94 protein-coding genes, 2 pseudogenes, 1 CRISPR repeat array and 1 riboswitch (1 of these 98 only partly in view) are annotated in these 115343 nt (G+C 44.7%); of the genes and pseudogenes, 75 read left to right on the top strand and 21 right to left on the bottom strand.

Translation table 11 applies throughout. The features are described from left to right. Positions 1–1403 carry the 3' portion of an ABC transporter ATP-binding protein gene (locus tag NLZ44_RS01950; RefSeq protein WP_493751698.1) on the top strand. Its footprint begins 409 nt before the window's first position, so only the last 1403 of its 1812 coding nucleotides appear in the window; its start codon lies beyond the left edge, outside the window; it ends in the stop codon at positions 1401–1403. A gap of 51 nt (positions 1404–1454) precedes the next feature. Here NLZ44_RS01950 and NLZ44_RS01945 read toward each other — a convergent pair whose 3' ends face one another. Both NLZ44_RS01945 and NLZ44_RS01940 read right to left on the bottom strand, forming a co-directional pair. Beyond that, the gene (locus tag NLZ44_RS01945) at positions 1455–1937 is read right to left on the bottom strand and encodes a pentapeptide repeat-containing protein (protein ID WP_111893860.1); all 483 of its coding nucleotides are present in this window, start codon (positions 1935–1937) and stop codon (positions 1455–1457) included. Positions 1938–2031: 94 nt separating this feature from the next. Next, positions 2032–2316, bottom strand: a complete 285-nt coding sequence (locus NLZ44_RS01940) for a hypothetical protein (RefSeq protein ID WP_111893862.1) — start codon at positions 2314–2316, stop codon at positions 2032–2034. A 103-nt stretch (positions 2317–2419) separates the two neighbouring features. After that, positions 2420–2581, bottom strand: a riboswitch (cyclic di-AMP (ydaO/yuaA leader). A gap of 291 nt (positions 2582–2872) precedes the next feature. On the opposite strand from NLZ44_RS01940, the gene bchD reads away from it, so the two are divergent. From bchD to NLZ44_RS01905, 7 genes are all read left to right on the top strand, one after another. After that, positions 2873–4867 carry a magnesium chelatase ATPase subunit D gene (gene bchD / locus NLZ44_RS01935; RefSeq protein WP_008051164.1) on the top strand — a complete coding sequence of 665 codons (1995 nt, stop codon included), beginning with the start codon at positions 2873–2875 and terminating at the stop codon, positions 4865–4867. Positions 4868–5122: 255 nt separating this feature from the next. Continuing rightward, entirely contained in the window at positions 5123–6085 is a 963-nt protein-coding gene (locus tag NLZ44_RS01930) for an Npun_R2479 family HD domain-containing metalloprotein (protein ID WP_174447142.1), read from the top strand. Then, positions 6082–8124 carry an NAD-dependent DNA ligase LigA gene (gene ligA, locus NLZ44_RS01925; RefSeq protein WP_493751697.1) on the top strand — a complete coding sequence of 681 codons (2043 nt, stop codon included), beginning with the start codon at positions 6082–6084 and terminating at the stop codon, positions 8122–8124. Before NLZ44_RS01930 ends, ligA begins: the two co-directional genes overlap by 4 nt. A 275-nt stretch (positions 8125–8399) precedes the next feature. Beyond that, complete coding sequence (cax, locus tag NLZ44_RS01920) at positions 8400–9503, top strand: calcium/proton exchanger (protein ID WP_493751696.1); 1104 nt, start codon at positions 8400–8402, stop codon at positions 9501–9503. A gap of 56 nt (positions 9504–9559) precedes the next feature. Continuing rightward, on the top strand, positions 9560–9763 hold the full coding sequence (locus NLZ44_RS01915; protein WP_493751695.1) for a hypothetical protein: 204 nt from the start codon (positions 9560–9562) through the stop codon (positions 9761–9763). 72 nt (positions 9764–9835) lie between these two features. Further along, on the top strand, positions 9836–11017 hold the full coding sequence (locus tag NLZ44_RS01910; protein ID WP_493751694.1) for a serine/threonine protein kinase: 1182 nt from the start codon (positions 9836–9838) through the stop codon (positions 11015–11017). Between the two features lie 4 nt (positions 11018–11021). After that, the gene (locus NLZ44_RS01905) at positions 11022–11882 is read left to right on the top strand and encodes a WD40 repeat domain-containing protein (RefSeq protein WP_493751693.1); all 861 of its coding nucleotides are present in this window, start codon (positions 11022–11024) and stop codon (positions 11880–11882) included. Between the two features lie 126 nt (positions 11883–12008). Here the strand turns inward: NLZ44_RS01905 and NLZ44_RS01900 are convergent, their stop codons facing one another. The 4 genes from NLZ44_RS01900 to NLZ44_RS01885 form a co-directional block, all read right to left on the bottom strand. After that, positions 12009–13862, bottom strand: a complete 1854-nt coding sequence (locus NLZ44_RS01900) for an iron uptake porin (RefSeq protein WP_493752930.1) — start codon at positions 13860–13862, stop codon at positions 12009–12011. 480 nt (positions 13863–14342) lie between these two features. Continuing rightward, a complete protein-coding gene (locus NLZ44_RS01895; RefSeq protein ID WP_493751692.1) occupies positions 14343–16556 on the bottom strand; it encodes a PhoX family protein in 2214 nt (737 codons plus the stop codon). Between the two features lie 32 nt (positions 16557–16588). Further along, a complete protein-coding gene (locus NLZ44_RS01890; protein WP_493751691.1) occupies positions 16589–17329 on the bottom strand; it encodes a winged helix-turn-helix domain-containing protein in 741 nt (246 codons plus the stop codon). Between the two features lie 80 nt (positions 17330–17409). Next, on the bottom strand, positions 17410–17571 hold the full coding sequence (locus NLZ44_RS01885; RefSeq protein ID WP_199456245.1) for a hypothetical protein: 162 nt from the start codon (positions 17569–17571) through the stop codon (positions 17410–17412). Positions 17572–17755: 184 nt separating this feature from the next. On the opposite strand from NLZ44_RS01885, the gene NLZ44_RS01880 reads away from it, so the two are divergent. Continuing rightward, the gene (locus tag NLZ44_RS01880; protein ID WP_111891047.1) at positions 17756–18508 is read left to right on the top strand and encodes a creatininase family protein; all 753 of its coding nucleotides are present in this window, start codon (positions 17756–17758) and stop codon (positions 18506–18508) included. A gap of 177 nt (positions 18509–18685) precedes the next feature. Next, positions 18686–21859 (top strand): GAF domain-containing protein, encoded by a 3174-nt coding sequence (locus NLZ44_RS01875; RefSeq protein WP_493751690.1) that lies wholly within the window; start codon positions 18686–18688, stop codon positions 21857–21859. On the opposite strand, the gene NLZ44_RS01870 is transcribed toward NLZ44_RS01875, so the two are convergent. The 3 genes from NLZ44_RS01870 to psbN form a co-directional block, all read right to left on the bottom strand. Continuing rightward, positions 21856–22764: an MBL fold metallo-hydrolase gene (locus NLZ44_RS01870; RefSeq protein ID WP_111891049.1), complete on the bottom strand. Its 909-nt coding sequence runs from the start codon at positions 22762–22764 to the stop codon at positions 21856–21858. The two genes, NLZ44_RS01875 and NLZ44_RS01870, sit on opposite strands and share 4 nt — an antisense overlap. Positions 22765–22767: 3 nt before the next feature. Continuing rightward, positions 22768–23868 carry a chorismate synthase gene (gene aroC, locus NLZ44_RS01865; RefSeq protein ID WP_493751689.1) on the bottom strand — a complete coding sequence of 367 codons (1101 nt, stop codon included), beginning with the start codon at positions 23866–23868 and terminating at the stop codon, positions 22768–22770. A 102-nt stretch (positions 23869–23970) separates the two neighbouring features. Then, entirely contained in the window at positions 23971–24102 is a 132-nt protein-coding gene (psbN, locus tag NLZ44_RS01860; RefSeq protein ID WP_006618392.1) for a photosystem II reaction center protein PsbN, read from the bottom strand. Between the two features lie 86 nt (positions 24103–24188). Between psbN and psbH the strand changes: the two genes are divergently transcribed. From psbH to NLZ44_RS01830, 6 genes and pseudogenes are all read left to right on the top strand, one after another. Then, positions 24189–24392 (top strand): photosystem II reaction center phosphoprotein PsbH, encoded by a 204-nt coding sequence (gene psbH, locus NLZ44_RS01855; protein WP_006618393.1) that lies wholly within the window; start codon positions 24189–24191, stop codon positions 24390–24392. A gap of 184 nt (positions 24393–24576) precedes the next feature. Beyond that, positions 24577–24969, top strand: a pseudogene (locus tag NLZ44_RS01850) (zinc ribbon domain-containing protein); the annotation flags it as partial. Beyond that, positions 24970–25098: a hypothetical protein gene (locus NLZ44_RS01845; RefSeq protein WP_493751688.1), complete on the top strand. Its 129-nt coding sequence runs from the start codon at positions 24970–24972 to the stop codon at positions 25096–25098. Between the two features lie 41 nt (positions 25099–25139). After that, complete coding sequence (locus NLZ44_RS01840; protein WP_006618394.1) at positions 25140–25367, top strand: TatA/E family twin arginine-targeting protein translocase; 228 nt, start codon at positions 25140–25142, stop codon at positions 25365–25367. A 20-nt stretch (positions 25368–25387) separates the two neighbouring features. Further along, a complete protein-coding gene (gene pth / locus NLZ44_RS01835) occupies positions 25388–25993 on the top strand; it encodes an aminoacyl-tRNA hydrolase (RefSeq protein WP_006624572.1) in 606 nt (201 codons plus the stop codon). Positions 25994–26036: 43 nt separating this feature from the next. Next, positions 26037–26309: a DUF3146 family protein gene (locus tag NLZ44_RS01830; protein WP_006670369.1), complete on the top strand. Its 273-nt coding sequence runs from the start codon at positions 26037–26039 to the stop codon at positions 26307–26309. A 28-nt stretch (positions 26310–26337) separates the two neighbouring features. Here the strand turns inward: NLZ44_RS01830 and NLZ44_RS01825 are convergent, their stop codons facing one another. Continuing rightward, positions 26338–27558, bottom strand: a complete 1221-nt coding sequence (locus tag NLZ44_RS01825) for a CapA family protein (RefSeq protein ID WP_006624574.1) — start codon at positions 27556–27558, stop codon at positions 26338–26340. A 280-nt stretch (positions 27559–27838) separates the two neighbouring features. On the opposite strand from NLZ44_RS01825, the gene NLZ44_RS01820 reads away from it, so the two are divergent. The 4 genes from NLZ44_RS01820 (at position 27839) to recQ (ending at position 32447) form a co-directional block, all read left to right on the top strand. Beyond that, the gene (locus NLZ44_RS01820) at positions 27839–28498 is read left to right on the top strand and encodes a lysozyme inhibitor LprI family protein (protein WP_193520979.1); all 660 of its coding nucleotides are present in this window, start codon (positions 27839–27841) and stop codon (positions 28496–28498) included. A gap of 119 nt (positions 28499–28617) precedes the next feature. Beyond that, a complete protein-coding gene (gene ccmP / locus NLZ44_RS01815) occupies positions 28618–29259 on the top strand; it encodes a beta-carboxysome protein CcmP (protein WP_008051135.1) in 642 nt (213 codons plus the stop codon). A 17-nt stretch (positions 29260–29276) separates the two neighbouring features. Continuing rightward, a complete protein-coding gene (locus NLZ44_RS01810) occupies positions 29277–30071 on the top strand; it encodes a pentapeptide repeat-containing protein (RefSeq protein WP_493751687.1) in 795 nt (264 codons plus the stop codon). 156 nt (positions 30072–30227) lie between these two features. After that, positions 30228–32447 carry a DNA helicase RecQ gene (gene recQ / locus NLZ44_RS01805; RefSeq protein ID WP_493751686.1) on the top strand — a complete coding sequence of 740 codons (2220 nt, stop codon included), beginning with the start codon at positions 30228–30230 and terminating at the stop codon, positions 32445–32447. A gap of 110 nt (positions 32448–32557) precedes the next feature. Here the strand turns inward: recQ and NLZ44_RS01800 are convergent, their stop codons facing one another. From NLZ44_RS01800 to panB, 4 genes are read right to left on the bottom strand one after another with little or no spacing between them, the layout of a single operon-like run. After that, entirely contained in the window at positions 32558–33142 is a 585-nt protein-coding gene (locus NLZ44_RS01800) for a shikimate kinase (RefSeq protein ID WP_493751685.1), read from the bottom strand. 16 nt (positions 33143–33158) lie between these two features. Then, complete coding sequence (locus NLZ44_RS01795) at positions 33159–34058, bottom strand: LapA family protein (protein WP_493751684.1); 900 nt, start codon at positions 34056–34058, stop codon at positions 33159–33161. Between the two features lie 55 nt (positions 34059–34113). Then, positions 34114–34737, bottom strand: coding sequence for a flavin prenyltransferase UbiX (locus tag NLZ44_RS01790; RefSeq protein ID WP_006624582.1), 624 nt, complete (start codon positions 34735–34737; stop codon positions 34114–34116). Beyond that, positions 34737–35513 (bottom strand): 3-methyl-2-oxobutanoate hydroxymethyltransferase, encoded by a 777-nt coding sequence (gene panB / locus NLZ44_RS01785; protein WP_006624583.1) that lies wholly within the window; start codon positions 35511–35513, stop codon positions 34737–34739. The genes NLZ44_RS01790 and panB overlap by 1 nt, the downstream gene beginning before the upstream one ends. 129 nt (positions 35514–35642) lie before the next feature. On the opposite strand from panB, the gene NLZ44_RS01780 reads away from it, so the two are divergent. Further along, complete coding sequence (locus tag NLZ44_RS01780; RefSeq protein WP_493751683.1) at positions 35643–37235, top strand: alpha/beta hydrolase; 1593 nt, start codon at positions 35643–35645, stop codon at positions 37233–37235. A gap of 477 nt (positions 37236–37712) precedes the next feature. Here NLZ44_RS01780 and gyrA read toward each other — a convergent pair whose 3' ends face one another. After that, entirely contained in the window at positions 37713–40361 is a 2649-nt protein-coding gene (gene gyrA / locus NLZ44_RS01775) for a DNA topoisomerase (ATP-hydrolyzing) subunit A (protein ID WP_493751682.1), read from the bottom strand. A 201-nt stretch (positions 40362–40562) separates the two neighbouring features. On the opposite strand from gyrA, the gene NLZ44_RS01770 reads away from it, so the two are divergent. Both NLZ44_RS01770 and uvrB read left to right on the top strand, forming a co-directional pair. Further along, positions 40563–41489 (top strand): histone deacetylase family protein, encoded by a 927-nt coding sequence (locus NLZ44_RS01770; RefSeq protein ID WP_493751681.1) that lies wholly within the window; start codon positions 40563–40565, stop codon positions 41487–41489. A gap of 78 nt (positions 41490–41567) precedes the next feature. After that, positions 41568–43565 carry an excinuclease ABC subunit UvrB gene (gene uvrB / locus NLZ44_RS01765; protein WP_187757705.1) on the top strand — a complete coding sequence of 666 codons (1998 nt, stop codon included), beginning with the start codon at positions 41568–41570 and terminating at the stop codon, positions 43563–43565. A gap of 245 nt (positions 43566–43810) precedes the next feature. On the opposite strand, the gene NLZ44_RS01760 is transcribed toward uvrB, so the two are convergent. Beyond that, positions 43811–45163 carry an MATE family efflux transporter gene (locus tag NLZ44_RS01760; protein WP_493751680.1) on the bottom strand — a complete coding sequence of 451 codons (1353 nt, stop codon included), beginning with the start codon at positions 45161–45163 and terminating at the stop codon, positions 43811–43813. Between the two features lie 279 nt (positions 45164–45442). On the opposite strand from NLZ44_RS01760, the gene NLZ44_RS01755 reads away from it, so the two are divergent. Together NLZ44_RS01755 and NLZ44_RS01750 are read left to right on the top strand one after the other, a co-directional pair. After that, positions 45443–46204, top strand: a complete 762-nt coding sequence (locus NLZ44_RS01755) for a phycobilisome rod-core linker polypeptide (protein ID WP_493751679.1) — start codon at positions 45443–45445, stop codon at positions 46202–46204. 165 nt (positions 46205–46369) lie between these two features. Then, on the top strand, positions 46370–47143 hold the full coding sequence (locus NLZ44_RS01750) for a Uma2 family endonuclease (protein WP_493751678.1): 774 nt from the start codon (positions 46370–46372) through the stop codon (positions 47141–47143). Between the two features lie 50 nt (positions 47144–47193). Here NLZ44_RS01750 and cutA read toward each other — a convergent pair whose 3' ends face one another. Beyond that, on the bottom strand, positions 47194–47517 hold the full coding sequence (gene cutA, locus NLZ44_RS01745; RefSeq protein ID WP_006624592.1) for a divalent-cation tolerance protein CutA: 324 nt from the start codon (positions 47515–47517) through the stop codon (positions 47194–47196). 20 nt (positions 47518–47537) lie between these two features. Beyond that, entirely contained in the window at positions 47538–48425 is an 888-nt protein-coding gene (locus NLZ44_RS01740) for a pentapeptide repeat-containing protein (protein ID WP_006624593.1), read from the bottom strand. Positions 48426–48667: 242 nt separating this feature from the next. Here NLZ44_RS01740 and NLZ44_RS01735 point away from each other — a divergent pair, with 242 nt between their 5' ends. The 43 genes from NLZ44_RS01735 (at position 48668) to NLZ44_RS01525 (ending at position 101444) form a co-directional block, all read left to right on the top strand. Then, positions 48668–54826 (top strand): translocation/assembly module TamB domain-containing protein, encoded by a 6159-nt coding sequence (locus tag NLZ44_RS01735; protein WP_493751677.1) that lies wholly within the window; start codon positions 48668–48670, stop codon positions 54824–54826. A gap of 82 nt (positions 54827–54908) precedes the next feature. Beyond that, positions 54909–55397 (top strand): hypothetical protein, encoded by a 489-nt coding sequence (locus NLZ44_RS01730; RefSeq protein ID WP_493751676.1) that lies wholly within the window; start codon positions 54909–54911, stop codon positions 55395–55397. Positions 55398–55580: 183 nt separating this feature from the next. After that, a complete protein-coding gene (locus tag NLZ44_RS01725) occupies positions 55581–55712 on the top strand; it encodes a hypothetical protein (protein ID WP_006624597.1) in 132 nt (43 codons plus the stop codon). A 189-nt stretch (positions 55713–55901) separates the two neighbouring features. Next, positions 55902–56252 carry a hypothetical protein gene (locus NLZ44_RS01720; RefSeq protein ID WP_006624599.1) on the top strand — a complete coding sequence of 117 codons (351 nt, stop codon included), beginning with the start codon at positions 55902–55904 and terminating at the stop codon, positions 56250–56252. Between the two features lie 477 nt (positions 56253–56729). Then, positions 56730–58670, top strand: coding sequence for a nuclease-related domain-containing DEAD/DEAH box helicase (locus tag NLZ44_RS01715; protein WP_439516994.1), 1941 nt, complete (start codon positions 56730–56732; stop codon positions 58668–58670). A gap of 39 nt (positions 58671–58709) precedes the next feature. Further along, positions 58710–59942: a DarT ssDNA thymidine ADP-ribosyltransferase family protein gene (locus tag NLZ44_RS01710; protein WP_439516995.1), complete on the top strand. Its 1233-nt coding sequence runs from the start codon at positions 58710–58712 to the stop codon at positions 59940–59942. A gap of 9 nt (positions 59943–59951) precedes the next feature. Continuing rightward, positions 59952–60695: a macro domain-containing protein gene (locus tag NLZ44_RS01705; protein ID WP_111891150.1), complete on the top strand. Its 744-nt coding sequence runs from the start codon at positions 59952–59954 to the stop codon at positions 60693–60695. A 173-nt stretch (positions 60696–60868) separates the two neighbouring features. Continuing rightward, positions 60869–61042 carry a hypothetical protein gene (locus tag NLZ44_RS01700; RefSeq protein WP_006624604.1) on the top strand — a complete coding sequence of 58 codons (174 nt, stop codon included), beginning with the start codon at positions 60869–60871 and terminating at the stop codon, positions 61040–61042. 544 nt (positions 61043–61586) lie between these two features. Then, positions 61587–63899, top strand: a complete 2313-nt coding sequence (cas10, locus tag NLZ44_RS01695) for a type III-A CRISPR-associated protein Cas10/Csm1 (RefSeq protein ID WP_273247323.1) — start codon at positions 61587–61589, stop codon at positions 63897–63899. 54 nt (positions 63900–63953) lie between these two features. Then, on the top strand, positions 63954–64430 hold the full coding sequence (gene csm2, locus NLZ44_RS01690) for a type III-A CRISPR-associated protein Csm2 (protein WP_228116368.1): 477 nt from the start codon (positions 63954–63956) through the stop codon (positions 64428–64430). Further along, on the top strand, positions 64430–65374 hold the full coding sequence (csm3, locus tag NLZ44_RS01685) for a type III-A CRISPR-associated RAMP protein Csm3 (protein WP_046320904.1): 945 nt from the start codon (positions 64430–64432) through the stop codon (positions 65372–65374). The genes csm2 and csm3 overlap by 1 nt, the downstream gene beginning before the upstream one ends. Positions 65375–65383: 9 nt before the next feature. Then, the gene (gene csm4 / locus NLZ44_RS01680; protein ID WP_006624609.1) at positions 65384–66424 is read left to right on the top strand and encodes a type III-A CRISPR-associated RAMP protein Csm4; all 1041 of its coding nucleotides are present in this window, start codon (positions 65384–65386) and stop codon (positions 66422–66424) included. Between the two features lie 11 nt (positions 66425–66435). Next, positions 66436–67707 carry a type III-A CRISPR-associated RAMP protein Csm5 gene (csm5, locus tag NLZ44_RS01675; RefSeq protein ID WP_008051096.1) on the top strand — a complete coding sequence of 424 codons (1272 nt, stop codon included), beginning with the start codon at positions 66436–66438 and terminating at the stop codon, positions 67705–67707. Between the two features lie 3 nt (positions 67708–67710). Next, on the top strand, positions 67711–68481 hold the full coding sequence (gene cas6 / locus NLZ44_RS01670; RefSeq protein WP_006670428.1) for a CRISPR system precrRNA processing endoribonuclease RAMP protein Cas6: 771 nt from the start codon (positions 67711–67713) through the stop codon (positions 68479–68481). A 2-nt stretch (positions 68482–68483) separates the two neighbouring features. Further along, positions 68484–69752 carry a TIGR02221 family CRISPR-associated protein gene (csx2, locus tag NLZ44_RS01665; protein WP_006624612.1) on the top strand — a complete coding sequence of 423 codons (1269 nt, stop codon included), beginning with the start codon at positions 68484–68486 and terminating at the stop codon, positions 69750–69752. 550 nt (positions 69753–70302) lie between these two features. Then, positions 70303–71178, top strand: coding sequence for a GTPase domain-containing protein (locus tag NLZ44_RS01660; protein WP_081593260.1), 876 nt, complete (start codon positions 70303–70305; stop codon positions 71176–71178). A gap of 11 nt (positions 71179–71189) precedes the next feature. Then, complete coding sequence (locus tag NLZ44_RS01655; RefSeq protein ID WP_006624615.1) at positions 71190–72005, top strand: hypothetical protein; 816 nt, start codon at positions 71190–71192, stop codon at positions 72003–72005. 20 nt (positions 72006–72025) lie between these two features. Next, the gene (locus tag NLZ44_RS01650; RefSeq protein ID WP_006670430.1) at positions 72026–72925 is read left to right on the top strand and encodes a hypothetical protein; all 900 of its coding nucleotides are present in this window, start codon (positions 72026–72028) and stop codon (positions 72923–72925) included. Positions 72926–72967: 42 nt separating this feature from the next. Continuing rightward, positions 72968–75187 (top strand): hypothetical protein, encoded by a 2220-nt coding sequence (locus NLZ44_RS01645; RefSeq protein WP_493751675.1) that lies wholly within the window; start codon positions 72968–72970, stop codon positions 75185–75187. A gap of 61 nt (positions 75188–75248) precedes the next feature. Further along, positions 75249–76760: a hypothetical protein gene (locus NLZ44_RS01640; protein ID WP_493751674.1), complete on the top strand. Its 1512-nt coding sequence runs from the start codon at positions 75249–75251 to the stop codon at positions 76758–76760. Positions 76761–76831: 71 nt separating this feature from the next. Further along, on the top strand, positions 76832–77941 hold the full coding sequence (locus NLZ44_RS01635; protein WP_493751673.1) for a hypothetical protein: 1110 nt from the start codon (positions 76832–76834) through the stop codon (positions 77939–77941). Between the two features lie 19 nt (positions 77942–77960). Beyond that, complete coding sequence (locus NLZ44_RS01630) at positions 77961–79151, top strand: VWA domain-containing protein (RefSeq protein ID WP_008051085.1); 1191 nt, start codon at positions 77961–77963, stop codon at positions 79149–79151. Between the two features lie 48 nt (positions 79152–79199). Continuing rightward, positions 79200–80171 (top strand): hypothetical protein, encoded by a 972-nt coding sequence (locus tag NLZ44_RS01625; protein ID WP_493751672.1) that lies wholly within the window; start codon positions 79200–79202, stop codon positions 80169–80171. A gap of 69 nt (positions 80172–80240) precedes the next feature. Beyond that, positions 80241–81362, top strand: a complete 1122-nt coding sequence (locus NLZ44_RS01620; RefSeq protein WP_493751671.1) for an ARC6/PARC6 family protein — start codon at positions 80241–80243, stop codon at positions 81360–81362. Positions 81363–81441: 79 nt separating this feature from the next. Then, complete coding sequence (locus NLZ44_RS01615; RefSeq protein WP_493751670.1) at positions 81442–82908, top strand: vWA domain-containing protein; 1467 nt, start codon at positions 81442–81444, stop codon at positions 82906–82908. Between the two features lie 30 nt (positions 82909–82938). Next, entirely contained in the window at positions 82939–83328 is a 390-nt protein-coding gene (locus NLZ44_RS01610; RefSeq protein WP_006624626.1) for a hypothetical protein, read from the top strand. A gap of 12 nt (positions 83329–83340) precedes the next feature. Further along, on the top strand, positions 83341–84732 hold the full coding sequence (locus NLZ44_RS01605; RefSeq protein ID WP_006624627.1) for a vWA domain-containing protein: 1392 nt from the start codon (positions 83341–83343) through the stop codon (positions 84730–84732). A 50-nt stretch (positions 84733–84782) separates the two neighbouring features. Continuing rightward, positions 84783–85328: a double zinc ribbon and FHA domain-containing protein gene (locus NLZ44_RS01600; protein WP_111894671.1), complete on the top strand. Its 546-nt coding sequence runs from the start codon at positions 84783–84785 to the stop codon at positions 85326–85328. Positions 85329–85412: 84 nt separating this feature from the next. Beyond that, positions 85413–87338 carry a protein phosphatase 2C domain-containing protein gene (locus NLZ44_RS01595; RefSeq protein ID WP_493751669.1) on the top strand — a complete coding sequence of 642 codons (1926 nt, stop codon included), beginning with the start codon at positions 85413–85415 and terminating at the stop codon, positions 87336–87338. 16 nt (positions 87339–87354) lie between these two features. After that, positions 87355–89358: a protein kinase domain-containing protein gene (locus tag NLZ44_RS01590; protein WP_493751668.1), complete on the top strand. Its 2004-nt coding sequence runs from the start codon at positions 87355–87357 to the stop codon at positions 89356–89358. Positions 89359–90872: 1514 nt separating this feature from the next. Then, positions 90873–92120: a TIGR02221 family CRISPR-associated protein gene (csx2, locus tag NLZ44_RS01585; protein ID WP_008051068.1), complete on the top strand. Its 1248-nt coding sequence runs from the start codon at positions 90873–90875 to the stop codon at positions 92118–92120. A 58-nt stretch (positions 92121–92178) separates the two neighbouring features. Continuing rightward, positions 92179–94464, top strand: a complete 2286-nt coding sequence (gene cas10, locus NLZ44_RS01580) for a type III-B CRISPR-associated protein Cas10/Cmr2 (protein WP_493751667.1) — start codon at positions 92179–92181, stop codon at positions 94462–94464. Continuing rightward, positions 94461–95180: an RAMP superfamily CRISPR-associated protein gene (locus NLZ44_RS01575; RefSeq protein ID WP_493751666.1), complete on the top strand. Its 720-nt coding sequence runs from the start codon at positions 94461–94463 to the stop codon at positions 95178–95180. The genes cas10 (NLZ44_RS01580) and NLZ44_RS01575 overlap by 4 nt, the downstream gene beginning before the upstream one ends. Next, complete coding sequence (gene csx10 / locus NLZ44_RS01570; protein ID WP_493751665.1) at positions 95177–96388, top strand: type III-D CRISPR-associated RAMP protein Csx10; 1212 nt, start codon at positions 95177–95179, stop codon at positions 96386–96388. The genes NLZ44_RS01575 and csx10 overlap by 4 nt, the downstream gene beginning before the upstream one ends. Beyond that, entirely contained in the window at positions 96385–96810 is a 426-nt protein-coding gene (locus NLZ44_RS01565; protein ID WP_493751664.1) for a hypothetical protein, read from the top strand. Before csx10 ends, NLZ44_RS01565 begins: the two co-directional genes overlap by 4 nt. A 30-nt stretch (positions 96811–96840) precedes the next feature. Next, positions 96841–97086, top strand: coding sequence for a hypothetical protein (locus NLZ44_RS01560; protein WP_493751663.1), 246 nt, complete (start codon positions 96841–96843; stop codon positions 97084–97086). A 22-nt stretch (positions 97087–97108) separates the two neighbouring features. Then, positions 97109–97996 (top strand): type III CRISPR-associated RAMP protein Csx7, encoded by an 888-nt coding sequence (gene csx7 / locus NLZ44_RS01555; RefSeq protein WP_008051058.1) that lies wholly within the window; start codon positions 97109–97111, stop codon positions 97994–97996. A gap of 162 nt (positions 97997–98158) precedes the next feature. Next, positions 98159–98290 (top strand): hypothetical protein, encoded by a 132-nt coding sequence (locus NLZ44_RS01550; RefSeq protein ID WP_493751662.1) that lies wholly within the window; start codon positions 98159–98161, stop codon positions 98288–98290. 22 nt (positions 98291–98312) lie between these two features. Beyond that, on the top strand, positions 98313–99257 hold the full coding sequence (locus NLZ44_RS01545) for an RAMP superfamily CRISPR-associated protein (RefSeq protein WP_493751661.1): 945 nt from the start codon (positions 98313–98315) through the stop codon (positions 99255–99257). After that, positions 99254–99697, top strand: coding sequence for a hypothetical protein (locus tag NLZ44_RS01540; protein ID WP_273247315.1), 444 nt, complete (start codon positions 99254–99256; stop codon positions 99695–99697). Before NLZ44_RS01545 ends, NLZ44_RS01540 begins: the two co-directional genes overlap by 4 nt. A 2-nt stretch (positions 99698–99699) precedes the next feature. Further along, the gene (locus NLZ44_RS01535; RefSeq protein ID WP_493751660.1) at positions 99700–100707 is read left to right on the top strand and encodes an RAMP superfamily CRISPR-associated protein; all 1008 of its coding nucleotides are present in this window, start codon (positions 99700–99702) and stop codon (positions 100705–100707) included. Positions 100708–100786: 79 nt separating this feature from the next. After that, the gene (locus NLZ44_RS01530) at positions 100787–101176 is read left to right on the top strand and encodes a hypothetical protein (protein WP_493751659.1); all 390 of its coding nucleotides are present in this window, start codon (positions 100787–100789) and stop codon (positions 101174–101176) included. Next, positions 101121–101444: a hypothetical protein gene (locus NLZ44_RS01525; protein WP_493751658.1), complete on the top strand. Its 324-nt coding sequence runs from the start codon at positions 101121–101123 to the stop codon at positions 101442–101444. The genes NLZ44_RS01530 and NLZ44_RS01525 overlap by 56 nt, the downstream gene beginning before the upstream one ends. Positions 101445–101470: 26 nt before the next feature. On the opposite strand, the gene NLZ44_RS01520 is transcribed toward NLZ44_RS01525, so the two are convergent. Then, entirely contained in the window at positions 101471–101707 is a 237-nt protein-coding gene (locus NLZ44_RS01520; protein ID WP_162198541.1) for a hypothetical protein, read from the bottom strand. Here NLZ44_RS01520 and NLZ44_RS01515 point away from each other — a divergent pair. The 6 genes from NLZ44_RS01515 (at position 101658) to cas2 (ending at position 105665) form a co-directional block, all read left to right on the top strand. After that, positions 101658–101990, top strand: a complete 333-nt coding sequence (locus NLZ44_RS01515) for a Txe/YoeB family addiction module toxin (RefSeq protein WP_008051040.1) — start codon at positions 101658–101660, stop codon at positions 101988–101990. The genes NLZ44_RS01520 and NLZ44_RS01515 overlap by 50 nt on opposite strands. Before the next feature lie 136 nt (positions 101991–102126). Then, positions 102127–102417 (top strand): type II toxin-antitoxin system Phd/YefM family antitoxin, encoded by a 291-nt coding sequence (locus NLZ44_RS01510; protein ID WP_046320929.1) that lies wholly within the window; start codon positions 102127–102129, stop codon positions 102415–102417. Positions 102418–102899: 482 nt separating this feature from the next. Then, complete coding sequence (locus NLZ44_RS01505; protein ID WP_493751657.1) at positions 102900–104000, top strand: putative CRISPR-associated protein; 1101 nt, start codon at positions 102900–102902, stop codon at positions 103998–104000. Positions 104001–104097: 97 nt separating this feature from the next. Next, positions 104098–104238 carry a hypothetical protein gene (locus tag NLZ44_RS01500; protein WP_158536323.1) on the top strand — a complete coding sequence of 47 codons (141 nt, stop codon included), beginning with the start codon at positions 104098–104100 and terminating at the stop codon, positions 104236–104238. 117 nt (positions 104239–104355) lie between these two features. Continuing rightward, positions 104356–105330 carry a CRISPR-associated endonuclease Cas1 gene (cas1, locus tag NLZ44_RS01495; protein ID WP_493751656.1) on the top strand — a complete coding sequence of 325 codons (975 nt, stop codon included), beginning with the start codon at positions 104356–104358 and terminating at the stop codon, positions 105328–105330. 50 nt (positions 105331–105380) lie between these two features. Then, complete coding sequence (gene cas2 / locus NLZ44_RS01490) at positions 105381–105665, top strand: CRISPR-associated endonuclease Cas2 (protein ID WP_006624641.1); 285 nt, start codon at positions 105381–105383, stop codon at positions 105663–105665. A 331-nt stretch (positions 105666–105996) separates the two neighbouring features. Next, a CRISPR array of direct repeats spans positions 105997–109851; the repeat unit is 37 nt; unit sequence GTCCAACCCTACCAATTCCCCGTCAGGGGACGGAAAC. A gap of 105 nt (positions 109852–109956) precedes the next feature. Here the strand turns inward: cas2 and NLZ44_RS01485 are convergent. Continuing rightward, positions 109957–110853: a hypothetical protein gene (locus NLZ44_RS01485; RefSeq protein WP_006670771.1), complete on the bottom strand. Its 897-nt coding sequence runs from the start codon at positions 110851–110853 to the stop codon at positions 109957–109959. Between the two features lie 46 nt (positions 110854–110899). Next, positions 110900–112662: pseudogene (gene recN, locus NLZ44_RS01480) on the bottom strand (DNA repair protein RecN). 172 nt (positions 112663–112834) lie between these two features. Between recN and NLZ44_RS01475 the strand changes: the two are divergent. Next, positions 112835–114001, top strand: a complete 1167-nt coding sequence (locus NLZ44_RS01475; protein WP_493751655.1) for a quinone-dependent dihydroorotate dehydrogenase — start codon at positions 112835–112837, stop codon at positions 113999–114001. Positions 114002–115343 lie beyond the last annotated feature (1342 nt).

The following is a 115343-nucleotide window of genomic DNA, read 5'->3' as shown; positions in this document are numbered from 1 at the left end:
TTGCTAACCGCATCACCAAAGGCATAACTAACCATACCTGGACTTACCCAGAAATAGCAGGTCAACTAATCCCGAAACTCGTGCGAGTCATCGGTATTTTCATAGTCATTTTGTTCATTAAGTGGCAAATAGCCATATTTTTCTTAGTGTCTTTTGTCTTTATTCTGTCCTTTACCCTCGTCAAACTTCGACATCTCATTAGATTAGAAACCCGACTAGACAGCCATCAAGAAAACACCGAAAGTCGCAACTCGGAAATCATCACTAACATCAAAACTGTCAAAGCCTTTGCTACCGAAAATCAGGAACTTGAACGACAAAGCACTCGCCTAAACCGAGAGTTAACCGTAGTTATCCATCGCATTCACCGAGACTATGTAAAACTCGCTACCTACCAAAATACAACGGTGCAATTTTGTTTATTTATGGTATTGGGTTTTACTTTGTTTGCTACCTTTGGAGGGCAAATGTCTCTGGGGTATTTTGTGGTTACTTATACCCTCTCTAGCATGGCTTATTCTGAACTAACTCCCATTAGTTTATTGGCGGAAGTTTTTGCACGCCGCTATTCTTCTATGGTGCGTTTTTATGAGTTTATGCAGTTGAAAGAGGGACAAGATGCCATCAAATTAAACTCGGAAAATCATCAGGTATCCTATCACTTTAAGGGTAAAGTTGAATTGCAAAACTTAACCTTTGGCTATATCCCAGAAAAACCAGTTTTGCAGGATATTAACCTGTTTATAGAACCCTGTCAAACTGTCGCGCTGGTGGGTCATTCCGGTTCCGGTAAGTCTACCTTGGTCAAGCTATTATTTCGCTACTTTGAACCATTACAGGGTCGCATTTTAATCGATGGTGAAAATATCCAAGATTTGGATGTGACCGCCTATAGGCGACGTTTAGCTATCGTTCATCAAGATGTTGATATCTTCAATGGAACCTTGTTAAATAACCTCACCTATGGCAACCCTAACGCTACCCTAGATGAAGTTAACGAAGCCTGTAAAATTGCCCGAGCCGATGAGTTTATTAATCAACTTGATAAGGGTTATTATACTACTGTGGGAGAACGAGGAATGCGCCTGTCTGGGGGGCAAAAACAGCGGTTAGGTATTGCTAGGGCATTGTTAGTCAATCCTGATATCTTGATTTTTGATGAAGCTACTTCTAGCTTGGATTATGAATCAGAACGTTCCATTCAAATAGCCATGCAAAATATTCTGGGAACTCGGACTACAATTATTGTGGCTCACCGTCTCAGTACCATTCGGGAAGCTGATAAAATTGTGGTATTAGATCATGGTAAAATTGTCGAGATCGGTAGTCATGATGAGTTACTTAATCACCGGGGAATTTATCGGAGATTACACGCACTCCAAGAAACTGGGGACGTGATTTGAGTAGAAGGGGGCGAAAATTAGCCCCCCCTTTAACAAGAGCTTTAATCACTATTAACAGGGACCCTCTGAACCGTCTGGCATAATCGCGCCACAAAAGGTCGCCCCCTCTAATCTAGCATTATTTAAGTTGGCATTATTCAAATTAGCCTGATCTAAATTAGCACCTTCCAGAAAGGCGCGATACATATCTGACCAGGATAAGTCACTATTAGAAAGGTTAGCTTGTCTAAGGGTGGTGCTGTGTAACCTGGCATCCCGCAGGTCTGCACCTGCTAAATTTGCGCCAATTAGGTTGGCTGAACTTAGATCCGCACCTCTTAATTTTGCCCCCCGCAGGTCACTATTTTGCAAATTAGCACCTATGAGAGCCGCGCCGTCTAGTTCGGCTTCCTGTAGGTTGGCTCCACTGAGATCGCACTGCTGACACTGTTTGGTATTTAGCAATTGTTGGATGTCTCGGGGTCGGGCGGCGATCGCCTCAATTCCTAACCCTATTACAGCCAGAAGACCGGGAACAACAACTATTAATTTCATCGAAAACCTGACCAATACTAGCCCGACTTTGACATCATACTATATTATATAGGGGGCTAACTCATGTTAAATCTATTAGCCCCTTTTATTGATTTCAATAGGCTACAGTCATGTTCACATATTTACTAACTACGGTAATCACCTCCTGATAGTTTTTGAATAAACGGTAGGTTGATAGGCTACCATTTACAAACATTGGTAGGGCTGGAGTTGGCATTAATGTGGTGATAAATGTATTCACAATGCACCACAAAATCACCAGGGTTATGCAGCCGATCGCTGCAATTATCACTAGGTCACTGCTTTTTAGTCGCAGGAAGCCTATGTACGTCGCCTGTCCAGGCAGCGTCATTAAAGACAGGGGTATTTTAGGTGTCATCACTAACCGCTCAGAATCTAGGGTGGGTATAACAAACCAGGTCTATACCAACCTAAGGAAACTGAATTGCCAAGCTATCTAATTTTCTTAGAAAGTGTGCGCCTCAGCCTCCTCTCAATGCCTACGGAGTTAGCTGACGGGCTAGGGCTGAGAGTTGCCCTTCTCATCGTCTCTGTCGGTTGTTGACAGAAACACCTTGCGAGATTAGCCCCAAAAATTTGGTTCCTCCGCTCCGACCACATCACCGCGTCTGCACCTGCTCGAAAAGTACATAACGGCAATGTTTTACTTTCGCCGGATTAGGCTGACTGTTTGTTTTCTATATAATCCTATTCTAAATTACCAAATATCAAATCGTCAAGAAATTGTGAAATTTTTTTTTGACAGGGAAACAACGGATGATATTCTTAGGGGGAAGGGTAGCTAGATCTCGGAAGCGATCGCCGATCGCCCTACATTGAGAAAAACTCAACAGGGGGATTGTGGGGAAGGATGTCAATTGGAAAATTTCCCCTTTAGTGCTACAGTTAGCAATTGACCACTACTGACAAGAACCATGTCTGCGCCCCCTAGCGCCCCAACTGTAACAACATTTCCCCTCGCCGCCGTGGTGGGACAAGAAGCGATCAAATTTGCCCTGCTGCTGGCCGCAGTTGATCCCGGCTTAGGAGGTGTGGTAATTGCTGGACGGCGGGGAACCGCTAAATCAGTGATGGCCAGAGCCCTTCATGCCTTATTACCGCCCCTAGAAGTAGTAAAAGATGCGATCGCCAACATTCCCCCCAACTGGGAAGCGGGAGAACCCACCCCAGAAACCGAAATCATCCCCGCGCCCTTTGTACAAGTTCCCCTAGGGGTAACAGAAGATAGGCTGATAGGTTCAGTAGACGTAGAAAAATCCGTTAAACAGGGCGACACCGTATTTCAACCCGGCCTATTAGCCACAGCCAACCGAGGAGTCCTTTACATTGACGAAATCAACCTCCTCGATGACAATATAGCCAACCTGCTGCTAACAGTTTTAACGGAAGGGCGCAACGTCATTGAAAGGGAAGGGATCAGCTTTGAACATCCCTGCCAACCCCTATTTATCGCGACCTATAACCCGGAAGAAGGTCCCCTGCGAACCCATTTACTCGATCGCATTGCCATAGCCCTATCTGCTGATGGAGTCCTGAGTTTAGATCAACGGGTGCAAGCAGTAGACCAAGCCCTCGATTATTCCCAGTCTCCCGAGGCATTTCTCCAGCAATATACAGAAGACTTAGATAACCTGAAAACTCAAATTCTCCTAGCCAGAGAATGGCTAAAAGATGTCACCATCACCTCAGAGCAAATTCTGTACCTGGTAGAAGAAGCCATCAGAGGGGTAGTTCCCGGACACCGGGCGGAACTGTTTGCGGTGCGAGTAGCTAAGGCTTCGGCGGCTTTAGATGGTAGAAATAGCGTTAATGCTGATGACTTGCGGCGGGCGGTAGAATTAGTTATTGTACCCAGAGCCACAGTAATTCAGACCCCCCCCGAAGAACAACAACAGCCACCACCCCCACCCCCACCACCCCCCCAAGGTGAGGACGAACCGGAACCAGAGGACGAAGACGAAGACGAAGACGAAGAACCGGAAACCGAACCCCCAGAAGAAGAAGAAAATAGCATCCCAGAAGAGTTTGTGTTTGACCCGGAAGGGGTGGTGCTAGATCCAACGGTGTTGTATTTCTCGCAAATGGCAAACCGACAGGGTAAAACTGGCAGCCGCAGTATGATTTTTTCAGAGGATCGCGGTCGGTATGTTAAACCCATGCTACCCAAGGGTAAAGTACAACGCATTGCGGTAGATGCTACCCTACGGGCGGCAGCACCCTATCAGCGATCGCGACGGTTACGATATCCTGAACGTCGGGTAGTGGTAGAACAGGGGGATATTAGATCTAAGCGCCTAGCCAGAAAGTCCGGGGCTTTGGTGGTGTTTGTGGTGGATGCTTCCGGGTCTATGGCCCTAAACCGGATGCAGTCAGCCAAAGGCGCGGTAATGCAGCTATTAACTGAGGCTTACCAAAGCCGCGACATGGTGTCGTTAATTCCCTTCCGAGGGGAACAGGCGGAAGTTTTGTTACCGCCTACTCGGTCAATTGCGGCCGCCAAACGACGCTTGGAAAGGATGCCCTGTGGGGGTGGGTCTCCCCTGGCTCACGGACTAACTCAAGCGGTGCGGGTGGGGATGAATGCTAAACAGTCTGGAGATATCGGACAGGTGGTAATTGTAGCAATTACGGACGGCCGAGGTAACATTCCCTTAGCCCGATCGCTCGGTGAACCTATCTTAGAAGGTGAAAAACCGGATATTAAAGGGGAATTGCTGGAAATTGCTGCCAAAATTCGTGGTTTGGGTATTCAATTGTTAGTAATTGATACCGAAAATAAATTTGTCTCGACAGGTTTTGCCAAAGAATTGGCGAAAACCGCAGGAGGTAAGTATTATCATTTACCCAAAGCCACGGATCAGGCGATCGCAGCTATGACTCAAAATGCCATTCGTGATGCGATCGGTTAAAGTATAGATAACCAATAGGTTTTTTCCATGGAACCTGTTATTTCCCATTCTGGGGAAAAGCCATCCCCAGGCAGGTTTTACCCATGGTTGCTAGAGGTTTTCCAGGGTCTCAGAAATTCCGTCAATTGGTCATCTGTCCGCCTGGTAAAAATTTGCCTATAATACCGGAAAACAGTTAGTCCCAACCCTAGACTAATATTGTGCTTCCTAATGCTCAGGATTAACCAATAGTGTTTTGAGTGGAAATTTATGAGTATGTTTAATGCTACTGCCATTCTCATTGATGCCTTCGTCCAACGCCTACAGGCTGGTTACCGCCGTACCTATGGGGGATTTAAACCAGACTACCCCGAAATAATTGCTTGGGCTGGCACAATGGCTCTGGAAAATATCGCCAACTGTGACGCTTTATACCACAATGTCGAACATACTATGCTTGTCACCCTAGTAGGACAAGAAATTCTGCGCGGGAAGCATATTCGAGAGGGGGGAGTCACGCCAGAAGACTGGTTACACTTTACCATTTCACTCCTATGTCATGATATCGGCTATGTGAAAGGAGTATGTCGGCGAGACCAAGACGCTAATGGTTTATATGCGACAGGAATTGATGATGGTATGGTTTCCATAAGTTCAGGCGCAACCTCGGCTAGTCTGACTCCCTACCATGTCGATCGCGGTAAATTAGTCATAGATGAACGCTTTGGTGGTCATAAACTAATTGATGCGGAACAAATTAAACGCAACATTGAACTAACCCGGTTTCCCGTCCCGGCTGATGAAACTCACCAAGACCGCCAGAATTACTCAGGACTCGCGCGCGCGGCTGATTTAATCGGTCAACTCAGTGACCCTCGCTACCTCAAAAAGATTAGTTCCCTATTCTACGAATTTGAAGAAGTCGGGACTAATAAAGTCCTAGGTTACAAAACCCCCGGCGACCTCCGTAATAATTACGCCAAATTCTACTGGAATGGTGTATTTCCCTACATTCCCGCCGCCTTGCGATATTTACAACTGACCCAGGAAGGGAAACAAGTTGTGGCTAACCTATACGCTAACGTTTTCCAGGTGGAAAATGAACGGCGTATCCTCAGCGAAAGCGAGAAATATCTGCCAGATAATTCATCCATTGGTGAAGAAAATGGCTACAATGGCGACAAAAACGGTAGTTCAGACCTACCCAAATTTAGCGAAATGTCTAATTTGAATTTGTGAACGACCAAACACCAAAAACCCCAACCCCGGAAATTTCCCAAAAACTTGAACAGTTGAGGCTAACTGTCCAACGGGCTAGTTATGCCTATTATGTTCTGGATGCTCCGACTATGGAGGATGGGGTTTACGATCGCCTATATCGGGAACTGCAAGAACTCGAAACCCAATACCCAGAACTAATCTCTCCTGATAGTCCTACCCAGAGAGTCGGAGAAAAACCCGCTACTCAGTTTGAGTCTGTACGCCATAATATCAGTCTTTATAGCCTGGAAAATGCCTTTAATATGGCAGAACTCCAGGCTTGGGATGAAAAATGGCGACGTTTTCTTGGTAACTGTGCAGCGGAAGATAATAACTATATCTGTGAACTCAAAATAGATGGTTCGGCGATCGCTCTCACCTATCACGATGGCATATTAGTTAGGGGTGCGACTCGTGGGGATGGAGTCACTGGGGAAGACATTACCCAAAATATTAAAACTATCCGCTCTATTCCCCTAAAATTACATCTGGATAACCCGCCGCCTGTGGTGGAAGTTCGGGGGGAGGCTTTCCTCTACAACCGTATTTTTGCGGAAATTAACCAGGAAAGACAAAAAAACGGAGAGCCACTATTTGCTAACCCGCGTAATGCGGCCGCCGGAACCCTGCGACAACTTGACTCCCGCATTGTGGCTGCTCGACACTTGGATTTTTTCGCCTATACTTTACACCTAGACTCCCCCAATTTACATGATCACTGGGATTGTCTGGAGTTGCTCCCAAAAATGGGCTTTAAAGTCAATCCTAATCGCCAACTGTGTCAATCTTTGCTGGAAGTTCAGCAGTATTTTAATACTTGGGAAACTCAGCGCCGAGAATTACCCTATATGACTGATGGGGTGGTGGTTAAGCTAAATTCCCTCAGTCTCCAAAAACAGTTGGGAGAAACGAGAAAATTTCCCCGCTGGGCGATCGCCCTTAAATATCCGGCGGAAGAATTGCCCACTAAGATTATATCAGTTACTTTCCAGGTCGGACGTACTGGAGCCTTGACTCCGGTGGCTGAACTTGAACCCATACAGTTAGCTGGAACAACTGTTAAACGCGCTACACTTCATAATCAAGACCGCCTGACTGAATTAGACCTACATATTGGCGATACGGTAATTGTCCGTAAGGCTGGGGAAATTATCCCGGAAGTGGTGCGAGTATTGCCGGATTTGCGACCAACTGGCGCTAAACTGGTGACTATGCCGACTCATTGTCCTGAGTGTGGGGAAACTGTGGTAAAAACTCCACCGGAGGCGGTCACCCGCTGTATTAATTCCTCTTGTCCGGCTATTGTGCGCGGTTCTATTCTTCACTGGTGCGGAAGAAAGGCTTTAGATATTAATGGTATTGGGGAAAAGCTGGTTCAGCAATTGGTTGAGACTCAATTGGTGCGATCGGTCGCTGACCTTTATCATCTTAATATGGATCAGTTGGTTGCCTTAGAACGCCTGGGCCAAAAATCAGCCCAGAAAATTCTGGAGGCGATCGCCGCTTCTAAAAAACAACCCTGGCATCGAGTATTATATGGTCTAGGTATTCGCTATGTCGGAGAGGTTAATGCTGAGTTACTCGCTCAAAATTTCCCGAGTTGTCAGAGTTTGGCGGCGGCTTCTTCCGCACAAATAGAAGGCGTTTATGGTATCGGCGCGGAAATTGCTACTTCTGTTTATCAGTGGTTCCAAAATCCTGCTAATATCAGTTTATGCGATCGACTTCAACAAGCTGGTCTACAGCTTACCAGTGTGCCGTCAACTGCACCAAAATCTACTCCCCAAGCGCAACCTTTCGCCGGAAAAACCTTTGTGCTTACCGGAACATTACCTACTCTCACCCGAGAGGAAGCTAAATATATCATTGAGAAAGCTGGGGGAAAAGTAACTAATTCTGTTACCCAAAAAGTCGATTATTTACTATTAGGAGACAAGCCGGGATCGAAATTAGAAAAAGCTCAAAATCTGGGTATCGCAGAGTTATCCGAATTAGAGCTTTTAGAGATGGCAAAATAAGCCATTATTTAGGGTGTAAATTAAAACCACAAATCAGCATCATTGAACTGATGTATTAGTTTGCAAATCTCAATCCGGGTGACATACAGCTTGTTCACCAGTCGCTTAATACATTGCCCTCACCCTAAATCTGGATCCCAGAGAGGGAGAGGGACTTTGAGAGGTGATCAGATGATTTCTGAACAGGCTGTATTCAGGGCTTGCTCAACTATATTTCTGCTACTTTTAGCCAGTAAATCCGATTAAATATCCCTCTAAAAGCGCCATAGAAATATATGCTCAAAACCAATCAAATCATCTCCCTGCTGCTCATTTTTATTCCCATTTCCATTGTCGCTGAATATGGACACTGGGGAGCCACTATAATCTTTATAACCGCCGCCCTAGCCATTATTCCCCTGGCGGCTTGGATGGGTACAGCCACCGAAGAAATAGCAGTAGTTCTCGGCCCTAATTTAGGAGGGTTAATGAATGCCACATTTGGCAATGCTACCGAATTAATTATCGGTTTTGTCGCTCTCAAAGCCGGATTGGTAGAGGTAGTCAAAGCCAGCATTACCGGGTCAATTATTGGCAACTTATTACTGGTAATGGGTTTAGCCATGTTTCTGGGAGGATTAAGGTTCAAAGAACAAGAATTTCCCCCAGTAGTGGCTCGTCTGAATGCCTCAGCCATGACCTTAGCAGTAATTGCTATATTAGTTCCCACCGCCGTAGATGTCACGTCCAGCGGCATAGAAGAAAGCACCATGCAAACTCTGTCCGGTGCGGTGGCGCTAGTGTTGATTATAGTTTATATCCTCACCCTACTATTTTCCATGAAAACCCACTCCTATTTATATGATGTGGGATTAGCAGAAAACGAAGTAGAACCCGGAACTGGAGAAGAAATATCAGGGGAACCTCATCATCAAATCAATCTAAAATTATGGATTGTGGTGCTTTTAGTGGCTACAATTATGGTGGCGGTTGAGTCGGAGCTGTTGGTAGGTACTCTGGAAGAGGCTACCGAGAGCCTGGGTTTGACAGCACTATTTACCGGGGTGATCCTAGTTCCGATTATTGGGAATGCGGCTGAACACGCCACGGCTGTCACGGTTGCTATGAAAAATAAAATGGATCTGTCGGTGTCGGTGGCTGTAGGGTCCAGTTTGCAGATTGCCCTATTTGTAGCACCAGTGTTAGTTCTGGCGGGGTTGGTGCTAAATCAGCCGATGGATTTAGACTTTAACCCCTTTGAGTTAATAGCTGTGGCTGTATCGGTGGCGATCGCTAATTCGGTAAGTTCTGACGGCCGGTCGGACTGGTTGGAAGGGGTGTTGCTGCTGGCTGCATATATGGTTTTAGGAATAGCCTTTTTCTTTCATCCCGTCATGTAACCCACCCCCAAGCAGCAAGTCACATTTTGATAGCTTATTAGTATCCTCGATCCAAAATGTTATACTGGGTTGCAACAGTATCGGCTAATATTATCATATATAGTAGCAGTTATAGTAGCAGTCCTTATATGGCCGCCTTCCTGAAAGTCGCGATCGAGGCTTATGCTTTCCAGTTTGCTACTGTGTCCTTTCAATGTCTAAGCACCTATTCCCAAGCGATTGCCAAAAAGGATAGATATGTATATGGATTTGGACGGTAGGTGGCTAAAGCCGATCTTCGCTTTTCATCCCTGCTTTGAACAGGCAGGGCTTCCAAGTGTTAAGGTGTTTCCGTGAGTTATTGCCTCAATCCCAACTGCCCTAAACCCGATGATGAGTCAAATGCCAAACGACGCATTTGCGCTCAGTGTGGCTCTGATCTGTTGATACAGAGTCGTTATCGTGTTCTCAAAAAGATGGGTGGGGGAGGATTTGGTCAAACTTTTGAGATTCTCGACCAAAAAGATAAGACTCGCAAAGTTTTAAAAGTTCTCCTCAAAGAACATCCCAAGGCGATCGCTCTGTTTAAACAAGAGGCGAAAGTTTTGAGTGAACTGAGTCATCCCGGCATTCCTAAAGTAGATAAAGATGGCTACTTTACCTTTATGCCGAAAGATGAGTCGCCGCTGCATTGTTTAGTCATGGAGAAAATCGAAGGGTTAAACCTTCAGGAGTGGATGAAGGAGCGGAAAAAAGAACCCATCAGCCCAGAATTAGCCATGGATTGGCTAAAACAACTGGTTGAGATTCTCGATCGCGTCCACAGTTTACAGTATTTTCACCGAGATATTAAACCTCAAAACATCATGCGAAAGCCTGATGGTCAACTGGTGTTAATTGATTTTGGTACAGCGCGGGAAGTGACCGAGACCATTATGGGGTTTAGCTCAGATGGCCCCGGCGAACAGGATAATGATAAGAAACACGCCACAGGAATTGTCTCTCCTGGTTATACGCCACCAGAACAAACCAATGGTAAAGCAGTACCTCAGTCGGACTTTTTTGCCCTGGGTCGGACTTTTGTTTATCTATTGACGGGAAAACCTCCCACGGCTTACCCAGAAAATCCTCGCACTGGGAAACTTTTGTGGCGTAAGGGTGCGCCAAATATCCCGAAACAATTGGCTGATGTTCTTGATTATCTGATGGCACCATTTCCGGGAAATCGCCCTCAGAACCCTGGGATAGTTCTCCAGTGTTTAGCGGAAGTGGAACTTAATCCGCCACCCCGCGATAGTGATGAAAGAGAAGATCCCAAATCAGATAGCAAAGGTAAAAAGAAAGAACAGCCGAAAATTAATCCTTTGTCAAAAATCCGCCTCAGTGAACTGAAAATTAAGATTCCCTTCAAGGCTATTGGTATTCTGAGTGTGATTGTGACTATGGGGGGGTTGATTTATACCCAGATAGACGGTTATCGGCGCTATGGCTTAATTCCGGCTAACCCTCTGTTGGTGATTAGAGGGTGGCTCTAATCGTATGTGGTTACTGGGATATAAGGAGGCTTTAGGGCAGGTTTATGCTTTGGCGATCGCCCCTGACGGTGAAACCTTGGCTGCGGGAACTTTTGGCACAATTCGACGCTGGGGTATCCATTCTGGAGAGGTTGTTAATCCCCTTGCCGCCCATTCGAGTTGGGTAAGGGCGGTAGCATTCTCCCCCAATGGAGAGATTATGGCCAGTGGTAGTAATGATAAAACTATCCGTATGTGGTGGGAATCGCGTCAACGTACTATTGAAGGACATACAGGAAGTGTCCATGCTTTAGTTTTTAGTCCCGACGGTCAAATTTTAGCTAGTGGTAGCGAAGACAGGACTATTATTCTGTGGGATGCCAATGGGATGCGTTTCTCAACTATTCCCGCCCATGACCTCCCGGTTAATGCTTTGGCTTTCAATCCCCAGGGGAATGTTCTCGCTAGTGCTAGTGCAGATGCCAGTATCAGATTATGGAATGTCAGTGATAGTAGTCGCCGACTGACAATTACTGGCCATGGAGATAGTATTAATGCGATCGCCTATAGCCCCGACGGTGAAACCATCGCCAGCGCTAGTGATGATGGAACCGTGCGCTTGTGGAATGCTAACACAGGGGAACAACTGCGGGTTTTTGAGGGACACAGAGGCCCGGTGAAATCCCTAGTGATTACCCCAGACGGCCAAACTTTAATTGCTGGAGGCGATCGCATTATTTTATGGGATCTCAACACCGGGGAAATAATCACTACCCTTTGGGGTCATGGAGACCTGATCACAGCCCTAGCCCTCACCCCAGATGGCAAAATCCTCACCAGTGGTAGTGAGGATAAAACCATTAAAATCTGGCAGCTAAAGCTGTAGACCCAGAGGGGAGGAAAAGCAGTTATATGGGGGGTGGGCGGTAGCTTGCACCGTATTGGGAAACTAATCGCCTCAACCCGCCCCTACTCCTCCCTCCGGGAAACTCTTAGCTTTCAGGCCCCTATTTTAGAAGCGGAAAGTAGTCCGCAGGGTTCCTACCAAAATATTAGCATTGCGGGCATTGTGATCAGGATTGGTCAAAACATAGAAGCCAGGAGTGATGGAAATGTAGTCGTTGAAAGCATAGCGATAGAAGGCTTCAATATGGAAGGAAGTATCGCGATCTTCCAAAGCGGTGGTGTCATGGGAGGTAACTTTCGGAGGCATTCCGATCACAATACCACCCAAATCTCCTTCACTGAAAGCATCTGGGAAGCCCATAGTCACAGCCCAGTTAAGAACTGTGGCACTGTCACTACCGTTATTTTGTTGACTAGCCCAGGTAGCACCAAACCAGCCACCCAACTCGAACTTCTCAACTACCCGCCAGTTAAACTGGAAGCCGAGGTTATCGCTGGTGCTGGCATTATCTCCAAAGGGGCGATCGGCGATCCAGCTTCCGGTACCACCCGCCATATTGACATCGCCGTCATTGAAATACTTACGGGCGTACTCTACCCCAAAAGCCAGCCTGTCTGTGGGTTGATAGACCAACTGAGCCGACCCAGTATTGCTACCGTTGAATAAGCCATTACCAGCAGTAGCATCGGAGGCGTTACCTGCTAAATAACCCAGATTCAGTCTGAACTGACGATCATTACCAAAGGCGAACTTAGCCGCCGCCCCTGCACCTTCTGGACCACGGAAAATGGCAGGGTTACGCTGACCAAACCGAGAAATTGAGGCATTACCAGTGCTGTTAAAGGGGGTGATCACATCCATGATGTCATCTAAATCAAGGCTGTTAGCACCGATAAAGATGTGCGCCCGACGATTGAAGGCGGGGAAACGGTAGTACAAATCATCTAGCTCTATCCCATTGGAATTGCCATCAATACCAGTCCGAGACATTAAGCTATTGGTGAGGTCAAAATTGCTGAGGTTAGGGATATCTCTCGCTTGCAGACGGGTTTTCAATAGGTCTTCGCCGGTGAAGCTGGTATCAAAGTTCAGACGAACCCGGTAGCCCAAATAAGTTTGAGTGGGGTCATCACTGCGAGGGCCTTTGGGACCTCCAACCACGTTATGTCTGGCGCGATCGCCAAAGCTATCTCCTGGCCAGAACACTACTTCCCCGCGCAGTTTGGTAGTGGTGGAGAACTGATTAGCCTCCAATTCCGCCGTCCGCGCTTCCAAAGCGTACACACGGCCGCGCAAAGTTGCCAATTCCGCCGCAAACTCTTCCTGGAGCCGTTGCAGAACCGCCAAATCTTCGCGAGTTACCAAATTAGCCACAGAAGCCGCAATCAATTCGTTAACCCGTTCCAAACAGGCATTTAAACCAGCCGCAAACTCAAAACGAGTCATGGCGCGGTTTCCTCTAAAGGTTCCGTCTGGATAACCTGCAATACAGCCATAACGTTCTACCAAAGACTGAAGCGCTTGGAATGCCCAATCTGTAGGTTGAACGTCAGACAATTGAGATACAGAGGTCACCTGCTCCATAGAGTCGGCAACTTCACTGTATAGATTGATTTGTTCTAGGTCAGCAATTCTGAGTTCCTGTTCCATCTCAGGTTGTACCTGAGCTACCTCTTGGGTTTCGCCAGAGGACTCCAAACCTAAATCGATTACATCCTGAGACAGAGGAGCCGTGTTATCGACCTCTGGCGCAACTGCCATTAGCGAGGTAGTATCCGCATCCAGGCTAAATTGACTAACTCCTTCCGCTGCATCTGAAGCTAGGGATGCCACTTCGGAAGTAGTAACCAGCTTGTCTGAAGGGCTGTCTGTGGCTAATGCAGCAGTTGTGCTTAACAGAAGAGCAGCACCCAGAACGCCTGGACTCTGCTTGAGAGTGTTCCATAGAATTTTGTTCATCATCTCAAATCTCACACCGACTTAAAAAGACCTAAGCGAGGATGTCCCCAGCTCGAATGAACCAATAGTATCACGATTTCACGTAAAACTCCTGGGAGGGTTGGAAGCTCCGTGATTGATCACGGAGAGGAAAACCGACTCAAGCGGCTTTAGCCGCCAGCACCCCCTTGCGGGGTGGAGGGGTATGGTTGCCCCTCCATGGAGCTATGGTTGGCTCCGACTCCCTTGCGGGGTAATGTTTGCGCTTGCGCTAACGCGCACGCTGCGCGAACGCCAATGTTCAGAGTCGGTACTATCCAAATCGCACGTCCTTAACCCCTTAGAGATGTTTAACGATTCGGTTCTAGAGCCTGGAACTAGCACGCATTCCAGGGTAGGAACTTTAACTCTTGCTCTGAACGGAGCCAGTTAAGGCTATAGCTGGTCAGCTACCTGAAAGGGGGGCACGAAGCCCCCGTGCTTCAGCCGGGGGTGCTGACATTAAACGATCGCACCCAAATTTTGTCTACGGATTGCCACAATAGAGGGCTTGGGGGGGTCTGTGGGGTTTTTACCTGGCCAGTTAGAGCCGATGGGAACCTCACGGGTTTGGATAAACTCCTGACCATCCAGACCAGTCATGGCAAACTCACGAAATTGGGATGCCATATTTTGGCGCTTACCATTATACTCTCCCGGATGTTGTACTGCCACAAATAGAGTTTGCTGATCGGGGCTAAAAAATGGTCCGCACAATTCACATTCCATGGGTCCGATCGCAAACAGATAGGCTTGACCCGCATCTGGTGGGGTGGTTGGTAAACACCACAGGGAGTTATTGCCATATATACCCATTAAATCTCTCGATGCTAAGGGTTCTCCGGCTTGATTTACCCGACCTGGGGGGACGGATTTGTTTTGAGAGCCAGTGCTAATATCTGTGACCATCCACAGATTACCTTGGCTATCAAACTCCAAATTATCTGGATTGCAAAATCCTAACCCACCTTGGAAAATTTCGCCACCCGCTGCCCACATTTCCCACCGAAATCTCAGCGCGTCCGGATCTCCATTATCCTCAATCAGACGAACTATCCATCCTGGGTCATGGGGAATAATTCCCCCTGGACCTTGAAAAATCCGCCCATCTGGTCCCTCACCATTGCGATCGCCACCTCCAGAGGTGAATGCTATATATAAGGAACCATCACCAGCAATCATAGTATCTTCTGGACGGGCGCAACAAGTAGCCCCGGCGGCACTAGCTGCTAAATGGGCATCAACCAGGATAGCACCCTGTTGGGTTTGCGAGTCGCCTAAATACAAATCTCCCAAGGTTTTGTACTGTTTCTTAAAGGCTTCGACTTCTTCATCTGTGGTAGCCACAAAACTGCCCCCTTCTGGGCGCAATGGTAAGGCTATGGCTCCCCCTATATGAACACTGGCTGGATCGGGGTTAACGGCTGTTTTAGCAGCCATAGGAATCCATTTTCCGGTTCCGTCTGGGTACAATTTGGCGGCGTATAGCATTCCGCTGGTCAATAGCCGAGAATTTTGGCGATCGCTTGGATCAATTACGCGGTCACTACTGACAAATTTGTATAAATGTCCACTACGGCGATCGCATCCCGAATAGAAGGCTAGAGGTTTTCCGGCTGTTACCCTGACACCAACGGCTTCATGGCGATACCGACCCAGCCAAGTATGTTTAGTCCCATAATCTTCCGGGTCGGCTGGATTCACTTCTACAATCCAACCATATTTGTTCCCAGCTAGTCCTAAGACGTTACCCAGACCCCTGGTGGTAGAAAAGGGAGTCTCTGAAGGGGAAAAAGATGTACCATCGGGATGTACTGATTCGGTGACAAAACTCTGGAAGTTTTCCTCGGCACTTAATACTGTTCCCCAAGGGGTTGTTCCCCCCGCACAGTTAGCAAAAGTGCCAATAATTTTATCTCCGAGGCGATCGTGATAACCCCGTCCCCCCTGGCGAAAAACTGCCACCGCTGGACCTGTAGCCTTGAGATAGCGTCCATCAGTCCAACCAGAAATTCCGGTAATGCGGCGATCGACAGATGAGTAAGTCCGTACCCATTTCCCCTCACTATCTCGACCGAGGGAAATTACCCCCATTCCCATGTCGATTAACCCTTCTTTAGAAATCTCCAGAATTGCTTGTCTGAGAGGGTCTTTTCCCGGCAAAGAAAAAGCATCAATACTCTGGCTTTGGGCAGCCTCTAAAGCCTGTTTAACCACCGCAATAGGTAAGGATATCCCTATCACTTCCTCGTAAGTTTCTCCCCAGGGCTTACCGCTAATATACTCAAAGTTAACAGTCAAAAAACCTTGATTTTCACCAGTTTGTACAAAGGACAGATAATCATTGTTATACCCACACCGAGAATCACCCACCGGGTCTCCCCAACTGGCGATTACATCATAGGTAAACCCCTCGGGAAGTACCAAATCATCAATTACCTCGTACTTGCCATATTTTCGGGATATAGCTTGATGGTCTGCACCGCTGATCTGCTCATAGGTCGGTAAAGGCATAGGACCTTTGACCGATTTAAAACTAGGGGAAAACGAGGGTGTTTCTGTAGTTGATGAACCCAGAAAATTGCTCCGATATGGTTGCTCACAGCCTTTCAAAGCCGCCGCCCCCATACCCGCAGTAATAAACAGCAAAAAATCCCGACGATTACAAGAAGCCATAAATCTGCCTATTTCTAAAACCTTGGATAATTTTAACCAAACCGATAACCAAACCCTCTGACTGTAATGATATATTCTGGTTTACTGGGTTCAACTTCTAACTTTTCTCGCAACCAGCGAATATGAACATCCACAGTTTTACTATCCCCTACAAAATCTGTACCCCAAATTACATCTAAAAGTTGTTCACGAGACCAAACTCGACGGGGATAACTCAAAAATAACTCTAGCAAACGAAACTGTTTAGGTGAGAGTTGAACTTCCTCACCCCGAACTATCACCCGACATTCTTCTTGATATAGGATGATATCTTTATATTGAAGCATCACAGGTCCTGGAAATTTACCTATTCTTTGGCGACGGATTAACGCACGACACCGAGCAATAAATTCACGGATACTGAAGGGTTTGGTCAGGTAGTCATCCGCGCCTGCTTCTAAATAAAATGCACAATTGTTGGCGTTTTCTTTGTTGCCAATAATCAAAATTGGCACAGATTGACCATGATGCCGTAACATACGACACAGATCTAAACCATTGGTTGCATCTAAAATGAGAAGGTTAAAGGGAAACTCTCCGGTAACTGCTCCTGTATTGGAAATCGAAGGCAGGGCATCTCGGCTGTCTTGGGAAATCATGATTTTATAGCCTTGTTCTTCCAGAGCAATGGATAATATATCCCGCCACGGCTCCTCATTTTCCAGCAACAAGATATGTCCAGTATCTATGACATCTAAGCGGTAAGACTTCTTACTCAAATCTGGGGAAAACATAAGTATTTATTCCTGGATGAATGATGGTGTTTGTCAAAACTTAGAAGATTAACCCCCAAGTTGGCTAGTTTTGAGGAAAATTAATCTATCACCATCCATCCGACAAAGGTATGTTCTCCATTATTGATGAGTTCGAGGAGTTGTGAGTGTCTGACAATGACAACCTTATGGTCGGGGTAGACCCGACCCGCAAGCACCTCACTTGTCTCTGACTCTGGCTTAATGGCCAGGTTGTTAAACATTAGTTTCCACCCCCAATCTGCCCGGTGTTGTTGAATGTTCGTGGATCATTAGTGGAGCTATGTTCCATCGTATTTGAGATGGGTTAACTTTAGGTAAAGGAAAAGTAATGTTTTGGTTAAGCTATGGGATTTGGTTAGAATGGTGTTGCTAGTGTCTAATAAATTTATAAAAATACACAAATAAATGCTGTTACACCTAAGCACATGGCCGGAAGTGGAGGCTTACCTCCAGCAGTCTACAGGGATTATCCTACCGATTGGATCAACTGAACAACACGGACCGACGGGGTTAATTGGCACTGATGCCATTTGTGCTGAAGCGATCGCTAAAGGGGTCGGGGAGGCTACCCAAGCCTTAGTCGGTCCTACGTTAAATGTGGGTATGGCACTCCACCATACTGCTTTTCCAGGAACCATCAGTTTACAACCTAGTACCTTGATTAGGGTAATCAAGGATTATATCACATTTTTGGCAAAAAGTGGGTTTACGACATTTTTCTTTATTAACGGTCATGGGGGGAATATTGCCACCCTCAAAGCTGCCTTTTCGGAAACCTATACCCACTTAGCTGATCTTAACTTAGCAAATAGCGATCGCATTCGTTGCCGGGTTGGTAACTGGTTTATGTGTCCATCAGTGTATAAACTAGCCAAAGAACTTTATGGGGATAGTGAAGGTTCCCACGCTACCCCCAGCGAGGTGGCGGTTACCCAGTACCTATACCCAGAGTCCATTAAAAAAGCACCCCTCAACCCTAATGTTGCTAAAGGTCATCCCATCTATGGTGGCGCTAACTTTCGCCATAACTATCCCGACGGTCGCATGGGTTCAGACCCCAGTCTAGCTACCCCTGACCATGGCAAAAAACTCTATGAGTTAGCGGTAAAGGAACTTAGCCAGTCTTATCTGGAATTTCTCAATCAAAGTGTTTTTTGATATTGGCGGCTGGGAAAATTAGTAGTTTAAAGATGATCTATCAAGGCTGGTCGTTCATCAACGCTACAATATTAGCGGTACATATTAAGTACATATTAGGTACATATTAAAGGTAGCATTGGCATACTATAAAGTTTTGCCGTCTAATTTGAGCAGCTTGTTTCGGAGAAGAGAACAGTGCCAGAGTTATTGGAGCATTTTTGGAAACCAAATTTTTATATACCTCACGGTCATTGTTACCTGTGGCAACCTTCCTTGGTGGCACTTCATGTCATCAGTGACGGGTTAATTGTCATTGCCTATTTCTCAATTCCGGCGATGCTAATTTACTTCGTCAGTAAACGCAATGATCTGCCATTTTTAAATGTTTTCAAGCTATTTGGGGCGTTTATTATTCTCTGCGGTATTGGTCATGCTTTCGATATTTGGACTCTGTGGTTTCCTAATTATTGGTGGTCGGGATTGGAACGAGCCATGACTGCTGTAGTTTCGGTATATACGGCTTTCAAATTAATGGAGATTTTGCCCCAATTTTTGTCCTTAAAAACTCCTGAAAAATTAGAAGCAGTTAATCAGGAACTACAAAAGCAGATTCAAGAGAGAGAAAAAACCGAGGAAATTTTGCGGGCAATTGTGATGGGTACGGCATCAGTAACTGGGGCGGATTTTTTCCCGGCTTTAGTGCAGAACCTGGCTAGATGTTTAGATATTCCCTATGTATTTGTTACGGAAATTGTCAGCGATAAGGAACCGATAAAATTACGAAATCTGGCTTTTTGGTCTCAGGATGATTTTGCCGATAATGATGAATATGAATTACCAAATAGTCCTTGTGCGATAGTTTTGGATACTCAAGAAGTTTGCTTTTATCCAGACAATTTACAACAAATTTTCCCCGACAATAAATATTTCCAAGAGTTGAACGCTCACAGTTATTTGGGTATCCCCTTAATGGCTCAAAATCAAAAGGCGATCGGTATTTTATCTATCTTAGACGTGAAACCTTTAGTCCAAGATGAATTAGCACACGCTGTCCTGAGTATTTTCGCATCGAGGGCAGCTACAGAACTACAAAGAAAATGGGCAGAAGAAGCGAAAAATAAAGCCTATGAAGAGCTAGAAGTGAGGGTTGAGGAACGGACATCAGCTCTCAAAAATATTAATATTGCCCTAGAAAATCAAATTCAGGAGCGTATGGCTACAGAAATAGCTATGCAACTTATGGCAGACCAAGAGAGAGCTATTAATCGCGTGATTTCACAAATGCGACAAAGTTTAAATTTGGAGGTGATTTTTCAGGCGACTGTTAATGAATTGCGTCAGGTAATTGAAGTAGATCGCGCCCTAATTTATCGGTTCAATTCTGACTGGAGTGGGGTGATAATCAAAGAGTCTGTGAGTCCGGGATGGCGGAAAATTCTGACCGAAAATCAGGGAGAAGAAGCGACTACACAGAATACGGTAGATGAAGAAAATTGTATTGTTAAAAAGCTAGGTTCTTCTCATGAATTAATTGAGGATACTTACTTAAAAGAAACCCAGGGAGGGTTTTACTCACGGTCAAAGAGTTGTTGTTGTATTGAAGACATTTACAATGCTGGCTTTTCTGATTGCTACCTGAAATTTTTAGAACAATTTCAAATCCGATCATATATTATTAGTCCGATTTTTCAAGGATATCAACTTTGGGGATTATTATGTGTGTATCAAAATGATGGTCCTCGAGAGTGGAAAACGGCAGAATCTAAGGTGGTTACTCAAATTGCTAATCAGCTAGGAGTGGCTGTTAAACAGGCGGAATTATTCGCACAAACTCAGGAACAGGCGGCGGAGTTAAAACGGGTGGCTGATGCTGCTAATGTTGCTAACCGCGCTAAAAGTGAGTTTTTGGCTAATATGAGTCATGAACTTCGCACTCCCCTTAATGCTATCTTAGGGTTTACTCAATTGCTACAACGCGATCGCAATTTAGCCGCTAAACATCAAGAATATATCAAAATTGTTAATCAAAGTGGGCAACATTTACTAGAGTTAATTAATGATGTCTTAGAGATGTCGAAAATTGAGGCGGGACGCATTACTTGTAACTCGACTGAGTTTGCCATTAAACCCTGTTTGCAAGCAATTCACGTGATGTTACAACTCAAGGCTGAGTCGAAGGGATTAACTCTCAATTTTCAGGTGGAAGAGTCGGTGCCGAAATTCGTAAGAACTGATGAAAGTAAATTGCGCCAAGTTTTGGTTAATTTAATTAGTAATGCTATTAAGTTTACCCAGGACGGGGAAGTTAGTTTAAGGGTGTCAGTTGGTCGATTAGCAGTTGATGAAGACCTAAGTTTATCTGAGGATAATGAGGTGAGTAATGAGGTAAATAAGACTTACTTGATGTTCGAGATAACAGATACTGGATGCGGTATTGCTACGGAGGAAATTAATGACCTATTCCAGGCATTTAAGCAAACTAAAGCGGGTCGAGAATCTCAACAGGGAACGGGTCTAGGATTAGTGATATCCCAGAGATTTGTTAACTTAATGGGGGGTGAAATTAAGGTAAGTAGTAAACCGGGTGATGGTAGTTGTTTTAGTTTCCAAATTCCTGTGGGTGTGGCGGACAAGATGGTTAATGAATCGGAGAATACATTAAATCAGGCTTGTCGGTTAGCACCGGGACAAGAAGACTATCGAATTTTGGTAGTGGAAGATAACCCGGTTAATCGGTTATTACTAACTACATTATTGCAGGATGTGGGTTTTGAGGTTCAGGAAGCGGAAAATGGACACGAAGCGATCGCCATTTGGCAACAGTGGCATCCCCACTTAATTTTTATGGATATGCATATGCCAGTGATAGATGGGTTTGAGGCAACCCAATATATTAAACAGGCTGAAGTTGATACAATTCCGGTAATTGTTGCTATTACAGCCAGTGCCTTTACTGAACAAAGACGAAACTGCATTAATGCCGGGTGTGATGACTTTATCAGTAAGCCATTTCGGCGGGAACAAGTTTTAGAAACCCTGACTAAATATTTAGGGGTCAAATACCAAACTCCTGAACCCAATGCGATCGCCTCTGAAGCCGTAGCAGCTTCCGAACCTCAAAACCATGACCATTTAGCCATAAATCCTGAAACCTTCGGCATTATGCCAGCAGAATGGTTAGAGCAAATCCACTATGCTGCTCAATTAGGAAATGATCTAATGATCCTATCTTTAATCAAACAAATTCCCCCAGAGCATTCAGATTTAGCTGAAGCCTTAAACAGCATTGTGGAAAACTTCCAATTTGAGCGATTGTTGGAAATGTTTAATTCCGAGACTAATTCCGAGACCATGGAAAGCGATCGCTAACTAGCCACAGGCAAAATCAACCTTTCACGAGCCATAATTGCCTTGGGAAAAACCGCTTGAACTTCATGTTCAATTTGGTCAAGGAAATCATCTGAGTGGCTAGGGTCATGATGAAAAATCACCACCCGTTTAACATCCGCCGCCTCAGCGATTTTGACTGCTTCTTGCCAGGTTGAATGTCCCCAACCCACCTTGGGAGATTTAGGATTATGATATTCCTCATCAGTATACATAGCATCATAAATGAGGATATCAGCTCCCTGAGCCAATTCCAGCACATTCTCATCCAACCCATCAGGCAAATGTTCTGTATCGGAACAGTAGACCACAGTTCGTCCTTGCCAAGTAACACGATACCCCATAGCCGTATTAGGGTGATTAAGTTGTCCGGTTTCAATCTTGATATCATCAAGCATCATAGTATCCCCCGGTTTCAATTCATAAAACCTCAGATCTGCCTGTAACCCACTCAGGGGAATGGGGGAGTTGGGATGAAGTACGCGATCGATGAAATGCTTTTTCATCGATTCTCCATCTGGGGGGATCGTGCCATAGATATGAAAGCAGTTCCCCGGGGTAAAAGCCGGAGTAAACAGGGGGAAACCCTGGATATGATCCCAGTGGTAATGGGTAAAAAACATATAGGCTTCCATAGGCATTTGTGCGACTAGGGAATCACCCAAGGACCGCAACCCAGTACCACCGTCAAAAATCAGCCTTTTTCCGGCAATACGCATTTCCAAACAAGAGGTATTCCCGCCATAGCGGATAGTTTCTTTTCCTGGGGTGGGGATACTGCCGCGAACTCCCCAAAACTCCACCACAAAATCATCGGGATTTTGATCACAGGAGTCTGGGTTATCTCGACCAGTTGCCAACACAGAAGATGGGGTGATGGTTTCCATGTTTTAATCTTCAGGATGTAAAGTTCTACACTGACCGTGATCACGCAATAGATGGTCACAGAGTACCAAGGCAACCATTGCTTCTACCATAGGAACCGCTCTGGGCAAAACACAAGGATCATGTCGTCCTTTTGCTGCCAGAGTGGTTTCGGAGCCCTCACGGGTGACAGTTTTCTGTTCTTTACGAATTGTAGCAGTTGGCTTGAAGGCAACTCGCAAAATTATGGGTTCTCCGTTAGAAATTCCCCCCTGGACACCGCCGGAACGATTGCTCAGGGTGCGAATGGCTCCAGTATCATCAATATAAAATTCATCATTATGTTGACTACCTGTGAGCAGAGTGCCAGCAAAACCAGAGCCGATTTCAAAACCCTTACTAGCGGGTAGGGACATGACAGCTTTGGCTAGGTCTGCTTCTAGTTTATCGAATACTGGCGAACCTAGTCCAGTAGGAGCGTTACGAACTACGCATTCTACTACCCCACCAATGGAGTCCCCCTGGTCTCTGATGTCTTCAATTAGTTGAATCATCTGTTGCGCGCTGTCGGGGTGAGGACAGCGGACTATATTGCTTTCGACTTGCTCCAGGGTAACGGTTGCCGGATCGATCGCTGCTTCTAGGTCTTTGATGCGTTTGACATAACCGATGATTTCGACATTGGCGACCTGTTTGAGGATTTTTTTAGCTATAGCACCTGCTGCTACTCTACCAATAGTTTCACGAGCGGAAGACCTACCGCCGCCTTGCCAATTGCGAATCCCATATTTACCATCATAGGTGGCATCGGCATGGGAGGGGCGATATTTTTTCGCCATTTCATCATAATCCTGGGGGCGGGTGTCTTTATTTTTGACTATGATCATGATCGGGGTTCCTAGGGTTTGCCCTTCAAATACCCCACTGAGGATTTCGCAGGTGTCGCTTTCTTTGCGAGGGGTGGTAATTTTGCTTTGTCCGGGTCGGCGACGATCTAATTCCTGTTGGATTTCTGAGATGTCCAGGGGGAGGCGGGGAGGACAGCCATCGATGATGACTCCAACCCCCCCACCGTGGGATTCACCGAAGGTGGTGATCCTAAATAAATGCCCAAATGTGTTGCCCATACTGGTCTTGTCTAAAAGGTTGTAGAGTCTCGATCCTATCAGATCTTGCACTATCAACGGACCGGGCTACAGTCGTTTATACTCGGAATGCTGCTGCCTCAATTAGTCTTCGTGATCCTCAAAGGGGTCACTGAGTTCTTCTGAAGGAGGACCGAAGGCGGTATAAATGGCATAGGCAGCGATCGCTACTACGGTAGCAGCTAGGGAAATGTTAAGAGCTATTGCAGGTTCCATGAGATTTGATTCAATTATGAGCCTTGTTCTTATATAATATTACGAAACATTAAAATTTGCTGTTCAACCCATTGATAAGGTGACTTATGGCACAAAGAACTTGGTTAGGCGATCGACTCAGACCCCTCAACTCAGAATATGGTAAGGTTGCCCCCGGTTGGGGTACTACTCCCCTGATGGGGGTTTTTATGGGGTTATTCTTCGTGTTTCTGTTGATTATCCTACAGATCTATAACTCCTCACTGATTCTCGAAAATGTTAGCGTGGACTGGGCCAACCTAACTCGCTAAGTTGAGAGTCCGGGAGAGCTTAATTTAATCGCAGATTAGTTGAACCGATTAGGGCGATGCGCTACCATACCAAGTATGGTGCGAGACCTTCGGGTATGAAATAGAGCTGAAATGGGCGAAATAACTACCCGGTGAGGACTTAAACCCCTTGGTTGATTGGGTCGCATCCCTGACCATCCCATAACACAGCCTGATTTTTTTGCCCACCTTCGAGACTTCCAATATGGCCAGTCAGGTGAAGCGGAAAATCAGGTCTAAGACTGCCCGCGCCATGCTGACATGGGCGCATTATCGATTCAAACTAACCCTGAGACATAAGCGCGGAAATAACTGAACAGTTGTAGATGTGACCGAAGAATACACCAGCAAAACCTGTACTCACTGTGGTCATGTTCATTCCCAGCTAGGTGGCTCAAAAGTGTTCCGATGTCCTGAGTGCGGGTTCACTCTACCCAGGGACTGGAACGGTGCTTTGGGAATCTTTCTAAAAGCTTTGCGGGATACCGCCTCTGTTACTTTAACGGGTAATAGTGCTATCGTCGCATTGTCCGGGAACAACCGGATAAATGTCGCGTAAATGTATCAGGCGCAAATCTACGAACTGGATCAATTGGCGATCGCTATGGATTTCGGGTCTGGTTGGTCTCATGGCTTACGGCGACTCTCCCTGGAAATCATATTTCACTGGCGATCGCCATATTTTTAGCCCTATACCCTAGGCGACTTCCCAACTACTGGAGACATTAAATGAATATTTTTGGCATGGGTTTACCAGAGATGGCAGTCATCCTGGTATTAGCACTTTTGATTTTTGGTCCGAAAAAATTACCCGAAATGGGTCGCAGTTTAGGAGAGGCGATCCGCAAGTTTCAAGAAGCCTCCCAGGAATTTAAGACCGAGTTTAATCGAGAAGCAGAACAGATCCAAGCTGCTACTCGCCCCCAAAATACTAACTCCGAAAGTGATAATTCTTAGCAGCAATTTTGTCCTCTGCAATGGCTTTAATACCACAATTAATTGTAGGTTTAGGTAATCCGGGGTCAAAATATGACCGTACCCGCCACAATATTGGCTTTGAAGCCGTCGATTTTTTGGCTGACAAGTGGGGGGCTACCCTGTCGGAAAACCGTCGGTTTCAGGGGGTATTTGGTGAGGCTAAGATGCGATCGCATGACAAGCTGTATCTCCTGAAACCCTTAACCTACATGAATCGGTCAGGTCAAGCTATTCGGTCTGTGGTGGACTGGTACAAACTCCCCCCGGAATCCGTGTTAGTGATTTATGATGACATGGATTTACCAGTAGGACGGCTGCGCCTGCGGCTGTCCGGTTCCGCTGGGGGACATAATGGCATGAAATCGGCGATCGCTCATTTAGGGACTCAAAATTTCCCTCGCCTGCGCCTGGGAATTGATAAACCCCAAGCCGCAGTCCTTAACCACGACCGAGAAACCATCTCCCACGTCCTGGGTAAATTTCCCCCTAATGAGCGCCAGACTATGGATAAACTGTTACAACAGGTATTAGAAGCCATAGAATTAGCCCTAGAAGATGGAGTAGAAAAAGCTATGAGCCTCTACAATAGTCGCAGTGTTGACTAATGTCCAGAATCTGAATTTCCTGCATTATCCCAGGAGGTTGCTAGTGACTCATGCTAGAGGTCCTTTACCCGAAACCAATGCCCATATCCGCATTACCCGTCAGTCCTGGCAGTCTGGTATTCTCGAAGGAGATGTCAGCGCCGGGGACTATGTATGGCAATTTCAATGGCGATTTAGACAACGTAAAAGTTTAGTTATTCGACCCTCCCAGGGTCGCGCTTTAATCCAAGAACCCCTAGGGCGATTTCTGGAAAAGTGGGACTATAAACTTGAACCAGGCGGCGATTATTCTTTTACCATTCGCGCTAAGTTTTGATAGTCAGTTATCCCGTGATTATCGTGATTTACCGGTTCTGACCCACCAGAGAAGATGTCGGCAGTAAGGAGGTAAGATGGCGATTCATTTCCTCTAAATATCTGGCTAGTTGAGAATAATCACGGCTAGTTAGTAGGGGGTTATCCTGACTATTTAACAATGATTCTAAAGGCAAAACACGATAATTGAGTTTGCCATGAAGTGAGTATCGATGCACCCAAGTGGGTAAAGCTATCACCTCAGCAATTTCTATAGTTTCATCAGGAAAATTCTTGTTAATTCTCACCTTAAAAATAACTCCCACATCCCGATAATTCCCCCGCTGATTAGAAATGAAATTCCCCATTGAGTAAATAGCCACAGCTTGGCGGATAGTACCATCTTCCTCCGTGATATCAAAAATTTGATAGGGTTGAACCACATGGGGATGACTACCTAAAATAATATCCGCACCCGCATTAACCAAACTGGCGACCAGTCGTTTTTGTTCAGCATTCGGCTGGCGTTGATATTCCGTGCCAAAATGCAAAGCCACAGTAACTATATCAACTCCTAATTCTCGCGCTTTCTGAATATCTTGGATGATTTTCGCTTCATCAATTAAGTTAACTAAATAATCCTTTCCCCTAGGGATAGGAATGCCATTAGTGCCGTAGGTATAGGCAAAAAACGCCATTGATATATCATTCTTTTCAATCACAGTAATGGTGTCTGCTTCCTCCTGGGAGGCGGCTGTACCGACGGGAACCAAACCTCTACTTCTGACATTTTCCAGAGTTGTTAATAAACCAGCTTCGCGACGGTCTAGGGAGTGATTGTTAGCTGTGGTTAAAATATTAAATCCGGCATTTTTCAGGGCATCTGCGAGGGTATCCGGTGCATTAAATAAGGGATAACCTGTATATCCGGTTGCTGAACCTGCTAGGGTAGTTTCTAAGTTCCCAATTACCCAATCTCCGGTTTGGAGAATGTCGCTAACTTCTGTAAAAAAAGGGTCATAATTATAAGTGTTTGTGCTGGGATTATAACCGGACCTAATTTGTGGTCCGTGCATCATAATATCGCCAACGGCAATTAATAAAGCTGACTGGGTATAGGGTTTGGGGGGTTTGGTTAAAGCGGTGAGTTTCTCTGGGTCTATGGGTTCAACCCTAGCACTGGGTACAATATCGCAGCCGATAACCAAGAGAAACAAACTACCAGAAATCAGGGTGAGCAATTTTTGAGGCAAAACTTTACATATATTCATATCGTGGAGATCGATGGAGTAAGTAGAAAGCACGTTGACAGCTAAGATAGCATATCAGGTATGATCGGGTGAGGGGCATTGATTATAGATAATTCCTACCACCGATGTGGCAGTTTCAGAAGTTGTTATGACTACAGAGAGAATTTCAGCGCCAAGAAGGGGGAAAGGTCAGGAAAAACGCCACCAGTTAAGAAGGTGGCACTTTTGAAGCTGAGATCTGTAGTCAGAAAGGATAGTTTACATACATACAAGTTCACCAATTCACTAGCACCTACCCACTATGCTTGACAAAATTGCTACGGCTATCTTTGCTGCTTTCCTGGCTTTCCCTGGCGCTACTAACTCAGAAGTGGCGGAAACTCATGTAGCCCAAGGGATACAGTGTAACCCTAATGGTTCAATGATGGAAATGAAAAAATGTGCTGATGATGATTATCGAGTAGCCGATCGCAAACTGAATGAAGTTTACCAACAACTGACCCCGAAAGTGCAAGGGGAGGAAAGACAGCGCCTGATTGCAGCACAACGCGCTTGGATTCAATTCCGCGACACGAATTGTAGATTTGAATCTGCGGAAGCGTTGGGGGGGACTTTAGAGGGTCTGCTGTTCACCAACTGTCTCACTAAGATGACCACCAATCGCACGGCTGAACTACAGGCATATATAGCACGACAGGCCAGCAATGAGCAACCGCAAATGGGACAAGTTACTAATATCGTTCAGGGGGACATTATGTGCTATGTGACCCTTAAAGATCAGATGAACCGGGAACACCAGTTAGGCGCAACTTTCGATATTTGTGCTAAGGCTAATCAATTCATCAATCGTCGGGTTTCCCTAAAATATTCACTGCAAAATGTTAACGACTGCGAAAGCATTGAACCCTGTGGAAAAACCCGCCAGGAATTGCTGATTAGCAGTATGGATGTTGTCAGGTAGGTAGTTGAGAGCCTAACTTTTGTGTGACGCTAAGGGGTACAATGGTTAGGCTTGGCATCTTCACATCAGGGGGTTTTCCTGTTCTTGATGTGGGGAGGAACTCGGAAAGAGGTTTGACTTTGGGTGTAGAACTGCGAAGTTATGTTTATCTGGACAATTTACAGCCCCAACACGCTGCCTATATTGGGACGGTATCGTTGGGGTTTTTGCCGTTACCTGGGGATGCGTCCCTGTGGATTGAAATTTCACCGGGAATTGAGATTAACCGCATTACTGATGTGGCTTTAAAGTCTACGGCTGTCCGTCCTGGTGTTCAGTTTGTGGAAAGGTTGTATGGTTTGTTGGAAATTCACTCTAGCCGCCAGGGAGATACGTTAACGGCGGGTAGGGCGATTTTGGATGCTTTGGGGGTACAAGAAAGCGATCGCCTCAAGCCGCGTGTGGTCTCTAGTCAAATTATTCGCAATATTGACCCTCACCAGGCACAATTGATTAATCGGACTCGCCGGGGACAGTTGTTGCTGGCTAAACAAACTTTATATGTTTTAGAGGTGCAACCAGCGGCTTATGCTGCTTTGGCTGCGAATGAGGCGGAAAAGGCGGCTTTGATTAATATTCTACAGGTGCAAGCGGTGGGGAGTTTTGGACGTTTGTATCTGGGTGGAAATGAACAGGATATTTTGGCGGGGTCGGCGGCGGCTTTAAATGCGATCGCTAATGTTTATGGTCGCGATACCTTATTTGCGGAAAGTAAGGAGTGAGGAATAGGGGGGTTATTATGGCTAATATTGAACAATTGGCAATCTTGAGGCGGGGTGTGGTGAAATGGGAGTTTTGGCGACGGCAAAATGCGGCGATCGCACCGGATTTACAAGAGGCTAATTTCTCTGGTTTTCACCTGGAAGGGGTGAATTTAGAGGGGGCTAATCTTCATGGCGCTAATTTAAGGGGTGCTAAATTGAGGTTGGCTAATTTAATGGGGGCTGATTTAGCAGGTGCCAACCTGGAAGGTGGTGATTTGCAAGGGGCTAATTTAATGGGGGCGGTTTTACTGGGGGCTAATTTATGTGATGGGAATTTGACTGATGCGGATTTGGGAAATGCTAATTTAATTGGGGTGGAATTTCGAGAGGCGATCGCCCGTCGGATTAATTTGAATGGCGCAAACCTAAGACGGGGGAATTTTACCCAGGCGAATTTAGCGGCGGTTAATTTGAATCAGGCTAATTTGAGTCACGCTAATTTCCATGAGGCGGTTTTGATAAATGCGATCGGCTATCAAGCTAATTTTTATGGTACTAACTTGGTTAATAGCCATTTAAATGGGTCTTATTTCTGGGGGGTGAAGTTCACTAATTCCCAATTAATGGGGGCTGATTTGCGATTCGCTAATCTCAGAAAATCTGTTTGGGAAAACATCGACGCAAGAGGTGCGAATTTGCGAGGCGCTAACCTGAACGGCGCTATTTTACACTCAGTTGATTTACGCGGTGCGAATTTGCGAGGCGCTAACCTGAACGGCGCTATTTTAAAACGGGTTAATTTGGATGATGCTATTCTACCTTATAATTAATCATACATCATAAGAAACCCGGTTTCTCAATAGGGGGCTGGAATTAAGCGCCAGCCTATGATCAACTGGAACTGATCATAAAATGAGATAAACTAAGGGATTATCCGTAACCCACCGAATAAGTCCACCTTAGCAGTCAATGGAATCAGTGAAGTTATGTCAAGTTTTCCGCCACCTCTAGCGCAACCTCAATCCCTCCAACAATGCCTTAAACAGTATTTTGGCTATGACAGCTTTAGACCAGGACAACAGGAGATTATAGAACAAGTGCTGCAAAAGCGGGATGTACTCGCGATTATGCCTACAGGGGGTGGAAAATCCCTGTGCTTTCAACTTCCCGCTCTCTTGAAACCCGGTCTGACATTGGTGGTTTCGCCTTTAATCGCTTTAATGCAAGACCAGGTAGAAGCGCTAAAAGATAATGGTATTGGGGCGACATTTCTGAATAGTACGGTAGATATTCACGAAGCGCGTCAGCGAGAGTCAGCTATTCTACAAGGTCAAATTAAGCTGCTTTATGTAGCACCGGAAAGGTTACTATCTCCTCAGTTTTTAGAGTTTTTAGACCGCCTTGAGGCGGCATTTGGCATATCAACTCTGGTAATTGATGAAGCTCATTGTGTCTCAGATTGGGGTCACGATTTTCGACCAGAATATCGACAAATTCAACAGGTGCGATCGCGTTATCCCCACGTCCCAGCGATCGCTCTCACGGCTACGGCTACGGAACGGGTCAGATTTGATATAATTAAACAAATTGTCCTCAAACAACCTTATGTTCACGTCGCCAGTTTCTACCGTTCTAATCTCTACTATCAGGTAATCCCTAAACAACCGAAAAAACGGTTCCCTCAACTATTAAAAGTAATTGAATCGATGTCAGGTTCAGGAATTATTTACTGTTCCAGTCGGAAAAGGGTGGAAGAAGTCGCATTACAATTACAACATAATAATATCCCAGCCCTCCCCTATCATGCGGGAATGGCGGATAGCGATCGCCTAGAAAGTCATACCCGTTTTATCCGAGATGATGTCCGAATTATCGTGGCTACTATCGCCTTCGGTATGGGTATAGATAAGCCAGATGTCCGGTTCGTTATACACTACGATTTACCGAAAAGTTTGGAAAACTATTACCAAGAGTCAGGACGTGCTGGACGGGATGGACAACCGGCTCAATGTCTGCTATTGTTTAGTTATGGGGATATGAAAACCATTGAATATTTGATTGAGCAAAAGCCTGATGTTGATGAACAAAGAATTGCGCGCCAACAGTTGCGACAGGTAATTGATTATGCTGAGTCTACCGAGTGTCGGCACCGCATTCAACTGCGCTATTTTGGAGAGGAATTTCCCGGTAATTGTGGCACCTGTGATAATTGTTGCCATCAACGACCTATGGAAGATTGGACAGTGGAAGCAATGAAGTTTCTATCCTGTGTGGCGCGGTGTCGGGAAAGGTTTGGGATGAATTATATTATTGATGTGTTGCGGGGTGCTAAAAATCAAAGGGTTTTGAGTAGGGGACATGATAAACTTTCCACCTATAATATAGGACGAGACCGGACTGTTGATGAGTGGAAAATGTTGGCGCGATCGCTTTTGCATCAAGGACTGTTAGACCAGACTAATGATGGCTATTCCATTTTGAAGTTAAATAACCTCAGTTGGGAGGTGATGAAAAGACAGCGGGAAGTCAAAATTGCGGTAGTACGCGATCGCCAACTTCCACAACAAACTTGGTCTATGGCGGCGGATGTTAAAATGTTATTAGAGCATCTCCGTCAAGTTCGTAAACAACTGGCTGACCAAAATGATATTGCTCCCTATAAGATTTTTTCCGATTCGACTTTGGGGTTAATGGCGCGAGAACGTCCCCAAACTAAACAGGATCTCTTGAGACTTTCTGGGGTGACTGCTTATAAGGCTCAATATTATGGTCAGCAGTTCTTAAATGCTATCCATCAATATTGTCTGGAACAAGGTATTCCCCTCAAGCCTACTAAACCGCCATTACCTGCTGTTTCATCATCATCTATCTCTAAGTGGTATAGTATCTCCCCTACTGTTCTGCAAACCTGGGAGTTATTTAAGCAGGGTTTAAATGTGGAAGAGATCGCTTATCAGAGAGGCTTAAAATCTACTACGATTTATGGTCATTTGGCGGATTTAATTGCTAACAATTATGGCGATATCGATATTAATACATTGGTATCTCCTGAACGACAACAGGTGATTTTAGAAGCGATCGCTATTTTGGGAGATGAACACCTAACACCAATTTATGAACATCTAGGAAAAGCCTACAGTTATGGGGAAATTCAATTAGTTAGGGCTTTATGGCGATCGCAAAATTCCCCCGATATTGAGTTTTGATTGAGTAATTGATAATTATTATCGGCTGAGAAACCTTATCGGCTGAGAAACCCGGTTTCTCAAAGAAACCGGGTTTCTGGAAATCTGGGGGAGAAACCCGGCTATAATTATTAATTAAGGTGTGATTGAGTTTGCTTGAGGATATTAGGGATTTTAGTAATAATTTGTTCGGCAATTTCTGGGGGTTTTTCATCCCCATTGATAGCAATAGAAATATCAGCTTGTTGATAAAGATGTCGCCTAGTTTCCAGGATATTATCGAGGCGAGTTAGGGGGTCTGGGTGTTCTAGTAGAGGTCGGGTTGTGTCTCCTTTCAGACGTTCATATAAGCAATGAGTTGGGACATCTAACCAGATAATTATACCATGTCTTAAATAACTCCAATTCATCCGTTTAATCACAACCCCTCCCCCAGTAGCTACCACTAAATGTTGATAAGCACAAAGACTAGATAGGACTTGAGATTCTAAGTTCCTAAATTCTTCCTCTCCCTGGGTGGCAAAAATTTCGGGAATGGCTTGTCCCGACACTTGACTAATCAAAACATCGGTATCAAAAAACTTATAGCTTAATCGATTAGCCAATATCTCACCGACCGTAGATTTTCCCGCCCCCATCATACCAATTAAATAGATGTTAATTCCTTGTATTTGTTCTAAAACCATGAGATTGTCTAAAAGTCCGAAAGTGATCATAACTAGCTAGATAATTTTAGCCGATTTCATCCTCATCATCAAAACCCCAATCTTCCTCATCAGATTGAATTTTGGTAGGGGGAGAAGGGGGATTAATTAGGCGATAGTCTGCATCATAAACTGATTCGGTACGACCAGCACCGGAATTTTGACCGTCTTTATAATTGAAGGAATAGACGGAACCCGACCAGGATTCTTTTTGAGGTTGTTGCTGTAATTCAAAGGTTTTTCCGGTGGTTTCTGGGGGTGTGGGAGTGGTGGTGGGGGTGTTTTCTGGGGGTGGAGGAGTGGGGGTATTTGGCGCATTCTGGGGAGGTAAATTATCCCAATTTTCATCAGTATTAGGAGAGTTTAGGGGATTGATATCGCGTTTATTCCAGGATTCTGATTCTGATGGTTTGGGGGTAGTTTGTCTAACGGGTGGGGTTTCTGGTTCATTTTGGCGATCGCTATCATTTTCATCCCAACTATCGCTAACTTGGCGGACTTCGGTTTCCCAATCATCACTATTTTTGTGAGTTTTGGGGGATTGATTTTTGGGGGTAGGGATAGGCGGTTGATTTTCGGGTTCTAATTCTAGTTCAGATTGCAAATTATCCCACTCCGAATCATCGGCTTGTGGTGACGGGGGAATTGCTGGATCAGGTGGGTTAGGTTGGGGGGATGGTTGTATAGGTTTTTTACTGGCTTGAGGACGTGACGGAGAGGGGGTGTAAGAGAGTTGGAATAAACTGGCAATAATCAGAGAGGTGAATATACCGATGAATAGGGCAATTAGTAGCCACACCGACAAAGGTAAAGTGGGTAATTGCATCCCTAAAAATACTAAAGATATGGCGGGGGAAAGATTTTGTATGGTGAACAATATCAAACCACCGACTATAATCAAAATAGCGATCGCACTTTTTCCAGACATCACATAAATAACCCCATCGAAATCGAAAATATCAATAACTAATTAGGAAATTCCCTCAGAATTCATCAGGTTTCCACCGACGCAAAGGTACACAATCAATCTCAAATTGATCCAGGGTTCGCGCTACCACAAAATCTACCAAATCCTCAATAGTTTGGGGATGATGATACCAAGCGGGGATAGCCGGGACAATCCGCGCGCCTGCTTCTGCTAAAGTAGTCAAATTTCGCAGATGGATAAGACTTAGGGGAGTTTCCCGTGGCACAATTACCAATTTTCTACCTTCTTTTAATTGTACATCTGCCGCCCGTTCAAGTAAATCGGAACTGAGACCTTGGGCAATTTTAGCCACTGTACTCATACTACAGGGAATGACGATCATACCGATAGTGCGAAAGGAACCACTAGCAATATTAGCGCCTACATCCTGCCAAGGATGACAACGCAGTTTTCCCCCGGTTTCCACCCCGGCTTGTTGTCGCCAAAATAACTCCTGGCGCGCGCTATCTCCAGGCATTTGCAAATTATTCTCCGCTTGCCATACCATGTAGGAAGACTTGGAGGCTACCAATTCGATAGCATAATCGGCTTGTAGCAGGTATTTTAAGGCGCGGACTGCATAAATGAGTCCCGAAGCACCGGAAACGCCAATAATCAGGGGTCTGGTCGAGGTGGTCATTAGGGAAACTTCCCTTGTTGAACTTCTGTGCAGAATTGTGTCACGGCGTTGGTAATGGTATCGTGCAGGTTAGCGTATTTTTTGGCAAAGGGTGGTTGCCAGGGGGTTAATCCCAATATATCAGAGGTTACCAGCACTTGTCCGTCGCAGTAAGGACCCGCGCCAATACCGATAGTGGGAATGGTTAGTTGTTGGGTAATTTCCGCCGCCAAGTCCTTGGGGATATGTTCCAGGACTATAGCAAAGGCTCCCGCTTGTTGTAAGGCGATCGCTTCTGATAAAATACGTTCTGCTGCCACTGTGGTTTTACCTTGTTGGCGATACCCTCCCAATTGATGTACAGACTGGGGAGTTAAGCCGACATGACCCATAACGGGAATACCCACTTTGACTAAGGCGCTGACTGTATTAGCCATTTCATCATAGCCCCCTTCTAACTTTACGGCGGATGCTCCTGTTTCTTTCAATACCCGTCCGGCTGAATGAATCGCCTGTTGGGGACTTTCCTGGTAGGTCAAAAATGGTAAATCCACTACCAATAGGGATCTTACCACCGCCCGACGCACTGCTTTGGCGTGGTGCAACATTTCCTCAAGGGTTAGCGGTAGGGTGGTTTCGTAACCTAAACCGACCATGGCTAGGGAATCACCGACTAGAATAATATCAATACCTGCTTGGTCGATAATTTTGGCGATCGCATACTCATAAGCAGTTAGCATGGTAATTTGGTGTCCCTGCTGTTTCCAATCGATTAATTGTTGGGTGGTTACTGCCATAATTGTTTGTAGGTTTAGGGATTACAGGTTGCAGAGTCTTGATTTTATCAAAAACTGAACCACTGTCTCATCCTAAGTTTCACACTGAGAATACTAATGCAGCCCAATTATATAATACTTGGTCTCAAGTTGATCACTCTAGGGGTCTCCACCCTGGTAGCGATCGCTACCCCCACTCAAGCCGCTGATTTTTTGCGTTTTTCCATCGGAAATAGAGATTTTTCTATTCCTGTCGATGTTTTAGAAACTTATATCGAAAATCCGCCCGACCATTCCGAACATCAAAATTTAGATAATGTCGCAAATTTATTGAGTCCCAAAATCCAGACACAACTGCGGGACATATTAGCGAGACGTTATCAGTTTAGTGATGCCGAAATCAGGCATTTATTGAGTTCTCCGATGGTAGCAGATTTTTTAATTCAGATGGGAGATATTATCGAAACCGAACCCGGTGCTAATGGCGCAGATGCCATCCGAAATGCCATGGTATCAGCCAGTAGTCTCCCCGACGGATTTACCCTCATTGATATGATGCGAGAGTTTCCTAGTCCTAGTATTTATATGAACCTAAATGAGGCTTTACAAGCATTAACTAATGTAGCGATTTTAATTGAGTCAACTAATGATATAATTGCCGACATCAAAAGACTGGCATCTTCCCAAGGAAAAACTGCTGGAAATATTGATTTTAGTCAATGGCGCGACTTACGAAAACCCGGAGATTTTCCAAGTTCTAAATACACCTATAGAGTTAGTGATTCAATTCGCGATCGCCAATTTAATTTTGATTTATACCTCCCGGAAACTACTGATAGTAATATCCCCACTTTAATCATATCTCATGGTTTAGCATCAGACCGCAGTCGCTTTGAATACCTCGCGCGCCATTTAGCCTCCTATGGTTTCGCCGTAGCTGTTCCTCAGCACACTGGTAGCGATTTTCAGCAATTCCAAGACTTGTTAATTGGGAAAGTATCAGATATGTTTAACCCGCGAGAATTTATAGACAGACCCCTTGACATTTCCCAAGTATTAGATTATCTAGAATCCTTAAATAGTGGAGATTTAAGCGATCGCCTTAACTTGGATAATGTCGGAGTTCTCGGACATTCTCTCGGAGGCTATACAGCTTTAGTCTTAGGGGGTGCGCCGCTGAATTTTGCACAACTGAAAATCGACTGCAATCAAGATAACTTTTCCGTTAATCCTGCCTTATTTCTCCAGTGTCGCGCCCTAGAATTACCGCAAACCGACACCAACTTGAGAGATGAAAGAGTTAATGCTATCTTACTGATAAACCCTCTAAATAGTAGTATCTTAGGAGAAGCAAGCATCAATCAAATCCAAATCCCGGTGATGATGGTAGCCAGTGGCTTGGATATATTAGCACCAGCAGTATTAGAACAAATCCCAGCTTTTAATTGGTTAACCAATTCCCACCGATATTTAGTCTTTAAAGAAAAAGATAGTCACTTTTTTGATATGAATCAATACACGGCTGAAGCCATACCCAACTTAGGAGGTTTAACTCGTCCAGCCACAGAAATTTCCCGGGGATATATCAAAAGTCTAAGTGTAGCATTTTTCCAAACCCACATAACTAATAATCCTGAATATGAGCAATATTTACAAGCCGCTTACGCTATCCATATCAGTGATGCTGCTTATCCTATCCATTTGATATTACCGACTCCTGACCAGAAGCTAGGAGTTAAATAAAATGACATAAATAAATATTGACCCTTGACAAAAATGTAGGTTGGGTGAAACCCAACAAAGAGAGTAGTAGTAGGTTGGGTGAAACGGAAAATGTAGGTTGGGTGAAACCCAACAAAGAGAGTAGTAGTAGGTTGGGTGAAACCCAACAGAGGTCAATGGACCCAACGTAGGTTGGGTGAAACCCAACAGAGGTCAATGGACCCAACGTAGTCAATATAGCAAAAGTCAGGCAGGAAAACCCGCCATGACTTTTGTTAGATCTATTGGAAAGCACACTACTCAGGTTTCTAATCTGATTATAACCTATATTGTCAGATTTTTATATCCGATTTGTGCAACTTTTTTGTGTTGATGGACTTGATCAAACTGTTAATTGATATATTGAATTGATATATTGAATTGATATATGAAAAACTCCCCCCTAACCAGACCTATTAGGAGGAAATGGGGGGAGTAGGGTTTCTAGGTTGTCAGAGTTCAGTTATTGACTTCTTGAAGTTCAACGTCAGTATTAGGGTCAACATCAACTTCGGTATCGTCCCCTTCACCGGATAAAGGGACTAAAGCCACAGCAGCGATCGCATCTTCCTTATCTAAGCGTTGTACCCGCACCCCTGTAGCATTGCGGGACTGTCGAGAAATAGCGCTAATCACCTGACGAATAATAATCCCCCGGCTAGTAATTAACATCAATTCATCAGTATTATGTACCACCTGAAGCGCCACCACACAATCACCAGATAAATGGGGTTTAAACTTAGTAGCAATAATGCCTTTTCCGGCGCGATTTTGTAAGCGAAATTGAGACACAGGAACTCGTTTTCCATAACCCCTAGTAGTAATCACCAAAATAGAAACCCCATCAGGTTCAACTTCAGTAGTAGCTATCTCTTCCGATTCCGTATCATCCACCTCTTCAACGGTAGTATTTTCCTCATCTTCTATTTCCGTTTCTTCACCCCCCAATTGAGGAATACTAGCCACAATAAAACTAGGGAGAATATCCATCCCAATGAGTTCATCATCTGGTTTTAGCTTCATAGCTTTAACCCCACGGGTAGCGCGACCGAGGGGTCGTAATTGTTTATCATCAGTGTGGAAATGAATAGCCATACCCAGGCGAGAACCGATAATAACGCTATCATCCACCTTAGCACTGCGTACCCAACGCAACTCATCTCCTTCATTTAAGGAAATCGCAATTATGCCATTAGAACGGATATTGTTAAAAGCGGAAAGGGCAGTTTTTTTGATGTAACCCCCCTTAGTTAGCATCACCAAATATTCATCGTTACTAAATTCCCCAACCGCCACCAAAGAGGTGATTTTCTCATCCCGAGGAATTGGCAACATTTGCACAATCGGAACCCCCCTAGCGATGCGGGAACCGATAGGTATTTGATAGGCTTTTAAACAGTAAGCAACCCCCCGTTCAGTAAAGAACAGAATACTGTCATGGTCGCAACAGCTCAAGAAATGTTTAACCCCATCATCCTCCTTCATTTTGGTTCCAGATTTACCGCGAGTGGCGCGATTTTGAGCCTCAAAAGTATTAACGGGCATCCGTTTAATGTACCCTTGTTCAGTGAGAAGAATAATTGCTTTTTCATTAGCAATCAAATCGGTATCTTCTAGCTCACTTTCTTCGAGTTCAATTTCCGTCCGTCGGGGTGTGCCGTGACGTTGTTTAATTTCTTGAGCTTCCTGCTCAACAATTTCTAAAATCCGTTCTCGGCGATTTAAAATATCGTTTAGGTCAGAAATTTTCGCCAAAAGTTCTTGATGTTCTTGTTCAATTTTCTGAGCTTCCAAGGCGGTTAAACGTCGCAGTTGCATTTGTAAAATAGCATCAGCTTGTGGTTCAGAAAGTCCGAACCTTTCGATTAACTCTTGTTTGGCTGTAGGGCTATCAGCAGCATGGCGAATTAGGGCAATAATTGCATCAAGATTATCGAGAGCAATTAATAGTCCTTGCAGGAGGTGATCACGTTCTTCAGCTTTGCGTTTTTCATATTCAGTACGCCGCCGGATAGTGTCGATGCGGAAGTCTAGGAAAACATGGAGATATCGCTTGAGGGTAAGCAATTCTGGTTTTCCGTTAACTAGGGCTAACATATTAGCGCCGAAGTTGGTCTGAAGGGGAGTTTGTTTATAAAGGTTGTTGAGAACCACCCTAGGATAGGCATCTCGTCGGAGTTCCACGACGATCCGCATCCCTTCACGATCGCTTTCATCTCGGATATCTGATATCCCCTCCAGGCGCTTCTCATTCACCATTTCGGCGATTTTTTCGATTAAAGCGGCTTTATTGGTTTGGTAGGGTAACTCAGTGATGATAATAGCTTCCCGGTCTGGTCGTCCTCGGTGTTCAATGGTTTCAATTTGGGCAACTCCCCGCATGGTGATAGAACCCCGTCCGGTGGTGTAGGCTTCCCGAATACCAGACCTTCCGAGAATTTTCGCCCCGGTCGGGAAGTCAGGACCGGGAATATAGCGCATTAGTTCAGTATCAGTAATTTCGGGGTTATGAATTAGCGCGACTAAGCCATCGACTAACTCATTGAGGTTATGGGGGGGGATGTTAGTTGCCATTCCGACGGCGATACCGGAGGAACCGTTGAGCAACAGTTGAGGAATGCGGGCCGGAAGCACTAGGGGTTCTTGTTGGGAACCGTCAAAGTTATCGCCAAAATCTACGGTATCGGAGTCGATATCCCGCAACATGGCTTCGGAGGTCAGGTAGTGCAGGCGACATTCTGTGTATCGCATGGCCGCGGGGGGGTCATTATCGACAGACCCAAAGTTCCCGTGACCTTGAATTAGGGGCGATCGCATCGAAAATTCCTGGGCCATCCGCACTAGGGCATCGTAGACGGCTGTATCACCGTGGGGGTGATATTTCCCCAGAACCTCCCCTACCACCCGGGCGCACTTCCGAAAGGGGCGATCGGGCATTAGGCCTAGTTCATTCATGGCATACAGGATGCGACGATGGACTGGTTTAAACCCATCCCTGGCATCTGGCAGCGCCCGACCTACAATGACGCTCATGGCGTATTCGAGATAGGATTGCTGCATCTCGTTCCGCAAATCCGTTGGGATAATTCGGGATTCGGAAGCGCTCATAGAATTTAAAACTCCATTAATATTGCAAAAACCGTCGCTTTTTTGTGAAATAATTCAGATCAAATAAATTGATTTTCGATTATTATTTGAAAAGGCGCGACTAGGCTATAAAATTATAGCATACTTTGCACATATTTTCGATGGGAATCCCTCTCGGCCCTATTGCCTTTTTGTCCCCTGTTGTTAGCCCCGGCACGGTCAATGTTAACTGTTATCTACTCTGACGAATTTCTGGAACACAAAACGGGTTTATTTCATCCAGAACGACCCGAACGCCTCAAAGCGATCGTCCAAGGTTTGCGGGCCACCCCCTGGCGTGACCAACTGACTTGGTTATCACCCACTCCGGTAAAAGAACGCCACAGTCTGATTATGCAAGTCCTCCAGGCTGTTCACACCGACTCCCATATTGACAGGATTAAAAATATTGCCAGTGCTGGCGGCGGCCATCTTGACGGCGATACTCCCATTTCTGAGGAGAGTTACCAGGTGGCGCTATTGGCGATCAGTGCTTGGTTAGATGGTGTCGATCGCACTTTGACTACCGCCAGACCTAGTTTTATTTTAGCCCGTCCCCCCGGACATCATGCCGAAGCGGGTCGGGGGATGGGTTTCTGTTTGTTTTCTAATGCGGCGATCGCTGCTCATTATGCCATTCAACAGCCAGGAGTCAATCGAGTTGCTATTCTTGATTGGGACGTTCACCACGGTAACGGAACCCAAAGCCTGGTCGAAAATCACCCCCAAATGGCTTACTGTTCCCTTCATCAGTCCCCCTGTTATCCCGGAACTGGCTACCCCCAAGAAAAAGGTCAATATAATAATGTTTTAAATATCCCCATGTCTCCAGGTAGTACCATGGCATTATACCAGCCAGCTTTTGAAAATCAAGTGATCCCTTTTTTACAAAGTTTTCAGCCAGATTTATTAATTATCAGTGCTGGATATGATGCCAATCAAGCTGACCCCTTAGCCAGTATTTCCTTACAACCGCAAGATTTTGGGATATTTACAGATTATTGCTGCCAAATCACTACAAAAATTGTGTTAGGATTAGAAGGGGGATATGATTTGAAAAGTTTGGCGGATTCCGTAGTGGCAACTATAGAGTCCTGTTTAAATTATTAATCCCTCCCAGTCCGGTCAGCCATTAACTCCCACAACAACCAACTATCAGATATGATCGGAATCATATCAAATTGAACTATGGTCAAATTTGAGTTAAAAGCACCCTTTCAACCTACAGGAGATCAACCATTAGCGATCGCCCAATTAATTCAAAGCATCAAATCCGGTCATCCTAAAACCACCCTCTTAGGCGCAACTGGAACCGGAAAAACCTTTACCATTGCCGCCACCATCGCCCAATTAGGTCGCCCCACCCTAGTCCTCGCCCACAACAAAACCCTCGCCGCCCAACTCTGCAATGAACTGCGGGAATTTTTCCCTAACAATGCCGTTGAATACTTTATCAGCTATTACGACTATTATCAACCGGAAGCCTATATTCCTGTCTCCGATACTTATATAGAAAAAACCGCCTCAATTAACGATGAAATTGATATGCTGAGACACTCAGCTACTCGGTCTTTATTTGAAAGGCGAGATGTAATTGTTGTAGCTTCCATTAGCTGTATTTACGGGTTAGGAATACCCACCGAATACCTGAACGCAGCCATTCCCCTACGGGTGGGAGAAGACCTAGACCAACGCCAACTTTTGCGAGACCTAGCCTCTATTCAATATACCCGCAATGACACGGAAATCACTCGCGGACGCTTCCGAGTTCGCGGAGATGTCTTAGAAATTGGACCCGCCTATGAAGACCGTATAATTAGGGTAGAATTTTTCGGGGATGAAATTGATGCAATTCGTTATATTGACCCCGTAACCGGAGAAGTCTTACAGAGTTTAGACACATTAAATATATACCCCGCCCGCCACTTTGTGACACCGGGAGATAGGTTAGATGCTGCTTGTGATGCTATTGCTGCTGAACTTAAACAACAGTTAGCCGAATTAGAAAAAGCTGGTAAACTTTTAGAAGCCCAACGCCTAGATCAACGCGCTCGCTATGACTTGGAAATGCTGCGAGAAGTCGGATATTGTAATGGTGTGGAAAACTACTCTCGTCACCTCGCTGGAAGGCTTCCCGGTTCTCCTCCTGAGTGTTTGGTGGACTATTTCCCGGATGATTGGTTATTGGTGGTCGATGAGTCTCATGTGACGGTTCCTCAAATTCGGGCTATGTACAATGGCGACCAAGCCAGAAAAAAGGTGCTAATTGAACATGGTTTTCGTCTTCCTAGTGCGGCGGATAATCGACCCTTGAAATCTGAGGAATTTTGGCAAAAAGTTAAACAGTGTATTTTGGTCTCGGCGACACCAGGAGATTGGGAAATTGCACAATCTCAAGGTCAGGTGGTTGAACAAGTTATTCGACCAACGGGGGTAGTTGACCCGGAAATATTTGTCCGCCCAACCACAGGACAGGTTGATGATTTAATCGCTGAAATTCAAGAGAGAATCCCCAGGAATGAACGGGTTTTGGTTACGACTTTAACTAAGCGTATGGCGGAGGATTTAACTGAGTATTTGCAAGAGAGGGGTATTCGGGTCAGATATCTACATTCGGAAATACAGTCGATTCAGCGCATTGAGATTCTTCAGTCTTTACAAGAAGGCGAATTTGATGTGTTAATTGGGGTGAATTTATTGCGGGAAGGTTTGGATTTACCACAGGTGTCTCTGGTGGCTATTTTTGATGCGGATAAGGAAGGTTTTTTGCGGACGGAAAGGTCGCTTATTCAAACTATTGGGAGGGCGGCGCGCCACGTTCGCGGTCAGGCTATCTTGTATGCTGATAATATGACTGACAGCATGAGGGCGGCGATCGCCGAAACTAACCGACGGCGAACAATTCAGTTGGAGTATAATCAAAAATATGGCATTACCCCTAAATCTATTCACAAAACTTCCAGTAATGCCATTTTGGCGTTTTTGGATGTCTCCAGACGCTTAAATTCTCAACAAATTGATCTGGCTTGTCCACAGGTGGATGATTTACCCTTGGAAGAAATACCAACTTTAATTCAACAGTTGGAGGTTCGCATGAAGCAGGCGGCGCAACAGTTGGAGTTTGAGGAGGCGGCTCAATTTCGCGATCGCATTCGCATTTTACGCGATAAATTAGTTGGTCGTTAATTGATTTTTAGGACTCAGCGGCTGGGCCAAAAAAAAAATTTTCTGGGCGGCCCCCGCGCTTTTTTTTTCAGAAAACCCTATCTTTTTGGGGGAGTCCGTGCTATACTATAGGATAATGGGAATAGTTGCGAAAATATTATTTTTGCTGACATCCCATTATTTAACATACTCCTATCATAGCCGACTAGCGCCGCCCTGTCAACCCCTTTTCACTTGGGCGGCCGGGCCATTTTTTTAAAAAAAAGCTATTCTAGGACAACTGGATCAGCCGATCGCAATTGCCAAGTTTTGCGAGTCCAAAAATAAGCGCCAATACCGACAAGTAAATTAGCAATACAAGCGGCGGCAAAAATGCCTTTAACTCCCCACCAGAGACTACCCAAATAAGCCAAAGGAACATAAAGTAATAACATCCGGGTAATAGTCATCATCAAAGATGGTAAAGGCTTACCCAAAGCATTAAAAGTAGAACTAGCGATGAACATGAGACCCATAGTTCCATAACTAACGGGAACGAGGGTGAGGTAACTAGCAGCGATCGCGACTACATTGGGATTTTGATCAAAAGTAGTAGCGATTTGTTCAGAACTAGCAGCCAAAATAAGAGTTAATAGGACTCCCCAAAATATACAAAACAGGAAAGACTGTCGGATAGCAGTGTGTACGCGATGATAAAGTTGAGCGCCCCAATTTTGACCAACAAAAGGACCAATACTAGCAGAGAGTGCCATAATCACAATTAAAGCGAAAGCCTCGACTCGGGTAGCAATACCAAAACCAGCGACGGCTTCGGAACCATAGGTAGCGACCAAGCCTGTGACGACGGCGGTAGAAATAGGGGTAATCATATTGGTTCCGGTAGCGGGAATACCAACATGGAGAATTTGTCGCCAGTCGGACAATAGGTCTTTGGGGGTGGGAAGTTTCCAGAGGAGCATTTTTTCGCGGAAATGCAGGAATAAGACGGAAGCGATTAAAGTGGTAGCACGACCGATAACAGTAGCGATCGCGGCTCCCCGCAGTCCCATGGCTGGTATAGTAGCAAAGCCAAAGATAAATATGGGGTCAAGGATAATATTAACGACAGCAGCGACAGTCATAATCACACTAGGAACGAAGGTATTACCCGCCGCGCGAATAGCGCTAGTCCCGACCATAGGAACCACCAGAAAAATGACACCTCCATACCAAATGGTCATATACTCGCGGATAAATGGCAAGATATCAGGACTGGCTCCCAAGGCTTGAAACACGGGGTTAATGGTGCTGATACCGAGGACGATTAAGACACTAACCATAAGCAGAGAGAGACTGAGAGAGTTAGTGGTGAGGCGGCGGACGCGATCGCGTTCTCCCTCCCCAATAGCCCTAGCAATGACAGAAGCAGCGCCTATCCCCAGTCCCATAGATACGCTTCCTAATAGGGTGACTACTGGAAAGGTAAAACTCATCGCGGCTAGTTGTCGGGTTCCCAACTTAGCGACGAAGTAGGTATCTGCTAGGCTAAAGGCAATAATGGCAAACACTCCCCAAATCATTGGTAGAGTGAGGTTAATCAGGGTAGATGTAACAGATCCTTGGGTTAATGTTCCTTTCATAGGGCCAGCGGCTTTGAGCATATTTACAAAAGTTTACCAAAAAAAAAGGGTTGAAGCTAGGCGGTAGGCGGTAGTGGCTCTATTAGTGTTTGGGGGAAGATTGCTAAAATGTTACATATTATTGCAGGGCTTCATAAAAGTTAGACTGCGATCGCCTCAATCCCCTAATCTGTAAGCATGGTATATTAATGCCAGTGTGCTAAATCCCAATCATCCTGGGATAGATCATTGGCGACAACTGATAAACAATGCTGACGTTTGAGAATAAGGAGATATAAGGTGCCGCTTCCATTATTAAGCTACACTACAACGAGTTTCAATACTCGTGTTGCTGGATATGAAGTTCCAGGTGATGAGCAGCCCCAAATTTATACGGCTGAAAATATGCCTTCGGGTTCTGAGTGGGACACTCTGATCTGGGCGGCTTATCGGCAAATCTTTAGTGAGCATCAAATGCTCAAAAGCAATCGCCAAACCTTCCTTGAGTCCCAACTCAAGTTTGGTCAGATCACCGTCCGTGACTTCATTGGTGGGTTAGCGACTTCGGCTCCTTTCTTGGAGAGAAACTACCAAACCAACAGCAACTACCGCTTTGCGGAAATGTGCGTTCAGCGAATTCTCGGCCGGGATGTTTACAACGAACGGGAAAAAATCGCTTGGTCAATTGTGATTGCTAACAAAGGACCCAAGGGCTTCATTGAGGAATTACTCAATAGCGACGAGTACCTGGATAACTTCGGATATGATACAGTTCCTTATCAACGTCGTCGGGTTCTGCCTCAGCGCAATATGGGCGAAACACCCTTTAACCTGAAGACTCCCCGGTACAATGAATACCACCGGACCCAGTTGGGATTCCCCCAAGTTATCTGGCAAACTTCTGTACGTCGCTTTGTACCCCAAGAGAAGCAACCCAAAGCTGGCGATCCCGCCAACTTCCTGGCTATGGCAAAACAGGTTTCTCGTCCGGCCAACACAGTAACTCGCGTTGCCCTTGGTAGCATCAATTTTGACACCATGGTTCCTTACCGTCAGCGCTAATAGGATCTAATCCTTACTTAATTGGGATTGACAGTCGCTGCCAGCGGTTAGATATTCGGAGTTTTTGACCCAATGGTTAACTCTTGATGTCTAACATTTGGCGGCGAATTTTTCGTGGGGGCGATCGCTATAATAACAATAATTGTTAATCATCCCTAATGTATTATGGCTCTCCGGATTGTTGACTTGGAGATTACTTGGGAAAAACTTCCCGATGATTTTATTCTACCGGACGATCCTGTGGACAATATTAATCAACCGGCTTTAGCTGTAGCCCTGACTGATAGTCTAGCTGTGGCTGGTAAACTGAGCCCACTGAGTATCACGCCCACCAATTATGGGATCTGTGCCACCCTCAACGGTAAAATTGTGGTGAAAGCCCCAGACTGGGCGTTTATTCCAGAAATTCGGGTTGAGCGATCGCAGGTTGAACGCAGCTATACTCCTGAGTTGCAGGGTGCGCGTCCGATTATAGTTATGGAATTTCTCTCTGATACTGACGGAGGGGAATATTCGATTAAGCCTACCTATCCCCCAGGAAAATGGTTCTTTTATGAACGGGTGTTAGAGGTCCCTTACTATGCTATTTTTGACCCCAAAACTGGTAAGTTAGAACTTTATCGCCTTGATGAACAGGGATTCTATCAAATACAAGAACCACTAGATGATGGACGATATGCGATCGCTCCCATGGAACTGTTTTTAGGGGTTTGGGAAGGAACCCGCGAAAACCGTAACGGTTACTGGTTGCGCTGGTGGAATGAAGCCGGAGAGTTGCTGCTTTGGGGTATTGAATTGGTCGCCCAAGAACGCCAACGGGCTGATGCTGAAAGCCAACGGGTGGAAGCTGAACGACAACGGGCTGATGCTGAACGACAACGGGCTGAACGTTTCATGGAACAACTGCGCCAGGCTGGTATTGAGCCTTTAGACAATTAGTTTAAAGGAATTTTCAACCACTAGGTAGGGGCGTAAATATTTCGCCCCTGTCATGTGGGGTCTAGTTGTTGTGAAATCCATTGTAAATAAGAGGGGGAACCTGCGACAATTGGTAAGGCAATAATTTCCGGCACTTCATAGGAATGAACCTCGGCGACCTTAGCAGCCAAAGCGTCAAACTGATTCAGGTCAGTTTTAATAATTAATTGCCACTCATCGGATGAGCAGATCTCACCTTTCCAGGTGTAAACTGAATGGATGGGCATTAAACCCACACAGGCGGCTAGTTTTCCCTCGACTAAAGTATGGGCGATCGCCTCTGCTTCCGTCCGGGAACTTGCCGTTACTAATACTATACCATATTGAGCCACCATATCAATTATACCACAAACATCTAAACTTGAGATTGAGAAAGTGTTAAACAGCAGAAATTTTCTAAATCCAGATATAAGCGAAAAGACAACGGTAAAATTGCCTCACAGAAATTAGCCTCTTTTACCTCGACTCCCAGTAATTTAGCCTCGCGCAAATCAGCATTTCGGAAATTAGCCCCCGACAATTTAGAACCATTCAGATCAGCATAACTCAAGCAAGCATTTTCTAAATTAGCGCCTCTTAAATCGGCATTTTCTAACTGGGAACCTAGGAGTTTAGCAGAACTGAGATTAGCCCTAATCAAGTTAGTTCCGGTCAAATTAGAACCACAAAGCCTAGCGTTACTCAAGTTAACACCATTCAAATCTAGGCGACTCAAATTAACACCATTCATATAAGCATTTTGCAAGTTAACATCAGTGAGCCTGGTTCCAAATAACTTAGCGCCACTGAGTCGCACACCATTGAGATTAGTATATCTCAAATCACTGCCAGTCAAATTAGCCCCCCGCAGATTAGCAAATTGCAGGTTAGCACCACATAAGTTAGAATTGGGGAGACTAGCGCCACGCAAATTAGCACCCGCCAAACTTGCGCCACTGAGTTGGACACCAGGTAATTTAGCTTTGACTAAAAAAGTACCGTTGAGATTGGCTTTGGTTAACTCAGCCTCCACCAGCTTGGCTTCGTTCATTTTAGCAAAACTCAGGTTGGCACGGTGTAAATTTGCACCATTGAACTTAACACGACTTAAAAATGAGCGAGTCAGGTTAGCACCCGTCAGGTTACTTCTCGATAGGTTAACACCTATGAGAATGACCCCTGTCAAGTCTACGCCACTGAGATCGACTCCTGTAAAGTCGGTTTCGCCTTGTTCGTAAAGTCTTAAAAGATGGCTGACGTTCATGAAAAAGTAACTCCGGCTACCTCTGATTATTTATCTAAGCACGGAAATTTCACAAAGTTTTTATATTTTTGTGTTGTTTTAATCTGTCGAAATGTTGCAATTATGGGGGTAGGACGAGAAATTATGGCCGAGAGTGGGGTTAACGAGGGTCTAACCCCGGAAAATTTATACACTCCAGTTAGGCTGTGATAAGCTACCCTTTCTGGATAAGGACTTCCGTTAAATCACGCAGATTGAGAAACATGATCCATACCCCATTACCAGACCCAGAAGACAACCCAAGGTCGGTCAAACGTTGGCGGCGTTGGCTTATTTGGGGAAGTGTTGGCTTAGGTCTTACTTCTGTGACGATCGCTGGTGGTGTAAGCTGGTTTATACATTACCGTTTAGCCTCTACCATCGCTACAGCCTTAGAGGGGACTCTCGATAGACCTGTAGAAGTCGGACCTGTTGAACGCTTTGGGATTATTAGTGTTCGTTTTGGACGGTCTGTGATTCCTCCCACAGATACTGATCCCAATACCGCCTCACTTGAAGCGATCGAAGCCAGCATTTCCATTATATCACTATTAACGCCAACTGTCGGCTTAAATTTACGGGTGATCAATCCCCAAGTTTATCTTGAACAAGACGAACTCGGAAATTGGATTAGGACTGAGATAGCGCCGGGGGATGAAAGTCCTGTGGATGTGGAAATTGGCTCTATTACCATTGAGAATGCTAATGTTAAACTCATGCCTCAAACTCTGCTGACGGCTGAGGTGACAGAAGACCCGATCGCCCTCAATGTCGATCGCCTTATTTTAGATATCAGTGACCAGAACGATCGCATCAGAACCCACCTCACAGGTGAGTTTCACCGAGGCGGGAACATACAGGTTAGAGCGGATGGTATTTTATCTGCTGGAGATTTCGATACCACTATCACAGCTAATGGTCTTAATTTACCACAATTAGGATTATTAGTCAATACCCCCGGTATAATTTTAGGCGAGGGAGAAGCGGATGCCCAATTAAGGGTAAAATTGGCGAATTTTCAGCCGACTGGTATTTGGGGAAATCTGCAACTTAGGGAAGTACAAGCCATTTTAGCAACCCTTTCGGAACCGGTGACGATCACCAATGCTAATTTGGGGTTTGAGGAGACAGAGGCGACTGTGGAGACCCTAGAAATAGCTTGGGGTGATTTAGGAGTAACGAGCGGAGGGACAATCAGAACTAATGCAGAATTTGACTTGTTACAAACGGAATTCGATTTACAGGCAAATTTGCTCCCTGTTACTTTGGCGACGTTATTAGAAACGGCGGATCGAGAATTAGGGGAAACTCTGGTTTTACCAGTTCAGGTCGCGGGGGAAGTTACGGCTGATATTAACTTGACGGGAAACCTACAACAGCCTCAGCTAGAAATAGCGATCGCCACCACAGAAGCAACCCAAATAGATCGGGTAATTTTTAGCGAAATTTCCACGGAAATAGCCATCACCCCAGAACTAGATCAGCAGTTTAATTTAGTAGCCGACCCAAGTATCAGCATTAACAATTTAAGGATTAAACCCATAAGCGGGGGAGAAATTAGCGGCGCTGGTAGTATGCAATTAACGGGACTGACGGAGTTACTTCGCGCCGCCACATTGACGACAGAATCACCAGAGGAATTTGTTTTACAGCCAACGGTAGAATTTACCCTAGATATTGACAGTCTATATTTAGATGCGATCGCCAGTCTATATGAACTTCCGAATAATACTAGATTAGGGGATATGTTCGCGACGGCTAAAGTTTCAGGTTCCCTAGATAACCTCCAAGGGGATATTAACTTTAATCTCGCCAATGGAACCTTGCCGATTTTGGGTTCTAGTCAAATCACCAAAAATCAGTTAACCGCGAATATAGCGATAGCCGAGGGTATAGTAAATGCGAATGTGCAACTGGCGGATAATAATAATTGGATAGCCACCCTGAACGCCAATGAATTAGGCTTAGATCCCCTAGTCAAATTAGGATTACCCCTCGCCAACCTACCCCCAGAGGTGCAGTTAATTATCGGACAAATTGACCTGAGACAAGATAAATTAAACCTAGACACGACCATCACAGGTCAACTAGATAAACTGAACCTAAACGACATCATCGCCAAGGGCAATTTTAACCTAACGATCGCTAATGGAGAAATCAACAGTGATTTCAGCTTAATAGGTGGAAAATTGGGGGCAGATTTTCTGGCAAATCGCCTGAATTTACAGCAAATAATAGGTATCGGACTACCCCTAATAAATTTACCGCCAGAAACTCTTATCCAACTGCAAACCCTAGATTTCAGCAATGGAACCGTGCAAAGTAGAGGAGTTGTGTCGGCGGACTTAAATAATTTTGACCCCAATAACATCACGGCTAATGCTATCGGCGACATCAATTTAGGCAATATGGGAGGGGTGATATCTTTCCGAGAAACTCGCCTAGCGAATGGGGTATTTAACTTGGAGTTGGAGGCGAATAGTATCCATGTTAATCCCTGGTTAAATGTAGCCAGCAATTTGGGGAATTTACCACCGGAAACTAGGGAAACATTGAGGCGATCGCCAGAGTTAAGAAACAGTCGCCTAAATGGAGTCATGATAGCCGGAGGAAATCTGAATAATCTTAATCAGATTAAAGGTAGTGTGAATGGATTAGTTAACCTTCCCCAATTAGGGGGAGAAATCACCGCCAGAGGCGAAATTGAGGCGGGAGACTTTGAGGGAACTATCATCAGTAATAATCTGCCTTTAAATCCCCTAATCAACTTAGGGCTACCTTTAGCGAATTTACCCGCAAATGTAGTAGCAGAAATTCGGAACTTAGACCTAGACAACCCACAACTACAAGGGGAAACCCGGTTTAGTGGAAACCTAGCCAGCATGACTCCAGAAGCGCTAACCATTAGTTTAGACGGACAGTTAAACTTAGGGAGAGATGGCATAATAAAAGCCACAGGTAGGACTCAAGCAGGTGACTGGAATGCTAATATAATAGGCGATCGCATTGCCTTAAATCGCTTTTCACCATTAGTCGAAAATCTCACCGGAATCGAAACCGCCCTCAGACCGACGGGATTACTTAACCAAGCCCAAAATATGCCCTTATTGCGAGGGTTGTTAGATACCGAATTAAATGCTAGAGGTTCAGTCACCGAATTCAACCCCGCCACCCTGGAAGCCACCAGCCAACTAAGACTGACAGAATTACCAATAATTCGTCAACCCTTTGAAGCCATAGCGAGACTGAAAAACGGACAAGTAAACATTGACCAAGCCGAAACTCCCCAATTTGGTGCTAACGGTTTATTAGCGCTAGAATTTAGTGGAAGTGGGGTTCCCAGTTTAGCCAATGTCGATCTAAATTTACGGGTATCTAACTTTGATTTAAACTCGCCTTTAGTAGAACCCCTATTAGCCAACCTTCCCTCAGAAATACTACGGGGAGAAGTGCCACCTTTGGCGGGTAATGTGAGTTTTGCTGGTCAGTTAAAAGGTGCTATTTCTGCCTTAAATTTACAGGGTGATGTCAGGTTAGAAAATTTTAGCCTGCGGTCTCTCATATTTGACCCAGTAATGACCGGAACTTTAACAGCAGGACTAGGTGGCGGCGGTGTCACCTTAGCCTTATCAGGTCAACAGGACAAAATCGAGTTAGTATTAGACGATCGCTTTTTACCGACTGCATTTTTAGTACAGCGAGGAAATGCGATCGCCAAAGGAACCACCCCCAGCCTAAACCAGCTACAAATAACCCTAGAAGATTTCCCCATAGACCAATTAGGAATATACCCCATAGTAGCAGAAGGTTATGGTAATTTAGGAGGGGACTTAGCCGCAATATTAAACATTACTAATCTCGCCAGTTTAGACATCAATCAAATAGGCGCAACTGGTGAAATTAGCGTCCAAAACCCCAGTTTAGGTCATATAGAAGCCGATAGCTTCACCATTACTCAACTAAACCTTAGCCGTGGTCAATTTAGCTTTAATGACGGGGAACTTCGCCTAGGAGAAACCCAAGTTTTCATAGTAGGACAAGCCAACCTAGGTGCTATTATAGCCCAGGTTCCCCACTCCCAGGAAGAACCCCAATTTCAAGCTGATATCAGGGTTCCCCAAGGTAGACTACAAGATATATTTACCGCCTTAGAATGGTTCCAGTTAAGTGATATCGCCAACGGTCTCCAGCAACCCCAACGTGGCACCGCAGCCGACCTAGAAACCGTGGCCGTAGGATTATCTGAGACAGCGACCCTCCACCAACAGCTACAACGTTGGGCAGAAATTAACGCCCTATTGGAACAATGGGAAATCAAACAGAAGGAGAATGCTTCGCCATTTCCGCCCCTAGAGCAAGTAAATGCCAAATTTGATGCCGAAATCAAAATAAGCGGTTCCCCAGCCAATTTAACCGCCACTGCGGACATAAATGGTGCTGACTGGACATGGGGCGAGTACCGAATTGATGAGTTAGGATTAGAGGCAAGTTTCGAGGATAATATAGTCCGGGTGTTACCGTTGAGAGTGCGTTACGGTGAGACATTGGTGGGGTTTCAGGGACAACTAGATTTAGATGAGCAAATACCTTCGGGTCAGTTGCGGGTTAAGAATTTCCGCTTAGAAACCATAGAAGAATTTTATGACATCCCCAATATTGCTTTGAGTGGACAATTAAACCTGCGCGCTTTGTTCGCCGGGAGTTTAGATAATCCCCAAGCCTCCGGGGAATTTACGGTACTTGAAGGCTTATTTAATGATGAACCCCTGAAAGAGGCGCGGGGTAGTTTTAACTATAATAACGCCCGGTTTAACCTAGGTGGAACGGTGTTAGTTACGGAACAAGATCCTATAGAATATCGTGCATCAGTACCCTTTAGATTACCCTTTGCTAAGGTGAGACCAGAAAGTAATCTGGTCAGCGCTGAGGTGGAAATGCTGAATGAGGGATTCAAGATTATTAATTTACTCAATCCAGAAGTGAGTTGGGTTGAGGGACAGGGTTTTGTACAAATGCGGGCGCGAGGAGTGCTAGAACAGGCTGATGATGGCTCAATTAAGAATATTCTCATAGAACCTGATGGGGTGTTGAAGCTGGAAGATGTGGTGTTGAGGCTGGCTAGTAATAACAGTTCGATTACGGGTTTATCGGGAACAGCAACTTTCCTGAGAAATCGCCTGCGGGTTAAGGGTATGGAAGGGGAATTATTGGGAGACGCTGGGACGGGAAAGGTTGTTATCGATGGGGTATTGCCAATTTTTGAACCAATGAGACCGGAAGATCCAGATATTGACTCGCCCCTGAAAATGGTTCTGGAAAATTTAAAGTTAAATTTAGCCCTATTGTATCAGGGAAAAGCGGCGGGAGAAATTGTGATTGGTGGGACGGCTTTGCAACCGGGAATTGGTGGTCAGGTGGTGTTGTTTGATGGGGCTGTAACTTTACCGGAAGCAGACCAACCCCCGGCTACGGATAACGGAGATAATCGAGAACTGCTAAATACTGGACCGCTAGAGGTGAGCTTGAATAATTTTATGTTGACTTTGGGAGAGCATATTCAAGTGCGATCGGCTTCTATTACGCCTATTTTTGATGCCCCTGTGCTGAATTTTAACGCCAATGGCACAATTATAGTTAATGGAGATTTAGATAGTTTGGAGAGTCTTCGCCCCCAGGGAACTATTGAATTGACGGGAGGTGCGGTGAATTTGTACACCAGTCGATTTCAGTTAGACCGGGGTTATCCTCAACGGGCTACTTTTGTTCCTGATAATGGACTTGACCCGATTTTAGATGTGCGACTGGTGACTAGGGTATCGGAAACGACTCCGGCTGTGGCTTCAACTTCTGCTTTTGAAACGGAACTTATGGAAGTACCTAGGGCTTCTCAATTTGGTACGGTACGCACTATTAGGGTAACTGCTTTGGCTCAGGGTCCGGCTTCTGAGATTAACGATATTCTGGAGTTACGCAGTTCACCACCGCGATCGGAAATTCAACTGTTAGCTTTGTTAGGAGGTAGTGCGATCGAGGGAGTAACGGGGGATACGACTTTAGTTTTGGCAAATATTGCTAGTGCGGGACTGTTTAATGAGATTCAACAGAGTGTTCTTGATGCTACTGGGTTGACTGAATTTCGCATTTATCCGGCGCGGGTGTCTCAGTCCCAGGAACGTTCGGGTTCGACGGCTTTGGGTTTGGGGCTAGAGGTGGGTTTGGATGTTACTAATGATGTGTCGGTTTCGGTGAGTCGGGTTCTGGCGGCGAACCAGCCTACTCAATTTAATCTCAACTATCGGGTTAATGACCGCTTGCTTTTGCGGGGGGCTACGAATTTTGGCAATGAAAGTGAGATTAGGTTTGAGTATGAAACACGATTTTAGTCGGGGTTTGAACAGGGCTGAATTTGGCTAATGGCAATAATTCATCAACAGCAACACGACAGTTTTTCAGGAGGAGTCAACTATGTATAACATGAATCAATCCCTGCAAGTGGCTAAACAAGCCACCAGAGATATCGAAGGCTGGTTATCTGGTCTGCCGGAAACTGTGGCTATTGAAAATGTGGAAGATAACCCGCAATATCAAAGGGTTGATGTTGATTTGATTTGGATAACTCAAACCGGATCCTATCAAGTGGAAATTAAGGGCGATCGCTACCACAAAACTGGTAATTTCTTTTGGGAGACTCACAGTAATAAGGAACGCAATACACCCGGCTGTTTTCTCTACACAGAGGCAGATTGGGTGTTTTACTACTTCGTGACTCCCCGTCTGCTTTACCAATTGCCTATGCCAGCAACCCGCCACTGGTTTCTTGAGAATATTAACCGTTTCCGCGAAAGGTCAACTACCACCAATGTGGGTAATAGCTATTATACCACGGTGGGGCGATTGGTTCCGATTAATGTGGTAATTACCGAAGTACCTAACATTGCCAAACATCAACTATAACCAGCATTAATTCAGGTATTTAAATAATCGTTGATAATCCAAATAAAATCGATTTTTATAGGTTTACAGTAGTATTAATCCGGTAAATCTCTATAATTCGCTATGGTCTCCCCCTGAGCATATTTAAATTCTGGTGGGGAAACTGACGCAGCATGATAATTATGGAAGGGGGTACTTCCAGCGATGGTTATACTGAAAGGGTTGAGTATTTCTGAACATCTCCAATCGGACAAGCCCCCCCAAGTGGCGGCGATCGCCCCTGTAAATGGCTTCTACACTGACATTAGAGGCAATTGCTCAATTAAATTTTTCTAAATTTGCGTAAATTTAGTGGTTGTCGCTGATAGGTAGATAGCACCCTAAATCGAGGTGGAACTGTCAGCGGTTTGATTTCGATAGGGAGTGCGATCGCACTTTTTGGAGGCGGTTTCGGTTGCTTACACCGGGAGGTAAGGCGATCGATGTATTCCACCAACTCGACCCAACTCATACCCAGCCAACAACATGAGCAGTAAAAAAACATTCGTCATAGTTGCCATTTCCTCAATAGCCGGAGGAATTATTGGCACATTTTTCGCTTCCCCGGTTTCCTACACGCTGTATGAACCCTCTCGAGGTCGAGGCTTTTATCGAAATTGTCAGCCATTTGGCGACCTAATTTGTAATGAAATGAGAAATCGAGAAATGTATTCGGGTCAAAGCTTCCGCACCCGTTCAGTTTTGGACTCGAGAGCCACATTAGAGCGACAATTAATGTACGGAGGAATAGGCGTTTTTGCGGGATTAACTTCTGGTTCTGTACTCGCGGGTGTCCTGTCCCAAATAATGAAAGATAAAACTGAAACCAAATCCTAAGATGCCAAGACTGGACAGGAACGTTGAAAGTTTAGACCAGAAGATGTAGTGCGATCTTCTGTTTAGACGATCGCATCATTTCCCGTTTGAGAGATTTTCGAGGTGTAAAAACTAACTGATTTCAATTCCGGCACTGGCGACATTCACCCAGGGACGAGTCCTAAATCGCGATGGCGCGATCGCCATTCATACCTTGTACTGAGAACCCATAGAAAAACGCGATCGGAATTGGGCTAAAATTGGGCATTTCGGCTGACTGTCAGTGGTTTGATTTCGATAGGGAGTGCGATCGCTCTCCGATGCCTTGATTTAGAAAAATTTACAGTCAGGAGTTTAGCCGTGTTAGATAATCAGATATAAGCCGGATGAATTGACCGTCTTTGACATTGATCGCTCAGGGATTCAATACTGCGATCAACTTTGAAGCCAAGGGTTATGGCGTTTTGATTTCGAGGTCAGAGCCGAAAAAGCATTGCATTGAATCAAAAAAACAAATCAAGTCAACTAGAGGATAAAAATAAAATGGCCACTATGATTCCATCTCCTGTTCCAGCCAAAGCGAGTAAAGGGGAAAAAGACCTTTATCAAATATTGTGTGATCGGCTAGATCATAACTTTTATGTTTGGTATGAGCCCATGCTGAACAGTCATCGTCCCGACTTTATTATTTTAGGAGCAAATTTAGGGCTGTTAGTCATAGAAGTAAAAGGCTGGTATTCTAATCAAATTAGGCAAGCAGATACTAATACTTTTCAAATTGTTTCTGTCAAAGATGATGTAAAAAGTGTAACTAGGCAAAAATCACCTTTACGACAGGCGAATGATTATCTAGATAAATTACTTAACGAGTTGCCTAAATATCGAATTCTCCAACAGCAGGAAGGTCAGTATAAAGGAAAACTGTCATTTCCGATAGGCTTGGGTGTCATCATTTCAAACATCAACCATAAAAAAGCCGCCGAGACTGATTTAGATAAGATTCTTCCTTATCCCCAGGCTGTCTATCGAGATGAGTTTTTAAATTGGAAAAACTTATCGACGGAAAATTTGTGCGATCGCTTGCGCCAAATGTTTACAAAAGCTGATTTCAGTTTTGAGCCACTAACATCAGATCAGATTAGTACAATTAAAGGCGTTCTCAATCCCGAAATGGTGATTAGAGATGAGCCAGCTAAAACCACCAGTGTTAGAGGAAATTTTTATCCTTTACCTGACGACAAAATTCTGAAAACTCTAGATGCAAAACAAGAGAACTTGGCGCGCAGAATTGGAGAAGGACACCGGATTTTCTTCGGGGTCTCCGGTTCTGGAAAAACTTTGCTGCTATTGGCTCGTGCAAAACTGATTATTAACAATAATCCCCATGCTCAAGTTTTAATTGTCTGTTTTAACGTTAGTCTGGCATCTTACTTGCGATCGGTTATAAAAAATTCAGTAGCCGCCGATCAACAGAATAGAATCATAGTAGAGAACTTTCATGAATGGGCAAAAATTGTAACTGGAAAATCCTTAGTTAGTCAATCTGGAACCAATTATGATGAATATGTAGGTCAAGAGACTTTGAAAGCTCTTTCACAAAAAGAGAGTCGAAAATGGGATGCAATTTTAGTAGATGAAGCTCATACCTTTGTGCCAATTTGGTTTCGCTGTTGTGTTCAAGCATTGAAAGATCCAGAAAATGGAGATTTAATGATTGTTGCAGACGGGAGTCAAAGTCTTTATAAGCGAGATAATTTTACATGGAAAGAAGTTGGAATTCAAGCTCAAGGTCGCACCATTAGCAAGCGATTTGATTTAGACAAAAATTATCGTAATACTCAAGAAATTCTATCAGCAGCATGGACAATGCTTAACCATTCTGTGCCTGAAGATAAAGTCTCAGAAACTGATGACATTACTTTTCCTATCGTTCTTCCCAGTCAAGCTCAACGCTTAGGTACTCGTCCAGAGGTTTATGTTACTGGTTCTTCTCGAACTCAAGAACAAGTGGTGACAGAGCAAATAAAAAAAATATTAAACTCTGGAAATTATCAACCAGAAGATATAGCTGTCATTCACCGTCAATCTAATAAAAAACAGATGAATATGTTTCAACAATGCCTCAGCCAAGCCAATGTTTTATTTTATTGGGTTAGCAAAGATCAGAAAAGCAAGAAAAATTATAGCCAAAGTCGTCCAGGAATTCGATTAATTTCTAGTTTGTCATCTTTAGGTTTAGAGTTCAAAGCAGTTTTTATTATTTGGATGGAAGATTTTTCACAATGCTCTGATAGTAATGATGGTAGTATTCTTGCCCGTCGCCAGCTTTATGTATCCATGACTCGCGCTCAAGAATTATTGAAGTTGTTTACTTGTCAAGAAAATGCGTTAATTAGAGAGTTAAAAAACGACCAAAAATTTGATTTTATTTATTTATAATTTGCTAAAAATTAGATGATTGCTTAGGAGGGTATTCAAATGGTACAAGTAGGAAAAATCAAATGGTTTGGTGGTTTTAATGCTAAAAGAGGAGTTGAAAATAACTATGGTTTTATTGAACGACAAGGTGAACCTGATTTATATGTCCACAGAAGTCAAGTCAAATGTGAATGTAGTAATTTAGTTGAGGGGAAACTTGTCAAATTTGGTTTGGGCTTCCATAACCATCGAGAACAAGCTAAAAATTTAGAATTACTTAAATTATCAGAAGAGACTGATCCCAATGTACTCGAAGCTTGTTTTGAGCATCAAGACCCAGAAATATGGCAGCCGATTATTAATCAATACTTATCTACAGTATCAGCCGATAAAATCACAGGTAAAGTTATCAAAAAAATTAACAGTCTCAATCATAAGCAGCAATTAATTTTGATAGAATTGCTCTCCCCAGAGTTGTTGTTTTCTCCAGAGTTAAGAAGTTTTAGAGATTCTTTGCCTACAGATAAACATCTACAGCTATGTCAAAAAATACTTCCTGCTGATGTTAATGCACAAATATCCGAAGAATTGAGAGAAGAAATTATTTATATTTTTGACTCTGCAAGTCATACAATTGATCTAGAATTAGCTGAAAGCATTAGACATTTTATTCCCGATCATCCTTATTTAAAAAAACAATTAGCAAGAGAGTATCTGAATAAATTGGGAATTAAATATTTGTATCACATGACCCATGTTGCCAACTTAAATTCGATTTTAAAAAATGGCTTACTTTCTCACAATCAATCTCATGAGGGGGGATTCATACAAACAGATATTTCTATGGAAGAAGCTCAAGAGTGGAGAAAGGAATGGCATGGTTATGTTCCCTTTTATTTTAATCCTAGAAATACCATGCTCTATAAAAGACGGGAGCTTCAGAATCAGATTGTCATGCTGGCCATCGATCCGATGTTAATTTTAGAAGAAGGAACATGGTTTTCTGATGGAAATGTGGCAGCGGTTGCTACAAATGTTTATAATGACATCGCTATGCTAGAACAGTTACCTTGGGAAATTATAAAAGCATCTTCATGGAATTATGAAGATTTGGCAAGAAAACAAAGGTGTAAAAGAATTATGTGTGCAGAGATGTTAGTACCTAACCGAGTAAATGTGCAAAGCATTCTTAAAATCTTCTGTAGCTCGCAGCTTCAAATCTCAACAGTTCGACAGCTTATCCCTGATGGTGTTAACATATCAGTAGAAGTCAAGAGTTCTCTATATTTTTGAGAGTTGCAGATGATTAAGTACACAGATACAACAGTGTTTAACGTGGAATCACAAACTATTGTCAATACAGTTAATTGTGTAGGGGTGATGGGAGCAGGTTTGGCTTTAGAATTTCAACTTCGCTATCCGGATATGTATGAAGACTATCTCAAGCGATGTAAGCAAAAACAAGTTAGGGTCGATCGTCCTTACATCTATCGAGGTTATGGATCGCCTTGGATTATGAATTTTGCAACCAAAAATCATTGGAAGTATCCTTCACAACTAGAATGGATAGAACAAGGATTAACTTACTTTGTTAACAATTATGAAAGAGCCAAAATTGAATCAATTGCATTTCCGAAGCTGGGTTGTGATAGAGGGGGGTTAAATTGGAATGATGTTCGAGAAGTTATGGAAAAATATTTAAGTGATCTTGACATAGATGTTTACATTTGTTTAGATCGAGAGTCCCATGCTAGTGGAATAGAAGGTTTGATGGTTGAGATGCTGAATAACAAAAATAATCAGTTCTGGGTTTCTCAGTTAAAAATTCGCAGCAATATTGTCGATAAAATAAATTATGCTTTGCCAATCAAACGTTTTCGGCAGTTGCAAAAAATTCCTGGAGTCGGCAAAAAAACTTATGAATGTATTTTTAAGTTATTGTACTCAAAATCTCAATCTGAGACGACTAAGAACCTACACTATGACAGACGTTCACCTGATGGAGACAGTGAAATAAAACCTACGCAACTACAATTTCCATTTTAATCACAGCAAATTCTTTTCTTGTTAGGACTGGGCTGATTGTAACACTTTCTATTCTATTGTCTATCAGGGGTTTGGCTGTTTCGATCTTTCCATCACCCCATTTCTACCCCATCCCCATGGTAAATAGACTACTATAGTCAACCACCCACAGGCGATCGCCACCTAAAATATAAATGGGCCTATCAAATTTGGCATTTCTTCTGGAAACTGTCAGCAGACCCAAGGAAGACCGGGAGAGGGAGTCAATTGCTCTCAGCGTGGAAATTAAGGGCGATCGCTGCTACCACAAAACTGGTCATTTCTTGGGTCTCCCCCTGAGTATATTTAAATTCTGGTGGGGAAACTGACGCAGCATGATAATTATGGAAGGGGGTACTTCCAGCAAGGGTTATACTGAAAGGGTTGGGTATTTCTGAACATCTCCAATCAAACGGGCCCCCCCAAGTGGCGGCGATCGCCCCTGTAAATGGCTTCTACACTGACATTAGAGGCAATTGCTCAATTAAATTTTTCTAAATTTGCGTAAATTTAGTGGTTGTCCCTGATAGGTAGATAGATGATCAGCCCACCGGATGGCCATCTCTAACTGAGGATCACTGAAATGGGAGGATCACGTTTAGAAAAGTTTACAGTCAAAAAGTAGATTTGTGTTTAATAATAAGGAGATAACATTAGGCGTTTAAGCATTAAGTTCAAAATCGCAAAAGTGCCTCACTGTAAGGGTTATAGATTCTACTGACCCACATTTTGTAGCACCCTTTTTTAGAACTTTCGCCGCAGGAGGGGCGATTTTAGATTTTAGTAGTCAAAGGAGATGCGATCGCGCTTCCTTTCATGCTTTGTATTTTCAGCAATATACAGTTAAGTTTTACTAAGTTTCACGATTGAGATATGGTTAATTCTACAGCCCCAAATATAATAGCTCTACAGGTAATTAGAGAGGCAGTTTGGCATTTAGCAAATTGGGCACAAGCCAAATGGCCCCCCAATTTTAATGTCCCAGAAGAGAATCCGGCGATCGCTAGAGCAAAACAATTGTTATCTTGGACAGAGACTAGCCAGATTCAACCCTTACACCTTTTGTTTGATGCGGTGAATCTATCACAGCCACAATCTCATCAGCATTATGTACCCGCTATCGCCATTGAGGATAGCAACCCTACAATTCCTTATCCTACAAATGAACCAGTTCAAGCCGAACAAATTAATTTTTTGCAACAAAAAATTAGAGAAACTATCGCTAATTTAAGGCTAGAAGATTGGGAAAACTTGTCACTATTAACCTTGCTTTTAGAAAAGTTTGGCTCCTGTTTATCATTAGGATTTGAAAATGTAGCTTTTTATGATTTGGTCAAATCAACTGCGGCGATCGCCGCGATTTTATCAAATGATTATCAAGCATCAAAGATTAGCTTAATAGCGGGTGATTTGTCTGGAATTCAAGACTTTATCTATACCATTTCATCTGACGGAGCCTTGAAATCACTAAGAGCTAGAAGTTTTTATCTGGAATTAGTGACGGAAGAAGTAGCCCAACAACTGCTAAATAAATTAAATATACCTCGGACTAATATTATTTATGTTGGCGGCGGCAATTTATATTTATTAGCTCCAGAACAGAATAATAATGAAAATTTAGTTGAACCCATACGAGATGCTTTCAATGAATGGCTGATTGATGAATTTCAAGGCAAAGTATTTTTAAGTCTGGGAACTCAAAATTTTGATATCGAGGAAATTGGAACGGCTAAATTTGCCCAACAATGGGCAACCATTACTCAAAACTTAGCTCTCCAAAAAGCTCGCAAATTCGATCATCATTTGGATAATTTCTTAGCGATTCAGGAAACCTATGAACCTTGTCGGGTTTGCCATCGAGATGATGAGGAAAACTTAAAACCGCTTAACCATCAAGAAGCCGATTCAGTTTTAGCTTGTCCGACTTGTCGGCAGATGTTTCGCCTAGGAAGTGAACTTTTTAGGGTAGATGCGATCGTGCGATCGCCGGTTCGCGATAGTATTGCCAAAGCCTTAGATAGCTTGCAGATTAAGTTACCAGGACAGAGTATATATTATCACTTATTTCGGGGAAAGCAGCAAGTTAAAAATTTAGAAGAATCGGAAACTGTTTTTTTGGTAAATAATTGGAAAGTTGCCGACTATCAAAATGGCAACTCAGTTTCTTTATTACTCGGCAACTATGCTCAAAATAGTCAGGAAGAATATGGAACAATGACAGCCAATGAAATGGCAGATCTGGCTAAAAAAGACGGTTGTATTCCCAGAGTTGGTTATTTGCGAATGGATGTAGACAAATTAGGGCAGATTTTTGCCAAAGGTTTAGGAAATGATCAAACCTTACCTCGGTTAGCTGGATTATCGCGCCAAATGAGTTATTTTTTTAAAGTTTATTTGAATAGTCTGGCTCAATTTCGTCAGGAAAATTTACATAATACAGTGTTTCAGAGACTAACTGGAGAACGCCAAAATTTAGTATTTATTTATGCTGGAGGAGATGATTTATTTGTGAGTGGCGCATGGCATGAAGTTGTGGAATTTGCTTTTGATGTTTATCAATGTTTTCGCGCTTATACTGGGCATCACCCAGACATCAGCCTTTCTGGCGGTATTAGCTTATCAGTTGCTAAATTTCCTCTCTACCAAGCAGCAGAGGAATCTGGACAAGCAGAAGATCAAGCTAAAGCAAATGGTCGGGACAGCTTGGGATTATTTGGGAGTGTATTTAAATGGGATGAGTGGTTGGGAACTGAATTAAAAAATTTGCCAAATATGCCACGGAGTCCGCATAATTTCCTCAAACCGAAGGAATTGCAAACTTATCTTGCTAACGAAATATCACCGAGTCTTTGGGGAGTGTTGCCATTTGTTAAACAATTGCATCCATCCCTAGAAATAAACTATTCTCGAAGTTTTATAAGGAATCTATTGGCAACAGCAGAACTTCAGGATAAAATGATAAAAGAAGCTGCCAGCAAACCCCAGGAGTATCAGTGGGATGTCCGTTACTTCCTGCACCTGCCCAAAATTGCTTATACTTTAGCCAGGCTACCAGATCATGTTCGTAATCATCCTAATTTTGAACCAATTCGTACTTCTCTGAAAAACCCCTATAATGCTCCCTACTTTCGAGCGATCGCCACCTGGCTAGAGATGCTTAACCGTTCTTCAATTAACAGTGAATAAAACCCCGCCCGCATTCTCAGTCAGACCCTGCTCATATAAAAACCGGAAATTCTTATGACTTCCAATCAACCGAGACGCAATTCAACACCTCAATCAGCATCGTCCCCAACTCCGGACAGAGAGATGATTAAAGCTATTCACAAGCTGAACCAGGACAAGAAAAATGGGACTCTCAAAGATTACCCAATTCGAGATCTGGTTAAACACGCTGAGATGTTCGGGCCTTATCTCAAAAACCGGAGGTTAGAGACCAATCAGATCCGCAAGTTTTTGGATGCTATTAATCGTTTGAAAGCCAAACTGGCTCAAACTGAAGAAAATCAGAATCAGCTTTTTGCCGAAATTGAACCGGAAATTGTACTTCTCAAACCAAAATTAGCTTATGCAGCAGCCAGACAAGAGGCAGCCAAACCTTTGAGTGATGTTATGTCTGCTGCTATCGATCATGTACATTCTTTAGAAGATTTTGAACGCTTAGTTCAATTGATCGAGTCCATTATTGCTTATCATAAAGCCGAAGGAGGAAAATAATGACAGTTATTGAAAGACCTCAAACCCCCCTAGTTGGAAAGTTAAAAATTACCGGAACTTTGATTGTTGAAACCGGACTGCATATCGGTGGTGGCGGAGAAACATTGGAAATTGGAGGACTGGATAAACCTGTAATTCGCGATCCGGTGAGTCAATATCCATATTTGCCTGGTTCTTCGATTAAAGGTAAACTTCGATCAATTTTAGAAAGATGGCTTAATAAACCTTTAAATCGAGGGGGAGGAAGCGGAACATACCGTTATGAAAGTGATGATATAGAGAGTGGCTATACAGAGATTCAAGCGGATCAGTATGTTGAATATGAAGGTGCAAAAACCTGTCAAGTTAGCCGTCTCTTTGGCTCCACTGGTGGTTCTAAGTGTTGGATTCCTACTGATATTGCTCAGTCACAGGAATTAGGTGGTCAGGGAAATAAAACCATTAATGGTGTATCTCATACGAAGATTAAAGGCAGAAATTGTCCGGCTCGCTTGATTGTTCGGGATTGCCATTTAACTCCTGAATCAGCCGAGCAACTTCGTAACATTGACACTGGGTTGTATATGACCGAGTGGAAGTTTGAGAATGGATTAGATCGGGTGACAGCAGCGGCTAACCCCAGACAATTAGAGCGAGTGCCAGCCGGAGCAAAATTTACTTTTGAAATGGTCTATACTGTTGAGGATGAAAATCAGGCGATTGAAGATGTAAAAAACTTGGCGATCGCTCTGTCAATTTTAGAAGATGATGCCTTGGGAGGACATGGTTCTAGGGGTTACGGAAAAGTGAGATTTGAGAACTTTAATTTTGATTACCGTGATGCCAAACAATACGAAAATATTGCCAGTGGTGGCGGTACTTCTATTAACTTCCCATCCCTCAAAAATACGGCTGAATTTTTAAGCAGATTTAGCGAAATTCAATCTCAGTTACCAGGCAGTTAAACCTAAATTATGAGCAACTACAAGCTAGTTAGCCTCAATTTCGGACAACACTCTACCCATTTTGGTGAAGTCGGAATTGGAGTTGAAGAAACGAGCGAACGAGTGCGTTCTGATACATTATTTAGCGCGCTAATTATTGCCTATGCTCGGTTATTTGGAAAAGATGCTGTTGAAGATTTACTAAAATCTTTTGACTCATCGCCTCCTTTTCGGGTCAGCTCAACATTTATTTACTCTGAGAATGGTCAAAAAAGGATTGACTACCTACCAAAACCGCTCAAATTTCCGCGCGGGTATCCGGTGGGGAATGACTTGGAATTTACCAAGACTTACAAAAAAATTCACTACTTACCTCTGGATATTTGGCAACGCTGGTATCAAGGTAGTGGTTTTACGGTAACCGATCGCACCGAATTGATTGATTATACTAACCAGGCTAACAGTTCTGGTAATCTTAAAAATTCGGGAATTTTCGACTATAGCCAAGCCTATCAAATCCATAAAACTCCCAAAGTGGCGATCGACCGAACAACTCGGGCGACCAATTTCTACCATACTGGTTTTGTGCAATTTAATAAGTCCTGTGGATTGTACTTTTTAATAGATTTGGTTAAAGTAGATAAAGACCTAGAAAATAGACTTTTTGCCGCCTTAAATTTATTGGGGGATGAAGGCTTAGGCGGTGAGCGTTCCAGTGGCGCAGGACAGTTTAAACCCACTTGGTCAGATCTATCTGATACATGGCAAAACTTGCTTAACTGTCCTCAATCAACCGACTACAGTTTAATCAGTTTGCTTTGGGAAAATCCGATTTCGGATACACTCCATAATGATAGAGCTAGTTATGGAATACTGGAACGAGGGGGATGGATTTCCTCTCCCTTTTCTGGGCGACAACTGCGACGTAAAAAAGTGCGGATGTTTGTGGAAGGCTCGGTATTTCCGGTGCGTACTGACGGACAATTAGCGGATGTAACTCCCTACGAATTTCAAAAATTGCATAAAGTGTATCGGAGTGGAATTGGTTTTAGCTTGCCTATTATCCTATAACAACAAGAGTCATGGTTTCAGCTTTCAATATTTCCAAGCCTCAAGTTTATGAAACTAGAACAATTCAGTTATCGAGTCCGCTTTTACACATTGGCTCTGCGGTCTCTCGGCTCAACCCATTTGAATATGTTCAAACCAGTCAAAGAGTCTATCTTCCAGAGCAAGAAGCTCTGGCTAGAGAATTGTCAAATCGAGGCAAATTGCAGGATTATATCAGTGCGATAGAGCATCGACAAGAAATTCTCAGTATTCTGAGATCAACTTTTGGTGAAAATTGGCAAGATGCTAAAGATGTTTTGGGAAATCCTATTTTTCCACCAGGAGCAATTGATAGGAAATGGACTGATGAAAAAGTAACTGATTTACGGCCCATGATTCGTAATGGATTCGGACAGCTTTACATTCCCGGCAGCTCAATTAAAGGTGCCATTAGAACAGCGATCGCTTATTACTTACTCAAAAATGCTGAGAAGTACGGAGTTCCTAATTCTAACCGAGTGAGTGCGATCGAGGAACGACTGAGGCAGCAGTTAGATAATAACCACTTGCAAAAACAACAAAAGTGGGCAGACGATCAGCTATTCATGGATAGTTTATTTGCGGATTTCTCATTAAATTATCAGGGAAAATCAATGGCAGCGGCTACCGGGCCGAATACTGATATTATGCGAGCTGTTCAAGTCACTGATTCTCAACCTCTAATAGAAAGGAAAGTGACGATGAAAAATCACAAAATAGTTACTTTTAACATTCCCGTTGTAGCTGAAATTCTGGTTTCTAGTCACTTTGATAATGATAATGCTAAATACAGAGCTTCTATTTATGCAGAAGTTGTCAGAAATGTTAAAACCCAGTTTACTTTGTCCTTAGATACGGAAATGTTATCCTGGTTTCAACACAAAAGAGGCATGAAAATTCCTTTTAAATCCGTTGATGAATTGCTGAATATTTGCCAAAGTTTTGCTAAAGAACAGTGGGATGGAGAACATGATTACTGGATGATGGTCAAAAACAAACAGCATCAAGGTAAAAATCTTGATTTTGCAGCAATTAGAGATTTTTATGAACCAGAACAATGCCCTTATCATTTGCGAATAGGTTGGGCTAGTGGGATGACCGGAACCACGGTAGGATGGCTATTTGCAGATGATTTGAGATCCCAAATTAGAGATACTTGTGGGATAAGAGCTCCCCAATTTGAAGCTCCCAAATCTCGTCGTACTGTGGTCGATCCTAATGGCAATATTAAATATGTCCCGGGGTGGGTAAAGTTTCGAGGATAATTAATGCTGATTCGTTCAACTTGGACATTGACTGTTTGTGAACCGATGACACTTCCTAGGTCTTACGGCTTGGAGTTGGTCAAACAACTTCATCATCAATTGGGGTTAGGAATTGGTCTCAATATGATCCCCGACACCAGCTTTTCTAGCATCATGGGACGGTGCTTGGGGGCTGGAGATTTCATTACATTTCAACCTGAAGAGTTGTATCAGCTAACCTTTTCTGGTTTGCAAGAAAAAAGTTCTAAAGCGATCGCATCTCTTGATTTATCAGGTGGTTTAGAATTTTTAGGAGTTCAATTTAAAGTTACCGATCGCCAAGATAATATCACAAGTTACGAACAACTTTACACTACCTTAGTAGCTAATGAACCGGAGCCAATTTTTGAGTCTCAACTCAAGTTTACAACTCCCACTTCTTTCGCCCAAAAAGCCATAAAGCTCCCCCTTCCAGTTCCCGGACTGATGTTTCGGAGTTGGCTGCAATCTTGGAATAATTTTGCTCCGATTTATTTGGGTAGTGGAGAATTGATTACTTATTTAGCAAATGCGATCGCTCTTAAACGTCATCGAATTTCTACTCAGCTATGTAGAATTGGGAAAGACTCAGTTAATGGATTTGTTGGTGAAATCACCTTAAAGGCATTGTACAAAACCGACCCCCTACTGGTGAATGTCGCGAATTTGTTGGTTCAATATTCTGAGTTTTCAGGAACTGGAATTAAGACAAGATTGGGAATGGGTCATACAGAAACTTATTCAAGGATTAATTAATTATGAGAACCGCTATCACGAAAATCATTTCTTTTCTGGGATTCAACTCTTACCAAGTTACCAAATATCAACATCCTACCCAGTCAATCTCTTTAACAACCAAATATTACCAAGAGGCTTTGGCTGAATTTTATCAGCCCCAGAAAATATATATTTTCTTGACTCCAACAGTTGAAACAAAATGTCCTGGTAGGGGAGACCAGAAAGAAGACCGCTCAAATTGGCATCAACTTGAAGAAATATTGGCACACAAGTTTCCTGAACTTGAGATTGTCCCAGTCAAAAACATTCCTGAGCGGAATAGTCCAGAAGATATCTGGACAATTTTCAATAAAGTTAATGAATGTTTGGAAGATGGCGATCGCGTCATTTTTGATATTACTCATTCATTTCGCTCTGTGCCAATTGTTGCGCTTTTGGCAGTTAGTTATTTTCGAGTGGTGCGAAATATTACCATTGAAGGTTTGCTTTATGGTGCATTTGAAGCTAAGGAGAATGGCATTACCCCCACCTTTGACCTTTTACCAGTAGTCCGCTTGTTTGACTGGCTTACAGCAACCGATCAGTTTCTGAAAACTGGGAATGGTGAAGACTTGGCGAAATTGTTGCAAGAGGCACAGGGTCATACTCAAGCATTGGGCGATCGCATTTTAGAAATTTCTCAAGGTTTGCAGTTATTGCGTCCCATGGATGTCATGACCGCCGCCGCAGCTTTACCGGAAAGTATTGAACAAGGTAAACCAGACTTAGCACGAGTTGTTCCACCTTTTGAACTATTATTAAATCGTGTGGTGAGTGAGTATGGTCAATTTGCTTTAGCTGAACCGAAAAACTATCAAGTCAATGGCAAAGCTGCATTACAGAAACAGCTTTTTGAGATTGAGTGGTATGCCAAGAAGGGTCTATATGTCCAAGCTATATCACTAGGACGGGAATGGCTACCTTCTCTCCTCTGTTATCATTTTGAACTCGATCCAATGGAGAAACAAGCACGGGAGGAAATGGAAATCCTTTGTTGTGGTGGTAAAGTGGGAGAGCGTGAGTCAATTTACCGCAGTCAATATAAAGAGATTGAACCATCTAAGCGTAAGATGATCAATCAGTTATGGAATAATCCCCCTTGTAAGTTGGCTAATTTACGCAATGATGTTCTTCATTCTGGTTTCCGTAAAGATCCGAAAAGTGTTGAAGAGATCAAACAAACATTACAAAAAATTGTCGAAGACCTGAAAACAATTGCTCAGGTCTGGGGTGTATTTGATGAAGAGTAGAAAAGCCAAATTTTAATAGTTAGCGTGTCATTCATTCCTCCCAACCCAGAGGGAGTCAAATATGCTTCACAAGTAAAAGTTGAGCCAGATCGCCTGTGAAAATCACTAATTGAGAACAATCAACATGAGACTTGCCATTTCGGAAACTTGGCTAACTATCAGTTAGTCACATCGGACAAGCCCCCCAAGGGGGAGCGATCGCCCCTGTAAATGGCTTCTACACTGACATTAGAGGCAATTGCTCAATTAAATTTTTAGATATTTGCGTAAATTTAGTGGTTGTCGCTGATAGGTAGATAGATGATCAGCCCACCGGATGGCCATCTCTAACTGCAATCGGAGGATAACCTTTAGAAAAGTTTACAGTCCCAAGGTAGATTCAAGTAGATTTGTGTTTGATAATAAGGGGATACCATTAAGCCTTTAAGCATTAGGTTTAATAGAGTGAAAGTGCCTCACTGTAAGGGTTATAGATTCTATTGACCCACATTTTGTAGCACCCTTTTTTAGAACTTTTGCCGGGGTGAGGGACGATCGCCTCTGGGTTAAGGTGGCGGCGCGGTGGTGGTGGGATGCGATCGCCAACTGGAAGTCTGGCCATAGACTCACCCAGAACCGATTGACCCGACCACCATGTTTAGACCTTTTTATTGGAACTTTTCCTATGGGCGTTATCTATATCGGCGATCGCAATACTGGCAAAACTTCCCTAGTCCTGGAACTGGCTCATCCCAGCAGCCAGTTCGTCAAAGTCACCGATCCCCTTTACGATCAACTTAAAGCCCTTCTGTGTGACAAGGGAAAAACCAAGGCTACCGATGCCAGCCAGGCTACCCACGATCGCCAACTGGAGATCGAAGTGACCCTGCCCAGCCGACCCAAAAACATCTATACCGAATGGATAGATACACCGGGGGAAATATGGCGCGCGACTTGGAAAAACGACAACCCCGACGAGTGGAGAAAATTTTTGAAAACCGCTCACAGCAGTCAAGGGGTGTGCCTAGTCCTGTCCCCCTACCGGGAAATTATCCGCCAGGGGGATGGCATCATTCAGGAAGACTTTATCACCCGCAAACAATGGATTAAACGATTTGAGCGCTGGGTAAAATTTTTCCGCCAAGACTGTCGCCAAGCCAAACATCTGGTTCTGTGTCTGAACAAAGCCGACCTGATCCGAGGCATCGACCTGAAAGAAGAAGCCCAAAAACTAGCCTACCATCCCGTCAATGCGGAGATGAACTGGATGCAACGCAACAACTACGTTTTCAAAAGGTTTTTCAGTCCCCTACAATCCCACATCGCCGAACTGAACCAATATACCTCCGGTTTATCCGTGAAATGTTTCATCACTAGCATTTACAGCCGGGAACTGGTGGAACTTCCTTGGATTTATCTGGGCACTTATCTTAGTAGTAACCAATAAAGGAGTCAGCTATGGGCAACATTTGCGTAATCGGCCCCAGGGCATCTGGAAAAACCACCTATCTCGCCGGACTCAGCTACTTTTCTGAGTACCGGGGTTCCCGCAGTGAATACAGCATCGAACCCCTGAACGACGAGACTCACAAGCTGGCGGAAGATGCCGACCAGACAATTTGCAACGGGTTAGCGGTTGAACCGACTGTGCTAGGCGATCGCATCAGAAGTGTGGATGACCTTCCCGACTACTCCTTTAAAATCGAAGTCAAACAGAGATTCCTCAGACCCCGAATCGATATCCAACTGACCGTTCGCGACTACCCCGGCGAAGTGTTCGATAAAATTCTCCACTCTTCCCCAGACCCGATTATGGAAGAATTTATCGACGAATGTTTTAGGGCTGACGTGGATGGTTGTTTGCTGTTGTTTACCGAGTGGGAAAGCAGCCGAGATCGTTTTTATAGCCAATTGATCAAGCAATTTTTAAAAATTATGGACGAACACGATCGCCTAAATAACTATCGCCTAGCCGTAGCCATGAGTAAATGCGAACGGGGGGAAATTTGGCCGGGAAGATTGGACCCGGAAACCGACCTATTTGGCATTTACTTGAAAAAAACCCTCAAAACCCTCAAAAAATCCGTTCCCCCCAAAAACTTGCAGTTTTACGCCATGTCAACCTTCGGCGTGTCGGGACGGTATGACCCTCGCCCCAACCGGGCGGATGCTCGGGGAACTAACGGACGAGTCTCGATTTTACGAGAACCGAACCGGTGGCAACCTTACAATTTAGTTGAACCGTTGTGTTGGTTAAGTACCGGCCAAATCTGAACTTTAAGAGTGAGTCGATCATGCTATTTGACAACCAAACCAACTCGACATCATTATCCGTCAAAACCTTGGGCGGAGATTCCGTGGTGCGAATTATCGGCGATCGCAGTTCCGGGAAAACCACTTATTTGGCATCCCTGGCTTACTGGCCCAACGCCAGCCCCGATAATCCCGTGCAAACCGTCTCCCCCGTCGGCGAAGACAGCGAGGAACTGGTAAACAAAGCCAGAGACATCCTAGAACAGGGATTATTACTGGAACCCACCAACCTCCACGATATCGACGCGGTGAAGGATTACACCCTCAGCATCACCCTCAAAGATCGCTTTTCCTGGTTGCGGGGGTCGGGAAAGATGGTGCAAATCAACGTCAGTTGTAAGGATTACAGCGGCGAGTTTTTCCGGGATTTGGTGCATAAAAGTGGCGATCCGATGCTGGATGATTACCTCGACGATTGCTGTTTGGCGACCGGGTTAATGGTACTCGTCGATGGAACCGCTCACCGCAAGGATAAGGACTATTGCGCGGGGATCGAAAAACTGTTGGTGGAACTCGATCGCGCTGAGTTGAAGAACCAACATCGACGGATTGCCTTTGTGTTGACTAAGTGCGAACAGTCCGAGTTGTGGGTGAACCGCCACGAACCGAAAAAGTTGGCAAACATGAGATTTCCCAAACTCTCGGCCCAACTGCAAAGCTATTCCAAACTAAACCGCGTGGGGGTGGAGTATTTCACTACTTCCGCCTTTGGGATTTTGGGGAAACAGTACCCCGAACCCAACTCGAAACGGTTGAAGCGATCGTGTGATGGGACAACTTCCGTGATTAAAAAACCGAGAGTCTGGCGGCCCTTTGGTTTAGTCGCCCCCATTTACTGGCTTTGTACCGGAAAACGCCACCCGGAACTCGATCGCGACTAATGCGATATTCCCGATGTCCTCATTTGCAATCTTTTCACAGCCATGACGATGATCTACATTCACGAATTTAGTACCGGAATTGAAGTGAAACGAACTTCCGATGGCGGGTGGGAATCGGGGGGATTTACCGGACAGTACATGAATTGTACCCGTGAAATTCCCCCGGAGATATTAAATGCCATTTCCAATCGCGAATTTTCCTTGTCCGAAGGGGGCCTCCAAGATCATCCGGCGATGGTGGGGCGACAAGTCGGGGGATATTCCGTGGTAGCCGTCGTCAGCCGGGGACGGGACGATCGCGGGCGGGGCCTATCGCTATACCGCTATTTTTGGTGTGAGGGAAAGGACTATATCGAAGCAATTTTGCGAACGATGATTTCGCGATCGTCGAATAAAGTTTATCCTCCCGTCTTCGATCCCTATTACCAACCCCCGTCAACCGGATACCCTTTAAACCCGGATTCACAGCCTGTTTCATTAGATAAATTGGCAGAATATTTAGACTCATCGCCACCCATCGTTATTCCCCATGAACAACCCTGTACGCATTTGATATTAAACGAGATAGCGAAAGAGATAGCGAAACGACAAGGCCAGGACTATTCTTGGGCTTATAAGGTAGCGGCCTTAGAAAATCCCTGGTATTTCCAAGTAATTTATCCCGCCAGTTCCGAAGCGGAAAACAATTTCAAGGAAGTTTTAGCCCGTCGTCCCCGTGATTCCGTATTTATCTCTGGGGAAGCGGGGATTAAAACCGCGATCAAAGCCATCATAAAAGGTCGCGTCAAACCCGAACACATAAACAGCTTGGAAATCGCTTTAGCCCATCCCCAAATCGATGCTCAATTTTGGAACACACTCTTAGATGGTCTAGGAGCATCCAAAGCCTACAAAGACAAAATATACTCCGAACCGATGGTTAGGCTGTTGACCTTAAAAGCCCTACTGATACCGAAATTCTTGCCCGACTTTTTGATTTGGATACAAACCGCCCCCAAGCCGGATGACTGTTGGGAATCTTGCCGGAAATTGCAGGCATCGATTGTCACAGAGTACAAAAAGAAGAGCGGCGGCTTGCCATGTCTGACTCGAAATGTTAAGGACGGAATTTATAGTCTTCTCTCGCGCTTAATCACCAAACCAAAATCCTCCCCATCCGACAGCACAATTAAACATAAACTCCGTGGTTTAGTGCATTCCAAATTTGATATACCACAACTTGTTAAAGCGACTAAATTATTACTCACCCAAAAGGATGGGTTTTGGTCGCAGGTTTACCGCGTGTCTTTCACCAAAGATTTGGCAGATGCTCTCCCCAAAATACCAGATTTATCGGAACCAGGAGTCATCAAAGATTACCCAGAAGAACAGCAGAAATTCTTAACAAATTTACAGCCTTTTTGGAGATATCCCGGCAAAACTGACAAGAACTATTTATCCTTAGCTCAATTCTTTGAAGAAGTGGAGGAGCCACATTTCGCCGCCATTTTTTATCAAATCTCAACGGGTGAGGTTCCTGCAAATATATTTTACAGCCTATCTCGAAAGGGCAATGTTAAAAAAGGAACATTGTTCGAGATGACGCTAATTCGCAAAAAGGGATGGCGCGACCATATCCATTCTGCTTTAGATGCAGGGATTTATTTTGTCACAGAAAATTTAATATTGATTATAAGAGGGATGGTAATAGGTTTATTATTAGGTACAATAGGATTAACAACAATATTGTTAATAAGTAGTTGGCGGACATCTCGGTATGACAAGGCTTTGCAGGCAAGTATGGAAGAGAAAATAGCCACAAAGGATGAATCAAAATCTGCACAGGCATCAACAACAGACACGAATAACCCAGAGACTTTGACGGAAATTAGTTATGACAATAAAGGACGTTTTCGCAGAACAGATGAGGCAATCAAGGCAATGATTACTAATTTAACTGATGACATAAATAAACTACCACCAAACACTCTAAATAGCATAGGTATTCCCGAGAATGTACAGGATAATAACGAGTATATAGTTTTATTTTGTGTCAAAAGAAGATTAGATCTAGCCCCAAGCTTTCAATATGGAGAAATCGGTAAATCTAACGAAAGATGGCAAGAATTTAGTGACGCAATTAAGGATTATCAGACATTCAACAAGGCAGATACTCCTGATGGCGTGATTGATAAAGATGGTCAAACACAAAGATGGTTGGAGGAAGATATCAGAAATCAATGCTTCAAACCATATCAAGGTCAAAATCAAGGTCAAAGTTAATGATTTTACAGACAGGATGCCTGTGCGATGGGGTTCGATTGGTTAACGGAAACAGTACATTATGACACTCTCTGTTTATATGCTTGATTCTCCATTTAATTTGGATAAAAATGAGATTAAAAAGGCGGTCAAAGCTATCATGAATTTCCGCACACAACCGGAATACATAAACAGCTTGGAAATCGCTTTATTTCATCCCCAAATGGATGCTCAATCTTGGAACAAACTCTTAGATAGTCGAGGAGCATCCAAAGCCTACCAAGACAAAATATACTCCGAACCGATGGTTAGGCTGTTGACCTTAAAAGCCCTACTGATACCGAAATTCTTGCCGGAATTTTTGATTTGGATGCAAACCGCCCCCAAGCCGGATGACTGTTGGGAATTTTGCCGGAAATTGCAGGCATCGATTGTCACAGAGTACGAAAAGAATATCCACGGCTTGCAATGTCTGACTCGAAATGTTAAGGACGGAATTTATAGTCTTCTCTCGCGCTTAATCACCAAACCAAAATTCTCCCCATCCGACAGCACAATTAAACATAAACTCCGTGGTTTAGTGCATTACAAATTTGATATACCACAACTTGTTAAAGCGACTAAATTATTACTCACCCAAAAGGATGGGTTTTGGTCGCAGGTTTACCGCGTGTCTTTCACCAAAGATTTGGTATATGCTCTCACCCAAATACCAGATTTATCGGAACCAGGAGTCATCAAAGATTACCCAGAAGAAAAGCATAACTTCTTAACAAATTTACAGCCTTTTTGGAGATATCCCGGCAAAACTGACAAGAACTATTTATCCTTAGCTCAATTCTTTGAAGAAGTGGAGGAGCCACATTTCGCCGCCATTTTTTATCAAATCTCAACGGGTAACGTTCCTCCAAATATATTTAGCCAAGTATTTCCCAGAAGACATATTAAACAAGGCAACCTGTTTGAGATGATGCTAATTCGCAAAAAGGGATTGCTCGACCATATCCATTCTGCTTTATATGGGGATACTTATTTGGTCACAGACAATTTAAGATTGATTATAAGAAGGATGGTAATAGGTTTATTATTAGGTACAATAGTATTAACAACAATATTGTTAATAAGTAGTTGGTGGACATCTCGGTATGACAAGGCTTTGCAGGCAAGTATGGAAGAGAAAATAGCCACTCTAAATAAGCCAGAGACTTTGACGGAAATTAGTTATGACAATCAAGGACGTTTTCACAGAACAAATGAGGCAATCAAGGCAATGATTACTAATTTAACTGATGACATAAATCAACTAGAAACTGACGATAAAAATAGAATAGGTATTCCCGAGAATGCACACAATGATAAAATGTATATAGTTTTATTTTGTGTCAAAAGAAGATTAGATCTAGCCCCAAGCTTTCAATATGGAGAAATCGGTAAATATAACGAAAGATGGCAAGAATTTAGTGACGCAATTAAGGAATATCAGAAATCCAAAGGAGCAAATACTCCTGATGGCGTGATTGATAAAGATGGTCAAACACAAACACGGTTGGAGGAAGATATCAGAAATCAATGCTTAAACCCACATGGAGGCTAAAATATGTTAATGATGTTACAGACAGGATGCCTGTGCTATGGGGTTCGATTGGTTAACGGAAAGGGTGCATTATGAGACTCTATTTCTATATACTGGCTGGTCTAATATCTGCTTTGCTGGGGTGGAATATCGCCCAGGTGTTCCTTAGCGATTTCGGCTGGCTGCAAGGGTTTCCGGAAATTGTCTTGTTTCCCTGCATGGCGATTTCCCTGGCAATTGGCAGCGTCACCAACGAGATTTTTATCAGTAACCCCACCCGTCCTAAACTGAGTGTACGGATGCTGCGAGTTCCGCTGATGTTGGCGTTTATGGTGGGACTGATAGCGGGGGGAATAGCGGGGGGTATTTCCCAAATTCTGTTCGACCCTAGCCTGGCAATTCCGCCGGTGATAATTCGGGTGTTTGGTTGGTTGGTGGTGGGAGGTTCAGTGGGTTTGGCTGAGGGGTTGAGTTGGCGGTTTCATAGCCTGGAGGCGGGAAACCCCAAACGCTTTTACCTGCGCCTATTTATCAGTATTTTGGCGGCGAGTATTGCCAGTCTCATCGCGGCGGGTATTTTTGAGCTGATGCGTTTGCTAAGGCTGATGCCAGCGGCTTTTAAACCCTACGAAGACCCGTTGGGCTTTGCAGTGTTGGGGTTGTGTTTGGGTGTGGCATTTGCCATCACGAATGCTTCCCCCACTTACCTGCCGGCTTTGAGGGCGGGAAGCGGATTTGAGTACCAGGAAGAAGAGTACCAAGATATTTCTGTTTTGGATGAGGACAGCGAAGATGATGATCCGAAAATCAATTCCTCGATGCTGCGATTTATTACTTATCGATCGCACGACGAATTTGATGATGAAAAAATCGAAGAAGGGATGTCAATCGAACTACCCAGGCGGGGCATGATTCGGATCGGTTCTTCTGTAAAATCAGAAAACAAAGCGGATATTTATCTGCCCCATCTGCTCCCGTACCTGGCAAATATTAAAATCGAAGGAAACCGGGCTTTTTTAACGCCCCATAAGAGACAATTCCTGAAAATTGCGATTAACGGAACCAAGCTGAGATCTCGACGTAAAGTTTCACTAAAACACAACTATGTTATTACATTCTATACCGAACCATCCGAAAGTTTTAAAGTCCCGAAATTCTACCGGTTTGTATTTTATAATCGCTTTTTCGATCCGATGGCTTAGTGGTAGTGCGATCGCATTGATGATCGCGTCCCCAGTTTTCGGAAAAACGGCGGAAATTGTGGGTCGTCCGAGGATAAACAATGACAATGTTACCCTGCGCCTGCAAGTCAGGGATGGGAGAGGTCGTCCGGTCATGCAATTGCAGGAGTCGGATTTTCAAGTGATTACAGATGATGAACCCGTCGGGATCAAATCTTGGCAAAGTCCCCAAGAAAGCACCCCTCCTCCGGCTTGGATTGTGGTTTTAGTTGACTTGAGTGGGAGTATGAACGAACTCGATACAAGTGGAAAGCGAAGAATAGATGGTGCCCTGGACGCGACGCGACGATTTTTAGAACAAATGAGCGATCGCGGTGGTGATACGAAGGTGGCGATCGTTCCGTTTGGGGAAGGTGGCAGAAACTGTCCGGGTTTCGAGGTGACACAGCGGGGGATTGACTCCAGATTTTTCCCGGCGAATGATATCAAACAAACCAACTTTCTGGATTATCTGGCCGCGCAAACACTTTGTGCAGCTACGGATATTTACAGTCCGTTGTCAGAAGCGATCCGAGTCCTGGGAAATCGGCAAGATCCACGGTTTTACGTTCCGGAAGATTCGGGTAGACCGGAACCTCGGCTATCGGTGATTCTCCTCTCGGACGGCTTCCACAATCAACCGAACGAACAACAAGATTTCGATAATTTAATTACCTTACTGGAGAGAAATAATAACATTATTGTTCACACTCTCGGCTATGGCTTAACCCCCCAACAGGTGGGGCAAAAATATAACTTGGGACGAGCGGCTACTCGAGCTGATGCTGATAAAAATCCCCAAGTTGCAAGGGAGTTTGTCGATAAAGAACGCCTGCAGACCATTGCGGAAACAACAGGAGGAATTGCGGAATTTTCGGGAAACGCCAATGACATTGCCAGGAACTTGCAACTTTTCCTAGATTCCCTGTTGGGAGAATACGAGATTGTTTTCCAGCAACCGAACGCGGAACGGGGAACGCAACACGAAGTTTTGGTACAAGTGACGGTTAATAATCAGCAAATCAAGACGCAACCGAAAACTTACACGATGATGGTTTTTGGGCGATCGCTTCCCCAGAAAACACGCTTAATTATGACTGGTATCCTCTTATTGGTGCTGATTTTGGGAGGGGTTATCCCTTTCTTGAGCTGGAGCAATTATATGAAAAGAGAGGCGGAGCATGATTTTTGATGATGGTTTCTATATTGTTACTTGACAATCTCAGGATAACTGTATAAAATGGGTATCATAACAAAAACAAATCAGACCGTGAAATGCTTTAAATATCGCTTAGGTTTTTTCCTGTTGAGCGGTGGGTTATTGGTGGGCTGCGAGGCTGTCTCGGAGGTGTTGCCAAGGGAGGTATTAAACCATCTCCCTAAGGGTCTGACTAACTCGTTAGAATGTCCGGAGATGCCCCGTGGTTCTTTGTCGAATCCAGAGGCGATCGCCATAGATAGCCAAAACTTTCAAGGAACGGGAATTGTGCGATCGGGTGAGGATACTGGTTTTGTGTTTTCGGGTGAAAAAGGCAAACTATTAAGTTATCGCTATAATGAGGGAGTTTGTGTTTGGATTTACGCCCCAGATAACAGTTTAGTATTGGGTAATGAATTACCTCTTAATGGGAGGTATACGGTTCATGTCGCCTCACTCGGAGGAACCAGAAATTTCGAGATAGAAATGAGTTTGTCGGCTCCAGTGGCAGCAGTACCCCCACCGGCACCGGCACGGACAGCGACACCGACAGCGGCACCGGCACCGGCACGGACAGCGACACCGACACCGACACCGACACCGACACGGACAGCGACCCAGACACGCACATCAACGGCAAGACAAAGACCGGAAAGAACTGCCAATGATACTGGTCGCGCGCCTAGACCTCAGAGGCAAGAAACAGCGATCGCACCCTTTAGGCGATCGGATTTTCCGAAATCAAGTTGTGGCGATCGACTGCCAACTAATCGGGCAGACTATCCAATTAGATTTTATCCGGTAAACGTTCCTGATAGTGAAAGTAACTTACAAAGAACAAAAGCGATTTTTTGTAGAGATGCCTATCGAAGATATCGTCATGCCAATGATGATTATCTGATTCAAGTTGCCTCATTTAACAGTCGTTCAAGGGCGGAGGCTTTTGCCAGAATGGTTAACGAACAAGTCTCAGGAGCAAGTGTTGGAGTAGCGAGTGTAATCAATGCACCTTGATTGAGACTGAATGAGTCGATAGCCCAGATCAACCCTATAAAATATATGGAAATCCGGGGATTAAATGCCATGATAATTAAGTTAAAGCTACTAATGCGGTTGTTCTCGATCCTATTTTTAGGAGGATTATGGGGCTGCGAGGCTGTCTCGGAGGTGTTGCCAAGGGAGGTATTAAACCATCTCCCTAAGAGTCTGACTAACTCGTTAGAATGTCCGGAGATGCCCCGTGGTTCTTTGTCGAATCCAGAGGCGATCGCCATAGATAGCCAAAACTTTCAAGGAACGGGAATTGTGCGATCGGGTGAGGATACTGGTTTTGTGTTTTCGGGTGAAAAAGGCAAACTATTAAGTTATCGCTATAATGAGGGAGTTTGTGTTTGGATTTACGCCCCAGATAACAGTTTAGTATTGGGTAATGAATTACCTCTTAATGGGAGGTATACGGTTCATGTCGCCTCACTCGGAGGAACCAGAAATTTCGAGATAGAAATGAGTTTGTCGGCTCCAGTGGCAGCAGTACCCCCACCGGCACGGACAGCGACACCGACAGCGGCACCGGCACCGGCACGGACAGCGACACCGGCACCGACACCGACACCGACACGGACAGCGACACCGACACCGGCACCGACACCGACAGCGACACGGACAGCGACACGGACAGCGACACCGACACCGACACCGGCACCGACACCGGCACCGACACCGGCACCGACACCGACCCAGACACGGACAGCGACAGCGACACGGACAGCGACACCGACTCAAACTCAAACTTCTAGGAATTCTCCCCAGATAGACTTGACCCAGGAGCAAGCGGTAACGTTAGTGAATAGATGGTTGAGTTCTAAAGGGCGTATTTTTGCGGCTCCTTTCGATCTTCAGTTAGTTCGCCAATATACTTCCGGTCCTTTATATAAAAATATTACACAACCTAATGGTTCGATAGATTGGCTTCGCAAAAATAACTCGTATTACACCTATCGGGAATCAAAAGTGATCAATGTTGTTTCTTTTTCGGTTTCCGGCTCTCGTCCAGAATTAATCGTTACTGTCTACGAAGATCGAACATTCCATACACCAAGGGGAATTGATTCGCGTCTATCTGGTGCGAGTAAAGGGAACTATCGATATTGGTTTGTCAAGGATAACGGACGGTGGAAAATTTACGAAAGACAAGCAGTAAATTGATATGGCAATTGCTCCGGGGAATACGAGGGCTGAGACTTGAAAATCAAATTAATTTCATTTTTTAAACCTGGAAACAACCATGATAAATATAACAATGATTACCAAAAAAATATATAAACCGCTGCTATTCGGAGTCTGTGGGGGAGCCGGATGTTTGCTGGGGGCGCTAATTTTCGGTGAAATATGGCTGTATCTAACTCGACAACCTCCGGGGTTTCTCACCAAGCCTAAAGCGGTGGTTCTGCTGATAGACACATCTGGAAGTATGAGCGGCCAAAAACTGCCGGAGGTGCAAACTGCCGCCTCCGGATTCGTGAGCCGACAAAACCTGAAACGCCATGATTTAGCTGTGGTAGAATTTTCCAGCCGGGCGAGTGTGGTGGCAGATTTTACCCGCAATGAAACGGAACTACAACAGGCGATCGCCCGCCTTTACTCCTCGGGAGGAACTAACCTCAGCGAAGGCTTCAACCTGGCAACTTCTGTCCTCCAAAATAGCGATCGTACTCCCAATATCTTACTCTTTACCGACGGCGTACCCAACAATCCGCCGATGGCCGCATCCATCGCCCAACAAATCCGAGCCTCCGGAATTAATTTGGTCGCGGTGGGAACGGGAGACGCACAAATCAACTACTTAACCGCTCTAACTGGCGATCCCAATTTGGTATTTTATGCCAGCTTCGGCGACCTTGATCGTGCCTTCCGGGGGGCAGAAAAAGCGATATATGGACAACAATTGGTCGAGTCGGATGAAAGCGGTAATTATGGCTTCTTTTTCGGTGTTTTTCGTATAGGCGTATGGACGGGATTTTTGGCGATCGGAACTTCCCTCGCCTTGATTGTCGGACAAAATTACACCCTGCGTCGTCGCCTCCTCTCTTTTCAAGAAGGGAGTTGGGGAGGTGGGGGTGGTTTGGTGGCTGGATTCGTCGGGGGAGCCGTCGGTCAAGTGGTGTTTCTTCCCAGTGGTTACCTTCCGGTTTTGTCGGTGGTGGCTCGGCTGACGGGGTGGACGGTACTGGGAACCCTCGTCGGCGGTGGAATGTCTCTATTTGTGCCTAATCTACCTCGGAAAAATGCGCTGATAGCGGGGTCGGTGGGAGGTGTTTTTGGTTCTTTAAGTTTTCTGGTTTTTGAATCTGTGACGGGGGTGATTTTAGCGCGTTTGGCAGGGGCGACGATTTTGGGATTTTGTATCGGTTTGGCGATCGCCTTGAGCGAACAATTTTACAGTTCCTTGTCCGGTTCTGTAGTGCTGTTGGTTCACTGGAATAACCAAGAATGTACGATGGTTGCTTTGGGAGAAAAGCCCATCGAAATCGGCAGTTCCCGAAATGCCCATGTTTACTTATCAAAAGATGCCGGATTTCCGGCAGAATTTGCCAAAATTTTCCTAGAAAATGGTAAAATTATCTTAGAATTTGACTCGGCTCTGTCACAGCATCCGAAATTTGGAAAAATGAAGCGATTTAGACAAGAACTAAATGATGGCGATCGCCGCCAGTTTGGAGATATTATATTGGAAGTTCAAGAAAGGCTTTAAATCAGGTATTATTTGATTAATTTTATGTAAATGGTTCAATATACACTTTACCTGTTAAGCACCAGTCAACCCGACCCGCATCCAGTATCCTATAATCTGAATATCAGTGAAAAGGAGGAAAACAACCCGGAGAGTATTTTTAATTCAAAATTGCGTGAAAAAATGCGATCGCAATTGCAACAACAAACCGCCTGTGCCCTGAACAATGCTAACCTCGAACAAATCATACAGACATGGCTAGAAGATATCCGAGAAGGCTATCGAACCACATCTCTCACGTTGGATTTACCTGCCCTGGAATTCGAGGAGATCCACCAAATACAAGATTCGGGCGATCGTCGAATTCCCGATTTATTCCCTCCCGATTTTTCGCAAATTGAACCCCAAGGCGGTGCTTTACCTCCCTTGGATTTTACCTAAATTTCACCAACCATGCTGAACGTTACTATCACCCCCCACTTAGAATTTCTCAATGCTGATAAAGCTGGACAAAAGCTATTTGTGATGCTGAAACTGCGACCTAATGCGGAGGTGTCCGCCAGTCGTCCCTCGACCACATTTAGCTTTGTGATCGATACCAGTGGCTCCATGTATGAAGTTTTGGAAGGGGAGGAGACTATACCCACAGGTAATAGTTATTTCCTGGATGGAAAGCAATATACACAAGTCACCGGGGGAAAAACTAAAATTGACCAGGTGATCGAATCCCTCGAAGGTCTGGTCAGTTCCGGCCAAGCTGACTCCCGCGATCGCATTGCATTAGTCCGGTTTGATGACTCCGCGTCGGTCCTGCTTCCCCTGACTGCATCGACAGATACGGCATCTTTGAAAAATGCGATCGGTCAACTCCGAAATTTCAGCGGCGGCACTCGCATGGCTTTGGGAATGGAAGAGGCTTTAAACATCCTGAAAAACTGCGATCTCAGCAGTCGCCGGACTCTCATTTTCACCGACGGACAGACTTTTGATGAAAGCGATTGTCGAGACCTGGCGACACAATTCGCTGAGGCGGGAATCCCCATTACAGCTTTGGGAGTTGGCGAGTATAACGAGGATTTGTTACTGTATTTGAGCGATCGTACTGGGGGCCGAGTTTTTAATGTTGTGGAAACACAAACCCACACCGGAACCACGGATATTCCTATTTCCGAACTTCCTAATACAATTTTTGAGGAAGTTCAACAAGCTCAATCGGAAGTGATCAATAACCTCAAGTTAAATATCAGCACAGTCAAGGGTGTCAAATTAGCACGAATTAGTCGCGTATATCCCGATAGTGCTGAAATTGCCCTGGATAAAAAGCCTTATTTAATTGGAAGTGCGATCGCCAATGATGACACGGTTTTTCTATTAGAATTTGACCTGGAAAGTCATAGCCAAGCCAAGGTTCGTATTGCCCAACTTGGTCTGACTTACGACATTCCGGGAAAGCAACGGCGGGGTGAACTTCCCCCCCAAAACCTAGTCGTTCAGTTTGTGGCAGGACAGGGAGGAAGCGCCCAAACCAACCCGGAAGTCATGGGATATGTGCAGCAGCGAAATATCAGTGGAATTGTCGATCGCGCCGCCAACCTCGCTGATCAAAATCCCGAACAAGCGGCAGAATTGCTGGAAACTGCCCGACGATTAACCGTTAAAATTGGCAACGACGCAATGGTTGAATCTCTCAACGTCGGCATTGAAGAAGTCCGCAAAACTCGCAAACTTTCTTCTGGAACCCGCAAAACCGTCAAAATGGGAGCCAAAGGTAAAACTGTGAAAATGAGCAACGATTCCGAACTGGGTCTTTCCGAAGACCAAATTCGCAATTTAACCGGATCATAAATGATTCCAACTCTCACTAAAATATTAGCCCTTTATTAGGAGATAAAATCATGTCTATTACTTGTCCAAGCTGTAGCTATGATAACCTGGATGATGCCGAATTCTGCGAGGTCTGTGGTACAGAATTGAACACTGCCACATCTGTGCCCGCACCCCCTGAACCTGTCAGTAATTCCAGCCCCGAACTTTTTCCCTTCACCCCTCCCTTTGAGGAAGTCGATCTTTTCCCCAAAAACGAACCCCTCACTTTCCCTACGGCTACCACTGCGCGTCTGGTCGCCAAACAAGCTAACGCACCTCAACCTGAATTTCGTTTAGATGGTGTGGCACTGGTGGGAGTTTTTGACCCGGATATGGGGCCGGTGGATATCGATTTAGAAAACTTTGCCGGGGGAGAAACGGTATCGCGCCATCACGGAGAAATTTACCCGGAAGCGGGTAATTGGATGATTAAAGACTTGGGTTCAACTAATGGGATTTTCATTAAACCAAAGGGTCAAAGTCGCTTCGGAGCGAGGATTACTAGCCCAACTTGTCTTAATCCCGGTGATGAGGTTGCTTTTGGAAAAGTTCAGTTTGTGTGGGCAAACTCTTAGTTTTAATTGACTCAATTAGGAGATAAAAAACTGGGATTATCTCCTGTATTATGGTTCAACTTATACGGATTATTAAATGGGCTCGTGATTTCAGAAAATACCTGTTTACAAATCGGAGATTTTGTGGTAAGAGTTGCCGCCAACCTGGGTCAAAGCAACGATCGCATTCACTATTTTAAAGTAAGTCTGGAAAATGCAGGTAGTGAACATCCTCAACTGGGACTTTTGCGAGTGGGTTCGGCAACGGGTTTGTTGCAACAAGAATTACAATTGCGGGAAACCTTGGCGGATTATAGTTTGGTTGCACCCATACTCGCTCAAATCCAGGTTCCTGATCTGTCTAAAATTGTGCAAGAACCCTTGACAGAAGAAACCATCGAAGCTGACCATATCACCCCGGAATTAACTGCTCATCAAGACCACGAATTATCGACTTTATCGAGTCCTGATGGGTCCGAGGAAATCCCCGAAAATTCGGAGGATATAGAGCAGTTAAAAAATGAAACAGAAACCGCCGCAGATACGGCAGAAAGCATAACCGAAAATCAAGAAAATCAGACCCTAGAAAATACGGCGGAAAATATCACGGATAATCAAGATTTATATGAAGGGTCTGAGCCGGAGACAGATGAGGGAGAAAATTACCTGGAACCTGAATATTATCCTGAAGAAAATCTAGCGGGTGATGAAGGCGATCGCCTATTGGTATTGACCGAATTTCCCCATCCTGAGCGGGTATTAAGTCAGTGGTTAAAAAATAGTCCGAACCCCCTGGAAGTTTTAAAAGCGATCACGCCAATTTGTCAATTATTCTGGTATTTCCATCAACGTCACTGGTGTGCGATCGACATCAACCCAGATTTGTTAGAAATAGGTCAACCCATTCGCTGTTTTGACCTGACTGGCGTTTACCCAGAAGACACCCCAATGAGTTCGGGAGTCATGGGAAATTACTGTGCCCCCGAACTATCATCCCATCCTATTCCTAGTGAAAAAAGCAGCGTTTATACCATTGGTGCTTTACTGTATCATGGGTTGTATGGAAGAGAGCCAGACAGTGATTTTCTGGGTGTAAAAAAATGCGATATGCCCCATTTGTCACAACTGCTAACTATCTCCTTGTCCGCCATTCCTGATGAGCGTTTTTCCTTGTCACAACTGCGAGGTTTGGTCATCGAAACTCGTAAACTATTGGGGGGCGATCGCGTCAATTGGGAAATCGCCAGTGAATCTACCCTGGGACTGTCTCCCCGACGACTCCAAAATGAAGATAGCTACGGAATTGCTCAAATTAATCAAGGAGCATCTGAGCAGGTTATTTTAGCAGCTTTGGCGGATGGTATGGGAGGAATGGCCGCGGGTGAGGTAGCCAGTCGTTTGGCGGTGAAAACGGTTATTGATGGATTTCGCCAGGAAGAAGAAAATATTTCAAAAAACAGCAGCCAGTGGTTAATTTCTATTGTCGATCGCGCTAACTCGGTGGTATCTGAGGCGGTACATAATGGCGGAACTACGTTAAGTTTAGCCTTGATAGAGTCCCGAAAATTGGCGATCGCTCATGTGGGTGATAGTCGCATTTATCGGGTGAGTGACGGCAAAATTGAGCAGTTGAGTGAGGATCATTCTTTGGTGGCGCTGCTGGTCGCCAGCGGTCAAATTTCCGCCGAACAAAGCCTCGAACATCCCGATCGCAATGTTTTGACTAAATCCTTGGGCTCGAAACCCAATCTTTCCCCGGGTTACGTGCAAACGAAAAGCGATATTCAATTGCAAGATGGCGATCTAATTTTGTTATGTTCCGATGGAGTCTGGGATTTAATTAGTAATGAGGAATTTATCGAAATTTTTAGCCAATCTCAACCCTTGCAAACTGCGGTTAATGAAGCAATTAATTTGGTGCTAAAACGAGACGCACCCGATAACGCGACTTTGTTGGCATTACGATGCAGTATTACTCCCATTGCTGTTAAATTTAACAGAGTTGAACAATCCTCAAAAACTTTAATTTAATTGACGGTAACTAATTATGAGTAACATCTGTCCATCATGTGCCTATGACAACAGCCCAGGCGATCGCTTCTGCATGGCCTGCGGAGCTACTTTAACTCCCACTAGCACCACTACTACTCCCACTAACTCAGGACTGTATTTACCCACAGGTACATGGCTAAAACAGGGCAAATACCAAATCAAAAAATTTATAAGTCAAGGCGGTTTTGGGATTACATACAAAGGGATTTACTGCGCTAATTCTGCTACTGTAGCCATCAAAGAGTTGTGGCCAGAAAATGGATGCAGACAAGGCACATCTGTACTCTGGCCCTTATCAATTACCCCGGTTGATCGAAAGAAACAACTTCATGAGTTCCAATTAGAAGCTATTTATTTAAGTCGTTGTAAATCTCCTCATATTGCTAAAGTTTATGATTGCTTTGAAGAAAATTCAACTATTTATATGGTGATGGAGTTTATAGAGGGTTCAACTCTATCCAATCTGTTATTGAATAATCACCAACCCCTAGATGAGCCTCTAGTGATTAAGTATACCAAAACCGTCGCTGAAGCACTCACAATTGTTCACCAGCACAATTTATTGCATAGAGATATTAAGCCCGACAATATTATGATTGGCAGTGGCGATCGTGTCGTTTTAATTGATTTTGGAACTACCCGAGAATTTATCGCTGGAAAAACCGGAGATATGACCGTAATTTTAAGCAGAGGATACGCCCCATTTGAGCAGTATTCTAGCCAAGCCAAACGCTATCCCTCCACTGATATTTATGCCCTGTGTGCTTCTATGTACGAATTATTAACAGGAAAATTACCCGCCGACTCAGCCGATCGCGCCCAAGCTATTTCTAATAACTTACCCGATCCTCTAGTTCCCCCCCGACAACTCAACCCTAATATTAGCCCCTACATTCAAAAGGTAATATTAACCGGGTTAAAATTTCGGGTAAATGAACGCATACAAACCGCCCAAGATTTTATCGATGCCCTGGATGGTCAACTGATTTCTCCCCTTCATAAAACCGCCAAAACTTGTGTTAAAAAAGGCAAGTTAACCGATGCTGTCACCGCCTATCAAAATTGTTTAACTCAAGAACCAGACAACGCCGAAGCCCTCATAGAATTGGCGATTATATTATTATATCATCATAGCGATCGCGCTGATAGTATTGCCAGAAAAGCCCAGCAAATTCAACCCCAAGACGGTCGAATTTATGGCATTTTGGGGTTAGTTAGCTGTCGTAGCCAGCAGTGGAAACAAGCGATTCAACAATTACAGCATGGCATTAAACTTAGTCCAAAACAAGCCTGGATGCACGCTAACCTAGGTTGGGCATTGGGAAAAGAGGGAAACTGGCCAAAAGCGGATCAGACAATTCAACAAGCATTAAACCTAGATCCTAATTCTAGTTTTGCTCTGGGGGTTAAGGCTTGGATATCTTTCCATCTTCGCCAGTGGAAAATCGTAGTTCAGGCGGGAACCCAGGGAATTTTTAAATCTCAGCAGCAGCCCTCCTCGGTGGCGATCGCCCTAAAATCCTGGCTTTATCCTCTCACAATTGCCGCTTTAGAACGAGTGACAACCAACAAGTCTGGTGACATCACACGGCGACTGCAAGCCTTCACTCAACAAGTCCCCAATAATGCCTTGGCTTTAGGATTTAAAGCGTGGTATGAGTACCGTAAAAGTGATCATGTATCTTGTCGTCAAAGTCTCAATTTAGCAAGTCAGTGTCCGGAAATACCCGATTGGGTGATGAGAAATGGAGGTTTAATTTATGAACATCTGGGAGATTTTCAAAAAGCGGCTGATTGGTATAATAAAATATATCAAAAACAACCCAAAGATGCTTGGATTTGTTATCGTTTAGGGACAGTTTTAGCCGCCAGCGGTGAGTGGCATCAGGCGAAAAATTATTTGGAGAATGCAGTTAAATGCGATCGCAATTTGGCGGCAGCTTATCGAAATCTGGGCTGGGTTTTGTTGAATTTGCGAACTCGCAGACGGTCAAGTTAAATCGCCCCGGGAGGTCTTAGTAGCCTATCGTCAGGCTGTGACACTGTACGACCGCCAAGACCCCCAGCAAGCCCAACATTTGCGCTCAAAGTTTCAGGCTATCAATTTGCCATTATAATAAATGGAAGGGGGCCCTTCCAGCGATGGTTATACTGAAAGGGTTGGTGCGAGACGTTGAGGAGTGAAATAGGGCTGCAATGCCTGAAATAACCTCCCAGTGGGACTTCCACTCCTTGGTGGAATATAAGGGATTCGCCACCCTGACCATCCCATAACTGTTTATATGTCCCGACGTTTGGAAAAATCCAAACAAGGCAGGGAACTCAAGGTCCTAGACAAACTGAGAAATCAGGGAGTAGAGAGTAACGGCGGTAGCCACCCCCAGTTTTGGGAATCACAACCCCAGGATTGAAGCGGGGAACGGAAGGCGTGAAGTAGAACCCACTACCAGATGCGACCACTGCCAACCACCCATGACTAAGGAAATCTGAATGTTCCGACTTGAACCATCGTCATCAGTAAGTAGCGAAATAGGTTGACACGCTGCGCTCAAAAGAGTATGGGGAAAAGTAGGAGTTTCAACTCACTACCTACACAGACCTTTAAAATTACCCCGGTGGATAGGACGAATCTAAAGATGGAATGCCCCCATAGATGGAACGTTTAAACCCCTCATTGGCTCTGCCTCACAGCAGAGCGTGAAAAGTGTAAGCGTATACCTTTAAGGGGAAAGGATGTGACTGAAAGCTAATGCCTAACTGTAATGGTTAGGATATGCCCACTAGTCACGGTGTGGATATAGAGACTGCAATAAGTAAGAGTTTAATGGCGAAAGCGAGTTTAAAGACTAACGCAGACATATAGCTTTGAAAGTTGAAGTCATAAAGCGGGGGGTTGTAGCCCTGTTCCTACTGACAATAGGGTATCCACATCAGGAGCCGTGTGCTGGGAAACTCGCAAGCACGGTTTGGAATTGGAGTTGGGGAAGGCAACTTCCCTTTCGACCATAACGGTATTTCTGAACATCTCCAATCGGACAAGCCCCCCAAGGGGGAGCGATCGCTCCTGTAAATGGCTTCTACACTGATATTAGAGGTAATTGATCAATTCAATTTTTCTAAATTTGCGTAAATTTAGTGGTTGTCGCTGATAGGTAGATAGATGATCAGCCCACCGGATGGCCATCTCTAACTGAGGATCACTGAAATGGGAGGATAACGTTTAGAAAAGTTTACAGTCAAAAAGTAGATTTGTGTTTAATAATAAGGAGATAACATTAGGCGTTTAAGCATTAAGTTCAAAATCGCAAAAGTGCCTCACTGTAAGGGTTATAGATTCTACTGACCCACATTTTGTAGCACCCTTTTTTAGAACTTTCGCCGCAGGAGGGGCGATTTTAGATTTTAGTAGTCAAAGGAGATGCGATCGGATGTTCTCAGATTAGATTTGACTGACAACCAAAATCCCCGGGTTTCAATTAGTTGATGTAGTTTTGTTACCATCAGGTTGGAAAAATGGCAAAAATTTTAATTTCATCCATCGGGACTGGGCCTAGCACTATCACCGAACAAAAAATTCGTCAATACAAAACCGCTAAATATGAAATAGACGGCAAATACTATGAAAGTAGTTTTATTGCATCTGTTTTGTACCAACACCTCAAAATAGATGAAGTCATTTTGATCGGAACGGTAAAATCAATGTGGGAAGCTGTTTATGAGCAGTTTTGCCAAGACCGGAACATTGAAATCGACTTTGAATATTATATTCAACTTTCCGAAATTGTTGAAAGTGCCAATCATAAAAGTGACTTAAACAGCATCCAACTCGGCAAGTTAGAAAAAAGTTTAGGAGATAAATCCAAGTGTATTGCCATCAAATATGGACTCAACGAAAGGGAGATTGAGGAAAACTTTAAGCGAGTTGTTGAATTGATTGATGTCCTTCAATCCGGCGATGAACTATACATCGATATCACTCACTCTTTCCGGTCGCTGTCTTTATTTCTTTTTCTAGTTTTGACATTTATAAATGATATAGCCAGCGAACTAAATGTCAGTATCAAAGGCGTTTACTATGGAATGCTAGACATTTCTCGCGAACTAAACTATGCACCAATTGTCAACTTGCAATCTTTATTCGACATCACCAGATGGATCAAAGGCGGTTATAGTTTACAAAATTTTGGCAATGGTTATCTGATCGCTTCTCTGCTTGCAGAACAGGGTGAAAAATCCCTGGCAAATTCTATTTCAAAACTTTCTGATACCCTGAATCTGAATTACATTCCCACACTTCGCCAAAATGCCACTGACTTAAAGCGAGAACTTGATGAGACAACAACTCAAACTCCACTTCAGTATCTGAAGCCGGAACTCGAACGCTTTGTCAAACGATTTTCTCGTCAGAATATCCCCGATAGCGAACTTCAACTCGATCTGGCTCGATGGTATTTTCAAAACAAACGTTACGCAACTGGCTATATTGCTTTAGTAGAATCCATTATTACCTATAGTTGTGAGGTTCAAAATATTCAGGATATAGCTAATCATCAAGAAAGAGAAAAAGGGAAAAATTTATTATCTAATAAAAAAAACACAGCTTTGGGTGAATTATACTTTAAAAAAGTCAATCCCATTCGCAAAGCCATTGCCCATGCTTCCCTCGAAGAGCGAAGGACAAATTTAAAAACAGCCATCGACAATGCCATGAAGTATTGCGATGAAGCAAGTCGAATTTTCAGAACTAAAACCTTTGGGTAATTCTCCATTCATCAGTTCCAATCATTAAATTTCAATTGCTAATATAATGTCCAATCCAATGTCTACAATTCAAGAAATCAAAAAAGACCTCAAAATCGCCCTAGTTTGGTGTTTGGCGTGGGGAGAAGAACTACAGCCCAAGTGCGATCGCCAACAACTAGAGACCGCAGTAAATGCACTGAGAAATAATGGCGAAGTACCCCCAGAACTAGCAGGTATTGTCACACAAGTTGAACATCTACAAAACATCCCTGATGATGCTCAACCCGAAGATATTACCGCCTTAAAAAATCTGGCGGGGGATTTGTGGAATAAAACTACACCTATTGGCTTAGTTTATGGCGGTGTCACTAAGGTTAAAGGATATGTTTTTGAGTCGGCTAACTTAATGGAAATTAGGGGTGCTTCGGCAATTTTAGACCGGATTAATTTGATTGATTTACCGGCTTTTTTTGGACAACAAAAACCTGATAATGACTTAGAAGACTATCGCAGTCCTCGTGACTGGCTAAACCGAGAATTTCCCCAACTCTCTGATGCACTTATACCGGAACTGATTATCTATGCTACGGGTGGTAATATCCTCGCTTTTTGTCCGGCTGCTTATGTTGACACTCTCGCTAATGCTATTGAAAAACGATACACCCATGAAACTTTAACCGCTAATAGTTGTGCGGTGGGGGATAAGTTCAGACTTCTAGAAATTCGCTTTGGGATGCTGGCCCCAAATCTTGATGATACCCCTTGGTTTGATTGGTATAAAAAGCAAGTTAATAATCCTTTGGTTGAGGCATATTTTGGGAATCCTAAAGCTGATAATAGTGATGTTAAGAAATGCTTTTTTAATACCAAGAGTTTCAATGAATTAACTCGCAAATTAGCCATTAGGTTTAATCAGCGTCGGAGTGGGAATGCTACGGAAAATCGTCCAAGTCGTAGCTATCCCCCACATTTAGAAACCCATCCTTATTTAGTGCGAGATACTAACGATCGCACTTCCGCCATTGATACGGTGGAGGGACTTCCCAGTAAACCCAAATTTTCGGAACCTATAGCGCGAAAATATTTCATGGGTCAAGTTACTAAACGGGATGATACTAATCGCAACTGGTATCAAAGTTTAGGCTTGACTTGGCAACCTGGATATGTTAAAAGTTGGGTGAAAAAATTTGAAAACTATCTGGATGATTCCGAGAGTGAACACCAAAAATACTATGGAGGAAACCATTCTCGAAATGTGACTGAAAGTCGGAATATGGAGGAAATTGCTAATAGTAGCAATTACTTTTTAAGCATGATTTATGCTGATGGCAATAATATGGGTGGGTACATTCAACAAATTAAGACCCCAGAAGAATACCGCCAGTTCAGTCAAGATATTTTGGAAGCTACAGAAAAGTCGGTTTATTATGCTTTAGCTAAAAACCTGCATCCTCACCAGCTTAAAAATCTCCGAAAACCGGACAATCGAAAACGCGAAAATGCCTGGGTTCATCCCTTTGAAATTATTGCCATTGGTGGGGATGATGTGATGATTATGGTTCCGGCTAATAAGTCTTTAGCGATCGCCAAAGATATCGGCGAAAAATTTGAGGAGATTTTAGCAGCCAAGGGTAGGTATAATATTATTGAGAAATCTCCCGAACCTAGAAAACCGGGGAATATTCATCGCTACTTAGCCGAGAATGCTACCCACTATGATAGCATTCTCAGCACCTCTATGGGAGTTCTGACGATTAAATATGATACCCCCATCTACTACGCTAATCATTTGGTTTCTCAACTGCTGAAATCTGCTAAGGAGAAGGCGAAAAAACTCAAAAAAGATTATCATTATTTTGGTGGAACTGTTGACATTTTAACCCTAAAATCTGTTACGATGATTTCATCCAATATTAAAAAGTTTAGGGAAGATGGATTAGTGGTTAATACCCAGCCAAAACTGAAACTTTATGCAGCACCCTATACTCTCCATGAAGTTGGGGGTTTGATTAAGACAATTCAAGCATTTAAAAAGGTGGACTTTCCGCGATCGCAACTTTATCAAATCCGTAGTTTTCTGGAACGGGGTAAACGGACGGCAATTCTCAATTATCGCTATTTTTGCGTTCGTTTAAAATCCGACAATCGCCGTATAATTAAAGACGATTTTGAGGATGCTTGGTGTTTCCCAAAAGATGAAAATAATAACGGAAACCTGGCTCCTTGGATGTCAATTGTTGATGACAAGACTACCATATATGAAACTCTGTGGCGAGAAATTATTGACCTTTATCCTTTCATTGAACTAGACTATCAATCTGAGTCTGAAAAACCCCAAGAAACAGAGGTAAGTAAATCATGATTAACCTTCAGTCTATTAACCCAGCGATCGCCTCTTTACCAATTACAGCCACCATTGATACAGCCTTGTGTGTGGGTGCGGGGGGTTCCTCTGGTTCCTTGGCGGATAAACCCATCGTCCGCACCGCCGACGGCAAACTGTTGATTCCGGCTTCTCAATTTAAAGGTCGCTTGCGCCATGAGTGCGAAAAATTAGCACGCAGTTTAGGATGGAATGTCTGCGACTCCCCCAAAGCTGAAACTATGTGTCCTCAAAGAAACGGATTTTCCGATGAAGAAGAAGCCGGGTTTCAGCATCAATATCAAGCTGATGAAAATGGCGATTATCACTGTATTATTTGCCAAATTTTTGGCAACCCTAGCCTTCCTGCTAGTGTAGATTTTGATGATTTGGTGTGTAATGTGACCGCCGACAATTTGCCGGAAGTTATACGTCCGGGAGTGACGATTAACCGTAGCCGTCGCATGGCGGAGGACCAAAAACTTTACTTTTTGGAAACTTCCCCAGCTAACCTAAAATTAGAGTTTACTGGACAGATCAACATTTATCCTAATGTGACTCCCCAAGCACAACTTTTAATCTTAGCTGCTTTACATCATATCACGGCTTTAGGAGGGAGTAAATCTGCTGGGCTGGGTTGGCTAACTTGGCAAATTCAACCCTCAAATATTTCTCCAACGGAGTGGAAAAAGTTAATTCCTAGAGGTGCAGCATGAAGGAAATTAAATTGACGATTATAGCTGAATCACCCTTAGCTATTGGTCGCAAAAAACCGGGTTCTGTTAGTGAAGCTGCCGATTTTATCGCGGGTTCTGTGATTCGAGGTGCGATCGCTGGCTATTTACTGCGACTAAGTAATAATCAACCTCAGTCTGATGATGATTTTTCTCAGTTATTTGTTGATGATAATCCAGCGATTTTTGCTAATGCTTACCCAACCCAAAATCAAGCCGAGGTTAAACTTTTACCTGTCACGGCTGTTAGCGCCAAAGCTAAATCGGGATTTTTACCTGATAACTGCGGGGTTTTTGATACTTTAATAGATCGCTTTTGTGCGGAAAGTTGCGGACAACTTTATGATCCCAAATGTCCTAAAGACTTAGAAAATAATGGTGACGGACGAGTTGAACCTTTTAATGGTTTCTATATTTACCATGGGAAACAGTATCAAAGCATATCCGCTTCTAAACGATTGTTAACCAGGGTGGGAATTAACCGCCGTCGCGCTACTTCGGAAGAACAAATCCTTTATAGTTTGGAGGTTCTCAACGAGTCCCAAGTTGTTGATCAAGTTCATCAGCCGAGTCAATATCAAGGCTCTATTTTGGTGGGTGATGACGCTTTGGCGAACCGACTGACTCAGTTTCTTAATAATCATGGCGATCGCTTTCGTTTAGGTGGGGGAGTTTCACGGGGATTAGGTCGTGTGAAATTGCAGGCAAAATGCGTTAATTGGCAATCCCAGACTAAGCAGAAAATAGACAAATTTAACAAAAAGTTAAAAAACCGCTTGGAAATGTGGCAGAAGTTGTATAATGTCAGTACAGAGCCACATACCTACTTTACCATTAACTTAAAATCTGATGGTATTTTTAGGGATAACTGGCGACGAACTACCGTGATCACCCCGCAGATGTTGCGCGACTTTGGTGGCGTTGCAGACGACAGCTTAACCCTCCATGCGGCTTACAGCAGTTATGACTATGTTTCGGGTTGGAATGCCGCCTGGGGATTGATGAAAGATATCGATCTAATCACCACCAAAGGCAGTGTTTATCTATTCGGAACCGAGCAGATTGACACATGGTATAATGTGTTAGAAAAGATGGAGGCTCAAGGGATTGGCGATCGCACTTCGGAAGGTTTCGGTCAAGTGGATATTTGCCATGAATTTCACCATGTATTTAGGGAGAATGCCGTATGACTACCAGCAATTCAGAGACTCAAATTGAACTCAAAATTCAGCGCGGTATCCGCCAAGCTGAAGACCAACTGGTTATAGCTATTCAGGATGCACTAGATAAAACCAAATATGGTAATTTAGAAGAGTCGCAATTTCGCAACCTGGTTCGTGTAGCAGATACCACCGATAGTACAGAGGTGATTAAAAACTTCTTACTCTATCAGGTGGGACGGGAAAATAAATGGGGAAGGGGGGAAGGTTCCCTAGCTAATCGCATTATTTACGACATTGATAAAACCCTAAAAACGGCAGCAGAAAATATTGGCAAATCGGTCAATCGCAAAAATATCAATAGTATATGGCTGGAGTTGATTCGCCGCTATTTAGGTTATGGCGCACGATATCTCAAGTATAAAAACGAAATGAAAAATTCCAAATCTTGATAGTTTATTGACTCTACTTTTGCCAGCACCATGAGAGTATCTATCCGGTCTGATTGGATCACCTTGAGTGATTTTCTGCCACTCCCAAAAACCAAACCTGTGAGGGAATACATTAATGGTAAAATTTCCCTAAAACCGATGCCAAGACGACTACTAACCTGGCTAGGGACAGAAATTAATCGAGTTGCGGAACCCGATCGCTTACCAGTTTTAAGCATTTTAAAATATGGGCAGATTTCGGAGCAAGATGTTTTGAGTTGTGGGAATTTTGGTTAACGTTATTATTGTAGGTGTTCTTATGTTTGCTAGATTCAAAAACCGCTTAGAAATTACAGGAATTCTCCATACTGTAACCGCTTTACGGGTGAGTGCGGGACGTTCCCTCGAACCCATTGGCTCTGACCTTCCGGTGATTAAAGATGCTTTGGGTCGTCCGTTGATTCCGGGATCGAGTTTTAAAGGTGCTTTACGATCGCGTCTGGAAAGTTTTTTGCGGGGGGTTTTTAGTGAGATTGATGCTGACCAATTGCGTCACTTGGTCGCTAACCCTGCTAATGAAAATGAATGGTCAATTACATCCAAAGAAATGCAAGGTTTCAAAAATAGTGATTATAGCGATCGCCAACTAACTCAAGTTATTATCGAACATACGGATCTGGTTTCTCTGGTATTCGGTTCTCCCTGGTTGTCCAGTAAATTTCAAGTGCGAGATTTAACCATATTTGACCCCGAAAATAATTGGTTTGGTCAGTATCAAGAAAGGGATGGAGTCGCTATCGATCGCGATACGGAAACGGCGGCGGAAGGGAAACTTTATGATTTCCAAGTCGTCCCCGCTGGGACTCCCTTCGAGTTTAAAGCTGTAGTGGAAAATGCCGAAGAGTGGGAATTGGGGTTGTTAATGGTGGGATTACATCAATTTGAAACGGAACAAATTCCCCTCGGTGGAGGGCGATCGCGTGGTTTAGGAGTGGTGAGATTAGACATTGATAAAATGCAATGGGTTAATCCAGATAATCCTGAAGAATTACTGGAATATTTGGAAATGCTAGTTAATCAGGATTTGAGTTTGTATGAACTCAATGAAGATGAACAACAGGGTTACAAACAATCCTGGACAAGGGCGTTAATTGATAAACTCAGAAATGTGCGATCGCAACACTTGACGGAAACCAATGCTGTTTAATTGAGGATACCCTATGACTGCGACCCAAGAAACCAAAACCAAACTAACTTTTAGACGGTTTATTGAACAGTTACCTGATCTGGTACCGAACCGGGTCGCTACCCCGATATTACCGTTGTTGATCGGGATATTTGGGAAGCGTACCCCACCAGTTATTCAGCCTTGTTAGAACCACCGCAAATGGTTGATGAAAATGGACTGTATAAAACCAACGCCTACCGAGAAAGCGATCGCCTTATTTCCCCCACCTTTCCTGAACTGCAAACCACAGTATCAGATATCTTTAAATCCTAATTAATCGACCAAGGTTAAACTCATGCACAAAAGATTTGTTAATCACTGTACCATTGACCTGAGTATTTTGCCCTTGGGTCCCCTGTTAATTAAATCCGGTAAAGAGGGAGCAGACCCCACCAAGCCGGATATGGAATTTGTAGAAACCTACCATCAAGGGGGGCGCACAGTTTACCTTCCCGGAAGTAGTTTAAAAGGGGCAATTCGCGCCCACGCTGAACGCATAGTCCGCACGGTAGGGGAAGATAAACGCCCCCAAAATCCTGATAAACTTTGGGCGAATGACCCCCTAGATTTGAATGCGAATAAGTATCTGGACAACATTACTAACCCCGCCGAAATTTATCGCCATTCCTCATTTACCGATCGCCTTTTTGGGAATACTGCGATCGCCAGCCGTTTACGCATTGAGGACGCTTACCCCACCAAAGAACATCCCCTAAAACTCGAAGAAAGAAACGGAGTCGCTATCGATCGCGTTTTCGGTTCCGTCGCGGTGGGTCCCTTTAATTATCAAGTTTGTACTGCGGGGGAATTTCGCACTAAAATTCACCTGAAAAACTTTACTTTAGCACAATTAGCATTAATCGGTTTAGTCCTGCGGGATCTTGATGATGGATGGTTCGGTTTAGGGTTTGCTAAATCTCGCGGACTGGGAACAGTAGACGTTAAACTTAACTCCGCCGTGGTCAGTTATCCCGGTTGTATATTGGAAGGCGATCGCATTTGTTTGCTGGGTTCTGATAAATCTTGGGAACGTACCCAACTACTCGGCGCGGGCGTATTTTTAACAGAAAATCCCTATCATTTTCCTACTGATGATCAAGTTGAAATTTCAGTGATTACGGAATTAATGGAGTTAGGTTTTGGAGTCAAACAGACCTGTACAGGAAGCGAACAGGTTAAAGACTTATTTACCAAATCCGTTCCCAAATGGCGTAAATTATTGGGAGGTGTAGCCGCATGAGAACAGCTTTTGTAGGGACAAAAAACCAGGTTTCTGCTACGGCATTACAGGCTTTAATTCAGGAACTTTCTAAGGCGATTTACTTTGGTCGCACTGTAGATAAGGTTAGCGGATTTTGCCAGAATTTTGACCCCGACAAACTTGCCCCAACCGGACAGGTTTTTAACCAAACTGCCGAAATTCGGTGGCAACAAAAAGGCGATAGTTATGATATACTATGGTTAGGAATAGAACCCGCACAATTGCCCCCAGGATTTACTGCCATGGAGGGGGATTGGTGCTGTGACCTTCAGGATTTGCAGGCGAAAGTGTATCCGCCGACCGAAACTAAACTACCTCGCCGCCTGCGTAATTTACCGGATGAAATCGATATCAAACAGCGATATTTTCGCGATCGCCAAACTGCCACTATCCACTTTACCGCATTAACTTATCAATAATTATGGCACCTCCTAATCGACGACCAGACAACGCTTCCCAAGTTTCCAAACCTTACGAGTTTGTAGAATTTCCCCCTAATGCTCCGACCTTAACTTCTCCAGCCGGACATCATAAGTATTTAAAAAACCGAATTCATGGGATTTTGCACCTACAATTAACCGTAGAAACTGCCCTGCATATTTCCACGGGAACTGTGATGATGGGCAGGGATTTGGGACAGTCTAAAATTCCCCTAATTAAAACCATGCAAACCGGCAATGAAAAACTCACCATTCCCGGTAGTTCTTTAAAAGGGGTGGTGCGGTCAATTTATGAGGCTATTACCAATAGCACATTGGCGGTAGTAACTAACCGATATAAAGATAAAATGCCAGGAAATCGGCTACCTTGTCGGAGTAAAGAAAAACTCTGTCCGGCTAGTCGAGTATTTGGTGCTTTGGACTGGCAAGGATTGATTAGTTTTCAGGATGCGAGATGCGTTAAAAAAGGATTTGCACCGGGTTTTATGCCTTCCCTATACCGTCCCCGTCCCGACCAACGGCGCAAATATTTTAACCCGGTATCTCGGAAGTTTTATTATCACGCTATTAAAGCAGTGGCGGGAGGGGAAAAAGGCATTCCTACTCAGCAAGCCGCCGCACAATATACCTTTGAGACTCAACTGCAATTTATGAACTTGACCCAAGCCGAATTGGGAGCGCTTTTAGCTTCTTTGGGGCAGGATAAAGATTATCCATTTTCCTTAAAAGTGGGAGCGGGAAAACCTATCGGCATGGGAACTATGACGGTGAAAATCACGCAAATTCAAAGAACTGACTCAATGCGCGATCGCTATAGCGATTATAACACAGAGCCGCCCAGTTTAACAGGTTCTGAATTGCAAACTTTTATTAAACAAGCGATCGCCGCCGCGCACCAACAAAAACTGCTGGAACTTCCCCAGTTAAAACAACTGCAAAAAATCCTCGCCTATCCCACCAACCGGGAAGCGCCAGCGGGGATGTATTAACCAAAGCGGATGGGTTAATTATTACTAATCCCTAAATACAGCGATTAAGCAACTCCTGACACCCCCAGAAAATCACATCATGGTAACTTCAACTTTAACCGATTATTCTCTCTCTGAACGCCAGTGGCAACTCGCCCACAAAGTAGCCATCGATTTAGTTCTCGATAATGCTGATACTAACGAACTGGGAAAAGCCCTGTCTTATTTGCGGGAAATTCAACAGGAACCCGATGCCGGAAAGCGGTTTTTAGCATACTTAGAAACCCTAGCCAAACAAGGCTATCGCATCGGACATAGCAAAAAAACAAGCGGGTATTTTGCCAGCATGGAAAGTGTTTGTAAACAGCACCTTCAGGGAGAGTTAGAAAACGGTGCTCACACTGTTAGCAATTATGGGTTGGTCGTTTCGTTTGATGCGCTATTACAAGGAAGGTGTCCCCCCAGAAACCATCAGACAAAGGGGGGATGAAATAGAAGTGACAGAGGGTAAGTCCAAACGCCAAGAAGAAATCGAGGAAGCGATCGCAAACGTTGATATATCTGTGGGTAATCAATTAGATGCAATAGTAACAGGAATTAAGGGAAATAAGGTGACTTATGAAATGCTGGGTACAATTCGCCTGACTCAGAAGGAACCCAAAAAGGCCAGTTCCCTGTCTGAGGGTCAAACTATGCGGGTAGAGATTATCGAGTTAAAGGATGATGGGACAATTAAGAAAGTTAAGTTGATTGACTGATGGCTTTGGGTTGAATGCTACTGATCTCACTGAGGCTTGAGTAGATCAGAGCGAAAATCGGGATTTGAAAAATATTTCACAAAACACTTGACAAAACCTAGAATCCAGGTGATGATGGTCACATAACCATTACAGGCACGCGAAATGGCTACAAAAAGATCTAAAAGCGCGCAGCGAAACCAAAAATCGCTAAAGCGCGAATCAGAAAGTTCAATGCACACCGCATCCCCCACGGCAAACAATCCTCCCCAAAGTTCAATCAAAAGCAAGTCTCACGACTGTTCACCGCGTTTATCAGTCTTTGACCCTCAGTTCCTGGAAGATTTAGAATACTGGGTTAGCCGAGATACCAAAAAAGCGACAAAGGTACTCAAACTTGCTAAAGCATCGCTACGAGATCCCTTTACAGGAGAAGGCCACCCCGAACCCCTAAAATATTTGGGCCCAAATATTTGGTCCCGTCGAATTAGCGAAGTTGATCGACTGGTTTATATGGTAGAACACAATGTGATCCACTTCCTGCAAGCTCGATATCACTACTCGTAATTTATGTTTAAGCTGGAAGCTGAAACTCATGGTTTTGGCTTCCGGCCCGGTTCCAGTTGTTAATTTACTCAAAAAGCTAACTTTATGGAAGTTGTATAGCAAAGAAATTTTCGGAATATCACAGGATATGAACTCTATGTCTATAATCAAAAAGGATGTTTACACTTACGCGGAAGCGTCTCAGAACTTAGGATCAATTTGCGATCAAGTTATCCTCACTCGCAGAGAAGTTGTCATTAAACATCCAGACAAAGAAGATATCGCTGTTTTACCTGCTGTGGAATTGGAAGAGATGAAAGAATCCTTGCATTTGCTGGGTTCTCCTCGAAATGCGTCGCGTTTGTTTGCAGCCATTTCTCGCGCTCGATCGCAATCACTTCCAGTTGGTAACATTGACGATCTGAGCAAAAGTCTCGGCTTGGATTAATCGGTTTGGGGTAGTCAGTTTTCTAATAATTTCCCCGATGGGGACGGAAACTTAAATCCGTGAGATGCTGTGCTGAGAACTTTCTGATTCAATGCACCATCTCTTTCCCCGCAAGGGGACAATACCTAAAAGTAAATCCCCCTGAATGTTCGCTAAAATGGGGGAGGTTGGCGATATTAAATTAGGTCAAAATTACCTAGGATATCCAGATGTGCTTTAGTGCAATTTAAAAACGGTTTGTGCTGCAATTACAGCCTTTCCCGTGATTATTAAGTGTAGCTATTCACAAGCCCTTTTTACCCCCTTCGACAGGTTCAGGGAACAGGGAGGAGGGGAGTTATATCAAAGTCCCTATCCCCACCTGGGAGAGGGATTTAGGGTGAGGGCTATACAGGTATTTTGCCGGCAATTAACATCAGCTTGCAGACCAAAAACTGGCTCTAATTTAACCCTAAACTCCCAACAATAAATCGGAGATAATCATGAGAAATACACTCATTTGCACCGTGGGAACTAGCCTGCTGAATAACCTAAAACGCTCTGATGATGCGGCTATTCAAGGGGCTTTTAATGCCCAAAACTGGAAACAGTTATCCCTTCTGCTGCTGGAACGTAGGAATACCGATCGCCTTTGTGGGGCGGAAATTAACTCGATCGCCAGTATTTGTGATAAGGGCTTTTTGGCAGACCGCAACCGTCTGATATTTTTGGTATCAGATACTGATGATGGCAGAGCCATGGGAAATCTGCTGAAACTCTATTTTGATTATACCAGAAATCCCCTCAATTTTCAACAGGTTGAATATCGAGTTTTGACCGGACTGCGTGATGATAGCGTCCAGGATTTTCGACAAAAAGGCTTGAAAAATTTGGTTAAGGAAATTAGCACGGAGGTTCGCACGTTTTCCCCGGAAGCGATCGCCATTAATGCTACGGGTGGATATAAAGCCCAAATTTCCTTCGCGGGAATGATTGGACAAGCCCTAGGAATTCCCGTCTATTACCTATTCGAGAAATTTTCCGAAGTCATCGAACTTCCCCCCCAACCAGTCGCCCTAGATTTAGCTTTTTGGCTGAACAACTATTTACTGTTTGAATATCTGGAAACTGAACAAACGGCTGAAGTCTCCCTAGTAGAATCTGACATCGACGACCCCTATTTATCATCTTTGATAGACCGGGAAGATGATTTGATTAGTTTGTCGGCTATGGGGGTGCTATTTAATGAGCGATCGCGCCTACAATTCGCCAAACAGGAAACGGCAATTTTAGCGCTAATTCCTCAAGATGACACTAAACCGGAGGCGAAAAATATCAGTTTGCGAGATGACCATGGCAAAGATGTATTGATGGCTTTTTCTCAAAAAGTTCGCCGTTCACCCTATGTCAAAAATATTGTAAATTCTCTGCCTTTTAACTCTCAGCAAAAAACACCCATTCGCCGCACCTACCCCAATGGGATTGTGGAGTTTGTGCTAACTTGGACAGATGCGGGTTATGGTATTTGCATCCAGACCACGGGACGAAATCTCGCGGAAACCAATACCATTGCTATTCATCTCCAACAGGAATTTAGCCAGTAAATCCACCTTGTAAATCCCATCGATTTAAGCGGGGGTGACTCAGCGGCAACCCCAGGGATTTTGATTTGATGATTTCTGGGAGAGAGGGGGGGTGGCGTTGGCGGTTGCACTTGGGGTATACAATTCTGGAGCATCCGACATCAGCATTTCCCAACCATTGCGCGGCGACAGAGATAACATGGGGCGATCGCTCACCATTCCTCCGGCTAGAGAAATCTCGAAAATTAAGACTGTATAGGTGATGACAGTAAATCATCCCAAAGGTGCGATAATTACAGCAGGGAAATAGCCGGAAAGATTACCCTCACCCTAAATCGGAATCCCAGGGGGGAGGGGGACTGGGAAACCATATTGCATGATTACCAAAAGAACTGTCATAATTGAGCAATCCAAAGGTTCCACAACTTGCCGCCTAGCGGAAATTGATTTAGTGGTGATACTTCCCGGCGTTCAGTTAACCGATAGGGCGATCGCCCAACTTCTTGATCGTGGCATCGAAACCATTTTCCTACGCCAAGACGGACGGTTTCGCGGCCGTCTCCAGGGACACTTTCACACCAACCCGACGGTAAGACTCGCCCAATATCGCGCCCTGGACACCACCTTCGGCATGGCTCTGGCCCAAAAGCTAATTTTGGGGAAAGTCCGTAACCAGCGATACCTTCTCCAGCGACGCAACCGAGAAACTCACGGTAAAATCACCCAATTAACTGAAGCGATCGACACGATCGCCTCCTACCTTCCTCGCCTCAAACAGACAGAAACTCCCCTCGATCGCAATGAATTAATGGGAGTTGAGGGGATCTGTGCCCGCATTTATTTTCAAGCCCTGACCCACTGGTTCCCGTCTCAATGGAAGTTCACCGGACGCAACCGCCGCCCACCTAAAGATCCCGTTAATGCCCTATTGAGTTGGGGTTACGGGGTTTTGTTGGCGCGGGTATTTGCGGCGACTGTTCAGGCGGGGTTCGACCCTTATTTGGGGTTTTTTCATGCCATCGCCCCATTTCGGCCCAATTTGGTACTAGATTTGATGGAGGAGTTTCGCCCGGTGGTGGTTGATCGGGTGGCGATCGCTATAGTTAACAGTCGGTTGATTGATCCTAACGATTTTGAACCCGCACCGGGGGAGGAGGAGGGGATCTGGTTGGGACAAACGGCGAAAAAGCTGTACTTGGGACACTTGGAACGCCAACTCCAGGATTCTATTTTATATCCCCCCCAACATCGGAAGCTGAAACTAAGTCAGATCCTTTTGGAGCAGGCGCGATCGCTGGGTCGTTGTCTGGTAGAAACTCGCCTGGACTATGAGGCTTTTATTTTTCGGTGAACTAATCGGTGCATCAGATCCTACTCTCAAGTCTTTAGAAGGATATCATTATGGCGAATTTTTGGTTGGTTTGCTACGACGTGAGGGACGACAAGCGTCGCCAACTTTTGGCGAAGTTGTTGGAACAGCGGTGTCAGCGGGTTCAGTATTCGGTGTTTGAGTGTCCCCTGGAGGAAAAAATTCTGGAGGACTTATTGAATAAGCGGTGGCTAAAGGTTTTGAATTTAGAAAAGGATAGTCTGCGGGCTTATCCCCTCAATCCCTCCACCAAAGCTCAGGTTAAGGTCTACGGGGGACCGCTTCCCTACGAACCACCAGACTTTCTCATTTTGTAAGGGTTGCGATCGTCTCATTTTTCATCACTTTGGGGCTGAAATGCCTTTGAGCCAATGATTTTCAGCAATGTAAAGTTATATTGCATTTTTTAATAATATGGCGCGACGAGGATACAACAGAAACCTGATATAAACTTGAGCTAAAAAAAGAGAAATTTGTTTTTTGGGGGGTTGACAGTCTCGCACAACTCCTGATAATATAAAAACATCGCAAAACAAACGAATTTACTCGCGCCAAACAGGCCTGTAAAGTTTTGTTAAGCACCTTCTACGTGCTCTCGCGCAAACGCACCTTGAAAACCGCATACTGTAAGGTTTCCAAAGGTATAGGGTCCAACCCTACCAATTCCCCGTCAGGGGACGGAAACTCGTATGAATATTCACCTGCGATCCACCTTTCCAGCCATCCGCGGTCCGGTCCAACCCTACCAATTCCCCGTCAGGGGACGGAAACCACCGGAGGAACTCGTAGTCCGAGCGTGAGTCTTCGTATTCGTCCATGTCCAACCCTACCAATTCCCCGTCAGGGGACGGAAACACATGTCCTCGTATGATGACAATGTGGTCCGATATGACTATGGTCCAACCCTACCAATTCCCCGTCAGGGGACGGAAACTTCAGGGTTGGGAATGGGAACAGTCGTCACGTAGAAGTGACGACTGGTCCAACCCTACCAATTCCCCGTCAGGGGACGGAAACGACTCTTCCAACTGGACTACAGTTGAAATTAATCATAAAATACTGTCCAACCCTACCAATTCCCCGTCAGGGGACGGAAACGCAATAGGTGTCGGGATAATTTCAATTCATTTTTTACTTTACTCTGTGTCCAACCCTACCAATTCCCCGTCAGGGGACGGAAACATCGCTGTTACGATCGCCGCGCCGATCACGGCAGCGATCACGTCCAACCCTACCAATTCCCCGTCAGGGGACGGAAACAACGAATGTTTTTAGCCCTTATCTTGGTTGGCGGGAATTCATGGTGTCCAACCCTACCAATTCCCCGTCAGGGGACGGAAACTGTGCACGCTGTACTCATCGGGAAAATTTTCTTCGAGTAGCGTCCAACCCTACCAATTCCCCGTCAGGGGACGGAAACCACGACATTTGCTAAAATCTCCCGCATTTCTTTCCGAGGGATAGCGTCCAACCCTACCAATTCCCCGTCAGGGGACGGAAACTTTTGCAGACGACTGTTGAGTGTTCCATTTCGCCATCGCCAAGCGTCCAACCCTACCAATTCCCCGTCAGGGGACGGAAACCTTTGCTTCTGAATGGAGCCCCTCCCGTCGAACCGTCCAACCCTACCAATTCCCCGTCAGGGGACGGAAACATTGGTTATTGATGAAGTCTCCGCAGAAACAACGCAAATGCAATGTCCAACCCTACCAATTCCCCGTCAGGGGACGGAAACCAAGTTCAACAAATGACAGATTCAAGGTTACCGCGATTGTTGACTAGTCCAACCCTACCAATTCCCCGTCAGGGGACGGAAACACGTGAAGTTTTGTCACGTGACAAAACCTTTCATCAGTCCAGGTCCAACCCTACCAATTCCCCGTCAGGGGACGGAAACTTTTTCTGGATCTGTTACGGGTTTTTTATTTTTTTTATCCTGTCCAACCCTACCAATTCCCCGTCAGGGGACGGAAACAAACTAAATCTGTCTGCCTCATCAGCTACTATCACTAATCTTTCAAAGTCCAACCCTACCAATTCCCCGTCAGGGGACGGAAACTGAGGGGGCTGAGGGAGCCACCTGCGTTTTTGCAGACGACTGTCCAACCCTACCAATTCCCCGTCAGGGGACGGAAACTCTTTGTGCAGGCATTCAGGCACCTGGTGCACTGAAAGAGTCCAACCCTACCAATTCCCCGTCAGGGGACGGAAACCCTTTTAAATATGCTTCTATTGCAACACTAATTGTAAAAGGTCCAACCGTCCAACCCTACCAATTCCCCGTCAGGGGACGGAAACTTTTACCTTATCTAATAATATCAACAATGTTTGTTTGTCATCCGTCCAACCCTACCAATTCCCCGTCAGGGGACGGAAACACCCCCCAGCAATACTCATGGTGTAAAACAAATAGACTAAGTCCAACCCTACCAATTCCCCGTCAGGGGACGGAAACCACTATGAGCGAAGATTAACAGCAAAGGTAAGGGCTCGCTATTAGTCCAACCCTACCAATTCCCCGTCAGGGGACGGAAACGAGTACTTGCGATATCCTTTCATACCTGGAATCCCTTCCAGGGGTCCAACCCTACCAATTCCCCGTCAGGGGACGGAAACATGGAGATCATTATGGATCACTCCAGTACTGTGGAATACTTCAAGTCCAACCCTACCAATTCCCCGTCAGGGGACGGAAACCATGTTTTTTTTCAAACAGGATGTACTCATTCTTCTCTTCTTCGGGTCCAACCCTACCAATTCCCCGTCAGGGGACGGAAACAGAAAATCAGTTGTTTCTAAATTGACATCAGAACTTCTCCAGTCCAACCCTACCAATTCCCCGTCAGGGGACGGAAACAGAGGATATTTTTTAAAAATATTCAACTGTTTTGCGGTAGGACTAGTCCAACCCTACCAATTCCCCGTCAGGGGACGGAAACTTAAACATCAGTATCCCAAGGGTCATCAATGACCCCAGGTCCAACCCTACCAATTCCCCGTCAGGGGACGGAAACGAAGTCTATAACCGGAGGTCCTAAGATATCCTCAAATTCTTGAGTCCAACCCTACCAATTCCCCGTCAGGGGACGGAAACTTTGGCTCGGAACATATATCGTGTGTCCTCATAATTTTTGTCCAACCCTACCAATTCCCCGTCAGGGGACGGAAACGGGAATTTCCCCCGCACATACAACGCACTGAACGTACTCTGACGGGGTCCAACCCTACCAATTCCCCGTCAGGGGACGGAAACCACCAAAGCATAAAAGGAAAATTATGGAAGTCATCTATCAAGTCCAACCCTACCAATTCCCCGTCAGGGGACGGAAACCGATTGCAGCCTCCTGCATAAAATCATCAATTTGCCATCCTGTCCAACCCTACCAATTCCCCGTCAGGGGACGGAAACATTGAGTGAAAGATATATTAAATTGGTCTTCAGTAATACCTAATAGTCCAACCCTACCAATTCCCCGTCAGGGGACGGAAACTCTGAGGAGTCTTACTGGGGATGTATGCCACATCGCCATAAACAATAGTCCAACCCTACCAATTCCCCGTCAGGGGACGGAAACGCTTCACTAGCTGGACGCCTTAATCCCGTGTTCCTGGAAAAGGGTCCAACCCTACCAATTCCCCGTCAGGGGACGGAAACACCGCCTGCCAGGGACGCACTGGGATTTTCCCAATCTTGTCGTCCAACCCTACCAATTCCCCGTCAGGGGACGGAAACACCCGGGGGTCAGCAACCGACTGTGGTACGACCTCCAAAGTCCAACCCTACCAATTCCCCGTCAGGGGACGGAAACCCTCGCCCTTTTATTTCGTAGTCGGAGGCTACGAAGGACGACCCTGTCCAACCCTACCAATTCCCCGTCAGGGGACGGAAACTTGCTTACTAGCGGGGTCAATTGGTATTAAGGATGGTCCAACCCTACCAATTCCCCGTCAGGGGACGGAAACCCTAAGGAGGCAGAGAGACTAATCGTGCGTGGAGCAGAGAATGTCCAACCCTACCAATTCCCCGTCAGGGGACGGAAACGTACAGACCTTCCCAGAAACGTGTATTTTGGGACCTTGTCCGAGTCCAACCCTACCAATTCCCCGTCAGGGGACGGAAACTAATCTCCCAAGATCCGTACTTCTCATCGAGCAAGATGTCGACGTTTGTCCAACCCTACCAATTCCCCGTCAGGGGACGGAAACACTACCTCTAAATGTTTATTGAACAATCTATAGGTTGGGTCTAAGGTCCAACCCTACCAATTCCCCGTCAGGGGACGGAAACTTACCGTCGGCCTTCGGGTAGGCCATGCTGATCACCGGTTGCCCGTCCAACCCTACCAATTCCCCGTCAGGGGACGGAAACGGCGCGATCGCCCTCCATTTAGGCGTCAGTGTCCAACCCGACCAATTCCCCACCAGGGGACGGAAACGGCGCGATCGCCCTCCATTTAGGCGTCAGTGTCCAACCCGACCAATTCCCCACCAGGGGACGGAAACCGGCGATAAAACCGAGTGGTCAAAAAAGCGCCAATGGTGAAGTCTTGTTAATCAAAGTGTGGGGGGGGTTGGGAAACCGTGTGAGGAGAAGATATTTCCCATCAATTAACCTTCCACTTCCTGATTAGTTGGTTGGGGGGAATTTCCTAACCTCACCTGCTTACCAATGAGACTTAAAAAAGTCGAACCAAAATGCTGAATTTCCAGAAAGTTAGCATAAGCAGGCGCGGGTTTATAAATCCTAAAACTCTTCATAATTCCCAGCGTCGCCGCGCTTTCCAGGGGACCCACAAAACTACTATCGCGGTCTAAAAAATAAGGCTGTTTTACCCAATGTTCCATCTGGTTATTATTCAGGAAATAACAGCCAGCGTGGGGGTTTAAGCTGCGATTAAATTGAATGGGTTGTTCCATCACTTTACCCACCAATTGGGGGCGATCGCGTATATTTTGAAACTTCGCGGTTACATGGGGTAATAAATCCCCATCCACATAGGCTTTATTAATCGGTCCGTAGGGGGATACCTCATAACGATTAGGTTGCAAAAGGCAATCATCCCCCCCATAAGCATTAAACCAAGCCAACTTGACAAAAAACCAGGGGTCATGGAGAATTAAATCATCCTCCATATAACAATAATAATCATACTTTCCCAGAGCATCTCGCAGCAAGGCTTGACACTCAAACCCCAATTTCATCGGTTCCGCTTCCGTGGGACAATGGCGGTAAAACCGAGGGGGAAGTTGCAGTTGATTAAGCAGGTGACAGTCCTGGGTCGTACAAAGGAGAATATCAAGTATATTATCCTGGGCGTTATTAACCCCAAAAGCCTCACATTTCCCAATATCAATAATACATTGGCGTTGGTCATAGAGGGCGCGCAATGCGGTTAAACTCATGGTTAGTCCAATTAACCTTGGTCGCGGATCCTTACTCAGAGACCCGTGGGTAGCGTCTCCCTGGGAGTTAAAAAAGTGGGGAATAGTAACTAAAATTCGCATGGCGCGGGTTGACAATAAGTTAAACTGCTAGAATCTAGGGAGTCTCTCAAACGGCTTGAGTCTGTGTCAAAGGCGGTGTCCTGGCTTGACGGAGGGTAGCCGCTTGGGTTAGTAATGACTCCGCAAAGGCGATCGCCTCTTGAACCGATCGCCCACTAGCCAACTGAGCCAATTCTTCCCGCCGCCCGGGAGTATCCAGGACCGTTACCCGCACCACCGTCCGCTGTTTAACCGCCTCCTCCGTATCCTGGGGAGAGTTACCAATAACCACCTTCGCCACCCGAAAATGATGATCCGCCATAGCCGCCACCAGAGGTTGATGAGTCACACACAGAACCTGATGACAATGACTAAGCTGGTATAATTTTTGAGCGATCGCCGTAGCCACCCGTCCCGACACCCCCACATCAATTTCATCAAAAACCAAAGTTCCCGACCCCTCAATTTGGGAAAAGCAGGCTTTCAGGGCTAACAGAAACCGACTCATTTCCCCCCCAGAAGCCGTCTCACTCAAAGGTTTAATCGGTTCACCCGGATTAGGACTCAAACAGAATTGTATCTGGTCAGCGCCCATTGGTGACGGGGAAGTGGGGGTAATTTGCACCTGAAACCGGACACTATCCATAGCCAAAGGCTGCAACTCGGCGATCAGATGAGTTTCCAGACCACGGGCGATTTTTTCACGTTCCCCCTGAGAAGGTCGCAGACTTGTTTAAGTTTCCCCTGCGCCTCAAAATAAGCCTTCTCCAGAGTTTCCAGGGAATTTTCCCCATCCTCCAGTTGCGCCAACTCCTGCTCAATGGCATTATAATAATCCATCACCTCACGGAGAGTCTGACCATATTTCCGACAAATCTGTTTGAGGTCAGCAATGCGGTCTTCCACCTCCTGGAGTCTTTCCGGGTCCGACTCCAACTGTTCACCATAGCGCCCTATTTGCTGTCCCGCTTCCGTCACTTGTGCTAAAGCATCTTCCACCATAGCCAAAATAGGTTGCAGTTGGGAGTCATATTCCACCAAGTCCCGCAAAACCATTTCCGCCTGACTCAACAGATCCGCCGCGGCCAATTCTCCCTTATCATTCTGATAGAGGGCTTGACAAATGCCATAACTTTGGTGCTGCAACTCCACCACATGACTGAGGCGCTGTTGTTCCTGTTGTAGAGCCTCCAACTCCCCCGCATCCGTCAGATTAGCATTTTGCAGTTCCCTAATTTGATATTGCAATAAATCTATACGCTGTAGCCGTTGCTGGGAGTCTTGGCGGCGTTTTTGTAGGGCGTTTTGCACCTCCCTAGCGCGCATATAAGCCTCCCCAACCCTTTCGCGCAACCGGAGAGTATTACTTCCCCCATACAAGTCTAACCATTCCCGTTGTAGCGCCGGTTTCCCCAACTGTACCGTCTGACCTTGGGCGGTAATTTCCACAAAGCGATCGCGCAGACGGTCTATAATTCCACGACCGACCAGAATGCCATTTAATCGGGATCTACTGCGAAACTTATCCTGATTTACCACCAATTCCCGACAACAGACTACCAGGGAACCATCTACCAGGTCAATTTCCTGTTGTCGAAACCAGTCAATCAAACCAGGGTCTACCTCAAAGCAAGCCTCCAAAATAGAGCGATCGCAACCTGTACGAATACTACGGCGATCGACCTTTCCCCCCAAGACGGCATCAACTGCATCCAAAATAATCGACTTACCCGCCCCAGTTTCCCCGGTAAACACATTCAACCCCGGTCCGAATTCCAGGTCCAGGTGGTCAATTAAGGCAAAATTTTCGATCCGCAGTGATATCAACATATAGTCGATAGTAGCAAATTGTGCATAATCAACCCGTACCAGTTCCCTCAACCCGATTGGTTCCCGACTCCGTTTAAAATCATATACCAACAGAGGTTGAATTTCTGTCGCCGATGCACTAAATTTTAGCCATGTGGGTGATTGTCGTCAATGAGGGGGGGGTAGTAGTAGCTTGGATCTGTATCAATCTCTGCTGAAACCGATTTTATTTAAAGGCCTGAAAGTCGATCCAGAGTGGGCGCATCATCAAACCTTGGAACTTCTCCATTGGATAGACACCCACAAATCAAATCTCCCCCTATCCTGGCTAGAATCGCAACTACAGCCCCGATTCAGCCTAGTTGACCCCCGACTCCAGCAAACCATGTGGGGGCTAAATTTCATCAATCCCGTGGGGTTAGCCGCTGGTTTTGATAAAGACGGCGTGGCGGCGGGGTTATGGGGAAGTTTTGGCTTTGGGTTCACCGAATTAGGCACAGTGACCTTACACCCGCAACCCGGAAACCCGCGCCCGCGTTTGTTTCGGCTACTAGAAGATGAAGCAGTTTTAAATCGTATGGGGTTTAATAACCAAGGCGCTGCCACCCTAGCCCACCGTTTACAGAATTATACTCCTTCTAGCCTCGGTCCGACAATACCCCTAGGCATCAACCTAGGAAAATCGAAAATCACCCCCCTACAGGAAGCAGCCAGCGACTATCTTGGGAGTTTTCAGCTATTGCGAGACCTAGGTGATTACTTTGTAGTGAATGTGTCGTCACCGAATACACCAGGTTTGCGATCGCTACAAGGAAGCACAGAACTCAATGAAATCCTAACAGTTTTACAACAGGAAAACATAGCAGCATCGAAGCCCCTATTCATAAAAATCGCCCCCGACCTAGAATGGAAAGCGATCGATGATATAATAGAACTAGCCCGAACCCATAACCTAGCGGGTATAATTGCCACCAACACCACCATTAGTCGGGACAACCTAAAAACCCAATGGTTACCCCAAACCGGAAACCCGATAACTTCCGAAGCCGGAGGAATTAGTGGCGCACCCCTAAGGGAAAGGTCTACCGCCGTCATTCGCCATATATGGGAACAAACCAACGGTGAAATTCCCATCATTGGCGTTGGTGGCATTTTCACCGCCGAGGACGCTTGGGAAAAAATCACGGCTGGGGCTTGTCTCCTCCAAGTATACACCGGATGGGTTTACGAAGGTCCTCTAATGGTACATCGTCTTCTAACGGGACTCCTACAAAAACTAGAACACCACGGACTCAACCACATTTCCCAAGCCATAGGCGTGGCGGGTTCCGCAGTCAACCACATTTCCGATATTCCGTAGGGGCGCGCCTCCGCAGTCAACCACATTTCCCAGCAGTAAGATTAATAAACCCGCCCCCCTCCACGGTCAACCACATTTCCGATATTCCGTAGGGGCGGGTTCCACAGTCAACCACATTTCCCAGCAGTAAGATTAATAAACCCGCCCCCCTCCAGAGTCAACCACATTTCCGATATTCCGTAGGGGCGGGTTCCGCAGTCAACCACATTTCCCAGCAGTAAGATTAATAAACCCGCCCCCCTCCAGAGTCAACCACATTTCCGATATTCCGTAGGGGCGGGTTCCACAGTCAACCACATTTCCCAGCAGTAAGATTAATAAACCCGCCCCCCTCCAGAGTCAACCACATTTCCGATATTCCGTAGGGGCGGGTTCCACAGTCAACCACATTTCCCAGCAGTAAGATTAATAAACCCGCCCCCCTCCACGGTCAACCACATTTCCGATATTCTGTAGGGGCGGGTTCCACAGTCAACCACATTTCCCAGCAGTAAGATTAATAAACCCGCCCCCCTCCACGGTCAACCACATTTCCGATATTCCGTAGGGGCGGGTTCCGCAGTCAACCACATTTCCCAGCAGTAAGATTAATAAACCCGCCCCCCTCCACGGTCAACCACATTTCCGATATTCTGTAGGGGCGGGTTCCGCAGTCAACCACATTTCCCAGCAGTAAGATTAATAAACCCGCCCCCCTCCACGGTCAACCACATTTCCGATATTCCGTAGGGGCGGGTTCCGCAGTCAACCACATTTCCCAGCAGTAAGATTAATAAACCCGCCCCCCTCCACAGTCAACCACATTTCCGATATTCCGTAGGGGCGGGTTCCGCAGTCAACCACATTTCCCAGCAGTAAGATTAATAAACCCGCCCCCCTCCACAGTCAACCACATTTCCGATATTCTGTAGGGGCGGGTTCCACAGTCAACCACATTTCCCAGCAGTAAGATTAATAAACCCGCCCCCCTCCACGGTCAACCACATTTCCGATATTCCGTAGGGGCGGGTTCCGCAGTCAACCACATTTCCCAGCAGTAAGATTAATAAACCCGCCCCCCTCCACGGTCAACCACATTTCCGATATTCCGTAGGGGCGGGTTCCACAGTCAACCACATTTCCCAGCAGTAAGATTAATAAACCCGCCCCCCTCCACGGTCAACCACATTTCCGATATTCCGTAGGGGCGGGTTCCACAGTCAACCACATTTCCCAGCAGTAAGATTAATAAACCCGCCCCCCTCCGCAGTCAACCACATTTCCGATATTCTGTAGGGGCGGGTTCCACAGTCAACCACATTTCCCAGCAGTAAGATTAATAAACCCGCCCCCCTCCACGGTC

This window comes from Arthrospira sp. PCC 9901 (assembly GCF_059013425.1).
Note: the sequence above shows the minus strand (reverse complement) of the source record. Positions and strands in the feature narration are given on the sequence as shown.

Coding starts and splice junctions, on each gene's coding strand:
- NLZ44_RS01945 (WP_111893860.1), bottom strand. CDS start 1,937: ATGAAATTAATAGTTGTTGTTCCCGGTCTTCTGGCTGTAATAGGGTTA.
- NLZ44_RS01940 (WP_111893862.1), bottom strand. CDS start 2,316: ATGACACCTAAAATACCCCTGTCTTTAATGACGCTGCCTGGACAGGCG.
- bchD (WP_008051164.1), top strand. CDS start 2,873: ATGTCTGCGCCCCCTAGCGCCCCAACTGTAACAACATTTCCCCTCGCC.
- NLZ44_RS01930 (WP_174447142.1), top strand. CDS start 5,123: ATGTTTAATGCTACTGCCATTCTCATTGATGCCTTCGTCCAACGCCTA.
- cax (WP_493751696.1), top strand. CDS start 8,400: ATGCTCAAAACCAATCAAATCATCTCCCTGCTGCTCATTTTTATTCCC.
- NLZ44_RS01915 (WP_493751695.1), top strand. CDS start 9,560: ATGTTATACTGGGTTGCAACAGTATCGGCTAATATTATCATATATAGT.
- NLZ44_RS01905 (WP_493751693.1), top strand. CDS start 11,022: ATGTGGTTACTGGGATATAAGGAGGCTTTAGGGCAGGTTTATGCTTTG.
- NLZ44_RS01900 (WP_493752930.1), bottom strand. CDS start 13,862: ATGAACAAAATTCTATGGAACACTCTCAAGCAGAGTCCAGGCGTTCTG.
- NLZ44_RS01895 (WP_493751692.1), bottom strand. CDS start 16,556: ATGGCTTCTTGTAATCGTCGGGATTTTTTGCTGTTTATTACTGCGGGT.
- NLZ44_RS01890 (WP_493751691.1), bottom strand. CDS start 17,329: ATGTTTTCCCCAGATTTGAGTAAGAAGTCTTACCGCTTAGATGTCATA.
- NLZ44_RS01885 (WP_199456245.1), bottom strand. CDS start 17,571: ATGTTTAACAACCTGGCCATTAAGCCAGAGTCAGAGACAAGTGAGGTG.
- NLZ44_RS01880 (WP_111891047.1), top strand. CDS start 17,756: ATGCTGTTACACCTAAGCACATGGCCGGAAGTGGAGGCTTACCTCCAG.
- NLZ44_RS01870 (WP_111891049.1), bottom strand. CDS start 22,764: ATGGAAACCATCACCCCATCTTCTGTGTTGGCAACTGGTCGAGATAAC.
- aroC (WP_493751689.1), bottom strand. CDS start 23,868: ATGGGCAACACATTTGGGCATTTATTTAGGATCACCACCTTCGGTGAA.
- psbN (WP_006618392.1), bottom strand. CDS start 24,102: ATGGAACCTGCAATAGCTCTTAACATTTCCCTAGCTGCTACCGTAGTA.
- psbH (WP_006618393.1), top strand. CDS start 24,189: ATGGCACAAAGAACTTGGTTAGGCGATCGACTCAGACCCCTCAACTCA.
- NLZ44_RS01845 (WP_493751688.1), top strand. CDS start 24,970: ATGTATCAGGCGCAAATCTACGAACTGGATCAATTGGCGATCGCTATG.
- NLZ44_RS01840 (WP_006618394.1), top strand. CDS start 25,140: ATGAATATTTTTGGCATGGGTTTACCAGAGATGGCAGTCATCCTGGTA.
- pth (WP_006624572.1), top strand. CDS start 25,388: ATGGCTTTAATACCACAATTAATTGTAGGTTTAGGTAATCCGGGGTCA.
- NLZ44_RS01825 (WP_006624574.1), bottom strand. CDS start 27,558: ATGAATATATGTAAAGTTTTGCCTCAAAAATTGCTCACCCTGATTTCT.
- NLZ44_RS01820 (WP_193520979.1), top strand. CDS start 27,839: ATGCTTGACAAAATTGCTACGGCTATCTTTGCTGCTTTCCTGGCTTTC.
- NLZ44_RS01810 (WP_493751687.1), top strand. CDS start 29,277: ATGGCTAATATTGAACAATTGGCAATCTTGAGGCGGGGTGTGGTGAAA.
- recQ (WP_493751686.1), top strand. CDS start 30,228: ATGTCAAGTTTTCCGCCACCTCTAGCGCAACCTCAATCCCTCCAACAA.
- NLZ44_RS01800 (WP_493751685.1), bottom strand. CDS start 33,142: ATGATCACTTTCGGACTTTTAGACAATCTCATGGTTTTAGAACAAATA.
- NLZ44_RS01795 (WP_493751684.1), bottom strand. CDS start 34,058: ATGTCTGGAAAAAGTGCGATCGCTATTTTGATTATAGTCGGTGGTTTG.
- NLZ44_RS01790 (WP_006624582.1), bottom strand. CDS start 34,737: ATGACCACCTCGACCAGACCCCTGATTATTGGCGTTTCCGGTGCTTCG.
- panB (WP_006624583.1), bottom strand. CDS start 35,513: ATGGCAGTAACCACCCAACAATTAATCGATTGGAAACAGCAGGGACAC.
- gyrA (WP_493751682.1), bottom strand. CDS start 40,361: ATGAGCGCTTCCGAATCCCGAATTATCCCAACGGATTTGCGGAACGAG.
- NLZ44_RS01770 (WP_493751681.1), top strand. CDS start 40,563: ATGTTAACTGTTATCTACTCTGACGAATTTCTGGAACACAAAACGGGT.
- uvrB (WP_187757705.1), top strand. CDS start 41,568: ATGGTCAAATTTGAGTTAAAAGCACCCTTTCAACCTACAGGAGATCAA.
- NLZ44_RS01760 (WP_493751680.1), bottom strand. CDS start 45,163: ATGAAAGGAACATTAACCCAAGGATCTGTTACATCTACCCTGATTAAC.
- NLZ44_RS01750 (WP_493751678.1), top strand. CDS start 46,370: ATGGCTCTCCGGATTGTTGACTTGGAGATTACTTGGGAAAAACTTCCC.
- cutA (WP_006624592.1), bottom strand. CDS start 47,517: ATGGTGGCTCAATATGGTATAGTATTAGTAACGGCAAGTTCCCGGACG.
- NLZ44_RS01740 (WP_006624593.1), bottom strand. CDS start 48,425: ATGAACGTCAGCCATCTTTTAAGACTTTACGAACAAGGCGAAACCGAC.
- NLZ44_RS01735 (WP_493751677.1), top strand. CDS start 48,668: ATGATCCATACCCCATTACCAGACCCAGAAGACAACCCAAGGTCGGTC.
- NLZ44_RS01730 (WP_493751676.1), top strand. CDS start 54,909: ATGTATAACATGAATCAATCCCTGCAAGTGGCTAAACAAGCCACCAGA.
- NLZ44_RS01725 (WP_006624597.1), top strand. CDS start 55,581: ATGGTTATACTGAAAGGGTTGAGTATTTCTGAACATCTCCAATCGGAC.
- NLZ44_RS01720 (WP_006624599.1), top strand. CDS start 55,902: ATGAGCAGTAAAAAAACATTCGTCATAGTTGCCATTTCCTCAATAGCC.
- NLZ44_RS01710 (WP_439516995.1), top strand. CDS start 58,710: ATGGTACAAGTAGGAAAAATCAAATGGTTTGGTGGTTTTAATGCTAAA.
- NLZ44_RS01705 (WP_111891150.1), top strand. CDS start 59,952: ATGATTAAGTACACAGATACAACAGTGTTTAACGTGGAATCACAAACT.
- NLZ44_RS01700 (WP_006624604.1), top strand. CDS start 60,869: ATGGGCCTATCAAATTTGGCATTTCTTCTGGAAACTGTCAGCAGACCC.
- cas10 (WP_273247323.1), top strand. CDS start 61,587: ATGGTTAATTCTACAGCCCCAAATATAATAGCTCTACAGGTAATTAGA.
- csm2 (WP_228116368.1), top strand. CDS start 63,954: ATGACTTCCAATCAACCGAGACGCAATTCAACACCTCAATCAGCATCG.
- csm3 (WP_046320904.1), top strand. CDS start 64,430: ATGACAGTTATTGAAAGACCTCAAACCCCCCTAGTTGGAAAGTTAAAA.
- csm4 (WP_006624609.1), top strand. CDS start 65,384: ATGAGCAACTACAAGCTAGTTAGCCTCAATTTCGGACAACACTCTACC.
- csm5 (WP_008051096.1), top strand. CDS start 66,436: ATGGTTTCAGCTTTCAATATTTCCAAGCCTCAAGTTTATGAAACTAGA.
- cas6 (WP_006670428.1), top strand. CDS start 67,711: ATGCTGATTCGTTCAACTTGGACATTGACTGTTTGTGAACCGATGACA.
- csx2 (WP_006624612.1), top strand. CDS start 68,484: ATGAGAACCGCTATCACGAAAATCATTTCTTTTCTGGGATTCAACTCT.
- NLZ44_RS01655 (WP_006624615.1), top strand. CDS start 71,190: ATGGGCAACATTTGCGTAATCGGCCCCAGGGCATCTGGAAAAACCACC.
- NLZ44_RS01650 (WP_006670430.1), top strand. CDS start 72,026: ATGCTATTTGACAACCAAACCAACTCGACATCATTATCCGTCAAAACC.
- NLZ44_RS01645 (WP_493751675.1), top strand. CDS start 72,968: ATGACGATGATCTACATTCACGAATTTAGTACCGGAATTGAAGTGAAA.
- NLZ44_RS01640 (WP_493751674.1), top strand. CDS start 75,249: ATGACACTCTCTGTTTATATGCTTGATTCTCCATTTAATTTGGATAAA.
- NLZ44_RS01635 (WP_493751673.1), top strand. CDS start 76,832: ATGAGACTCTATTTCTATATACTGGCTGGTCTAATATCTGCTTTGCTG.
- NLZ44_RS01630 (WP_008051085.1), top strand. CDS start 77,961: ATGATCGCGTCCCCAGTTTTCGGAAAAACGGCGGAAATTGTGGGTCGT.
- NLZ44_RS01625 (WP_493751672.1), top strand. CDS start 79,200: ATGGGTATCATAACAAAAACAAATCAGACCGTGAAATGCTTTAAATAT.
- NLZ44_RS01620 (WP_493751671.1), top strand. CDS start 80,241: ATGATAATTAAGTTAAAGCTACTAATGCGGTTGTTCTCGATCCTATTT.
- NLZ44_RS01615 (WP_493751670.1), top strand. CDS start 81,442: ATGATAAATATAACAATGATTACCAAAAAAATATATAAACCGCTGCTA.
- NLZ44_RS01610 (WP_006624626.1), top strand. CDS start 82,939: ATGGTTCAATATACACTTTACCTGTTAAGCACCAGTCAACCCGACCCG.
- NLZ44_RS01605 (WP_006624627.1), top strand. CDS start 83,341: ATGCTGAACGTTACTATCACCCCCCACTTAGAATTTCTCAATGCTGAT.
- NLZ44_RS01600 (WP_111894671.1), top strand. CDS start 84,783: ATGTCTATTACTTGTCCAAGCTGTAGCTATGATAACCTGGATGATGCC.
- NLZ44_RS01590 (WP_493751668.1), top strand. CDS start 87,355: ATGAGTAACATCTGTCCATCATGTGCCTATGACAACAGCCCAGGCGAT.
- csx2 (WP_008051068.1), top strand. CDS start 90,873: ATGGCAAAAATTTTAATTTCATCCATCGGGACTGGGCCTAGCACTATC.
- cas10 (WP_493751667.1), top strand. CDS start 92,179: ATGTCTACAATTCAAGAAATCAAAAAAGACCTCAAAATCGCCCTAGTT.
- NLZ44_RS01575 (WP_493751666.1), top strand. CDS start 94,461: ATGATTAACCTTCAGTCTATTAACCCAGCGATCGCCTCTTTACCAATT.
- csx10 (WP_493751665.1), top strand. CDS start 95,177: ATGAAGGAAATTAAATTGACGATTATAGCTGAATCACCCTTAGCTATT.
- NLZ44_RS01565 (WP_493751664.1), top strand. CDS start 96,385: ATGACTACCAGCAATTCAGAGACTCAAATTGAACTCAAAATTCAGCGC.
- NLZ44_RS01560 (WP_493751663.1), top strand. CDS start 96,841: ATGAGAGTATCTATCCGGTCTGATTGGATCACCTTGAGTGATTTTCTG.
- csx7 (WP_008051058.1), top strand. CDS start 97,109: ATGTTTGCTAGATTCAAAAACCGCTTAGAAATTACAGGAATTCTCCAT.
- NLZ44_RS01545 (WP_493751661.1), top strand. CDS start 98,313: ATGCACAAAAGATTTGTTAATCACTGTACCATTGACCTGAGTATTTTG.
- NLZ44_RS01540 (WP_273247315.1), top strand. CDS start 99,254: ATGAGAACAGCTTTTGTAGGGACAAAAAACCAGGTTTCTGCTACGGCA.
- NLZ44_RS01535 (WP_493751660.1), top strand. CDS start 99,700: ATGGCACCTCCTAATCGACGACCAGACAACGCTTCCCAAGTTTCCAAA.
- NLZ44_RS01530 (WP_493751659.1), top strand. CDS start 100,787: ATGGTAACTTCAACTTTAACCGATTATTCTCTCTCTGAACGCCAGTGG.
- NLZ44_RS01525 (WP_493751658.1), top strand. CDS start 101,121: ATGCGCTATTACAAGGAAGGTGTCCCCCCAGAAACCATCAGACAAAGG.
- NLZ44_RS01515 (WP_008051040.1), top strand. CDS start 101,658: ATGCACACCGCATCCCCCACGGCAAACAATCCTCCCCAAAGTTCAATC.
- NLZ44_RS01510 (WP_046320929.1), top strand. CDS start 102,127: ATGTCTATAATCAAAAAGGATGTTTACACTTACGCGGAAGCGTCTCAG.
- NLZ44_RS01505 (WP_493751657.1), top strand. CDS start 102,900: ATGAGAAATACACTCATTTGCACCGTGGGAACTAGCCTGCTGAATAAC.
- cas1 (WP_493751656.1), top strand. CDS start 104,356: ATGATTACCAAAAGAACTGTCATAATTGAGCAATCCAAAGGTTCCACA.
- cas2 (WP_006624641.1), top strand. CDS start 105,381: ATGGCGAATTTTTGGTTGGTTTGCTACGACGTGAGGGACGACAAGCGT.
- NLZ44_RS01485 (WP_006670771.1), bottom strand. CDS start 110,853: ATGCGAATTTTAGTTACTATTCCCCACTTTTTTAACTCCCAGGGAGAC.